The sequence below is a fragment of the Alsobacter sp. genome, from assembly GCF_059501845.1.
The window spans coordinates 57,157-168,444 of the sequence record NZ_JCACDK010000011.1 but is presented as its reverse complement, the minus strand read 5'-3'; the positions used below and the strand labels follow the sequence as shown (position 1 = coordinate 168,444).

The following is a 111,288-nucleotide window of genomic DNA, read 5'->3' as shown; positions in this document are numbered from 1 at the left end:
GCGCCCAGCACCGCCGCGCGCAGGCGAAGACGGCGCGGCCGCCCGTCCGCATGGCGGCGTTCTACCAGCTTGAGCGCGACTATACGCCGCAGCCCTTGCCGCCGGTCTATGGCGGGGCCTGGGAGGAGCCGGCCTATGGCGACGACTTCACGCCGCTGCCGCCGGAGCCCCGGCCGCGCCGCTGGCGCGAGGAGAATGCGGGTGCGATGAGCGAGTTCGGCTTCCCGCCGCGGCGCGGGCCGACGCGCTCCTTCTAGGCTTCGCCCGTGTCCTGCTAGGCTTGGCCCGTCTCCTGCTCCGCCCGGCGGCGGCGCAGGGCGCCCATCCTGTCGAGGAAGCCCTGCAGGATGTAGGCGGCGGCCAGCTTGTCGACGAGTTCGCCGCGCCGGGCGCGGGAGGCGTCGGCGTCGATCAGCGTGCGGGTGACGGCTGCCGTGGACAGCCGCTCGTCCCAGTAGGCCAACGGCCGTGCGTCCAGCCCCGCGAGGTTGCGGACGAAGGCGCGTACGCTCTGCACGCGCGGGCCCTCGCTGCCGTCCATGTTGAGCGGCAGGCCCATCACCCAGGCGACGACGCCGTGCTTCTCGGCGAGCTTCAGCATGGCGGCGGCATCCGCCCTGAACTTGGTGCGGCGGATCGTTTCCAGCGGCGTGGCGATGCGCTGCTCCACGTCCGACAGGGCGAGGCCGATGGTTTTGGTGCCGAGGTCGATGCCGATCAGCCGCGCCCCGCGGGGCAGGGCGACATAGGGCGCGAAATCATCGTCGGAGAGCATCATGGGAGGGCTCTAGCACGGATGCCGGCACTCTTCCCACCGGCGCGCGCCGCCCTATGATCGGCTGCGCAACCGTGGGAGGAACGCATGCAGATCACCTGGTTCGGCCACTCCGCCTTCCGGCTCGACTTCGGCCCCCACCACGTCCTCATCGATCCCTTCTTCACCGGCAACCCCGCCTTCGACAGCGAGCACCGCGCGGCGGCGGAGGGGGTGACGCACATCCTCCTCACCCACGGCCATGGCGACCATGTCGGCGACACGCTGGCCATCGCCAGGGACACCGGCGCCAAGGTGGTCAGCAACTACGACCTGCTGATGTGGCTGGCCAAGCAGGGCCTGCAGAACTTCGAGCCCATGAATACCGGCGGCACGGTGGATGCCGGCGGCTTCCGCGTCAGCATGGTACGGGCCGACCATTCGGCCGGCATGGTGGAGGCCGATGTCGGCTTCCCGCTCGGCAGCGCCAACGGCCTCATCGTCAAGGCCGCGGGCGAGCCCGTCGTCTACCACATGGGCGACACCGACATCTTCGGCGACATGGCACTGATCGACGAGATCCACCAGCCCAAGGTCGGCCTCGTCCCCATCGGCGACCGCTTCACCATGGGCGCCGAAGTCGCCGCGCTCGCCTGCCGGCGCTTCTTCCACTTCGACACCGTCATCCCCTGCCACTACGCCACCTTCCCCCTGATCGCCTCGAACGCCGACGCGTTCGTGGAAGCGATGAAGGGCAGCCCGACGAAGGTGGTGGTGGCGAAGAAGGGGGAGCGGGTGGCGGTGTGAGGGCGAAGCACACAAGCACCTTCGCTTCAACTACCTTCTGCAGCGTGAAACCCACGGCGCTATCGGGTGGGGCCCGTAGGGAGCGCTGTATTTTTAGTATAATGCATTGTTGTTCAACGATTCGCAGGCAGTCTGGTGGCTCGTATGTTTGCTATCTCAGTCTTCAATAATAAGGGCGGCGTTGGCAAGACTACGCTGAGTTTTCATCTAGCCCACGCGCTTGCCGAATTGGGAAAGAAGGTTTTGGTGGTCGACCTTGACCCTCAGTGTAATCTCACAATTCTTGCGATAAATGATAGTAAACTATTTCGGGTCTGGGATGCCGAAGAATCGTTTATGGATGACTTCGGAGTGTTCGAGTCGCGCGATTTGGCTGAGCGTACGAGAATGCTTGGGCAGACACGGTCTATCCATTTCATGTTGAAGTCCGCGGAGGATGGACAAACTGACTTTGAGGAAACACCGCCTCCGGTACAAATTGGGACTAACATATGGATACTTCCAGGTAGATTGACGCTTCACTCCTATGAAGACAAAGTAGGTGAACGATGGGCGAATAGCTATAAAGGTGACCCTCTCGCCGTCCGAACTATTACTCAAGTACGTACTGTTGCAAGGCGTTATGCCGAAGAATTTGGCTACGATTTCATCATTTACGATACATCTCCGAGCTTAGGCATGTTGAACAGAGTGATTCTGTCTATGGCAGATGGGTTCATAATTCCGTGTTTACCAGACAAATTCTCTCTTTACGGCATAAAGAACATTGGTAATGCGCTTCGCAGATGGAAAACTGAGTTTGATACAATCACGAGCCTTCAATCGGCCTCACGTCGCCAACTTTTCCCAGAACGCTTCGTCCAATTTTTGGGCTATACAATTTATAACGCTCGCCCTTATCGGCAAGTCCCTCCCCTAAATCGATGGGACCTTGCGGGCGGACACTATATTTTTGCAAAGGAAATTCCGGCAACGATCAAGCAGTCTATCCCTGAGCAGATTCGACTTGAGCTCACCAGTGAGGAGTTGGACGAACCGATTGGTGGAACTGCGGTGATGCACTCCCACAATACATTGCCAAACGTTTCGCAGAAATACCATGCGCCGATCTGGAAGTTACCTGATCATCCAGATTTAGATCAGCAGGACCGAAATACAATGCGCGTCAATCGTGCTGCCTATGAGGGCACTCGCGAAAGCTACGTGCGATTTGCGGAAGATGTTCTTCGGCGGGTGAGCAAATATGACTGACGAAGAGATTGAATCGCTCCTTCAGTGTTATAGAAAAGCACGGAAGGGGTACTCAGGCTTTATGAACAATGTTATCGATTTCTTCAAAGCCGATAACGAAAGACTTTTTGATGAACGAAGGCGCTTTACAGTTCACTCTGTAAAATTCAGAGAGAAGGACTCTGAACATCTTCGCAGCAAAATCAGACGGAAGAGCGCTCCTGACAATCCAATTACGGCAGAGAATCTCTTTCTCCGCATCACGGACTTTTGCGGTGTCCGTGTGCTGCATTTGAAGCTGTCGGATTCCCGCGTTCTTCATAGAGCCATTATGGGCCATGTGGAAAATAATTATTGGGCACTCGCCGAAGCGCCAAAAGCATATACATGGGACCCAGAGTACAAAGCTTATTTTGAGGAAATGGGACTTCAGACAAATATCAAGGAAAGCTTTTATACGAGCTTACATTACCTGGTAAAGCCGAACTCCGATACTTCGGTGACTTGTGAGATACAGATAAGAAGTCTTTTTGAGGAGATTTGGGGAGAAGTGGATCACGACTTAAATTACCCGATCGCCACCGAAAGTGTTCCCTGTCGTGAGCAGCTAAAAGTTCTGGCGAAACTAGTTGGCGCAGGGACAAAGTTGGTCGAATCCATTTACGGTAGTTTGCCTGCGCAGGTAGAGAGTTAGACGGTTGGGGCCGACTACTACTTCTAGGTGAAGCCAGAGCCGCCGGAGCTTGCGATAGATTGAGCGTGAGTTCCTGCGTCCTAAGCTTTTGCAATCAGTCCTCAGTCGGTGCCATTGTCTCTTCCCTCCGCCCCACCATTGCCCCGCCATTCACCCCGGTGCTATAGCGCCGCGGCCGGTCGCGCTTGGGGCCGGCGCCATCCTTCCGCGAGGTCCGCATGTCCGTCGACCAGGCGACCGTCCGCCGTATCGCCCGTCTCGCCCGCATCGCGGTGACGGAGGACGAGGTGCCGCATCTGCAGAACGAGCTGAACGCCATCCTCGCCTTCGTCGAGCAGCTGAACGAGGTGGACGTGGAGGGCGTGGAGCCGATGACCTCGGTCACCCCCATGGCCATGAAGAAGCGCGTGGACGAGGTGACGGACGGCGGCTACCCCGACGTGATCACGGGCAACGCGCCCGCCACCGAGGACCATTTCTTCCTCGTTCCCAAGGTCGTCGAATGACCGGTCTCACCGATCTCACCCTCGCCGAGGCGCGCGATGCGCTGGCCCGCAAGGACGCCTCCTCGGCCGAGCTGACGCGCGCCTTCCTCGACGCGATCGAGGCGGCGCGCAGCCTCAACGCCTATGTGCTGGAGACGCCCGAGCAGGCGCTGGCCATGGCGAAGGCTTCCGACGAGCGGCGCGCCCGCGGCGAGGCCGGCCCGCTGGAGGGCCTCGCGCTCGGCATCAAGGACCTCTACGCCACCAAGGGCGTGCGCACGACCGCGGGCTCCAAGATCCTCGAGAGCTTCGTGCCGCAATACGAGTCGACCGTCACGTCGCAGCTGTGGCGCGACGGGGCGGTGATGCTGGGCAAGCTCAACAATGACGAGTTCGCCATGGGCTCGTCCAACGAGACGTCGGCCTTCGGGCCGGTCACCTCGCCCTGGCGGCGGGAGGGCTCCAACACGCCGCTGGTGCCGGGCGGCTCCTCCGGCGGGTCGGCCGCCGCCGTGGCGGCGCGGCTGTGCCTGGGCGCGACGGCGACCGACACGGGCGGCTCCATCCGCCAGCCCGCGGCCTTCACCGGCACGGTGGGGATCAAGCCGACCTATGGCCGCTGCTCGCGCTGGGGCATCGTCGCCTTCGCGTCCTCGCTCGACCAGGCGGGCCCCATCGCCCGCACGGTGCGCGACAACGCCATCCTGCTGCGCTCCATGGCGGGGCACGACCCCAAGGACACCACCTCCGCCGACCTGCCGGTGCCGGACTACGAGGCCGCTGTCGGCCGCTCCGTGAAGGGCATGAAGATCGGCATCCCGAAGGAATACCGGCTCGCCGGCATGCCCGCCGAGATCGAGGCGCTGTGGGAGAAGGGCGCCGCCTGGCTGCGCGCGGCCGGCGCCGAGATCGTCGAGGTGTCGCTGCCGCACACCAAGTACGCGCTGCCGGCCTACTACATCGTCGCTCCGGCGGAAGCCTCGTCGAACCTCGCCCGCTACGACGGCGTGCGCTACGGCCTGCGCGTGCCGGGCAAGGACATCGTCGAGATGTACGAGAAGACGCGCGCCGCCGGCTTCGGCGCCGAGGTGCGCAGGCGCGTCATGATCGGCACCTACGTGCTCTCGGCGGGCTACTACGACGCCTATTATGTTCGCGCGCAGAAGATCCGCACGCTGATCAAGCGCGACTTCGAGGAGGTCTACGCCTCCGGCGTCAGCGCCATCCTCACCCCCGCCACGCCCTCCGCCGCCTTCGGCGTGGGCGAGAAGGGCGGCGCGGACCCGGTAGAGATGTACCTCAACGACGTCTTCACCGTGACGGTGAACATGGCGGGCCTTCCCGGCATCGCCGTGCCCGCCGGCTCGTCCTCGGAAGGCCTGCCCATGGGCCTGCAGCTCATCGGTCGCGCCTTCGACGAGGAGACGCTGTTCTCGCTGGGCGAGGTCATCGAGCAGGCGGCCGGCCGAGTGGAGCTTCCCAAAGCCTGGTGGTGAGGCCCGGACCGCGCGTCTTCAGACGCGCCTTTGGCTAAAGACAAGCGGGTCTGAAGACCCGCGCTCCGGCCTTACTGGCCTCTCCTGGAGGCGCTGGCGAAGCGCACCGCTTCCTCGGCCGCGCGGAACAGGGCCTTGGCCTTGTTCACGCACTCCTGCTGCTCGCTGGCCGGGTTGGAATCGTAGACGATCCCGGCGCCTGCCTGCACGTACATGCGGCCGTCCTTGACCACCGCGGTGCGCAGGACGATGCAGGTGTCCATCTCGCCATTGGCGCCGAAATAGCCGATGCAGCCGGCATAGAGGCCGCGCTTTTCCTTTTCCAACTCGTCGATGATCTCCATCGCCCGCACCTTCGGGGCACCGGAGACGGTGCCGGCGGGAAACCCGGCGACCAGCGCGTCGAGCGCGTCGTGGGCGGGGTCGAGGTCGCCCTCCACGTTCGAGACGATGTGCATCACCTGGCTGTAGCGCTCGACGAAGAAGCTGTCGGTCACCGTCACCGTGCCGGTGCGCGCGACGCGGCCGACATCGTTGCGGCCGAGGTCGAGCAGCATGAGGTGCTCGGCGCGCTCCTTCTCGTCGGCCAGCAGCTCGTCGGCCATCGCCGCGTCACGCTGCGCCGTGTCGCCGCGCGGCCGCGTGCCCGCGATCGGGCGGATGGTGACCTTGCCGCTGCGCACCCGCACCAGGATCTCGGGGGAGGAGCAGACGACCTGGAAGCCGCCGAAGTCGAGATAGCAGAGGAAGGGCGCCGGGTTGACGCGCCGCAGCGCCCGGTAGAGCGCGAAGGCGGGCAGGTCGAATTCCGCCTCGAAGCGCTGCGACAGCACCGCCTGGAAAATGTCCCCGGCGACGATGTACTCCTTCGCCCGCGCCACCATCGCCTCGAACTCGGCGGGAGTGGTGTTGGAGACGCTGGGCCCGGTCAGCGCTTCGGTCGCCGGGGGAGGGGCCTTGGGCAGCGGGTCCTCCAGCCGCAGGACTGCGGCCTCGATCCGCTCCCACGCGGCCTCCCAGGCGGCCTTCGCCGGGATGGTCTCCCGCGGCCTCACCGGTGTGACGACGGTGATCTCGTCCTTCACCGCGTCGAAGACGACCATCAGCGTCGGGCGCACGAGCACCGCGTCCGGCAGCCCCAGCGCGTCCGGGTTCGGCTCGGGCAGCCGCTCCATGTGGCGGACCATGTCGTAGCCGAGATAGCCGAACACGCCGGCCGCCATGGGCGGGAAGTCGTCGGCGAAGTCGATCGCGCTCTCCTCGAGCAGGCTGCGCAGCGCGTCGAGCGGATCCTCGGTGCACAGCTCGAAGGCGTCGGGCTCGACGAGGGCGACCCGGTTGATCTCCGACACATGCCCGCGGCAGCGCCAGACGAGGTCGGGCGCCAGGCCGATCATCGAGTAGCGCCCGCGCACCGCGCCGCCCTCGACGGATTCCAGCAGGAAGGCCGGCCCGCTTTCGCCAGCCGACAGCTTCATGAAGGCGGAAACGGGGGTCTCGAGATCGCCGACGAGGGCCGTGCGCAGGAGGAAGGGGCGGCCCCGCGCATAGTCGGCCTCGAAGGCGGCGAAGTCTGCCGTGGCGGTCATCGCGGTCCTTTCCGGCGGGGGCTCAGGCCCCGCCGCCGACGGCCTGTCTCAGCGCCGCCTCGTTGATGCTGACGCCGAGCTCATTCTGCACCTTGGCCACGTAGGCGCTGAGCACGTCGTCGCCCAGCGCAACGCGGATCTGGTCGTCGAGCTGCGTGGCCTCCTGCGTCGAGGAGACGAGCGCCGGCACCTCGGCCGAGGTCACGCGCAGCAGGATGCGCTCCTGCGGGGTCGCGCCGATGGCCGAGGCGAAGCCGCCGACCGGCGTGCCGAACACCTGCGACACGGCCGTCGCCGGCAGGCCCGCGTCGGCGCCCTGCCTGCGCACCCCCTGCGCCTTCTTCACCTCGACGCTCAGCTCCTGCGCCACGGCCTCCAGCGTCTTGCCGCCCTGCATGTCCTTGATCAGCTGGGCCGCCTTGTCGGCGACCTTGCCGGCGATGGCGTCCTCCTTCCACTGCCGCAGGACGTCGCCGCGCACCTCGGCCAGCGTGCGTTCGCGCGGCGGCTCGATGCCGGTGACGTCGAACCACACCCAGCCGCCGTCCTTCAGGGCCACCGCCTCGTTGTCGACACCCATGTCGGACCCGAGGATCGCCTTCAGCACCGCCTCGCGGTCGGGGATGTCGACGGGCTTGCCGGACTTGTCGAGGCCGGCGCGGTCCACCGAGTCGATGGTCACCAGCGGCAGGTTGCGCTCCTTGGCGATCTCGGCGAGCGGCTTGGCCGACGCGCGCTGGTCCTCGATGGCGTCGTGAATGTCCTGCACCGCGTCCTTGGCCTTGCGCGTCGCGATCTCTGCGCGGATGGCGTCCTGCACCTCGGCGAAGGTCTTCACGTGCTCCGGCTCGATCCGGTCGACGCGAACCAGAACGGTGCCGAAGCGGCCTTCCACGGGGTCGCTCACGCCGGGCTGCGCCATGGCGAAGGCGGTTTCGGCGACTTTGGGATCGATGATCCCGTCCTTCGTGACGACACCGAGATCGAAGTCCTTCGCCTCCAGCTTGCGCTCCTGCGCGATCGCGTCGAAGCCCGTGCCGCTCTTGATCCTGTCGGAGGCAGCCTGCGCCTCTTCCTTGGTTGGAAACACGATCTGCTGGACGGAGCGCCGCTCGGGCTGGCCGAAGCGCTGCTTGTTGGCGTCGTAGAAGGCCTGGGCTTCCGCCTCCGGCACGTCGCCCGGTTTGGCGGCATCGGCAGGGGACAGGCGCAGGAGCACCGCCTTGCGGTATTCCGGCGCCCGGAACTCGGCCTTCCGATCGTCGAAGAACTTCTGCAGCGTCGCCTCGTCGGGATCCGCGATCTCGCCCGCCGCCGCCGCGCCCAGGACGATGTAGTCTGCGTTGCGCACCTCGCTGCGGAACCGCCAGGCGGCATCGCGGAGCACGGCGGGGGAGGGCATGATGCCGCCGACGGTCTCGGCGAGCTGCTGGCGCAGGTACACATTGTGCTGCGTCTTCAGGAAGCCCTGCTCGGTAAAGCCGTTGTTGCGCAGCGTCTCGTTGAAGAGGTTGCGGTCGAACTGGCCGGCCGCGTTCTTGAAGGCGGGATCGCTGAAGATGGCCTGGGCCAGAGACTTCTCCGAGATGTCGAGCCCGAGCGAGGCGGCGCGCTGGTCGAGCGCCAGCTCGGAGATCATGCGGTTCAGCACCTGCCTGTCGAGGCCGGCGGCACGCGCCTCGTCGGTGGTGATGTTGCGGCGGATCCGGCGCGACAGGGTCTGCAGCTCGGCCTGGTAGGCGTCCCGGTAAGCCTGCACCGTGATGTCCCTGGAGCCGACCTTGGCGACGTTCACATGGCCGGCGTTCCGCAGCATGTCGCCGATGCCCCAGATCGCGAAGCTGAGGATCAGGAACCCGAAGAGAATGGCAACGACGATACGGCCGAGCCAACTCTGCCCCGCCTTGCGGATACCGTTCATCATGGGACGCGTTCCGATCCTGTCTCGTTCAAGCGCGGCTGCGGGCAGAAAGGGGCCCGGCCGAAAAGCGGCGCATCCTATCGATGCGTTCCCGCCCCGGCAACGCGCGCTCGCAGCTTTTCGCGGCCCTTTCGGGGCGGAAGCGCTTCTGCTATGCGGCGACGATAAAGTCTGGGGAGTGAGATGACATCCAACGCGCGCCCGCGGCCCCTGGTGGCCGGCAACTGGAAGATGAACGGAACCCGCGCGGCGCTGTCCGAGCTTTCCGCCATGGCGGCGGGCTACAAGCCGGCCCTCGGCCGGAAGGTGGAACTGGTTGTCTGCCCGCCCGCGACGCTCCTCGGCGAGGTCGCGCGGGCTGCAGTCGGCACGCGGATCGGCGTCGGCGGTCAGGACTGCCACGCCAAGGCAAGCGGTGCCCACACGGGTGACGTCGCCGCCGAGATGCTGGCCGACGCAGGAGCGGCCTATGTCATCGTCGGCCACTCCGAGCGCCGCACGGACCACAAGGAGACCGACGCCGTCGTCAAGGCGAAGGCGGAGGCCGCCCTGCGGGCGGGGCTGGGCGCCATCGTGTGCGTGGGCGAGACACAGGCGGAGCGCGAGGCGGGGAAGACGCTGTCCGTCGTCCGCCGCCAGCTGCGCGGCTCGCTGCCCGACGGCGCCGACGGCGCGACAGTTGTGGTCGCCTACGAGCCCGTTTGGGCCATCGGCACCGGCCTGACTCCCACGCCGGCCGACGTGGCCGAGGTGCACAAGGCCATCCGCGCCGAACTGCGCAAGCTGGTCGGCCGGGACGCGGCACCCGGGGTCCGCATCCTCTATGGCGGCTCGGTGAAGCCCTCCAACGCGAAGGAGCTGATGGCCGTCGAGGACGTCGACGGAGCCCTCGTCGGCGGCGCCAGCCTCAAGGCGGCCGACTTTCTGGGGATCGCCGCGGCCTACGCTTAGGCCAATGGAGCGCGCGTCTTCTGACGCGCATTCAGGACAGCGGGTCTGAAGAACCGCGTTCCGCCGCCTTGCCCCATCCGCGCCGATCCCCATCTTCCCATGCGGGTGGCGAAGTGCTAAACGCCGCCGCAGACATTCGGCCGGGGCGGCCGGCTCCCGACGGGAGCGATCCGCGCCCGGCTTTTTCGCTTGGACACGGACGGGCATGCAACAGGTCATCATCGTCGTCCACCTGCTCATCGTGATCGCGCTGGTGGGCGTCATCCTCCTGCAGCGGTCAGAGGGCGGCGCACTCAGCGGCCTTTCGGGCGGCGGCGGCGTGTCGGGCTTCCTGACCGGGCGTGGCCAGGCCAATGCCCTGACCCGGGCGACGGCGATCCTGGCCGCGGCGTTCTTCGCCACCAGCCTCGTCCTTGCCATTCTGGCGGGGCACCGCGGCGCACCGCGCTCCATCCTGGACCAGAACGCACCGGCGGCCGGGGCTCCCGCGCCGGCCCAGGCGCCTGCCGGGTCGGGCGGCGTGCTCGACCAGTTGCGCCAGCTGGAAAACCAGGGCCAGCCGGCTCCATCCACTTCGGCGCCCGCGGCTCCCGCACCTGACGTTCCGGCCTCTGCCGCTCCGGCACCTGCCGCACCCGCCGAGCCGGCACCTGCGGCTCCGGCCGCTCCGGCAACGCAGCAATGACGACCAGAGGGCCGGGCGACCGGCCCTCTCTCTTTATGCCGCAGGGAGGGGAGCCGGCGGCTGTGGAAATCGGGGCATGCCGGCACCCCGGACTCACCGAATCGAAACGCAGGGCTTAGACGAGACTCCCCATGGCACGGTACGTCTTCATCACCGGCGGCGTGGTCTCTTCGCTTGGCAAGGGACTCGCCTCCGCCGCCCTCGGCGCGCTCCTGCAGGCCAGGGGCTATTCGGTCCGGCTGCGGAAGCTCGATCCCTATCTCAACGTCGACCCGGGCACGATGAGCCCGTACCAGCACGGCGAGGTGTTCGTCACCGACGACGGGGCAGAGACCGACCTCGACCTCGGGCATTACGAGCGCTTCACCGGCCGACCTGCCTCGAAGGCCGACAACATCACGACCGGCCGCATCTACCAGGACATCATCGCCAAGGAGCGCCGGGGCGACTATCTCGGCGGCACCGTGCAGGTGATCCCGCACGTCACGAATGCCATCAAGGAATTTGTGCTGACGGGGAATGACGACGTCGATTTCGTGCTGGTCGAGATCGGCGGCACGGTCGGCGATATCGAGGGCCTGCCGTTCTTCGAAGCCATCCGCCAGCTCGGCAACGACCTGCCCCGCGGCCACGCCGTCTACGTCCACCTCACCCTGCTGCCCTACATTCCCTCGGCCGGCGAGCTGAAGACCAAGCCGACGCAGCACTCGGTGAAGGAGCTTCGCTCCATCGGCATTCAGCCCGACATCCTGCTCTGCCGCACCGACCGGGAGATCCCGCGCGACGAACGGCGCAAGATGGCGCTGTTCTGCAACGTTCGCGAGAGCGCCGTCATCGAGGCCCGCGACGTCTCCTCGATCTATGCCGTTCCCGCCGCCTACCACGAGGCGGGCCTCGACCGCGAGGTGCTTGCGGCCTTCGGGATCGAGCCGGCGCCCAAGCCGAACCTGGCGCGCTGGGAAGGCGTGACCGAGCGCATCGCCAACCCCGAGGGCGAGGTCACCATCGCGGTAGTCGGCAAGTACACCGGGATGAAGGACGCCTACAAGTCGCTGATCGAGGCGCTGGCGCATGGCGGCATCGCCAACCGGGTGAAGGTGAACCTGGACTGGATCGAGTCCGAAGTCTTCGAGAGCGAGGACCCGGCGCCCTTCCTGGAGCACGTCAACGGCATCCTCGTGCCCGGCGGCTTCGGCCATCGCGGGGCGGAAGGCAAGATCCAGGCAGCACGCTTCGCGCGCGAGCGCCGGGTGCCCTATCTCGGCATCTGCTTCGGCATGCAGATGGCCGTCATCGAGGCGGCGCGCTCGCTTGCCGGCATCGCGGCGGCCAACTCCACGGAGTTCGGTCCCTGCACCGAGCCCGTCGTCGGCCTGATGACGGAGTGGATGCGCGGCAATGAGCTGGAGCAGCGCCATGCCGAGGGCGACCTCGGCGGAACGATGCGGCTCGGCGCGTACAAGGCCCAGCTGGCCGAGGGCAGTCGCATCGCGCAGATCTACGGCGACACCCAAATCAGCGAACGCCACCGCCACCGGTACGAAGTCAACATGGGTTACCGCGAGGCGCTGGAGGCGAGGGGCATGCGCTTCGCCGGCGTGTCGCCGGACGGGCTGCTGCCCGAGACCGTCGAGTTCCCCGACCATCCGTGGTTCATCGGCGTGCAGTACCACCCCGAGCTGAAGTCGCGCCCCTTCGAGCCGCACCCGCTCTTCTCGAGCTTCATCAGCGCGGCTGTCGTGCAGAGCCGGCTGGTCTAGCCGGTCCGCTTTCAGCGCCTTGTCGTCCCCGGCGGCCCGAAGGGCCGGGAAGGGGACTCGGCGCCTGGACCCTCACGGTTTCGCGTCCGCTCGGCGGCCTTCAGGGCGGGCGACGGCCGCTCTGCGCGGCGCACGCACCATGGCGTCCGGCATCGTCGCGTCCCGGGCATCGTCGTCGGCTTCCCTGAACCCGAAGCGCGAATAGAAGCGCTCCAGGCGCTCGCGGGAGGTGGTGCCGTAGGCGCCGCCGGACTCGGCGGGCGACAGGACGACCCGGCGGCCCCAGGAATCGGCGAGATCGCAGAGGTCGCCCAGCGCAGCCGACCCGATCCCGGCGCAACGCGCCTGCTCGGGAACGACGATCAAGGCGAGGCGCAGATCGTCTGTCGGGGTCAGGAAGACCCTGAACTCCTGCAGCCCGTGGTGCCGGGCGACCTCGCCGGACCAGTCCTGGACCATCTCCTGCGTGAGCCGGAAGGCCTGTCTGAATGCGTGCTGTCCCATGGGTCAGCAACGTCGCGCGAAGCAGCGATGTTCCCGGGATGGCGAAGCGGGATCGTTCCCGAACGTTACTCCGCTGCCTGCGTCCTCGCCTTCAGCGGCCGCCTGGCGAGAACCTCCTTCAGGAACCGGCCCGTATGGCTCGCCGGAGCCTTCACGATGTCCTCCGGCGTGCCGGACGCGACGATGGTGCCGCCGCCGTCGCCGCCCTCGGGGCCGAGGTCGAGAACCCAGTCGGCCGTTTTCACGACCTCGAGGTTGTGCTCGATCACGACCACGGTATTGCCCTGCTCGACCAACTCGTGCAGCACCTCGAGCAGCTTGGCGACGTCGTGGAAGTGCAGGCCGGTCGTCGGCTCGTCGAGGATGTACAGCGTTCGCCCGGTCGAGCGGCGCGACAGCTCCTTGGAGAGCTTCACGCGCTGGGCCTCGCCGCCCGACAGCGTCGTCGCCTGCTGTCCCACCTTGATGTAGTCGAGCCCCACCCGGGCCAGCGTCTCCATCTTCTCGCGGATCGACGGCACCGCCTTGAAGAGCTCGCCGGCCTCCTCGACCGTCATGTCGAGAACGTCGGCGATGGACCTCTCCTTGTACTTCACCTCCAGCGTCTCGCGGTCGTAACGCTTGCCCTTGCAGACGTCGCAGGTGACGTAGACGTCGGGCAGGAAGTGCATCTCGATCTTGATGACGCCGTCGCCCTGGCAGGCCTCGCAGCGTCCGCCCTTGACGTTGAACGAGAACCGACCCGGCATGTAGCCGCGGGCCTTCGCCTCCGGCAGGGCGGCAAACCACTCCCGGATGGGCGTGAAGGCGCCCGTATAGGTGGCGGGATTGGACCGCGGCGTGCGGCCGATCGGCGACTGGTCGATGTCGATGACCTTGTCGAGGTGCTCCAGCCCCTCGATCGTGTCGAACGGGGCAGGGTGCTCCAGCGCGCCGTTCAGGCGCCGCGCGACGGCCTTGTAGAGCGTGTCGATGACGAGGGTCGATTTGCCGCCGCCTGACACGCCGGTCACGCAGGTAAAGGTCCCCAGCGGGATCTCGGCCTTGACGTTCTTGAGGTTGTTGCCGCGCGCGCCGCCGATGCGCAGCACCCGGCCCTTCTGCGGCCGCCTGCGCTTGGGCGGGACGGGCACGGTCAGCTCGCCTTTCAGGTAGCGGCCGGTGAGCGAGGCCTTGTCGGCCAGGATCTGCTCGGGTGTGCCCTGCGACACGATCTCGCCGCCATGGATGCCCGCGCCGGGTCCGACGTCGACGACGTGGTCGGCCTGGAGGATGGCGTCCTCGTCGTGCTCGACCACGATGACGCTGTTGCCGATGTCGCGCAGCCGCTTCAGCGTGCCCAGCAGCCGCTCATTGTCGCGCTGGTGCAGGCCGATGGAGGGCTCGTCGAGAACGTACAGCACGCCGGTGAGGCCGGAGCCGATCTGCGAGGCGAGCCGGATGCGCTGGCTTTCGCCGCCGGAGAGCGAGCCGGAGTTGCGGGCCAGCGTCAGGTAATCGAGGCCGACGTCGAGCAGGAAGGAGAGCCGCTCACGGATCTCCTTGAGGATGCGCCCCGCGATCTCGTTCTGCTTGGCGTTCAGCCGCTCGTGCAGGCTCCCGAACCAGGAATGGGCGTCGCGGACGGAGAACTTCGACACCTGAGCGATGTGATGAGCGTCGATCTTCACCGCCAGCGCCTCGGGCTTCAGGCGGAAGCCGTTGCACTCGCCACAGGGCGTCTCGCCCATGAACCGGCCGATCTCCTCGCGGGCCCAGTCGCTCTCGGTTTCCTTCCAGCGCCGTTCGAGATTGCGGACCACGCCCTCGAAGGGCTTGTTGACCTCATAGGCGCGCAGGCCGTCGTCATAGGAGAAGCGCACCTTCTCCTCGCCAGTCCCGTACAGGATCACGTCCTTCGCCTTCGCCGGAAGCTCCTTCCATTTCTGCGTCAGCTTGAAGCCGAAATGGGCGCCCAGCGCCGCGAGCGTCTGGCCGTAATAGGGCGAGGTCGAGCGTGCCCAGGGTGCGATGGCTCCGCCACGCAAGGTGAGGTTCTCGTCCGGCACGACCAGCATGGGGTCGATCGCCATCTCGTGGCCGAGCCCGTCGCATTTGGGGCAGGCGCCGAAAGGGTTGTTGAAGGAGAAGAGCCTCGGCTCCACCTCGGGAATGGTGAAGCCGGAGACGGGACACGCGAACTTCTGCGAGAAGACGATGCGGCGGGGCTCGCCGGCCTCGTCCTTCTCGTCCGCGAACTCCATCACGGCGATGCCGTCGGCAAGCTCCAGCGCCGTCTCGAAGCTCTCGGCGAGGCGCGAGCCGATGTCCGCACGCACGACCAGCCGATCCACCACGACGTCGATGTCGTGCTTGAGCTTCTTGTCGAGCGCCGGGGCCTCGGCGATCTCGTAGAACGCGCCGTCCACCTTGACGCGCTGGAAGCCGCGCTTCTGGAAGTCCGCGAGCTCCTTGCGGTACTCTCCCTTGCGCCCGCGCACCACCGGGGCGAGCAGGAACAGGCGCGTCTTCTCCGGCAAGGCCAGCACCCGGTCGACCATCTGCGAGACGGTCTGACTCTCGATCGGCAGTCCGGTGGCGGGCGAGTATGGGATGCCGACGCGGGCCCAGAGCAGGCGCATGTAGTCGTAGATCTCGGTGACGGTACCCACCGTCGACCGGGGATTCTTCGACGTCGTCTTCTGCTCGATCGAGATGGCGGGCGACAGGCCGTCGATCTGGTCGACGTCCGGCTTCTGCATCATCTCGAGGAACTGCCGCGCATAGGCCGAGAGGCTCTCGACATAGCGGCGCTGGCCCTCGGCATAGATCGTGTCGAAGGCGAGCGAGGACTTGCCGGAACCGGACAGTCCGGTGAAAACCACAAGCTTGTCGCGCGGGATCACGAGGTCGACGTTCTTCAGGTTGTGCTCGCGCGCGCCGCGGATCGAGATCGTCCGCTGGTCGGGCGCGAAGGCTCCCGCGCCACGCGCGCGGTCGAAGAGGTCGTCGATATCGGCCATGGTTTCGCTCTCGCCCCGGAAAACAAGCGACCCGTCGGGACCGTCAAGGCCCCGCTGACTTCGAGCGGATCGGGTTTCAGCAGCAAAATAGTGCGCTGGCCGGGTAAGCGACAGGGGTCAGCGCCGCTTGCAGGCATAGACTGCTGCTGATAAGAACACAACAGGAACATATGCCGCTGCTTGTCCTCTGGCCGGGGCTGGGCATGTGGATAACCGGCATGGGGTGGCCGGTGTGGGCGCCTTCGGCGACGTCAGGCGTTAAGGTCGGGTGAGACAGATCCAGGAGTGCTCCGCCATGTCGGGCAGCGTGAACAAGGTCATCCTCGTCGGCAATCTCGGGCGCGATCCCGAGGTGCGCCGCCTCGGCAGCGGCGAGCCGGTCGTTAATCTCCGCCTCGCCACGACGGAGACCTGGCGCGACAAGGCCAGCGGGGAGCGCAAGGAGCGCACCGAGTGGCACACCGTCGTCATCTTCAACGAGAACCTTGCCCGCGTGGCCGAGCAGTACCTCAAGAAGGGCTCGAAGGTTTACATCGAGGGCCAGTTGCAGACGCGCAAATGGCAGGACCAGAGCGGCCAGGAGCGCTACTCGACCGAAGTGGTGCTGCAGCGCTTCCGGGGTGAGATGACGCTGCTGGACTCGCGCGGGCAGGGCGGCAGCGCTCCCGCCATGGAAGACGACTATGGTGGCGGGGCGTCGCGCGGCGGCGATTTCGGCCGCTCCTCGCCCATGGAGCGCCGCCCGGCTCCCGCGGGCGGCGGCGGTGGCCGCGGTGGCGCGGCCGACCTGGACGACGACATCCCGTTCTGATCGGGGAACGTGCCCGTCGCACAGCGGCGGGCGCCTTCCAGAGCCTTCGTCATGCTCGAGCGGAGAGTGGCACGAAGAGCGTAGGGGGCGGACGCCGCTGAGAGAGCGTGCAGGACGTGGCGCCTGGCCGCGCCGCAGTCATGCTTCGGCGCGCACCCATGATTCAGCTGCGCGCGAGACGCGGCGCATGCGTCTTGTGTCGGTCGTTTTTCTCTCCGCAATTGGCCAACCTGCCCGTTGGCCCGGCTTCCCGGGCGGCTCCGCCGCCGTGTTTTCGACACACGTTCGGTCAGCGACTGGCAACATTCTGATTTCACTTGTGAATTCACTGCCCTGAACAGCCCGATTCCGTTGGCTTCACTCACCGGAATCGACTAGAAGTTCGGCAGCGCATTTTACCAGCCAGGCAAAGATATTGGCAGACGACGACAAGCAGAACCCTGCCGGAGGTCCCGGCGGCGAGGGCCAGGACATTCGTCCGGTCTCGATCACCGACGAGATGAAGCGCAGCTATCTCGATTACGCGATGAGCGTCATCGTGAGCCGCGCGCTTCCGGACGCGCGAGACGGGCTCAAGCCCGTCCACCGGCGCATCCTCTACTCGATGAACGAGAACGGGTACTTTCCCGACAGGCCGTATCGCAAGTCGGCCCGCGTCGTCGGCGACGTCATCGGTAAGTACCATCCGCACGGCGACCAGTCGATCTACGACGCCCTCGTGCGCATGGCGCAGAACTTTTCGATGCGCCTGCCGCTGGCCGACGGCCAGGGTAACTTCGGCTCGGTAGACGGCGATCCCGCGGCGGCGATGCGCTACACCGAGGTGCGCCTGGCGCGCCCGGCCATGTCGCTGCTGGAGGATCTCGACAAGGATACGGTCGACTTCCAGCCCAACTACGACGGCTCGGAGCAGGAGCCGACGGTCCTGCCGGCGCGCTTTCCCAACCTGCTGGTGAACGGCGCAGGCGGCATTGCCGTGGGCATGGCGACCAACGTTCCGCCGCACAATCTCGGCGAGGTCATCGACGGCTGCCTCGCCTACATCGCGGATCCCGACATTTCGATCGAGGGGCTCACGGAGTACATTCCCGGTCCCGATTTCCCGACCGGCGGCATCATCCTCGGGCGGGCCGGTATCCGGCAGGCCTACGCGACCGGGCGCGGCTCCATCATCGTCCGGGCGAAGACCGCGATCGAGCCGATCCGCAAGGATCGCGAGGCGATCATCGTCACCGAGATCCCGTTCCAGGTGAACAAGGCCACGCTCGTCGAGAAGATCGCCGAGCTGGTTCGCGAGAAGCGTGTCGAGGGTATTTCCGACCTGCGCGACGAGTCCGACCGCGACGGCATGCGCATCGTCATCGAGATCAAGCGCGATGCGGTCCCCGACGTCGTCCTGAACCAGCTCTGGCGCTTCACGGCGCTGCAGTCGAGCTTCGGCGCCAACATCGTCGCGCTCAACGGCGGCAAGCCGGAGACGATGAACCTGAAGGACCTGATCTCGGCCTTCATCGACTTCCGCGAGGTCGTCGTCAGCCGGCGCACGCGGTTCCTGCTGTCGAAGGCGCGCGAGCGTGCACACGTCCTCGTCGGCCTTGCCATCGCCGTCGCCAACATCGACGAGGTCATCCACCTCATCCGCACCTCGCCGGACCCGAATACGGCCCGCGAGGCCTTGATGGCGCGCGACTGGCCGGCCGCGGACGTCGCACCGCTGATCGTCCTCATCGACGATCCGAGGCACCGTGTGTCGGAGGCGATGACCTACCGGCTCTCGGAGGCCCAGGCCCGCGCCATCCTCGATCTCCGCCTGCAGCGCCTTACCGCGCTCGGCCGGGAGGAAATTGCCGAGGAACTCGAGAAGATCGCGGCGGAGATCGCCGACTACCTCGACATCCTGCGCTCGCGCGAGCGCATCATGGCCATCATCCGCGACGAACTCGCCGCGGTGAAGGCCTCCTTCGCCACGCCGCGCCGCTCGGAGATCACCGAGTCCGACGCCGACCTCGAGGATGAGGATCTCATCCAGCGCGAGGACATGGTCGTGACGGTCTCGCACGCCGGCTACATCAAGCGCGTGCCGCTTTCGACCTACCGGGCCCAAAAGCGCGGCGGCAAGGGCCGTTCGGGCATGCAGACGCGCGACGAGGATTTCGTCGCGAGGCTGTTTGTCGCGAACACGCACACCCCCGTGCTGTTCTTCTCCTCACGCGGACAGGTCTACAAGGAAAAGGTGTGGCGGCTGCCGCTGGCGGCGCCGCAGGCGCGCGGCAAGGCGCTCGTCAACATGCTCCCCCTACAGGAGGGCGAGCGCATCACCACCATCATGCCGCTGCCCGAGAACGAGGAGGACTGGGATACGCTGGACGTGATGTTCGCCACCGCCTCCGGCGGCGTCAGGCGCAACAAGCTGTCCGACTTCGTGCAGGTGAACCGCAACGGCAAGATCGCCATGAAGCTCGACGAGGGCGACGCCATTGTCGACGTGGCCATCTGCACCGAGAACGACGACGTCCTGCTGACCACGGCCCAGGGCCAGTGCATCCGCTTCTGCATCACCGACGTGCGGGTCTTCAAGGGCCGCGATTCGACGGGCGTTCGCGGCATCACGCTGGCCGGGGGCGACACGATCATCTCGCTCGCCATCCTGCGGCATGTCGAGGCGAGCGCCGACGAGCGCGCCGCCTATCTCAAGATGCGCCGGGCCGTGACCGGCGAGGCGACTGGCGGCGACGACAGCGTCACCGACGCCGAGGAGACGACGGCCACCGAGTCGGTACTCAGCCAGGAGCGCTATGTCGAGCTCTCCTCGAAGGAGCAGGTCGTCCTCACGCTGTCGCGCAACGGCTACGGCAAGCGGACCTCCGCCTACGAGATCCGCGTCACCGGCCGCGGCGGCAAGGGCATCGTCGCCATGGTGGTCAACGACCGCAACGGGCCGCTCGTCGCCTCCTTCCCGGTCGAGGACACGGACCAGATCATGCTGGTCACCAATGGCGGCCAGCTCATCCGCTGCCCGGTCCGCGGCATCCGCGTAGCCGGTCGCGGCACGCAGGGCGTCATCGTCTTTAACACGTCCGACGACGAGGAAGTCGTCTCCGTCGAGCACATCCCCGACGAGGGCGAGGAGAATGGCGAAATCGAGGGTGAGGCCGGCGAGGACGAGGCTCCCGCGCCTGAGGCGTAGGAGCCGGGACCGGTGCCGGCCCGTGCCCGCCAGGGGGTGCGGGTCCGGCGGCTACTTCGCTGGCTTCTCGACGTGCCCGCCAAAGCCTTTTCGCATCGCGGACAGCATCTTCTCGGCAAAGCTTTCCGTTTCGCGCGAACGGAAGCGCGTGTAGAGCGCCGCCGTCAGCACATGGGCGGGTACCGCCTCGGCGACGGCAGCCTGGATGGTCCACCGTCCCTCGCCGGAATCCTCGACATGTCCTGAAAACCCTTCGAGCGCCGGGTCGGTCGCCAGCGCCGCGGCGGTGAGGTCGAGCAGCCAGGACGAGACGACGCTGCCGCGCCGCCATACCTCGGCGATGTCGGGGAGGTCGAGGTCGAGCCGCTCGTCCTCCGGCAGAACCTCGGAGTTGGCGTGCCGCATGATGTCGAAACCCTCGGCGAAGGCCTGCATCATCCCGTACTCGATGCCGTTGTGGACCATCTTGACGAAATGCCCGGCGCCGACCCGGCCGGCATGGATGTAGCCGAACTCGGCGCGGTGGTCGTGGCCGTCGCGCCCTGCCGTCTCCGGGATCGTGCCGCGGCCCGGCGCCAGCGCCTTCCAGACGGGATCCAGGCGCTGCACGATTTCGGTTTCGCCGCCGATCATCAGGCAATAGCCGCGTTCGAGTCCCCAGACGCCCCCACTCGTGCCGACATCGACGTAGTGAAGGTCTTTCGCCTTCAGCTCGCGAGCGCGGCGAATGTCGTCCTTCCAGAACGTGTTGCCGCCATCGATGATCGTATCGCCGGGCGAGAGCAGCGTGGCCAGTTCCGTGACGGTGGCCTCCGTGATGGCCCCGGCCGGCAACATCACCCACAGCGTGCGGGGTGCGTCGAGCGAGGCGACCAGGGCGCGAAGGTCCCCGGCCGGCACGGCTCCGTCCTTCGCCAGATCCTGGCCCGGCGCGGGGTCGCGGTCGTAGACGGCGCAGCCTATGCCGGCGCGCATGAGCCTTCGCACGATGTTGCCGCCCATGCGGCCCAGCCCGATCATCCCGATGCGCATCGTCGACCTCGTCAGTCTGCTTGTCCGGGCGGCATGGGGAAGCAGAACAGGCCTCTTGCGCAAGTGAAATCAAGGTGACGCGGCGCCGTGCTGTTGAAGGAAGCGTCAGCGACTTTGAAACTCCCGGCAACCGTCCCCATATCCCGGACGTTCGGGGCTCGACCCCGGAGAAGGACGAGAGATGAGTATTCGCACCCTGGCTTCCCGACCGGCACGCATCGCGCTCGCGGCATTCGCCGCGATGGCCCTGACGATCGCCGCAGCCGATGCGCGGCCCGGTCGCGCCGGTGGCTTCGGTGGTTTTGGCAGCCGCGGCGGCAAGACGTTCAGCGCGCCGCCTTCGACCTATACCGCCCCGCGCCCGGCCTCGCCGATCGAGCGATCCTATACGCAGCCCGGCTCGCCCGGCATCGACGCGCCGCGTACCGCACCGTCTCCCGGCATCGGTGCTCCCGGCGGCTTCCGCCCCGGCTTCGGCACGGGCTTCGTCGGCGGCCTGCTCGGCGCCGGCCTGCTCGGCATGCTGTTCGGCCACGGCCTGTTCGGCGGCATTGGCGGGCTCGGCTCGCTGTTCGGGTTGCTGCTGCAGTTCGGCCTGATCGCCATGCTGGTCATGTTCGCCATGCGCTTCCTGCGCGGACGGCAGCCCGCTCTCGCGGGAGCCGGTGCGCCGATGAGCCGCAGCGGTCTCGGGAATGGCGGCAGCGGCCTGGGAAGCGGCATCGACGTGCGTCCCGCCCAGGCGAGGTCATCGGGCGCTGGTGCCGTTCCTCCGCGCCAGGCCGCGGCGCCGCAGCGCAGCGACTCCGTCGGCATCGGCGACGCCGACTATGCCGCGTTCGAGGATACGCTGAAGCAGGTCCACGACGCCTGGGACCGGGAAGACCTCGCTGCGCTCCGTGGCATCGCCACGCCGGAAATCGCGGGCTACTTCGCCGAGGAACTTGCGAAGAATGCCGGACGCGGCCTGCATGACCGCGTGTCCGACGTGAAGCTCGTCAGCGGCGACCTCGCCGAGGCGTGGCGCGAGGGGCGGACCGACTACGCCACGGTCGCCCTGCGCTTCTCGCTGGTCAACGCCATGGTGGAGCGCGCCACCGGCCGCACGGTCGAGGGTGACCCTGACCGGGCGGAAGAAGTGACGGAGATCTGGACGTTCCGCCGCGAGCCCGGTGGCCGCTGGATGCTGTCGGCGATCCAGCAGGCGTAGGGACTAACGGGCAGGGTGCCCGCGTAACGACACACCACCTAGCGGGGCCGGGCGAAGGGGATCACCTTCCCGGCCCCGTTTGTTTGGGCGGGGATCTCCTCGGGATCGATCTGGTCGATGAGGGCGCTGCGCGTCTCCTCCGCCTTGCGGATCTGGTTCTTCGTCTCCTCCAGTGAACTCCCGCTGGATCCCGAGAACACGATGCCGCCGATGAGCGCCGCCGACGAGAACACGATCGCCGTGGCGTCCAGCGGCAGGATGCTCAGCACTCCCGCGACCAGCCAGCCAGCACCCAGCGCCATTGCGCCACGTGACAGGATGATGATCCGGCGCGAGCGCTCGGCGGCCTCGTTGAGTGTCTCGATCTCCTGCTCGAGCAGGGCGATCCGGTCTGCGGCGAAGGACGGGTCCATGTCCTCAGGGTGGAATTGGCCGTTCAGCTTGGCAAGGGCGCAGCTGCGTCCGGCCCGTGCGGCGCGCGTTCGTCAGGCATGCCGCCGCCGGGTGGCGTGCCTACGGGTTGGGCGTTATGCAACGCGGGGGAGCAGGACAACAAGGAGACAGAGCATGCGCATCCTCCAGATGCTGCCCGCTGCCGTGGTGGGCCTCGCCCTCGCGACCAGCGGCGCCCGGGCTGCCGAGGACATCACCATCGCCGTCGTCGGGCCCATGACCGGTCCCGTTGCCAGTATCGGCGAGCAGCAGAAGCGCGGTGGCGAGGCCGCTGCGGCGCTGATCAACGAGGCCGGCGGCATCAATGGCCGCAAGGTCAAGATCGTGATCGAGGACGACGTGTGCGACCCCAAGCAGGCCGTCGCTGTGGCGAACAGGCTGCTCGGCCAGGGCGTGAAATTCGTCGCCGGCCACGCCTGCTCCGGCGCGTCAATTCCGGCCGCCGACGTCTATGCCGAGAACGGCATCCTGATGATGAGCCCGGCCTCGTCCAACCCCGTCCTCACCGACAAGGGCAACCCGACCATCATGCGCCTCTACGGCCGCGACGACGCGCAGGGCGCTTTCGTCGGGCCGTGGATCGCGAAGAACTACGCGGGCAAGAAGATCGCGATCCTGCACGACAAGTCGGCCTACGGGAAAGGGCTTGCTACGGTCGTGAAGCAGACCGCCAACGCCGCCGGCCTGCAGGAGGTGCTGTTCGAGGGCATCAATGCCGGCGAGAAGGACTATGGTGCGGTCGTCAGCAAGCTCAAGGCTGCTGGCGCCGAGTTCGTCTATTTCGGCGGCTACCACACCGAGGCCGGCCTGATGCTTCGCCAGGCCCGCGACCAGGGCTACCAGTTCACGCTAATGACCGGCGACAGCATCGCGACGTCCGAGTTCTGGGCCGTGTCGGGCCCGGCGGGCGAAGGCACGATGTTCACCTTCCCGACCGATCCCCGCCGCTCTCCCACCGCGGCAAAGGCGCTCGAGCAGTTCAAGGCACAGAACTACGAGCCGGAAGGCTTCACGCTGTTCAGCTATGCGGTCGTCCAGGCCATCGCCGAGGGCGTGAAGCGGGCCGGGACCGACGACCCGATGAAGGTCGCGGCGGCACTCAAGTCCGGCGAGCCCGTCCAGACGGTTCTCGGACCGGTGCAGTTCGACGCGAAGGGCGACATCAAGGATCCGCGCTACGACATCAACCTGTGGAAGGACGGCAAGTACGCACCCGTTTCCCAGTAAGGTTTCGCGTTTTGCGCACATGCGCCCGGGACGAAATCCGTCCCGGGCGCTTTTTTTCTGACGTCAAAGCTCCACGAAGGGCGCGAACCCGCCGAAGATCATGCGCTTCCCGTCGAAAGGCATGTTCTGCATGTCGGCTTTGAGGCGCTCGTCCGCCATGACCTTGGCCATCACCTCGTCGCGGCTGGCGCGCGAGCTATAGACGATCCACGAGAAGGCGACCGTCTCGTCCTCCTTCACCTGCACGGCGCGCGGGAAGGACGTCATTTCTCCGTAGGGCACGTCGTCTGCGAGGCATTCGACGTAGGCCAGCGCCCCGTGCTCTTTCCAGATATCCCCCGCCTTGGCGGCGAGCGCCTTGTAGGCGTCCACCTTGTCCTTCGGCACGGGCACGATGAAACCGTCGACATAGCTCATGGGTGTCCTCCTGGGGTTCAGGTCCCGAGGACGGCCGGGGAGGTCCGGTGCCGACACCGGCGCTGCTGATTTCCGTCGCCGAGAATCGGGTAGGAGGGACCGGGGCGCCGGACGGGATGGAATGGAGACGCAACTCTACGCGCCGGTGAAGGCCTTCCTCGAAGGGCTCGGGGCCACCGTGAAGGGGGAGGTCGGCGGCTGCGACCTCGTCGCTCTCAAGGATGGAGAGCCACCGTTCGTCGTCGTGTGCGAGCTCAAGCAAAGCTTCAACCTCGAACTCGTGCTGCAGGCCGTCGACCGCGCGGCAGCCTGCGACGAGGTGTGGCTGGCCGCCCGCCTTTCAAAGTGGGGCAAGGGCCGGGAAGGCGATGCGCGCTTCCGCAATCTCTGCCGCCGGCTCGGATTCGGCATGCTGGGCGTGACGGCCTCCGGGGAGGTGGAAATCCTTGTCACGCCGGCTGCGCCGCCGCCCCGGCGCGATCCGAGGCGCCGGTCGCTTCTCGTCGAGGAGCATCGCCGGCGCCGTGGCGATCCCGCTGTCGGAGGCGGCAGCAAGAAGCCCGTGATGACCGCCTATCGCCAGAGGGCGTTGCTGTGCGGCGCGCGGCTCGCGTCGGGTCCCTTGCGCCCGCGAGACCTGCGCGAGACGGCACCGGACGCCTACGGTATCCTCCGCCGCAACGTCTATGGATGGTTCGAGCGGATCGGACCCGGGCTCTATGCATTGACGGAAGCGGGGCGCGACGCCCTCGCGCGTTGGCCGCAGGAAAGTCATTAGACAGCCTGGGGTGGGCTGTCTTTCAGGGCCTCCGGGCCACTATCATGGGGCAATCCCGCCCCGACACCACCAATCAGGGATGTCGTCCGACACGACGGCCCGTTTCACCCCGATCTTCGGACGGAGCCGCTTTGCCTCACAATGTTTCATTGATCTCGACCATCGTCGCCGGTCTCGGCCTCGCCTTCATCTTCGGCATCATCGCCCACCGGCTCAGATTGTCCCCGCTCGTCGGCTATCTCTTGGCCGGCATTCTCATCGGTCCGTTCACGCCGGGCTATGTCGCCGACCAGGCGCTGGCGCCGCAACTGGCGGAGATCGGGGTCATTCTCCTGATGTTCGGGGTCGGGCTGCATTTCTCGCTGGCCGACCTCATGAAGGTGAAGGCAATCGCGATCCCCGGCGCTGTCGGGCAGATCGCCGGCGCCACCCTGATGGGCATGGCGCTCGCCTGGGCACTGGGATGGTCGATGGGAGCCGGGCTCGTTTTCGGCCTGGCTCTTTCGGTGGCGAGCACCGTCGTACTTCTCAGGGCGCTGCAGGAACGCCGGCTCGTCGAAACCGACAAGGGGCGGATCGCGGTCGGCTGGCTGATCGTCGAGGACCTCGCCATGGTTCTTGCGCTCGTCCTCCTGCCCGCTGTCTCCGGCCTGCTGGGCGGCAAGCAGGGTGAGTCGGCCGGCGCCGGCTCGGGCCTGGTCGCCTTCCTCGATCCTGGGAGCGTCTGGGCCGCCATCGGCCTCACGGTCCTGAAGGTCGGGGCTTTCGTCGCCCTGATGCTCGTCGTCGGGCGACGGGTCATCCCCTGGCTCCTGAACTATGTCGCCCATACCGGTTCGCGCGAGCTCTTCCGCCTTGCCGTCCTCGCGGTCGCACTGGGAGTGGCCTTCGGCTCGGCGGAACTGTTCGGCGTGTCCTTTGCCCTCGGTGCCTTCTTCGCAGGCATGATCCTCGCGGAATCGCCCCTCAGCCATCAGGCCGCGAACGAGACACTTCCGCTGCGCGATGCGTTCGCGGTTCTGTTCTTCGTCTCGGTGGGCATGCTCTTCGATCCCACCATCCTGCTGCGCGAGCCCCTCGCGGTCCTCGCCACCGTGCTCATCATCGTGGTCGGCAAGTCGCTGGCAGCCTTCGGCATTGTGAAGGCTTTCCGCCGGCCAACCTCGACGGCGCTGACCATCTCCGCGAGCCTCGCCCAGATCGGCGAGTTCTCGTTCATCCTCGCCGGCCTCGGCGTCAGCCTCGCACTGCTGCCCGAGGAGGGACGCGACCTGATCCTGGCGGGATCGATCATCTCCATCCTCCTCAACCCGCTCGCCTTTGCCGCGCTCGACCACTACGGAAAGCGGCGCCCGGCCGCGGCCGAGAGCGAGGTCAAGCCCGCGGATGCTCCCGTCAAGACCATGCTGACCGACCACACGGTCCTGGTCGGCTACGGGCGTGTGGGAAGCCTCGTCGGCGCTGACCTCAAGGAAACGGGAACTCCCTTCATCGTCGTCGAGGAGAACCAGAAGCTCGTCACGCAGGCCAAGGCGGATGGGGCGGAGGCCATCCTCGGCAACATCAACCAGCGCGGTCTCGTAGAGGCCGCCAACCTCGCGGGCGCGCGCTGGCTCGTGTCCGCCATCCCGAATCCGTTCGAAGCGGTCAGCCTGTTCGATGCCGCCCGCGAGGCCAATCCGGAGCTTCGCATCGTGGCCCGGGCCCACACCGATGCAGAGGAAGCCTACCTCCGGAAGTTCGGTGCCGAGTTCATCGTCGTCGGCGAGCGGGAGATCGCCCGCGAGATCGTCGGCTTCCTGCGCAACGTGTCGGATGATTCGTTCGACGACGCCCGCGACCTCGCGCGCAGGGACGGCGACGGCAAGAAGGAGCCGGCCACCACGGAGGACGCTCCATGATCATCCGGAAAGCGGGACGCGACGACATTGACGCCCTGGTCAGGCTCGTGAACGCCGCCTACCGGGGGGACAAGGCCCGGAAAGGATGGACGCATGAGGCCGATCTGCTGGACGGGCAGCGGATCGATGCTGCGATGCTGGACGAGATGCTCGCCGACGACACGCAGCACCTGCTGGTGGCGGAGGAGGGCGGCACGCTCGCCGGGTGCGCGGCCGTCACAGACAAGGGCACCTACGCCTATCTCGGCATGCTCACGGTCGATCCGGACCGGCAGGGGAGCGGCCTGGGACGCCGTCTGTCCGAAGCCGGGGAAGCGCTCGCACGGGATCTCGGTCGCGTGCGTGTGCGCATGACCGTCATCTCAGTGCGCGAGGAACTGATCGCCTGGTATCGCCGCCTCGGCTACCGTGAGACAGGCGAGCGGCAGCCGTTCCCTGCCGGCGATCCCCGCTTTGGAATGCCGCGCCAGGACCTCACCTTCGTCGTGCTTGAAAAAGAGATCGGCTGAGACAGCCCTGCTGCCTCGACGTCGCCAGAGCCTGTCGGCGAACGACAGGCCCAATCGTCCTTGAGACAGTGCAATGGAGGACACCATGGCGAGCGACACATTCCCGTCGAGCCGCGAACTCGTTCTGACCCGCGTCCTGAAGGCGCCGCGCAGCGCAGTGTGGCGCTGCTGGACCGACCCGTCGCTCGTCGTGAAGTGGTTCACTCCTCCGCCGTGGCAGACCGTGCATGCCGAGATGGACCTGCGTGCCGGAGGTGCAAGCCTGATCGTGATGCGCGGTCCGGACGGCACCGAGATGCCCAACAGGGGTGTCTACCTCGAGGTCGTGCCCGAGCGCAGGCTCGTCTTCACCGATGCCTTCGTGCGGGCCTGGGAGCCTTCCGAGAAGCCCTTCATGACGGGGATCCTGACCTTCGACGACGCGGAGGGCGGCACGCTCTACACCGCAGTGGTCCGGCACTGGACCGAGGCCGATCGCGAGGCACACGAAAAGATGGGCTTTCACGAGGGATGGGGGATCGCGACATCCCAGCTCGAGGCTCTGGCGGCCACTCTGTAGGTTCGGGATGCACGGCGGTCTCGCCTGCCTCAAGCCGACAAGCTGAAGGTTGTTGCATTCCAAGGTTGAGCGGTGCCACGCTCGCCCTGTCTCGGGCGAGAGGATCATCGATGCTGGGCGCGCTCATTTCGTGGATTGTCGTCGGCGCCGTCGCCGGCTGGATCGCCGGCCTCGTCGTCAAGGGCGGCGGCTTCGGCTTCGTCGGCAACCTGGTCATCGGTGTGCTGGGAGCCGTTGCGGCGGGCTACATCCTGCCGGCCGTCGGCTTCCAACTCGGCGGCGGGCTGATCGCCTCGATCATCCACGCCGCCATCGGGGCCATCATCGTGCTTGTCGTAATATCCGTGCTGAAGCGGGCCGCCTGATCGATCAGGCGCCGGTCTCGTCAGGCACTCGTCTTGCGGGCACCACGCTTCGGCTCCGGAGCGGGGGCATTAGCCTCCTGAGCCAGGCGGAGGGCGCGAAGGCGGGCCGTCTTTTCGGCCTTGGCACGCTCCTCCAGTTCGATCTGGCGGAATGCCTCCTCGGTCGTCCGCGCGGCGGCTAGCGCGCGACGCTCGATCGTCGTCATGCCCGTCTTCTTCTCCGACATCGATCCTCCTTACGGCTGCGCCGTTGATCAATGCGCGAGACGCTCCGAAGTTGCGGGCGGTGTCAGGTCGCCGGCTGCATTCCTTCCGTCGGCGACACTTTTCTCCGCCGGAGGAACAGCCACAGCACCACGGCCAGGTTGACGGCGTTCCATGCCACCCCGTTCAGGAAGGCGACGCGGTAGGATCCCGTGTAGTCGAAGATCAGGCCGGAGACGTACCCGCCGGCAGCCATGCCGAGAATGGTCGCGGCCATGACGAGCCCGATCTTCCCGCCAGCTTCGCGGGGCGGGAGGAACTCTCGGATGATGACCGCGTACATCGGCACGATGCCGCCCTGGAACAGGCCGAAGATGCCTGACACCACGAAGAGGGACGTGAGCCCGTCCACGAAGGAGTAGAGCATCAGCGCAATGCCCTGCATGGCGGAGCCGATCAGGAGCGTCGCGGTGGGGCCGATCCGGTCGGAGACGAAACCCGATCCGATGCGCGAGACGATTCCGAGCGCCAGCATCAGCGACAGCATCTCGGCGCCGCGGGCGACGCCGTAGCCGAGGTCGCCGCAATAGGCGACGATGTGGACCTGCGGCATCGACATTGCCATGCAGCATGCGAAGCCGGCCATCACGAGCATGATAACGATGAGGCGCGAGGACATGCCGACGTCGGCGCGCGCACGCTGCGTCGCGGCTTCGGCCGCAGCGAGCATCCGGACGGAAGGGCGACGCCGCACCAGCAGCGCCAGCGGAACAACCGTCACGGCGATGAAGACGCCCATCCCGATATAGGTGCCGCGCCAGCCGACATGCGGGATGGTCCAGTTCATCACCAGCGGCCAGATGGTCCCGGCGAGATAGTTGCCGGACGCAACGATGACGACCGCGAGCCCACGCCTTTTCACGAACCAGTGCGAGATATCGGCCATCATCGGTCCGAAGCCGGCCCCCGCGAAGACGCCGATGAGCACGCCGTGCACGATGGCGAATGCCAGCAGGCTCTGCACGAGGCCGGCGATCACGAACCCGGCCCCCAGGCTCACCGCCGCGAGCGCGAGGATGACGGCAATGCCTGCCCGGTCCATCACGCGGCCGAGCGTGATCGTGCCGAAGGCGAGACCGATCATCATCAGCGTGTAGGGCAGGGAAGCCGAGGCGCGATCGACGCCGTACTCCGCCTGCACGCGCGGCAGCACCACGATCACAGCCCACATGCCCGCGCCGAGGATGGTGGCGATGAGCAGCGATATGCAGAGCCTGAGCCAGGCGTAGGCGCTGTCGGGCACGTAGCGGTCGGCGTGTCCCGGTCCGGTGTCGGATTGTGCGATCATGCGCCTTGCTTTCCGGGCCGCCGGCCCGTGCCGGCGGCGGGGGCAGCCGGTCTACTGACCACAGAGCATTCCGGGACCCGGGGTTCAAGCGGCCACTTGGAAGTCCGCCATGGGCCAGGCGCAGAACTCGCCGGATCGCGGGGGCACCGGAATATCTGTTCTTTCCGGCCGTTTCCGGGTTCCCCCAGGCCCACCGGTGCGACAGATCTGGCTGGAAGGGTGGCCCACTTGATCCGGAACGGTTCTCCATGACGAGCTTCGATCCGACGGCGGAGTATGCGGCGATCCGGGAGGGCGTGGCGCAGGTGTGCGAGCGCTTTCCCGGCGAGTACTGGCGCGCCCTGGATGCGCGGCGCGAGTATCCCGAGGAGTTCGTCCGCGCGTTGATGGAGGCGGGATGGCTCGCGGCCATGATCCCGGAGGAGTACGGCGGATCGGGCCTGAACCTGACGGCCGCCGCCGTGATCCTTGAGGAGATCCACAGGAACGGCTGCAACGCTGCGGCCTGCCATGCGCAGATGTACACGATGGGCACGGTGCTCCGGCACGGCAGCCAGGAGCAGAAGCGCGCCTACCTGCCCGGGATCGCCGACGGATCGCTGCGCCTGCAGGCCTTCGGCGTGACCGAACCGACGAGCGGAACCGACACGCTGGCGCTCAAGACGACGGCGCGGCGTGACGGCGACCACTACGTCGTCAGCGGGCAGAAGATCTGGACGTCGCGCGCGGCCCAGTCCGACCTGATGATCCTGCTCGCCCGCACGACGCCACGCGACCAGGTGGAGAAGCGCACGGACGGGTTGTCGGTGTTCCTCATCGACCTGCGTGAGCATGTCGGCAAGGGCATCACGATCAAGCCCATCCGGGCGATGATCAACCACAACACGACCGAGGTGTTCTTCGACGAGGTGCGCATCCCCGCCTCGTCCCTGATCGGGGAGGAAGGAAAGGGCTTCCGCTACATCCTGTCCGGCATGAACGCGGAGCGCATCCTGATCGCGGCCGAATGCATCGGCGACGCCAAGTGGTTTCTCGCCAAGGCCTCGTCCTATGCCAAGGAGCGCGTCGTCTTCGGCGCGCCGATCGGGAAGAACCAAGGCATCCAGTTTCCGCTTGCAAAGGCGTGGGCGCACATGCTGGCGGCGGAGGCGATCGTGTACCGCGCGGCGGCGATGTATGATGCGGGCACCGATCCGGGCGTGGAGGCCAACACGGCCAAGATGCTGGCAGCGGACGCGAGCTGGGAAGCGGCCGAAGCCTGCCTGCAGACGCATGGTGGCTTCGGCTTCGCCGAGGAGTACGACGTGGAGCGCAAGTTCCGTGAGACCCGGCTCTACCAGGTGGCGCCGATCTCGACGAACCTGATCCTCTGCTTCATCGCCGAACGCGTGCTCGGGCTTCCGAAATCGTACGGCGGGTCATAGGGGAGGGTGCCATGGCGGGTGGAAGGACGCTGGAGGGGTTGGTCGCGCTGGCCCTGATGCCGGCGTCGGCGATACCGGAGAGCGCCCGCGCCATGGCGCGTTTTTCCCTGTTCGACTGGCTCACGGTTGCCCGGGCGGGATCGGGCGAGCCAGTCGCCCGCATCGTGCGGGAGTTAGTGGAGGACGAGGGAGGCAGGCCGGTCGCTGCAGTCGCCGGCTCTGGGACTCGCGTTCCGCCGCGCGCGGCCGCCCTCGCCAACGGCACGATCTCGCACGCCCTCGACTATGACGACACGCACTTCGCCCATGTCGGGCACCTTTCCGTCGGTGTTTATCCTGCGGCGCTGGCTATCGGCGAGCAGCGGGATGCCTTTGCCGACGCTGTCGTCGATGCCTTCCTCGTCGGAGCCGAGGCTGCGGTGCGGCTCGGCGTCTCGCTCGGCCGCGGGCATTACGAGCGTGGCTTTCACCAGACTGCGACGGCTGGCGCCTTCGGCGCGACTGTCGCGGCCGGCCGCTTGCTCGGTCTGTCGCCGGACCAGCTGCGGAACGCGCTGAGCCTCGTGGCCACGCGCTCCTCCGGCCTAAAGTCGCAGTTCGGGACGATGGGAAAGCCGTTCAACGCTGGGATCGCGGCCTCCAACGGGGTTGAGGCGGCCTCGCTCGCCGCGCTCGGCTTCGTGTCGTGCGATGACGGCATTGGCGGCGCACAGGGCTTTGCCGACACCCACTCCGATGCGACGAACGAGGAGCTGGCCTGGGCCGACCCACCGCCGGGGCGCTTCCAGTTCGAGGACATCAAGTACAAGCTGCACGCCTGCTGCCACGGCACTCACGCGATGCTGGAGGCGATCAGGACCGTGAAGGCGGCTGACCCGTCACTGCCGGGCGACGTCGAACGGCTCGTGCTGCGCACCAATCCGCGCTGGCTGCGGGTGTGCGACGTCAGGGAGCCTCGCACGGGGCTCGAGGCGAAGTTCAGCTACCGCCTGCTCGCCGCCATGGCACTGGCGGGCGTCGATACGGCCGCTGACAGCACCTTCACGGACGCGTTGTGCGCCGATCCGGCCCTCGTATCGGTCGCGCGGCGGGTCGAGGTGGTCGGTGACGCCGACCTCGGCGACATGCAGGCAGATCTCCTGATCGAGCGAAGAGGCGGCGCTGCGACGAGGGCTACGCACGACATCTCGGTTCCGCTGTCCCATGAGGCGCTGGAGCGCGGCCTGCGGACCAAGGCCGAGGGACTTTTGGGGGCCGAGGCCGCGACGCGGCTCTGGCAGGCCGCGATGGAGACGGGCAGTCTGCGCGCCCGCGACCTCGGGCGCCTGCTGGGAGAGCCGGGGTGAGCGACACGCGCAGCGCAGCCGTTTCGCCGGACCGCGCCGACTTCTCGGACTGGATCGGTCGTACGCTGGAGCGGACGGACACGATCACGCCGCGCATGGTTCGCGAGTACCGGGCCACGTTCGATCCCCACCTCGCTGCGTTCGACGGCGCACCGGCCGGGATCCAGTGGTGCCTGAGCCCCGACGCGCTGGACGCCAGCCGGCTCGGCCGCGACGGACATCCGCGCACGGGCCTCGTGCTTCCCGCTCTGCCCTATCCGCGCCGAATGTGGGCGGGCGGAGAGCTCGTCTTCCACGGCGGCCTCGCCGAAGGCGATACCGTGACGCGCACCAGCACCATCGAGTCGATCACCTTCAAGGAGGGCGGCAGCGGGCGGCTGGGCTTCGTCGCCGTCCGCCACCGCTACAGCGTCGCGGGAGTTCTGCTGATCGACGAGCGGCAGGACATCGTCTACCGCGAGGATCCCAAGACTGAAGGGGTCGACGGCCCCACCAAGGCTCCCGCCAAGCCCGCACCGGCTGTTCCGGACACGCGCGACGTCGCCCTGGGATGGAACGTCGTGTCCGATCCCGTGCTGCTGTTCCGCTACTCGGCGCTCACCTTCAACGGCCATCGGATCCACTACGACCACCCTTATGCGACGCAGGTGGAGGGGTATGCCGGCCTCGTGGTGCACGGCCCCATGCAGGCGGCCTTGATGCTGAACGTCGTGTCGGCCGTTCTCGGCCGCCTGCCGGTCCGCTTTTCCTATCGCGGGCTGGCCCCGCTCATCTGCGGCATCCCCTTCCGCGTCGAGGCTCTCCGCGCTCCGGACAGCGCACTCTCGGCCCGGGTCACGGCCGGTGGCGTCACGACGATGTCTGCAACCATCGACCCCTGAAGACTGTCGCGACCGGAGCAACTCCGCGCTCGGTACGGTTCCGGACGTGGTAGTCGCGCGCGCTACCTCCACCTCCCCCGTCGCACGTCTCGTCTGGCGCTCACACGTGAAGTGAAAGACCCGCCGAGCGCTTGCATCTTGGCTCAGGCGTGACGCTTTGCAGGATTGTCTCTCGCAAACTATTCTTCGAAGCAACTTTCGATTGCGCTGAATTCCTCGCGTGTGCAACGAATTCCAGGTCGCCCGTCGAGAGAAAGGTCTGCTGGATCCGCCCATGCGACAGGACGCCCAGGCCAAGGGATACGTGGCGGCGGCAGACCCGTTGGCCTTCCTCGCAGGCGGCGGCGAGATGGGCGAGCGCATGCGCGCGCTCGACTGGTCCAGGACGCCCCTCGGGCCGCCCGAGAACTGGCCGCAGAGCCTGCGGACGGTGGTGCGCATCCTGCTCACATCGCGCTTCGCCATGTGGATGGCGTGGGGCCCGGAACTGACGTTCCTGTGCAACGATGCCTATCTTCCCACGGTCGGCATCAAGCGTGACTGGGTGCTCGGTGCACGGTCTGACGAGGTCTGGTCCGAGATCTGGCCCGACATCGGCCCCCGCATCCAGCAGGTTCTGGAGACCGGCGAGGCGACGTGGGACGAGGCTCTGCTGCTCTATCTCGGGCGTAGCGGCTTTACCGAAGAGACCTACCACACCTTCTCCTATTCGCCGCTGAGCGACGACGCCTCGCGCGTCGTCGGCATGCTGTGCGTCGTGACGGAGGTGACGGAGCGCGTCATCGGCGAGCGGCAACTAGGCATGATGCGCGATCTCGGCGCCCGCCTCTCCGCCGCCGCCACGCGCGACGACGTCATGTCCGCGCTGGAGGCCTGCCTCGCGGGCGAACCGCGAGACCTTCCCTTCGCCATGGCCTACCTGAGCAGCGAGGACAGGACGATCGCCCAAAGGGCGGCCCTGCATGGGCTGTGCGATCGCGCGCCGGCTGCGCCCGAAACGATCCGCCTGGGCGGCGATGAAACCGGCCCGTGGCCGCTCGCGTCCGTTCTGGCCTCGGGACAGCCGGCCCTGGTCGACCTGCAGAGCGAGATTTCCGAAGGCCTGGAGCTCAGATACTGGCAGAGCCCGCCCCGCCAGGCGATGATCTTGCCCGTGGCCGACGTGGAAGGCGGCGAGCCGCTCGGTTTCCTCGTGGCCGGCCTTAATCCGCACCGCGCAGTCGATGCGAGCTATATGGGGTTCGTGGCCCTCGTCACGGGGCAGGTTGCGGCGGCCATCGCCCGCGCAGACGCGTATGACCGGGAGCGCGCGCGAGCCGAGGCGCTGGCTGCGCTCGACCGGGCCAAGACCACGTTCTTCTCCAACATCAGCCATGAGTTCCGGACGCCGCTGACGCTGATGCTCGGGCCACTCGAGGAGATCCTGGAGCGCCAGGCGGCTTCGACCGGCGACCGTGCCCTTGTCGACGTTGCCCATCGCAATGGGCTCCGGCTCCTGCGCCTCGTCAACGCCCTGCTGGATTTCTCGCGTATCGAGTCCGGCCGGGTGCAGGCGAGCTTCGTGGGCACCGACCTCTCCGGCTTCACCCGGGATCTCGCCTCCACCTTTCGTTCCGTCTGCGAGCGCGCGGGCCTGTCGCTCAGCCTCGAGTGCCCGCCGTTGTCACGCCCGGTCTACATCGACCGCGAGATGTGGGAGCGCATCGTCCTCAACCTCGTGTCCAATGCCTTCAAGTTCACGCTGGAGGGAGGGATCGAGATCTCGGTGACCGAGACCGCCAATGCCGCGCGCCTGACCATCAGAGACACGGGTGTCGGCATTCCCGATCACGAGCTTCCCCGGCTGTTCGAGCGGTTCCACCGCGTCGAGGGAACGCGCGGCCGTTCCTTCGAGGGTTCGGGGATAGGCCTCGCCCTGGTCTATGATCTCGTCCGCCTGCACGGCGGCAGCATCGCTGCACGCAGCGCCGAGGGAAGGGGAACGACGTTCACGGTCGAGGTTCCCTTCGGCACCGAGCATCTGCCACAGGACAGGGTCAGCGCCGCGCCCGGGGAGACGGGCGCCGCCTCGCGTGCTGATGCTTTTACGGCGGAGGCGAGCCGATGGCTCTCCAGCGGCGACGTGATCGCCTCAGAGGAGATCATCCACGACGCAGGGGACGATCTCGGGGCCGGGGCCGAAACCCATGCGGGGCGTGTCGTTCTGGCCGACGACAATGCCGACCTGCGCGACTATGTCGGTCGCCTGCTGAAGGCGAAGGGATATGAAGTGGAGGTGGTCGCCGACGGATATGCGGCGCTCGATCTCGTCCGGGAGCGCCGGCCGGACCTCGTCCTCACCGATATCATGATGCCTCGCCTCGACGGTTTCGGCCTCCTCGCCGCGATCCGGTCGGACCAGGAGCTGGCAGACATTCCGGTCATCATGCTCTCCGCTCGCGCGGGCGAGGAAGCACAGGTCGAGGGCCTCGACGCCGGGGCCGACGACTATCTCGCCAAGCCGTTCTCCGCCCGCGAGCTGCTCGCCCGCGTATCCGCCAATCTCGAGCTCGCGCGCGTGCGCCGCGACGCGGCGGAGGCGGTCCGCGTCAGCGCGGCGGAGCTGCGCCGCATCAGCGATGCCGTGCCGGCCTTCGTGTACCGCGCCGACGCCAAAGGACGCATCCTCTCTGTCAGCGGGAGGTGGACCGAATACACGGGCCAGCCGGTCGAGGAGGCGTTGAACGGGGGATGGGCTGCTGCCGTGCACCCGGACGACCAGCAGCGCCTCGCCGATGGGTTCCTGGCAGCCCAGCGGGACAGGACGACCTACTCGGCCGAGTTTCGCTGCCGCCGCAAGGACGGTGAGTATCGCTGGTTCTACACGGTGTCCGAGCCGGAGCTGGACGCGAACGGCGATCTGCTCGGCTGGTTCGGGACGTCGACGGACGTTCACGACCGTCACCTCGCTGGGGTCGAGAAGAGCCGCCGGGAGCGGCGGGACAGCTTCCTGCTACGGCTGGAGGATCGCCTCAGGCCGCTTTCCGACGCAGACCAGATCAAGGCCGCTGCGGCCGAGTCGCTCGGCGTGGAACTCGCGGCCAGCCGCGTCTGCTACGTCGACGTCGACGAGGAGGCTGGCACGGCCTCCGTGGTGTTGAGCTATACGTCGCCGGGGATTCCCGACGCCGTCGGCGAGTACAGGCTCGACCGCCTGGCCGGCTCGATTGACATCATGAGGTCCGGGCGCCCGCTGGTCGTCAACGACCTCGCAGCCGATCCGCGGACGGCATCCTTGGCTGCTCTCCCGGAGATCAGCAGCGCCCGCGTGGTGGCAGTGCTCGACGTGCCGCTGATTAAGAACGGCGTGCTCGTCGGCACGCTCTCCGTAAATCATCACGAACCCCGCGACTGGACGGCCGACGAAGTCGACCTAACTCTTGCCGTTGCCGAGCGAACCTGGGCGGCCGTCGAGCGGGCGAGGGCCGAGAGACAGCTCCAGAAACTCAATGCCGAGCTGGCTGTTCGGATCGAAGGTGCCCTCCGCGAGCGCGAGGCGGCGCTGGCCCAGCTGCACGAGGCGCAGAAGCTGGAAACCCTCGGCCAGCTGACGGGCGGTGTCGCCCACGACTTCAACAATCTGCTCACACCGATCGTGGGAGCGCTCGACCTGCTGCGCCGCCGCTACGCGCTCGACGCGCGGGCTACGCGGATGCTCGACGGTGCCCAGCAGTCGGCCGAGCGCGCACGCGTGCTGGTCAACCGCCTGCTGACCTTCGCCCGGCGCCAGCACCTGGATCCCCAGCCAACAAACCTCTCGGACCTCGTCCTCGGGCTCATCGACCTCGTTGAGCAATCGGTCGGATCGCAGGTGGTGGTCCGGGTCGATGCGCCGGAGGTGGGCAACGTGCTGGCGGACGCCAACCAGCTCGAGCTCGCCATCCTCAACCTGTGCGTCAATGCCCGGGACGCCATGCCGGGCGGGGGCGAGGTGACGTTGTCGACCGGGGAAGTCGAGATCGCCGGCCACCACGTCCTGCCGCCCGGGCGCTATGTGCGCCTCAGCGTCGGCGATACCGGCGTCGGCATGGACGCGGCTACGCTCCGGCGCGCCGTGGAGCCCTTCTACACCACAAAGGGCGTTGGAAAGGGCACGGGCCTCGGCCTTTCCATGGTGCACGGCCTTGCCGCCCAGTCCGGCGGGACGCTGACGCTGGAGAGCGCGCCGGGCGGCGGTACGACGGCCTCGATCGTCCTGCCCATGGTCGGGCCGCGCCCGGGAAAGCGCCCCGGCGGAATATCGCGCCAGCCCGTCGTTGCCGGCGAGAGCCGCCGCATCCTTCTGGTCGACGACGAGGAACTGGTGCGCACGAGCACCGCCGACATGCTGGGAGCCCTGGGTCACGAGGTGGAAGAAGCGTCGTCGGGCCATGCCGCGCTCGCCGTGCTGCGGCGTAACGGCGAATTCGACCTGATTGTCACGGATCAGATGATGCCGGGAATGACCGGGCTGGACCTCATCGCCGAAGCCCGCAAGCTGCGCCCGGGCATCGCGGTTCTCGTGATCACCGGGTACGCCTCCTTCGACAACGACGAGGGAGACGCGTATGCGCGCCTCGGCAAGCCCTTCGGCGTTGCCGAGCTTGCCGCCGCGGTGGCTTCGGCAGGGCAGGGCGCCTGCTGAACGTCAGGCGCCGACGCGGTGAACCCAGCCATGCGGGTCTGTGGCGTCCCCGCGCTGGATGCCGACCAGCAGGCTTTTCAGCCGGCCGGTGATCTCGCCACCCTCGCCATTCCCGATGACGAAGTCGCCGTCGCGGCTCTTGATCGTGCCAATCGGTGACACCACCGCCGCTGTCCCGCAGGCGAAGACCTCGCGCAGCCGCCCGCTGGCTGCGTCGGCGCGCCACTTTTCGATTGAGTAGCGATCCTCTCGGACCTTCAGCCCTTCGTTGCGGGCGAGCGTCATGATTGAGTCGCGCGTGATCCCGGGAAGGATCGTCCCGCCCAGCGGCGGCGTGAGCAGCGAGCCGTCGTCGAAGACGAAGAACACGTTCATGCCGCCGAGTTCCTCGACCCAGCGGTGCTCCGCGGCGTCGAGGAACACCACCTGGTCGCAGCCATGCTCCGAGGCCTGCGCCTGGGCCACCAGGCTGGCGGCGTAGTTGCCGCCGCACTTGGCCGCACCGGTGCCGCCGGGGGCGGCGCGGGTGTAGTCGTCCGAGAGCCACACCGTCACGGCCGCCTTCCCGCCCTTGAAATAGGCGCCGACAGGGCAGGCGATGACGGCAAAAAGGTACTCCGCGGAGGGCCGCACTCCGAGGAAGGCCTCGGTCGCGATCATGAAGGGACGCAAATAGAGGCTGCCCTCGCCGCCGGGGATCCAGTCGCAGTCGATGGCGACGAGCTCCTCGATGGCGCCGATGAAGAGTTCCTCCGGCAGCACCGGCATCGCCATGCGCCGGGCCGATTCCTGGAAGCGGCGCGCGTTACGCTCGGGCCGGAACAGCGCGACGCCACCGTCGCTGGTGCGATACGCCTTGAGTCCCTCGAAAATCTCCTGCGCGTAGTGCAGCACCGCGCTGGCGGGGTCGAGCACGATCGGCTCGCGGGCGGCGACACGGCCCTCGCACCAGCCCTCGTCCGAAGTCCAGCGCAGCGTGACCATGTGGTCGGTGAAGACCCGCCCGAAACCGGGACTCTCGAGAAACGACGCACGCGTGTCCGCGGGGGTCGGAGAGGGGTGGAGGTGGCGGGCGAACATGGTGTCGCGATGAGAAGCCATCCGCGATCATCCTCTGAAAGGGAACCAGGCGGGCCGGGTATAGCATGCCGTTCAGGAAATGCATGCGGGTCCTGAGCGGCTTGGCAGCCCGGTCGCAAGGTCCGCTGTCAAGTGTGTTAAGGCACAGCCTGAGGTTGCAGGGTCTGCGAAACTTTGTTTGTCGGCGGGGGCTGGCTCAGCCACCGCCCCCCGCCTGGCTCCGACCAACCGGAGTGCCCCCGATGCCGCTCGATCCCATTTCGGCCGGCCTCGCCGGAGCCTTGGCCTACGGCGGCGCGGACTTTGCGGGCGGGCAGGCCTCGCGCGTGCTGACCCCGCTGCGCAGCGCAGCCCTCGCCCAGGTGCTTGCTCTCTTCGTGACGCTCGCGATGGTGCTGCCGGGCATCGGCGTTTTCCCATCGGTTCCCGTGGCCCTTTCGGCGGTGCTGGCGGGCGGCTTCTATTCGGTCGGGCTGGTCGCCCTCTACAAGGGATTTGCCGAAGGGAGCGTCGGGCTCGTCGCGCCCGCCGCCGGCCTCGTCGGTGTTCTGATCCCGGTTGCCGCGGGCGTCGCCATCACCGAAGCGCCATCCGCCGGCTGCGCTGCCGGGCTCGGGCTGGCTATCGTCTCGGTGGTCCTCCTCGGCTATTCCGCCGGGCGCGACAAGGGAACGCTGAGATCGCTGCAACTGGGCGTACTCAGCGGCGTGGGCTACGGCGTTTCCGACCTGCTGCTCGGCCTCGTGCCCGCGGCGGAAATGCAGGGGGCGCTCTGCCTGCTTCGGGTCGTCGCGACCGCCAGCATCGCTCTCGTCGTCATCGGTGAGTTCCGCCGACGTGCAGGCCGGGTGAGCATTTCCGCAGCCGAAGCGCGGCCCGCGTTCTGGAGGCCCGTGCTGGCTTTGGCAGTGTTCATGGCGCTCGTGGCCGGCATGCTCGACGCGCTCGGACACCAGGGCTTCGCGCACTCCGCTGCCGCCGGTCCCTTGTCCGTCGCCGCCGCGCTGGTCGCGCTGCACCCGCTGGTGTCGCTCGTGCTGGCCGCTGTCGTCCTGCGGGAAAGCCTGCATCCTCTCCAAATGGTCGGATCCTTCACGAGCGTCAGCAGCATGGCCTTCCTGGCGACCAGTTGAACACGCGTTGCCGGCCGACCCAGGAGAAACCCTTCGCACCGATCGCGACGGTTCAGTTGGACTGTGGCGGCGCGAAAAAGCAGCGGATGGGGGAGCGCCGGTTTTCCCAGTGCACGTCCCATCGGCAGACCCAGAACTGCCCGTCCTCGCTGGACAGGACCCGCCGGTAGGGGATCACTTCGCCGGATGCGAGATGGTAGCCGTCGGGCGCTGCCCGCACCTGTTCCTCGGGGACGGGCTGGCAGTCGCGCTCGTCGCAGCACTGTTCGCCGAACAGCGGATCCCGATAGTCGCCGCGGCTCATCCAGTGGTCATGGGCGGCCACGGCCCCCGTCGTGGCCAGCACGGCCAGCACCGTTGCCGGGCAGGCGAAACGGCCTTCTCTCGTCCAGAAGCCCCGCACGGCTTCCTCCCTGTGCCCTCTCTCCGGGGCATTGCACTTATAGCACGACGCAGCCAGGGCGGGCTGAGCGGCAGCGTGGAACCGTAGCGGGGGCGGGGTCACGAGCCCGGCAGCGCAGCTAGTCCGCGATGTCGATACTGACCGGGACGTGGTCCGAGGGCTTCTCCCAGGTGCGTACGTTCTTGTCGATCACGCAGCAGCGCAGCCGGTCGGCGGCCTGGGGGGAGAGCAGCAGGTGATCGATCCTGATGCCGTTGTTCTTCTGCCAAGCGCCGGCCTGGTAGTCCCAGAACGTGTACTGGTTCGGCCGGTCGTCGCAGGCGCGGAAGGCGTCGGTGAGCCCGAGGGCGGTCAGCTCGCGGAACTTTGCCCGCGTCTGCGGCAGGAAGAGCGCATCGCCCGCCCACAGGGCGGGGTCGTGCACGTCGCGTTCGGTGGGGATCACATTGTAGTCGCCTGCCAGAACCAGCCTCTCCTCGAGGGCGAGCAGCGAGCGGGTGCGCGCGATCAGCCGGTCCATCCAGCCGAGCTTGTAGGGGTACTTCTCGGTGGCAGGCGGATTGCCATTGGGCAGGTAGATCGAGGCGACACGGACCACCGAGTCGCCGTTCGGTATGACGGCCTCGATGTAGCGGGCCTGCGGGTCGGTATCGTCTCCCGGCAGGCCCCGTGTCACATCGTCGAAGGGGCGCCGCGACAGAATGGCGACGCCATTGAACGTCTTCTGCCCATGCACGGCGACGTTGTAGCCCATCGCCTCGATCTCGGCCGCCGGGAACGCCTCGTCGACGCACTTGATCTCCTGCAGGCAGACGACGTCCGGCGACGCCTCCTTCAGCCAGGTCTCGAGGTGCCCGATCCTCTGCTTGACGGAGTTGACGTTCCAGGTGGCGATGCGCATCGCGTCAGATCGGCCGCTTCAGCTTGCAGGCGTCGATGTTCGACAGCGCCTTCTCGCGGGTCGTGTCGTCGAAATAGCTCTTCTCGCGGAAGTTTTGGAACTCCGCCTTGGTCATGCCGTCGACCGTACGGGACGAGTAGCAGCTGCAGGCTGAACGGACCTCCTCGCGGGTCTTCCCCTGCAGGCGCGCCTGCGACAGCAGGCACCGGTCGAGCACCCAGCGTTTCGCCTCGGAGCGCGACATGCTCTGGGTCGCGGGGTCCGGCGGGGGATTGCTGAAGTTCTGCGAGGATGCACCCGCGAAGGCGCTTCCTACGCCGGCCAGCAAAGCGAGCGTGACGATCCGAATCCGCATCTGCATTCCTGTCCTGTCCAAGGGGTGGCGCGATGTTGACCACCGCCGCGCCCGCGTCAAGCGGGCCCGTTCCACCGGGAGAGGGCGACACGGTTGTCGTGGAACGCGGCGCCACCGAAGGGCGGCGGCGAGTCCGCGCCGGTCAGGTGGTTGATGCCCTTCCCGTCGGGATAATGCCGGTCCGGCCAGATGGATTCTGCGATCAGAACGCCGCGCACCAGGCCGTCGAACAGCCTCGCCCGGAGGTGGACCTCGCCGCGCTCGTTGCGCAGTGTCACCCAGTCCCCGTCGACGATCCCCTGGGCCGCCGCATCCTCCGGATGGACCATCACAGTCGGGCCGCGCTCCCTGGCCACCGAGGTCGGCGTCTCCGTGAAGGACGTGTTCAGGAAGTTGCGCGCCGGACTGGTCGCCAGCCGGAAGGGGAAGTCGGGCGTGGCGTTCTCGATGACGTCCCAATGGTCGGGAAGGGTGGGCATCTCGGCAACCCGGTCTGACACGCGGCCGGAGAAGGGCACCTTCGCCCAGTCGGGCCGGAAGCGGAAGCGGCCGTCCTTCCAGGCGAAGCCCTTCAGGTAGTGGGCCTCCTCGAAGGAGGGCTGAACGTCCAGCCATTCCTTTTCGCGCAAATTCTCCAGCGTGCCCCAGCCCGACGCCTTCAGCGTCCAGTCGATGATCTCGTCGGGCGTCATCTCGAAACCGCGATGCGTGGCGCCGACGCGCTTTGCGATGCCGCAGATCACGTCGTGGTTGCTGCGGGTTTCGCCCGGCGGTTCGATCAGCTTGGGCCCCAGCATGATGTGGGAGTGGCCGCCCCCCTGGTAGAGGTCGTCATGCTCCATGAACATCGTCGCGGGCAGGACGATGTCGGCCTGCCGTGCCGTCTCCGTCATGAACTGCTCGTGCACGGCGACGAAGAGGTCGTCTCGCGCGAAGCCTTGCTTCACCAGCCCCTGCTCGGGAGCGACCTCAGCCGGGTTGGTGCTCTGGATCAGCAGGGCCGTCACCGGCGGGCCGCCGCGCAGTGCCTCCGCGTCGCCGGTCAGGATGCGGCCGATCTGCGACTGGTCGAGCTGGCGCACGCGGGGGTCGAGGACGTCCAGCCCCTCGATCAGCGTCTTGCGCCAGTGGAAGATCGCGCCATTGCTGTGGAAGGCGCCGCCGCCCTCGTGCAGCCACGCACCCGTGACGGCGGGGATACAGCTCGCGGCGTGCATGCTGGCGGCGCCGTTGCGCTGTCGCGAGAAGCCGTAGCCGAGCCGGAAGAAGCTCCGCTTGTTTCGCCCCACCAGCCGGGCGAATTCCTCGATCTGCGCGACCGGGAGCCCTGTGATGGCCGACGCCCACTCCGGCGTCCGCGTGGCGAGATGGGCCTCGAGATCCGCGGGGCAGTCGGTGTAGCGCTCCAGATAGTCCCGGTCCGCCAGGCCTTCGCGGAAGAGGACGTGCATGACGGCGCAGGCCAGGGCGCCGTCCGTGCCGGGCTTGAGGCAGAGCGCCAGGTCCGCCTGCTCCATGGTGGGCGAGCGGTAGACGTCGATCACGACGATCTTAGCGCCGCGCTCCTTTCGCGCCCGCGTCGCGTGGGTCATCACGTTCACCTGCGTCGACACGGCGTTCGTGCCCCAGATGACGACGCAGTCCGACTTCGCCATTTCCCGCGGATCGGGCCCGGCGAGCTTGCCGGTGCCTGCGAGGTAGCCGGGCCAGGCGAGGTTGATGCAGATGCTCTGCTGGAAGCCGGAGTACTTCTTGACGTGTGTGAGGCGCTTGATGCCGTCTCGCATCACCAGCCCCATGGTCCCGGCATAATGGTAGGGCCAGACAGCCTCCGCGCCGTGCGCCACCTCGGCCTTCAGGAACGCTTCGCCGATCCGGTCGAGCGCCTCGTCCCAGCCGATGCGGGTGAACTGTCCGGAGCCCTTCGGTCCCGTCCGCATCAAAGGATGCATGAGGCGGTCGGGGTGATGGATGCGCTCGGCGTAGCGCGCGACCTTCGCGCAGATGACACCGGCCGTGTAGGTCTGACCTTCCGCTCCTCGCACCCGGCCGATGCGCGAGCCGCCGATGACCTCGACGTCGAGAGAGCACGTCGACGGGCAGTCATGCGGGCAGGCCGAGGTGCGGCGGATGACGGGGGAGGGAGCGTTCATCGCGAAACCTTTCCGCACGGCATGGTGGGGCAGCGCGCCGGGCCTGTCGAGCCCGCAAAGCAAGACGGCGGCCAGTGGCCGCCGTCAAAATACTACGTCGTTCAGTCAGGTCAGCCGACGATTTCGTTGCCCGAGAAGAACTGGGCGATTTCCATGGCCGCAGTCTCCGGCGCATCCGAACCGTGCACCGTGTTCTCGCCGACCGACAGCGCGAACTGCTTGCGGATGGTCCCCTCGGCGGCATTGGCGGGGTTCGTCGCGCCCATCACCTCGCGATACTTCGCGATCGCGCCTTCGCCTTCGAGAACCTGCACCACAACCGGCGCGGACGTCATGAAGGAGACGAGCTCGCCGAAGAAGGGGCGCTCCTTGTGCACCGAGTAGAACTGCTCGGCTTGGGCCTGGGTCATGTGGATGCGCTTCTGGGCGATGATGCGCAAGCCGGCCTTCTCGATGACCGCGTTCACCGCGCCGGTGAGGTTGCGGGCTGTCGCGTCCGGCTTGATGATGGAAAAAGTACGCTCCAGCGCCATCGTCGGGTCCTTCCAAATGTCCAGGTTGGCGCGGCTTATAGCCGGACCATGGCCTTGCGACAAGGACCGGCACCCGGCGGGAGCGGCCAGGCGGAAACGGGAGGCGCAGGATGAGCGCACAACGATACGCGACACTCGCCGGGTATAATCGCTGGGCCAACGCAAGGCTCTATGCGGCTGCGGCTGAACTCACCTACGAACAGTATCGTGCCGACCGGGGTGCCTTTTTCCGCTCCGTCCACGGCACGCTGAACCATGTGCTGGTGGCGGACGGTCTCGGGATGAACCGCTTTCTCGGGCTGCCGAACCCGCCGACGCGGCTCGACCAAATCCTGCACGACGACCTTCCGGCACTCCGGGCAGCCAGGGTGGCGGTAGACGACCGGATCGTGTCCTTTGCCCAGTCCCTCACGGACGAAGACGTCGAGCGCCCCATCCGCTTCCGGACGGTGACGGACAACGCCCGCTACGAGCAGGTGCTATCGGGGGCCATGGACCACTTTTTCAACCACCAGACCCATCATCGCGGCCAGGTGCACGCCCTGCTGACCGGGTTGACCGGCAAGGCACCCGAGCTGGACCTGATCTTTTTCCAGCGTGAGAGCGGAACGGGCGCCACGCGCCTGAGCGACTGACCTAGAGGCTGTCGCCAGGCAGGCGAAGGCTGGTGACGGCGGCGGGGAGGTGCAGTTCCGGCTCGAAGCGGATCGCAACTCCATCGATGCCGGCAACGCCCTTCACGGTCAGCACGAGTCCCGCCAGCGAAGCGACGAGAACGAGGACGAGGGCTCCGATCGACAACCGATTGCAATCCATGGCGTTCTTCCTGCGTGCAGCCCGAGGCTGTGCGGTGTGAGACGAGGAACGCCGCCCGAATTGGGCGTGATCGTGACGGAAAACGTTCGGAAACCTGCCGTTACCTGAGTTGCTTTCGTTGCGCCAAGTAGAGCGCCTTTCGAAAAGGCACCGGTCCAAGCCACGAAGTGGTCTGTAACTCCTTTAAATTGTTATTTATTCAAGCTAGCGGCGAACCACGCGATCTGCCGCACTCCGGTCGATACATGTTGCCACAATTTGCGAAAATGAGGTTTAGCGGAAAGTGTCTGCAGCAGGCGAAATCGCCCCCGTGCGGCATTCCAGGCGATTCCCAACGGGCTGCCCGTACGCTGATTCGCCGGGCAGCCTTCCCGGCCTGCGATCATCAGGCCGCTTTTCTTGCCGGCCTAAGTCTTCGCGACTGATCAGCCTTGCGCGGCTGCGGGTGACATCAGCCGGCCCGTCGCAGCCGGCGCGTCGACGATGCAGCGGCCGCCCTCCAGGCGGGCATGGCCCGTGGCGACGAGGCGCAGGGCGAGTGGATAGGCGTCATGCTCGGCGTCGAGCACGCGTGCGCCCAAAGTGTCGGGCGTGTCGTCCGGCAGAACCGGGACGGCAGCCTGCACGATGATCGGGCCGGCATCGAGCTCCGGGACCACGAAGTGGACGGAGCAGCCGTGCAGCCGCACGCCTTCCGCCAGAGCCCGCTCGTGCGTGTGCAGGCCGCGGAAGGAGGGCAGGAGGGACGGGTGGATGTTGATCATCCGGCCCTGCCATTTTTCGACGAAGCCCGCCGTCAGCACGCGCATGAAGCCCGCAAGGCAGACCATCTCAATGGCGTGAGCCTTGAGGGTGGCGTCGAGTGCTTCCTCGAAGGCCTCGCGTCCGGGGTGAGCCTTGTGGTCGAGGCAGGTTGCTGCGATGCCGGCTTCCCGTGCGCGGTCGAGTGCCGGCGCTTCCGGGCGGTTGGAGAGGACGAGGACGATCTCGGCGGGGAAGTCCGGGTCCGCAGCCGCCCGGAGAAGGGCGGCCATGTTCGATCCGCGCCCGGAGACGAGGATCGCCGTGCGGACGCGCCTGGTCACAGCGCCAGTGCGCCGGTGGTGCGAACCGCCGGGCCGTCACCGCGCGCGACAACCATGCCGAGCCGCACCGGCGCTTCTCCGCCGTCGGTCAGCGCGGACGTGACCGCGTCGAGCCGGTCTGCGGCGACGACGATCACCATGCCGATCCCGCAGTTGAACGTGCGCAGCATCTCTGCCTCGGCGATGCCGCCGGTGCGGGCCAGCCAGCCGAAGACGGGGGGCACGGCGATGGCGCCGAGATCGAGTTGCACACCCAGTCCCTCCGGCAGGACGCGTGGAATGTTGTCGGGAAACCCGCCGCCGGTGATGTGAGCCAAGGCCTTGATCCCTGGCGTGCCGCGTACCACGCCGAGCAGCGGCTTGACGTAGAGCCGCGTCGGCTCCAGCAGCGCTTCCCCGAGGCTCGCATCGGGCTGGAAGGGCGCCGGGCGAGACCAGGAAAGGCCACTTTCCTCCACCACCCGCCGCACCAGCGAGAAGCCGTTGGAGTGGACGCCCGAGGACACGAGCCCCAGCACCACGTCGCCTTCCGCCACGTCCGGACGGGGCAGGAGGGTGCCGCGCTCGGCGGCGCCCACGGCGAAGCCGGCGAGGTCGTAGTCGCCTGCGGCGTAGAGCCCGGGCATCTCGGCCGTCTCGCCGCCGATCAGTGCACAGCCGGCCTCCTTGCAGCCGGCCGCGATGCCCTTCACGACCTCGGCGCCGACATGCGGCTCCAGCCGTCCCGTCGCGAAATAGTCGAGGAAGAAGAGCGGCTCGGCGCCCTGCACGATCAGGTCATTGACGCTCATGGCGACGAGGTCGATGCCGATCGTCTCGTGCAGCCCCGTCTCGATGGCGATCTTGACCTTGGTGCCGACGCCGTCATTCGCCGCGACGAGGATGGGATCCACGTATCCCGCCGCTTTCAGGTCGAAGAGCCCGCCGAATCCGCCGATCTCGGCGTCGGCACCGGGGCGGCGCGTGGCCCGCACGAGAGGCCTGATCGCGTCCACAAGGGCGTTCCCGGCATCGATGTCGACGCCAGCCTGCGCGTAGGTCAGCCCGTTCCTTGTCTCGTCGGCCATGCCAGCCCTCTCGAGGTCACGATGAGCCGAGTAAGCCGCTCTGCCACGGGACGCAAGACCGGCCCGCCTCGCGAAGCCGTGCGCGCACGCCTATATTGCAGGCAGGGAGGCGGGACGTGACGCATATCCCGAATGTCATCACGCTCGGGCGGCTTTTCCTCGTGCCGTTCGTGATCATCATGATCCTGCGACAGGAGTGGGACTACGCCTTCGCAGGCTTTCTCGTCGCCGGCGTCTCGGACGCGGTGGACGGCGCGCTGGCGCGTCGTTTCAACGTCCGCTCCGAGCTGGGCGCCTATCTCGATCCGCTGGCCGACAAGGCGCTGCTGGTCTCCATCTACGTCACGCTCGCCATCGTCGGCGTGCTGCCGGACTGGATCGCCATCCTCGTCGTGTCGCGGGACGTGATGCTGGTCGGCGGCGTCGTCCTGTCGTGGCTGTTGTCCAAGCCGATTGCCATCGATCCGTCGATGATCTCCAAGGTCAACACGGCCGCCCAGATCACGCTGGCGGCCGTGGCCCTGGGCGCGCACGCCTTCGGCGTCGAGGATCGCGTGTTCCTGCCCCAGCTCATGCTCGTCGTCGCAGCCTTGACGATTGCCTCTGCCGCCGCCTATCTCGCGCGATGGCTGCGCCACATGACGAAATGACGCTGAGGGTCAGAACCGTCCCGGAACCGGTTCCCGGCCCTGCGAGCGGCGGTCTCCTCCAGCGCGAGGTGGCGATCTGGATGGCGGCCTTCGCCGTCCTCGTCCTCTTCGTGTGGCTGTTCTCGTCGATCCTGCTGCCCTTCGTGGCCGGTCTGGTGCTCGCCTATTTCCTCGATCCAGTGGCCGACCGCCTGGAAAAGATGGGCATGAGCCGTCTTTGGGCGACCCTGGTGATCCTTGCCGTCTTCATCCTGCTCTTCGTCGTGGCGTTGCTCATCGTCGTGCCGCTGCTGGCCGGCAACCTCACCGAGTTCCTCGACAAGGCGCCAGACTATGCCCGCAAGCTGCAGCAGCTGATCATCGACAAGGGCGGCCCGGTTCTGAAAAGCCTCGGTCCGCGCTTCTCGGTGCCCGACCTGCAGGGGCAGGTCGGCGGCATCATCGCCAAGGGCGCCACCTGGCTGGGCGACCTGCTGGCCTCCATCTGGTCGGGCGGGCAGGCGCTCGTCGGCATCCTCTCGCTGATCGTCGTGACGCCCGTCGTCGCCTTCTACCTGCTGGTCGACTGGGACCGCATGCTCGCCAAGATGGACGCGTGGACGCCCCCGCGCCATCGCGCCACTGTGCGCCAACTCGCAACCGAGGTGAACGGCGCGATCGGCGGCTTCATCCGCGGCCAGGCCCTGGTCTGCCTGCTGCTGGGCACGTGGTACGCCGTCGGCCTCACGCTGGCCGGACTGAACTTCGGCTTCCTCATCGGCATGATCGCCGGGTTCCTGACGTTCATCCCGTATGTCGGCTCGCTCACCGGGCTCGTGCTGGCGGCGGGCGTGGCGGTGGTGCAGTTCTGGCCCGACTGGCTGTGGATCGGCCTCGTGCTGGCGGTCTTCTTCAGCGGGCAGTTCCTCGAAGGAAACATTCTCTCACCCAAGCTCGTCGGAGAGGCCGTGGGGTTGCATCCGGTGTGGCTGATGTTCGCGCTCTTCGCCTTCGGCTCGCTGTTCGGTTTCGTCGGCCTGCTGATCGCCGTGCCGGTCGCCGCCACCATCGGCGTGCTGGCGCGCTTCGCACTGCGAAGGTATCTCGCCAGCCCGCTCTACCGCGGCGAGGCTCCGCAATTGGAGCCGTGACCCTGTCCGGCGAGCAGCCACGCCAGCTCGCGCTCGACCTGCCGCTGGAGCCGCAGCTCGAGGCGGAGGATTTCCTGGTCAGCAACTCGAACGAGGCCGCCTACGCGGTGCTCGAGCGCTGGCCGGAGTGGCGGGATCCGATCCTGCTTCTGGTCGGCCCTCCCGGATCGGGGAAGAGCCATTGCGCCGCGGTGTGGGCCAAGCGCTCCCATGCCTGGCGCCTGACCCGCGCGTCCCTGCGCGATGCCGACGTGCCGCACCTCGTCTCGGCCGGCGCCCTCGTCATCGAGGACTGCGACCGTGCCGAGGGAAACGAGGAAGCGTTGTTCCACCTTCTCAACGCCGCCCGGGAACGCCGCACCTTCGTGCTGCTGACCGCCCGCACCAATCCGGGCGACTGGGGCGTGGCGACACCGGACCTGCTGTCCAGGCTGCGCCTTGCACCGATCGCCGAGCTCGGCGCGCCCGATGAGCCGTTGCTGCGCGCGATCCTCGTCAAGCTCTTCGTCGAGCGGCAGATCGTGATCGACACCACCGTGGTCGAGTTTCTCGTCGCGCGCATCGAGCGCTCGGTGGATGCCGCGCGCCGGATCGTCGGACTCCTGGACCGCGAGGCGCTGGAACGGGGGCGGCGCATTACGAGACCATTAGCTGCGGATGTTCTAAGGAGGCTGGAGGAGAACGGCGCCGGGGCTTGACCCCATCCTGTCGTTGAAATGTCGTACAGTGCTGGGAGAAGCGCGTGGAAAAGGCGACCGGGAGGCAACGCGTGGCGATCAGGAATCCAGAACCGGCTGCGAGGAGCCGGGCCAAGGCGCCGCCGAAAGCCGAGCCTGTCGTCGACATCGCGACGGAACCCGTGGCCGTGCCGGTCCCGCCGCCCGTGGCGCCGCCGGTTCCAGCCTCCGCGCCCGGTGCGAGCCTTGCCCAGCTGCCGCCCGACCGCTTCATCAACCGGGAGCTCTCCTGGCTGCAGTTCAACCGCCGGGTGCTGGAGGAGGCGAGCAATGCGAGCCACCCCCTGCTGGAGCAGCTGCGCTTCCTGTCGATCTCCGCCAACAACCTCGACGAGTTCTTCATGGTCCGCGTCGCCGGCCTGCGCGGCCAGGTCCGGTCGGGCCTGACCGAGAAATCGGATGACGGGCTGACGCCGGCCGAGCAACTCGTCCGGATCGGCGAGGCGGTATCGGTGCTGGCCTCCGACCAGCAGCGGCGCTGGCGCGAGCTGAAGGACCTGCTGCTCGAGACCGGCATTGTCCTCGTCGATGGCCCGGACGTGACACGGTCGGAGCAGGCGTGGCTGGAGGACTACTTCCTGCAGTACGTCTTCCCCGTGCTGACGCCGCTCGCGGTCGATCCTGCGCATCCCTTCCCGTTCATCCCGAACCTCGGCTTTTCGCTGGCGCTCGAGCTGTTCCGCCCGGCCGACGGGCGCACTTTGACCGCGCTGATCCGCGTGCCCAACAAGGTCGAGCGCTTCATCCGGTTCCCCGACTTCGCCGAGACGGGTGCGGCCCGCTTCATCCTGCTGGAGCAGGCCATCGCGATGTTCACGGGGCGGCTGTTCCCCGGCTACCAGGTGCGTGGTCTCGGTGGATTCCGTGTCATCCGCGACAGCGACATCGAGGTCGAGGAAGAGGCCGAGGATCTCGTGCGCCTGTTCGAGACGGCCCTGAAGCAGCGCCGCCGCGGGTCGGTGATCCGCCTCGAGGTCGAGGCCACGATGCCGGAATCACTGCGGCTGTTCGTGGCGGAGGAGTTCGACGGCACGCCGGACGAGCTCTTCAATGTCGAGGGCATGCTGGCGCTGAACGACCTGTCGCAGCTCGTCGCGCTCGACCGGCCCGACCTGAAGTTCCAGCCCTACAATCCGCGCTTCCCCGAGCGCATCCGCGATCACGCGGGCGACTGCTTCGCCGCCATCCGGCAGAAGGATCTCGTCGTCCACCACCCCTACGAGTCGTTCGACGTCGTCGTCCAGTTCCTCAACCAGGCCGCGCGCGACCCCAACGTCGTCGCAATCAAGCAGACGCTCTACCGCACCTCGTCTGACAGTCCGATCGTCAAGGCGCTGGCCGAGGCGGCGGAGGCCGGCAAGTCGGTCACGGCGCTGGTCGAGCTGAAGGCGCGTTTCGACGAGGAGGCCAATATCCGCTGGGCGCGCGACCTCGAGCGTGCCGGCGTGCAGGTCGTCTTCGGTTTTATCGAGTTGAAGACACACGCCAAGCTGTCGATGGTGGTGCGCCGCGAACTCGGGCAGCTGGTCTCCTACTGCCATGTCGGGACGGGCAACTACCACCCGATCACCGCCCGCATCTACACCGACCTCAGCTTCTTCACGGCCGACCCGGTGATCGCGCGCGACGTCTCGCGCGTCTTCAACTTCATCACGGGCTATGCGGAGCCGCAGGGGCTGGAGCGGATGGCGGTGTCTCCGCTGACCCTGAAGTCGCGCCTCCTGCAGCACATCGCCGAGGAGATCGAGCACGCGAAAGCAGGGCGTCCGGCGGCGATCTGGGCCAAGTGCAACGCACTCGTCGACGCCAAGATCATCGACGCGCTCTACGAGGCGAGCGCGGCGGGAGTGCAGGTCGAGCTGATCGTGCGCGGCATCTGCTGCCTGCGGCCGGGCGTTCCCGGCCTGTCCGAGAACATCCGGGTCAAGTCGATCGTCGGCCGCTTCCTCGAGCACTCGCGCATCTACTGCTTCGGCAACGGATACGGGTTGCCGCACCCGAAAGCGCACGTCTACATCTCGTCGGCAGACCTGATGCAGCGCAATCTCGACCGGCGTGTCGAGGCCATGATGCCGATCCTGAACCCGACGGTGCACCAGCAGGTGCTCGATCAGATCATGATCGCCAACCTGCTCGACAACGAGCAGAGCTGGGAAGTCCTGCCGGACGGGAGCAGCCGCCGGATCCATCCGGCGGAGGGCGAGACGCCCTTCAACGCGCACAAGTATTTCATGACCAACCCGAGCCTTTCCGGGCGTGGAAAATCCCTGAAAAGCTCGAGCCCGAAGAGTCTCGCAGCCCAGAAGAGCCGCTTCGAGGCCGTCATGGCGCAGAAATCCGGCATCGACATGCCGTTGGCGGCCGCGCCGGCGTGAGACCTTCGGCTCGCCAGCCGGACTGTCGCCGTGTATCGGTGCTCGGAAGAGCGCGCCCCTGTGTAGGGGGGCCGCGAGGGGACAAGCAGAGGCTGCATGCCGCAAGAGGCACAGGGACGGCTGCGGGTCGGTGACCCGATCGCCATCATCGACATCGGGTCCAATTCCGTCCGCTTGGTGGCCTATGAGGGCCTCACGCGGTCACCCACGCCGATCTTCAACGAGAAGGTGCTCTGCGGCCTCGGCCGCAACGTGCTGACCACCAAGCGCCTCCCGGCCGAGGCGATGGATAAGGCGCTCGCCGCGCTCGCGCGGTTCCGCGTGCTCTGCGAGACGATGGGCATCAGCGAAGTCAGGGTTCTCGCGACGGCCGCCGCGCGCGATGCGGAGAACGGCGCGGAGTTCCTGGCACGCTGCGAGAAGGTGACCGGCCAGCCGGTCGAGCTGATCTCGGGGAAGCGCGAGGCACGGCTTTCGGCGCTGGGCATTATCTCCGGCATCTGGAAGCCCGACGGGGTCGTCGGCGACCTTGGCGGCGGCTCGCTGGAGCTGATCGACATCAGGGGCCACAAGCTGGGGCAGGGGGTCTCGGTCCAGCTGGGAGGCCTCGCGCTGCAGGACCGCTCAGGCGGCAACATCAAGAAGGCGACGAAGATCGTCCGCGATACGCTGGACGACCTGCCGCAGATCGCGGCGCTGAAGGGCCGGACCTTCTACGCGGTCGGCGGAACGTGGCGCTCGCTGGCGCGGCTGCACATGTCCCAGCGCGGCTATCCGCTGCACGTCATGCACAACTACGTCATCCCATCCCGAGACGCCGCAGACTTCGCGGCGCTCGTCGAGCGGGTTGAGGCGGAGACCCTCGCAGCCATCGAGAGTGTTTCTGCCGCGCGCAGGCCGCTGCTCTCCTACGGCGCGCTGGTGCTGGAGCACATCATCAAGACCGGCAAGCCGTCCGAGGTCGTGATCTCGGCACTCGGCGTGCGCGAGGGCATGCTCTACGAGCTTCTCGACGACGCCCAGCGTGCGCAGGATCCGCTGCTCGTCACGGCGCGCGACCTGAACGTGCTGCGTTCGCGGGCTCCCCGGCATGGCGAGGAACTGTGCGGCTGGACCGACCGCTTCATGTCGTCCAGCGGCCTCGACGAAAGCGGTGAGGAGCGGCGACTGCGCCATGCAGCCTGCCTGCTCGCCGACATCGGCTGGCGGGCGCATCCCGACTATCGCGGCGAGCAGTCGCTGAACATCATCGCCCACGCCGGCTTCATCGGCATCGACCATCCCGGCCGCGCCTTCCTGGCCCTGGCCGTCGCATACAGGCACATGGGCCTGAACGACGACGAGGTCAGTCCCCGCCTGCGCGAGCTGGCGTCGACGCGCATGCTCGACCGCGCGCGCGTCCTCGGTGCGGCCATGCGGGTGGCCTACCTGCTCAGCGCGGCGATGCCCGGCGTCCTGCCCCGAGTGCCCCTGCACTGCTCGCACGGGACGCTTCGGCTCGACCTGCCGCCCGAGCTTTCGGCGCTGGCCAGCGATCGGCTGATGAACCGGTTGAAGCAGCTGGCCCGCCTGATCGGACGCACGCCGGCCATCGAGACGGTGCAATCCCCATCGCCTCGGTGAGGCGGGTGGACACGGAATGGGGCGCTGGAGCGGGCGGCCCAACCGGTCTGGCTGGTCGCGGATCCGCTAGCCAGATCGGTCCGGCGCTTCGCTGCTGGCGGTGATGCGGCTCGCTGCGCCTCAGCGCTCGACGCCGATCACCCTGCCGTTCTCGACCGCCAGAGCGAGCCGTCCGTGCTTGAGCTTGAGCGCGGGCTCGCCGAAGAGGTCCCGGCGCCACCCCTTGAGGGCGGGCACGTCGGCCTCGTCATCGGCCGCGATGGCTTCGAGGTCGTCGACCGTGCCGATGATCTTGGCGGCGACCTGCTGCTCCTCGCTCACCATCTTGAGCAGCACCTTGAGGAGGTCGACCGTGGCCTGGTTGAAGGGACGCCGGTTGTGGCGCTCCAGGGCGGGCAGGGACTTCGGGTCCTTCTCGAGCCCGCGTTCGACCGCGGCGACGATCTCGGCGCCGGCACGGGACCTCTCGAAGCCCGAGGGCACGGACCGCAGATGCCCCAGCGCCTCGACGGTGCGCGGTGCGGCAGAGACGATGTCCATCACAGCATCGTCCTTCAGCACGCGGCTGCGCGGTACGTCCCGCGACTGGGCTTCCCGCTCGCGCCAGGCGGCGAGTTCCATGAGCACGCCGAGTTCTCGCGGCTTGCGCACGCGACCCTTGAGGCGCTGCCAGGCATCCTCGGGGTGGGCGCGGTAGGTCTCGGGCGAGGTGAGGATCTGCATCTCGTTCTCGAGCCAGGGCGTGCGGCCAGTCTCCTCCAGCTTCTTCGCCAGCACCTGGTAGACGAGCCGCAGATGCGTCACGTCCGATTTGGCGTAGGAGAGCTGGGCATCGCTCAGGGGCCGCTTCGACCAGTCGGTGAAGCGCGAGGACTTGTCGATGCGCGCCTTGGCGAGGTCGTGGGCCAACTGCTCGTAGGACACACTGTCGCCGTAGCCGCAGACCATCGCGGCAACCTGCGTGTCGAAGAGAGGCACCGGAATGCAGTGGTCGAGATGCCAGAGGATCTCGACGTCCTGACGGCCGGAGTGCACCACCTTCATCACGGCCGGGTCGCGCATCAGCTCCAGGAACGGCGCGAGGTCGATGCCCGGGGCGAGCGGGTCGACGAGAACCACGTCCTCCTCGGTCGCCAGCTGCACGAGGCAGAGCTTGGGATAGTAGGTGGTCTCCCGCATGAACTCCGTGTCGAAGGTCACGAAGGCTTGCGAGGCGAGGCGCTTGCACGCGGCGCTCAGGGACGCGGTATCTGAAATCAGCGGCATTCTGCTCTGATAACGGGATTTCCGGCTGCTGTCGCCGTCGTTGCTTGCCGACGCCGCCGACGGGTGGCCATGCCGCCGGTCAAGACATGTGGAAAGGCTGCCGCGACGCTCAGTTGAGGTTCGAACTGCGGGTCCGGTATGTGCCGTCCTCGCCGACGACGAAGGCTTCGGCGACCTGGGGATGCCGAATCGGCTCGCCCGACGTGTCCGGCAGCAGGTTCTGCTCGGAGACGTAGGCGACGTACTCCGTATCGGCGTTCTCTGCGAAGAGGTGGTAGAAGGGCTGGTCCTTGGCGGGCCGAACCTCTTCCGGGATCGCGTTGTACCACTCTTCGGTGTTCGAGAAGGTCGGGTCGACGTCGAAAATGACGCCCCGGAAGGGGTAGACCCGGTGCCTGACGACTTGACCGAGCGCGTATTTTGCCTGTCGATCCTTCATTGCGGCTGTTCCGATACGCCTGCCCGAGCCGGCCTGTCAACGCGCCGGCCCCGTCAGGTTGACGCAGGCGCCTTCACAAACCGTAAGCGGACGCCTTGTCCGGATCCTTCGCGGCTACGCTCCGCGCCAGGTCGAGAATGACCCTGGCCTGCTTCCATGTCGCGTCGTCCTGCATCTTTCCGTCGATCATCACCGCGCCGCTGCCGTCCGGCATGGCCTCGACGATGCGGCGGGCGAACGCCACCTCCGCCGGATCAGGGCTGAACACGGCCTTGGCGATGGCGATCTGGGAGGGATGCAGGGTCCAGGCTCCGGCGCAGCCGAGGAGGAACGCATTGCGGAACTGCGCCTCGCATGCGGCGGCGTCACCGAAGTCGCCAAACGGGCCGTAGAACGCCTTGATGCCGGCCGCCGCGCAGGCGTCCACCATCCGGGCGGTCGTGTAGTGCCAGAGGTCCTGCTGCGCGACAGTGCGCGTCCCGTCGGCGGCGGGATCGCCGAGCACCGTGTAGAGCGGGTGGCCGCCGCCAACGCGTGTCGTCTTCATCCCGCGCGAGGCCGCAAGGTCGGCCGGACCGAGGCTGATGCCGTGCATGCGCGGCGAGGACGCCGCTATCGTGTCGACATTCGCCACGCCCTCCGCCGTCTCCAGGATGGCGTGGATCATGATCGGCTTGCGCAGGGCGTGGCGGGCCTCGAGCTGCGCGAGCAGCTGGTCGAGGTAGTGGATGTCCCATGGTCCCTCGACCTTCGGCAGCATGACGACGTCTAGCCTGTCGCCGACCTCGGCCACGATGCGGGTGACGTCGTCGAGCATCCACGGGCTGTTCAGGGCGTTGATCCGCGTCCAGAGCCCGGTTCTGCTCCAGTCCCCGGCCCGGGCCAGCGCGATGAAGCCGTCCCGCGCCGCCACCTTGGCATCGGCCGGGATCGCGTCCTCCAGGTTGCCCAGGACGATGTCGACCTGCCCGGCCAATTCGGGGACCTTGGCGCGAACCTTCTCGATGTGCGGCGGCACGAAGTGGATCATCCGCTCCAGCCGCACCGGCGGCTCGCGAAAGGGCTGCGGCGCACCGATGGCGAGGGGGCGGTAGAAGTTGCGCGCGAGCTTCATCGGTCGGTCTCCGGCCATGCTGCGGCGCAGTAAGGCGCGGAGCCCGCTCTGGCGCAATCGGCCATGCGGCTGAGACACGCGTTCAGCGCGCCCACCGCCGGTGCGCCCACATCCACTGCTCGGGATGTTCGCGGATCCACGTCTCGAACTGCGCCTGAAGGGCCGCTGTGCCGGCCAGCACGTCGGCGTCCTTGTCCGAGGTGCGCGGGACGGGAACGATGACCGTGCGCAACGTGAAGTGCGCCCCCTCCAGCCGGATCACCTGCGCGGCGACCAGCGGGATGTTGAGCGTCCGCGCCATCAGGGCAGGGAAGGGGGTGGACGGCGCCATCCGGCCGAAGAAGGGCACCTCGATGCCCTTGTGCTCGCGCAGATCGCCCAGGACGCCGATGCCGCCGCCTGATTTCAGCACCCGCATCAGCTTCAGCACGGCCTCGTGGCCCTTGCTGTACAGGCCGGCGGGGTAATAGGGGGCGCGCATCCGGGTGATGTAGCGGTCCACCAGGGGATTCTTCAGCCGCTGGTAGACGCCGGCGACATTCAGGCCTTCGCGCAGGCCCACCATGCTGGCGATTTCCCAGTTGCCCTGGTGCAGGCCGACGACCACCACGCCGCCCGCGCGGACCGCGGCCAGCGCCTCCGGCTGGTGGTGGATGGCGAAGCGACCGGTGTCCTGCCAGATCCGGTCCATGTGGAACGCCTCGCCGAACGTGCGGCCGAGGTTTTCCCACATGTCCAGGAGCATCTCCTCGCGCCGCGCCTCCGGGATCTCGGGCAGGGAGGCGGCGAGGTTCGCCCGTGCCCGCGCATGTCGTCGCAGGCGCGGAGCCAGCAGCCGCCAGATCTTGCCGGACACGGCGGAGGTGGTGTCGAGCGGAAGGGCACGCGCAATCCCGGCGACCAGAAGGAAGCCCCAGTATTCAAGGCGCATGAGAAACCCGGCGTCGGGGGGCGGCGTATCCGCCGGCTCCCGCGCCGGGCGGGTCTTGCTGAGCTCGTTCAATCCGGCCGATCCAATGCGTGCTCGCCCCCCTAGCATGACGGTTCTGCCGCAGGAAGTCCGCAGACCTGCCATCTCTGTGCCATGCAGCCTCGCACCGGCGTCCATTTCCCTTGCGCGCGGGATGCGCTATGCGCGTGGCGTTTCCCCTCATCGATGAGGTTTCGGTGAACGTCGCGACGCTGGCGCTCCCCTTCTTCGGCCTGATCGCGCTCGGCTTTGCCTGCGGCAAGCTCGTCCGCTATCCCGAGGCCGGGCTGCAGTGGATGAACTTCTTCATCGTCTACCTCGCTCTGCCCGCGCTGTTCTTCAAGCTGATCTCGGCCGCCTCCTTCGAGCAGCTCGCCAACGGGTGGTTCATCCTCGGGACGACCTTGTCGACGGCTCTCATCTTTTCTCTGTCGCTCGGAATCAGCCTGCTCGCGACACGGGGAGACGTGCGGCGCGGCGCCATCGACGCCGTGATCGGGGCCTACGCCAATATCGGCTATATGGGCCCCGGGCTCACCATCGCGGCGCTGGGCCAGGCGGCGATCGTGCCGGCGGCGCTGATCTTCGTTTTCGACAACATGATCCATTTCACCGCCGTGCCCTTCCTGATGGCGCTCGGCAACCGGGCGGGCATGCATCTCGGCCAGACCGCATGGTACGTGGTGAAGCGGGTCGTCACCCACCCTTTCAACATCGCCACCGCCGTCGCCGTGCTCGCGGCCTATTTCCGCTGGACGCCGCCCGAGCCCGTCGACGTGATGCTCACCTTCCTGAAAAACGCCGCGGCCCCCTGCGCGCTCTTCACCATGGGTGTCACGGTGGCGCTGCGCCCCGTGAAGGGCGTCGATGCGACGCTGCCGGTGCTGCTCTTCATCAAGCTCGTGGTACACCCGCTGCTGGTCTGGATCGTCCTGTCCGAGCTGGGCGACTTCGGCCGGGAATGGACGTTCACGGCCGTCCTCATGGCGGGATTGCCGCCGGCGCTGAACATCTTCGTGCTCGCCAACCAGTACCGGGTGAGCGTGGAGCGTGCCTCGTCGGCCATCCTCCTGGGAACGCTCGGATCCATCGTGACGGTCACGGCGCTGCTGGCCATGATCGCTGGGCACCTCGTGCCCTACGACATTTTCCGCTGAGGGGTCAGGCCGCGGGGCCGAGCCCCTGCCGCATCACCATGCGGCGCAAGGGCGGAATGGCCGCGATGGCCATCAGCCCCATGCTGCGGGCCGCATCGACCGGAGCAAGGCCGGCCAGCAGCGAGCGGTTGACGGTGTCGACGACCAGCGTCCGCGTCCGCACGTCGGCGCCTCGTGCCGTCTCGTAGCGGTGGAGCCTGTCTGCGGCTCCGGCATCACCCTTCGCCGGACCGAGAGCCTTCACCAGGGCGGCGACATCCCTCAGCCCGAGGTTCAGACCCTGTGCGCCGATGGGCGGGAACACATGCGCGGCCTCACCCACGAGTGCCACGCGCTCCGAGGTGAACCGGTCGACTGACAGGCCGGCCATCGGCACGCAGCCCCGGGGGCCGTCGAGGCGCATGGCACCGAGCATGGATCGGGCCTGCTTTTCCGCCGCCAGAGCGAAATCCGCGTCGGGCAGCTTCATCAGGCGATCGGCGTGCTGCGGCTTCGTCAGCCAGACCAGGCTGGAGCGCCGGCCTGGCAGCGGCACGAGGGTGAAGGGCCCGAACCGCGTGTGGAACTCGGTCGATGTCTCGCGGTGTGGCCGGTCGTGGGCGAAGATGGCGGTGATTGCCGACTGCGGATAGCTCCAGCCGCGGGAGCGGATCCCCGCCTGTTCGCGCACCTTGCTGTCGCGTCCGTCAGCGCCGACGAGGAGGTCGACGGTCAGGGTCTCGCCTCCTGCCAGGGTCATCGTTGCGCCGTCGGCATCGGCCGTGGTGGCGGAGACCAGTTCCTGCACCAGCGTCAGCCCGGGTGTTGCCGCCGCGGCCTCGGCGATCATGCCGACCAGGGCCGCGTTCTCGATGTTGCGGCCGAAGGCGTCGAGGTCGAGTTCGCGGGCGTGGAAGGAGACCGGCGGCGCGCGCAGGATGGCGCCGGTGTCGTCGACGATCGTCATCGTCTCCAGCGGCGACGATTCGGCTTCGAGGCGCTCGCGCAGGCCGAGCGAGGCGAGGAACTTCAGCGACCCGTCCATCACCGCGATGGTGCGCCCATCGCTGCGCGCCCGGCCCGGCCCGGCGAGCACCACGGACCAGCCCGCCCGGGCGAGCGCGATGCCGGCCGCGAGGCCGACCGCGCCGCCGCCTGCGATGCCGATGTCGAAGCGCCTGCGCTCCATGGCCAATGCCTCCGGGCTCTCAACAGGCTCTTCCCTGCCATAGCCCGCGCGACAGCACCATGGGGCCGGGGCGCGCACCTTGATCAGCGTCATCGACGAGCCGGCCGCAGTCTGCTTGGGTGAGGGCATGTCGCAGGCGAACTGGACAGGGGCCGGGAAGGCCACTCTCCCGCGCGGCGCCCTGGCGGGCGCTGCTTCCGTGGCCGTGCTCACCATCGCCGCCTGGGGTGCGCTCGTCACCCAGGCGCTGCAGCGCGGCGGCGACGCGGCTGCCTTCCTCGACACGCTCTGCAGCCCGGCCGGCTTCTCCGGAACAGCCGGCTTTGCTGCAGCCCTGCCGGCCAGCATGGCGCTGTGGGCTGCCATGGCCGTCGGCATGATGCTGCCGACCGCGGTTCCCATGCTGCTCGCCGCTTCTGATCGGCTGGAGGAGGCGCCGGGCCGCGCTGGTCCGGTTCCCGTGCTGGCCATCCTGGGCGGGTACCTCGGCGTCTGGCTGGCTGCCGCAGCGGTGCTCGCCTTGGTTCAGGCGCTAGGGAGCGCCCTGCTGATCTCACTCAGTTTGCCCGCCAACCTGACTGTCCCGGCAGCGGGCGTGGTCGTGGGAGCGGCTGGCCTGTGGCAGTTCTCTGCCTGGAAGCAGGCCGGGCTCGGCTTCTGCCGGCATCCGCTGCGAAGGCTGGAGGATGGCGCTGCCGTCACGACAGGGCGCGCGCTGCGGGAAGGCCTCGACCAGGGCCTGGCCTGCCTCGTCTGCTGCGCGCCGATGATGGCCGCGATGTCTGCCGCAGGCCTGATGAACGTGTTCTGGATGGCGGGGATGGCCCTCGTGATGACGGCCGAGAAGTTGATCGCCGCGCCGTGGTTCACCCGTGCCATCGGGATCGGCCTGATTGCAGGGGGGCTCGTCCTCTCGCTTTCGCAGGTGGGCCTCGGCACGGTCCTGCGCTACCTCAGCTCCTGATCGGCCGGGATCCGAGCAACACTCCACGCAAATCCGCATGGCCACGGCGAAGGCCGCTGGCGCTGCGACCCCGGCTGATGTTTTATCCGCACCGGCGCGGCTTCGCGCCATCTCCCGACGCGGGGGCGGCCGGCGCCCCTGTCCATCCTCGACCGGTGCGGCGCGTGACAGAATCCTCCGAAGACGAGCGACCTCCGCTCAAGAGCTTCGCCGAGCGCCTGCCGGCCTATCTCGTCCACTTCTTCACCGCTTCGGGCGGCGCGCTCGCCTTCTTCGCGATGTTCGAGGCGTTCTCGGGAGATTTCGCGCGCGCCTTCGCCTGGCTCGGCGTAGCGTTGATCGTCGACGGCGTCGACGGCACGCTGGCCCGTGCGCTGCATGTGCGCGAGCGTGTCCCCAACATCTCCGGCGATGTGCTGGACCTCGTCATCGACTTCACGACATACGTGTTCGTGCCCGCAGCCATTCTCGTGCTGGCCAACATCTGGTCGCGAGAATTCGCACTGGCCCTCGGCTTCGTCATCATCGTCTCGGCCGCGCTCTACTTCGCCGATCTGCGCATGAAGACGCCGGACAACTGGTTCGCGGGTTTTCCGGCGGTTTGGAACGTCGTGGTCTTCTACCTCGTCGTGTTCGCTCCCCCGGCATGGGTGGCGACGCTGATCGTGGCGGCCTGTGCGATCGGTCAGGCGACGCCGCTGGTCTTCGTGCACCCCTTTCGTGTGCAGCAGTTCAAGCCGGTCACGCTCGTCATGTGCGCCGTCTGGACGATCGCGGCCTTTGCGTGCGTGGCCGAGAACCTCAAGCCCGACTTCGTGACCACGGCGGTGCTGATCGTCTGCGCTATTTATTTCGCCGGGCTCGGGCTCCTGCGCAGGCTGCCGGCCACGCTGGAGAAGAGCCACTAGGTTTCTGCGTCCTTCCGTTTTCCGGAAGGGCAGACATTCTGAATTCGTTGGGGGAGGCCGATATTGCCGGCCGATATTTCATCCGACCCGGGTCACGGTCACGCCGTCCTACATCTTCCTGCCATCCACACCCTCTGGGTCGGTCCGGCCCTCGGACCCCTCGAGTGGCTGTGCCTGACCTCCTGGGTGAGGCAGGGCCACGAGGTCGTCCTGCACGCATACGAGCCAATGGAGGCTCCGCCCGGCGTGTCCGTGGTCGATGCCGGCCGCCTCTGTCCGAAGGAGCGGATCTTCCGGCACCGAAGGTCGGGGAGCCTCGCCGTGTTCGCAGACCTTTACCGGTGCATGATCCTCGCGCGCTTCGATGCCGCGTGGCTCGACGCGGACATCGTCCTCGTCAGACCTCTGCCAGACGCACCTGCTCTGCTTGCCGCCGAGAGGTCGCCGACGGCCCGGCAGGTCAACAATGCCCTCATGAGGCTGCCGCCGGAACATCCACTCCTGAAGTCCCTGCTGTCGCTCAGCCGGCGCCCGTTTGCGGCGCTGCCGTGGACGCGCCCGGCCAAGCTCGCTGGAATTCTCCGCGACAGTCTGAGGTGGCGGACGTTGGGCCCGGCCGTGATGCCCTGGGGCACTTTCGGCTATGTCGCCATCCAGAACCACATTGCCGCGCACGGCTTCGACGGCGTGATCCTCGGTCCCGAGACCTGCCTGACGCCGGACAGGGCTGACCTGTTCACGCCGGTGCAGGACGTCGACGCACTCCTCGCGTCCCCCGTCATCTACATCCACCTCTACCGCTCGCAGCAGACCGCGGATCTCGCGCGGCCCTTGCCCGGCAGCGTCTACGCGAGGCTGTGGGAGCTGGCCGGCCTGTCTCCCGGCGGGCGGTGACGGTCCGTCACTAGGCCGCTTCCCGCATCACCTGCGCCTGCGCTTCAGCCTCGTCGATGGTGCGAGCATAGGTGACGACCGGCTGCGTGAGCCCATGGGCGACGAGTTCGCGCTCGACGGCATCCGGTGCCCCCGCGAGGATCACGGACGTCCCTGCCTTGGCCGCCTTGCGAACGAAGCCGGAGAGGGACTGGGCCGCCGTGGAATCGACGAAAGGCACCCGGCTGAGGTCGAGCACGAAGACGCGCGGCGTCTGGCCGATGCGCCCGAGAACGGCGCTCACCTCCGCCGCGGCGCCGAAGAAGAACGGGCCGTTGATGCGGTAGACCATCACGTCGCTTTGTCCCTGTGGCCCGGTGTAGGGCGGGGTGTCGTCGGGGGTCTCGGCCTCGTCGGTCTCGATCAGGCGGGTGTTCGTCTCGACCTCGACCAGTTCCGCCATGCGGTGCATGAAGATGACGGCCCCCAGCACGACGCCCACCCCGATCCCTTCCGTGAGGTCACGGAAGACGGTGAGCAGGAAGGTGGAGAGCAAGACGAGGCTGTCGGCACGCGAGCGGCGAAGGATGGCGACGAATTCCGCCCTCTCCGCCATGTTCCAGGACACGACGGCGAGCACCGACGCCAGGGCCGCGAGCGGGATGTAGGCCGCCAGCGGGGCAGCCACGAGCATCAGCAGCAGCAGCACGATCGAGTGGGTCATGCCCGAGACCGGGCTGCGGGCACCGGCGCGCACATTCGTCGCGGTGCGTGCGATCGTTCCGGTCGCGCAGATGCCGCCGAACAGGGCGCTGGCGATGTTGGCGACGCCCTGCGCGACGAGCTCGCAGTTGGAGAGGTGCCGTCGACCGGTCATTCCGTCGGCGACGACGGCCGAGAGAAGCGACTCGATGCCACCCAGAATGGCAATGGCGACCGCGTCTGGCAGCACCGCGGCTGCCTTCTCCAGCGACATGGCGGGCAAAACGGGAGCAGGGAGGGTGGACGGAATGCCGCCGAACTTGCTGCCGATCGTCGCGACCGGGAAGCCGAACCTGGCCAGCAGAAGGGATAGCAACGACGCGGTCGCGATCGCGATCAGGAGACCCGGCCAGTGCGGCCGGACTTTTCGCAGCGTCAGGATGATGGCGAGCGAGATGGCGGTTACGACGAGCGCCGCGGGAGTCACGGTTCCCACCGAAGCCCACAGCGCTTCGAGCTTGGGCAGGAATGCCGCGGGTTCCCGGCCCGGGAGCGTCAGTCCCAGCAGATCCGAAATCTGGCTGGAGAAGATGATCACCGCGATCCCGGAGGTGAAGCCTACGGTCACCGGATGCGGAATGTACTTGATGTAGGTGCCCAGCCTCAGGAACCCGATGGCGAGCAGGATGACGCCCGCCATGATCGTCGCCAGCAGGAAGCCGTCGAAGCCATGGCGCTCGATCGTCGAAGCGACCAGGACGATGAAGGCCCCGGCGGGCCCGCCGATCTGGAACCGGCTGCCACCCAGCAGCGAAATGAGGAAGCCGCCGACGATGGCTGTGAACAGTCCGCGCTCGGGCGAGGCGCCGCTCGCCTTGGCGATGGCCATCGAGAGCGGAAGGGCCACCATCGCGACCGTGATGCCGGCGATCACGTCGGCTCGCAGTGCTCCGGCCGAATAGCCTTCACGCCAGACCGTGACGATCTTGGGCGTGAAGAGCTCGGAAAAGGTTGGCTGGTGGCGGCGGGGGGCGGGAGCGTGCAAGGTCGAGGATCCGGTCAACAGGTCTGAAATTTAACGTCGGCAGTATGTATAATTTGGAGCATGCCACACCACGCGCCTGTTGTGGAGTGCGTATGTCTCCTTAAGATGCGCCCTCTTTCCGGAGGCAGTATCCCATGGTGAAGGCCATCATCGTCCGCGAACCCGGCGGTCCCGAAGTCCTCGAATACGGTGACATCGAGCTGCCGCCGCCCGGCCCCGGCGAGTTGCGGGTCCGCCATCATGCGGCCGGTCTCAACTTCATCGACGTCTACCACCGGACCGGGCTGTACCCGCCGCCGGTCAAGCCCTTCATCCCCGGCAGCGAGGCCGCCGGCGACGTGATCGGGATCGGCGAAGGCGTGACGGGCTTCTCGGTGGGCGACCGGGTCGCCTATGTGGTGGGCTACGGCAACTACGCGGCCGAGCGCAACGTGCCGGCGAAGTCGGCGGTGAAGCTGCCGGACGGCATTTCCTACGAGACGGCAGCCGCCTGCATGCTGAAGGGCATGACGGCGCAGTACTTGCTGCGCCGGACCTACCGGGTCGAAAAGGGAGACACCATCCTCGTCCATGCGGCAGCGGGGGGCGTGGGTCTGATCCTGTGCCAGTGGGCGAAGCACCTCGGCGCCACCGTCATCGGAACCGTCGGCTCGCCCGAGAAGGCGGAACTCGCCAGGGCCAATGGCGCGCACCACACGATCGACTACCGCAAGGAGGACTTCGTCGCCCGCGTCGGCGAGATCACGGGCGGCGAGAAGTGCGCCGTGGTCTATGACGGGATCGGCAAGGCGACCTTCCCGGCCTCACTCGACTGCTTGCGGCCGCTCGGGATGTTCGCCAGCTTCGGCTCGGCCTCCGGCCCGATCGAGGCGTTCAACATCGGCCTCCTCGCGCAGAAAGGATCCCTCTTTGCGACCCGGCCGACGCTGTTCACCTACGTCGCGCGGCGCGAGGATCTGGAAGCGACGGCAAAGGACCTGTTCGACGTCATTCTCAGCGGAGCGGTGACGATTCCGATCCACCAGCGGGTTCCGCTCGCGCAGGCCGCCGACGCGCACCGTGCGCTCGAGGGTCGCGAGACAACGGGTTCGACCGTCCTGATTCCGTAGAGGACAATTCTGACGACCGCTCGCGAATCGCGAGCGGTTCGCGCTCAACTCTGCGCTTCGGAGAGCGCTCCAGGCGGGGCAAGATCAAAGCGGGGACTGCGGCGGACGATCAGGCTCGAACAGGCCGGCGGACGCAGGCAGCGGAGGGTGAGGGGCGATGAGCGGCGCCGATGGGACTGCGCGCGGCGGCAGCGCCACGTTGCCCGGCAGCGGCGACGTGCCGCTCGTCGCGTTGCGGGGCATCGTCAAGCGGTTCGGCACGCTAACCGCCAACGACCACATCGACCTCGACATTCGCGAAGGCGAGATTCACGCCCTGCTCGGTGAGAACGGTGCGGGCAAGTCCACCCTCGTCAAGATCCTCGACGGTCTGCTGCAGCCCAACGAGGGCGAGATCCTGTGGCAGGGCAGGGCGGTGACGCTGTCCTCGCCCTCCGAGGCAGCGGCGCTGGGCATCGGCATGGTGTTCCAGCATTTTTCCCTGTTCGACAACCTCACGGTGGCCGAGAACATCGCGGTGACACTGCCGGCCGGAATCGGCCGCGGCGAGCTGGCGGAGCGCATCGCCGCGGTGGGCAGCCGCTACGGCCTGGCGCTCGAGCCGGGGCGGCCGGTGTGGACGCTCTCGGCCGGCGAGCGCCAGCGAATCGAGATCGTGCGGGCGCTGCTGCGGGAGCCGAGGCTCCTGATCCTCGACGAGCCGACATCCGTGCTCACGCCCCAGGAGGCCGACACGCTCTTCGGCACGCTGGAGCGGCTGGCCGCCGGAGGGTGCGCGCTTCTCTACATCACGCACCGGCTGGAGGAGGTGAAGCGCCTGTGCCAGCGCGCCACTGTGCTGCGCAGCGGCAAGGTCGTCGCGGCCTGCGATCCCCGCCAGGAGAGTGTGGCGCGCCTGGCGGCGCTGATGGTCGGCAGCGAGGTGACGCAGGTTCGCCCGGCCGCCGAACATGCGCTGGGCGCGGTGCGCTTCGCCCTGTCCGGGCTGGATCTCGAGCCCGACGATCTCCATGGCATTGCGCTTCGCGGCGTGTCGCTGGCCGTACAGGGCGGCGAGATCGTCGGCATTGCCGGCGTGGCCGGCAACGGGCAGGCGGAGCTCTTCGCCGCCATGTCGGGCGAGACGCTTGCGAACGCCGCGTCAGCCGTGGCGATCGATGGTGTCCCGGTGGGCAGGGACGGGATCGACGCGAGGCGCCGTCGCAATGCGGCTTTCGTCCCCGAGGAGCGCAACGGGCACGCGGCCGCGCCGCGCTTCACCCTGTCGGAGAACATCGTCCTCTCCCGCCATGCGACGGGAGGCGTCGTGCGCGGCGGCTTCGTGGATTCGCGGGCTGCCAGGGCCGTTGCGGCGTCCGTCATCAAGGCCTTCGACGTGCGCAAGGGCCGCGAGGATCCGCAGGCGGGCACGCTCTCCGGCGGCAATCTCCAGAAGTTCGTCGTCGGGCGGGAGATCCTGCGCGAGCCCGGTGTCCTCGTCGTCAACCAGCCGACCTGGGGCGTCGACGCCGGCGCGGCCGCCACGATCCGGCAGGCGCTGATCGATCTCGCCGGGCGCGGTGCGGCGGTGGTCGTCATCAGCCAGGACCTCGACGAGATCTTCGCCATCGCCGACCGGATTGCGGTCATCCACGATGGCCAGCTGTCCGCGCCGGCTCCCGCCCGCGAGATCAGCCGCGAGGCGATCGGGCTGCTTATGGCCGGCAGCGGGGAGCGCCACCATGCGGCTTGAGCTCGTCCCGCGGGCCGACGTTCCCGGCTACGCCCGGGTGCTCGCTCCCGTGGCGGCCGTCATCGTCGCCATCCTGATCGGGGGCGTCATTGTCGCGCTCATGGGCCGCTCCCCGGCGCAGGCGCTCGACGTCTATTTCATCCAGCCACTGACGGAGGGGTGGTCGCAGGAGGCCATCGCGGTCAAGGCCACGCCGCTGCTCATCATCGCGGTCGGCCTGTCCTTTTGTTTCCGGGCGGGCCTGTGGAACATCGGCGCGGAGGGCCAGTTCATCATCGGAGCGCTGGTGGGCAGCATGGTGCCGCTCGCCACGCACGGCTCGGAAGCCGGCCCGTGGGTGCTTCCCGTAGCCCTGCTGATGGGAGCGCTCGGCGGCCTTCTCTACGCCCTCATCCCGGCGCTGCTGCGGGTGGCCTTCGGCGTCAGCGAGATTCTGACCAGCCTCATGCTGGTCTATGTCGCCGACCTCACGCTCGACTACCTCGTGCGCGGGCCCTGGCGGGACCCGCAGGGGTTCAATTTCCCCCAAACCGTGATGTTCGACCCCGGCGCGGTGCTTCCGGTGCTGACCGAGGGATCGCTGCACGCCGGAGTGCTGATCGCGCCGGTCCTGGCGCTGGTCGTGTGGATCGTCATGAGCCGGACGCTGTTCGGCTTCGGCGTTCGTGTGGCGGGTGAGGCGCCCAAGGCGGCGCGCTTCGCAGGCTTCAATGCCAACCGGCTCGTCGTCTCCGCCTTCTGCATCTCCGGTGCACTGGCGGGGCTGGCCGGCATCATCGAGATCGCCGGGCCGATCGGCCAGCTGAAGCCCGGCATCTCGGTAGGCTACGGATTCACGGCCATCACGGTGGCCTTCCTCGGGCGGCTGCACCCGCTCGGCATGATCTTCGGCGCGCTCGTCGTTGCACTGACGGTCATCGGCGGCGAGAACGCGCAGATTGCAATGAAGCTGCCGCTCGACCTCACGCGCGCCTTCCAGGGCGTGCTGCTGATGTGCGTGCTGGCTGCCGACGCTCTGGTCTCCTACCGCCTGCGCATCGTCACGACGGGGAGGGCCTGAGCATGCCGGTCTGGGAAGCCGTGCTGATGACGGTGGTGACGGCGGCGACCCCGCTGCTCATCGCCGCGCTGGGCGAACTCGTCGTCGAGAAGTCCGGCGTCCTCAACCTCGGCATCGAGGGCATGATGGCGGTCGGCGCTGCCTGTGGCTTCGCGGCCGCCATTCTCACGGGTTCGTCGCTCATCGGCATCCTCGCGGCCATTGCCGCAGGCATGGTCCTGTCCAGCATCTTCGCCTTTCTCGTTCTGGGGCTCGCGACCAACCAGGTCGCGTCCGGGCTCGCGCTCACCATCCTGGGCCTGGGCCTTTCCGGCCTCATCGGGGCGGGCTTCGTCGGCACGCAGCGCGAGGCGATACCGGCCATCTACGTTCCGGGACTGACGGACCTGCCGGCCGGTCACCTGCTGTTCGGCGAGAACCCGTTCGTCTACGTCTCGCTGGCGCTCGCCTTCGGCATCCTGTGGTTCCTCGGCCGGAGCCGGGCGGGGCTGACGTTGCGCTCGATCGGCGAAAACCACGTTTCGGCGCACGGGCTGGGGCTGCCGGTCGTGAAGGTGCGGCTCCTCGCCATCCTGTTCGGCGGCGCCTGCGCCGGGCTCGCCGGGGCCTATCTCTCGCTGGTCTACACGCCATTCTGGTCGCCCGGCATGACAGCAGGACGCGGGTGGATCGCGCTGGCTCTCGTGGTCTTCGCCTCGTGGAGACCGCTGCGTGTGCTGTTCGGGGCCTACCTGTTCGGCGGGGCGACGGTGCTCCAGCTGCATGCCCAGGCCGCCTCGCTGGGCCTGCCGTCCCAGGCGCTCAGCGCGCTGCCCTACGTCGCCACCATTTTGGCCCTCGTCGTCATGTCGCTGGGACGGCGGGGGGCCGTTTCAGCGCCCGGATCCCTCGGGGCCCCTTTCGTGCCGGACCGGTGAGGCCTAGGGTCTGGCATTAATCTTGCGGCGCCGCGCCGGTCGGGAACGGCACGGATGCCTTTGGAACATCCCGGTTTCGAGTGGAGAGATTGATGCGCAGGTTGATGACGGCAGTGGGCGCCCTGGCGCTCGCGGCGGCCCTCGCAGGGACCGCGGCCGCGGCCGAGAAGCTCAAGGTGGGCTTCGTCTATGTCGGGCCGATCGGCGACTTCGGCTACAGCTACCAGCACAACCAGGGCCGCCTTGCGGTCGACAAGGCGCTCGGCGACAAGGTCGAGACGACCTATCTCGAGAACGTGCCGGAAGCCGATAGCGAGCGCGCCATCGAGCAGCTCGCGCGCTCCGGGCACAAGCTCATCTTCACCACCTCGTTCGGCTTCATGGAGCCGACCGTCAAGGTGGCTAAGAAGTACCCGAAGGTCTTCTTCGAGCATGCCACGGGCTACAAGCGCGACAAGAACCTGGCCACCTACTCCGCCAAGTTCCACGAGGGCCGCTACGTCCAGGGCGTGATCGCCGGCAAGATGACGAAGTCGAACGTCATCGGCTACGTCGCGTCCTTCCCGATCCCGGAGGTCGTGTCGGGCATCAACGCCTTCATGCTGGGGGCCCAGTCGGTCAACCCCGACATCAAGGTCAAGATCGTCTGGGCCAACACCTGGTTCGATCCGGGCAAGGAGGCGGACGCCGCAAAGGCGCTGCTCGACCAGGGCGCCGACATCATCACGCAGCACACCGACAGCCCGGCCCCGCTGCAGCAGGCCGAGGCCCGCGGCAAGCTCGCCTTCGGGCAGGCTTCCGACATGATCCGCTTCGCGCCCAAGTCGACGCTGACGTCGATCGTCGACCACTGGGATGACTACTACATCGCCCGCGTGAAGGCGGTCCTCGACGGCACCTGGAAGTCCGAGGACACGTGGGGCGGCTTCGCGGCCAATATGGTCAACATGGCGCCGTTCACCAACATGCCGGACGACGTGAAGAAGGCTGCCGAGGACACCGAGGCCGCCATCAAGGCCGGCACTCTCAATCCCTTCAAGTGCCCGGTCATCGACCAGGACGGCAAGGAAGTGGAGTGCAAGGGCAAGGGCGCCCTCTCCGACGAGCAGGTTCTCGGCATGAACTTCTACGTGAAGGGCATCGACGACAAGCTGCCGAAGTAAGGCGGGCGGCTCGGTCCCCATCTCGATGCGGTGCAGCACCCGGGACCGCCGCGCGGCGGCGCGTCCCGGGTTGCTTCGTCGCTTCGCTCCTCGCAAGGACGCGAACACCGTACCCGTCCTTGCGAGCGAAGCGAAGCAATCCAGCCTGAGCCGAGTTGAAGGCCATGCGAATTATCAAGGGCGATATCCGGATCCTTGTCTCGTTCGAGGATGAAGTGCTGCTGGTGCTCGTGCTGCGCGTGGCCCATCGGCGGGAGATTTACGACTGATGCCGGGAGCCGGAACCGACCGCACGCGGCCTGCGCTGGAAGGCGGCCCGGCCGTGATCCTCGTCGAGCCCCAGCTCGGGGAGAATATCGGCATGGCAGCGCGCGCCATGGCGAATTTCGGCCTCTCGGATCTGCGGCTCGTGCGGCCCCGCGAGCGCTGGCTGCATGCCAAGACACGCGCCGCCGCAGCGGGGGCGGAGTTCCTCCTCGACCACGCCCGCATCTTCCGGGACGTGACGTCGGCGGTGGCCGATTGCGCCTTCGTCTACGCGACGACCGCGCGCGAACGTGGGCAGGGCAAGATCGTCGTCGGCCCGGCCGAGGCGGGGCCGGCGATGGTGGCGCGGCGCGATGCCGGCGAGACGATCGGCGTCCTCTTTGGCCGCGAGCGCACCGGGCTCGAGAACGACGATATTGCCTTGGCCGACCAGATCCTCACCTACCCCGTCAACCCGGCCTACGCGTCGCTCAACCTCGCCCAGGCGGTGCTGATCCTGGGCTACGCGTTTCGCAATGCCGCGCAGACGCCGCTTCCGTTCTCCTATACGCCGCGCTGGCCGCCGGCCTCGCGGGAAATGGTCCATTCCTTCTTCGGGTATCTGGAACAGGCGCTGGAGGACCGCGGTTTCTTTCGGCCGCCGCACAAGCGCCCGGTGATGAGCCGCAACCTCCGCAATATGTTCCACCGCATGGAAATGACCGAGCAGGACGTGCGCACCTGGCGCGGCATGATCGTTCGCCTCGTCGAAGGGCCGCGCGAGCCGCAGACGCGCAAGCGCAAGGGTCCCAAGCAGACGCCGAAGGGCACCCGCCCGGCGCCGCCGCAAGGCAGTGACGAATGATGGACGCGGACGTCGTCGTCGTCGGGGCCGGAGCGGCGGGGATCGGAGCCGCGCGGGTACTGGTCGAGGCCGGGCGGACCGTTGTCGTTCTCGAGGGACGGGAGCGCGTCGGTGGGCGGGCCTTCACGGACACGCTCCACGGCATGCCGTTCGACGCCGGCGCGGCCTATGTCCACTTTGCCGACCGGAATCCGTGGGTCGCCGTCGCCCGGAACCTCGGCGCCGCTCTGGAACCGCACGAGGGCTGGGACCGCGGCAGCGCCTGGCGGAATGGCCAGGAGATTCCGCCTGCCGAGCGCGCAGCCTATGCGCAGGGTTTCGACCGGTTCCTCGATCGCGTCCATGCCGTCACGCCGGACGCCGACAGGTCACTCGCGGCGCTGGCTAGTCCCGAGGACAGCGCAGCCGCGGATGCGGCACGCCGCTACGGGCGGCAGGCCATCGGCGAGGATCCCGAGCGCATCTCGGCCGCTGACATCGCCGCGTCATGGGAGGGGCCGGACCTCGTGGTGCCCGGCGGCTATGGGCGCCTCGTATCCGCCTATGCGGACGGGCTGCCGGTCAAGCTCGGGGATCCCGTGATCGCGATCCGGTGGGACGGTCGGGGCGTGGCGGTGGAGACGGCGTCGGGCGTGACAGTCCGTGCCGGCCACGCCGTCGTCACGGTGCCCACCGGCGTCCTCGCGGCCGGCCGCATCCTCTTCACGCCCGCCTTGCCGGACCCGACACTCGCAGCGATCCGCGACCTTCCCATGGGAGCGCTCACCAAGGTCGCCCTCGCGTTCGACGGGGAGCGGTTCGGCATTCCGCCCTGGCGCTACCTGCGTGACCTCGATTTCGGCTTCGCCTTCGGCGCCTGGCATTTCGGCCGCAATCTCGTCATCGCCACCATCGGCGGCGACGCCGCCCGCGAACTCGTGCGCGCCGGCGAGGAGGCCGCCGTGGACGCGGCGCTCCAGGTCTTCTGCGGCATCGTGGGCGAGGGTGCCCGGCTCCATGTCACGGGCGGGGAGCTGTCGGCGTGGTGGGCAGACCCGTTCAGCGAGGGCTCCTACGCGGTTGTGCCGCCGGGCAGGCTCGCCGCACGCGCGGCACTGGCCCAGCCGGTCGGCGGCAGGATCTACTTCGCCGGCGAGGCAACGGCCGGGCCGGCCTGCATGACCGTGGGAGGTGCGCTGCTGGAGGGCCGCCGCGCTGCTGCCTGCATCCTGTCCGGTCTCCAGGATTGATCAGGGGCGTGCGGAAAGTTACGCCGCCTTAACCACGCCACGGCTCTGATGCATGACGCCTGCCAGCAGGGTGCCAACGTCATGGGTGTCGATCTTTTCGCGGGGGCATCGTATGAGGGCGTGACCGTCCTTCCCATGCGCGCTCCCACGATCCTCGTCTTCGATTCAGGGCTCGGCGGCCTCACCGTCTTCCGGGAGGTGGTGCGGGCACGTCCTGATGCGCGGTTCGTCTACGCCGCCGACGATGCCGCATTCCCTTATGGGCGTCTCGGCGAGGCCGAACTGGTATCCCGCGTCGTCGCGGTGATGGACAGGCTCATCGGTCGTTTCAATCCCGGGATCGTTGTCATCGCCTGCAACACCGCATCGACCTTGGTGTTGCCGGCGCTGCGGGCGAAGTTCCCCGGTCTTCCTTTCGTCGGCACGGTTCCTGCCATCAAGCCGGCCGCGGAAGGCTCGCGAACGCGGCACATCGCGGTGCTGGCCACGCCCGGCACTGTGAAGCGTGACTACACTCAGGAATTGATCCGCAACTTTGCCGGAGGCTGCAAGGTCACCCTCGTCGGCTCGACCGTCCTGGCCGGGCTCGCGGAAGCGTATCTTCGCGGCGACGAGATTTCCGACGAGGCCATTGCGGCCGAAATCGCTCCCTGCTTCGCCGTGGGCCCGAGGGTTGACACGGTCGTTCTGGGCTGCACGCATTACCCGCTTCTGCTGGATCGCCTCAGGGCCCTCGCGCCCTGGCCGGTCACCTGGATCGATCCGGCTCCCGCCATCGCACGGCGCGTCGTGCAACTGATCGGCCCGGCACCGGACGCCTTCGCACCGCCCGACGCGGCAATGGCCGTCCTCACCTCCGGAGCGGAAGTGTCACCCGCGCTGCCGCGGGTGCTTGCAGCGCAAGGCCTCAACCAGCTGCAAATAGTAGAAGTCGAGTAGACTCGCTTACGTTGAAATTTGATCCTCTTGGTTGACTCTATGAATTCGAGCCTCATAAGGTTCGGGTATTGGATGTCCACCGCCTCAAGTTCAGTTTGTCTCTTCGGTTATGCCAAAAGCGAGCAGTCCGTCGGGTCTATGATGGACGCTTCGGAGCTTTAGAATCTTTTGCTCTGAACGAAGTTCAAGCATTCCAGCGCTATGGCACGCTGATCGTGCTTTCTTTTCTGTTCAATCTTTTTAACGCGAGGATTTCCCATGGGCGCGACCCAGACAATCGAACAGAAACAGCAGGAAGACGCGAAATTTCGCGCGTTCATGGACGATGTGAGAAAAGCATCCGACGTCGAGCTGGACCGGCTTCGCTCGGAAATGATCAAGCAGGCGAAAAGCCATTACGAGGAGAATGGCTGGGATCATGCAAGGCTCTGCGGCGACGCCAAAAGCGATTACCAGAACTACGACGACTGGGGCCTCGAGCGGATCAACAAGATCATCACTGCGATCGGAAGCGCCCTGTCAAAGGGTGACTACCCCTCGAACAAGGTTCCGGGTTCCAACCACGCCGAGAAGTCGACCATCGACAAGGCGAAGGAATTCGCCGGGGTCTTCGCTGGGGACTACACGCTGATCGTCGCGCGGGTCCAGGCGATCGTGTCGACCTTCATCAGCCAGTTCGCCACGGTCTCCGAAGCCAAGCAGGACTCGTCGATGTCCGACATGCCGCTTGCCGGGGGGCTGCACCTCTTCACGGCGACGAGCGGCCGGACCTATCGGCGGGAGGAGTTCTTTTCGCGACAGTTCATCGGTTCGTTCCAGATCGTTTTCTCCGCCTACATGAGCGTCGACGAGGCGCGGGCGATTGGCCTGACGCAGATCCTGCGCACGACGGAACTGGAACTGAACTTCATCAACGGAGAAATTCTGGCCATCCGAGAGGCCCAGGCCAAGAGCCTCGCCGAGATCAGGAAGAGCGATATCAAGGACTACATATCGACCAAGGCCACCTACAGCGAAATCGTCGACAGCCTGAAAGCCGACCGCGAAAAGCTGATGCTCGAATTCGAGAAGTACAAGGGTGTCGAGCGAACGCTGGACCACTTCATCGCCAGGGACATGCTGTCACCCACCCCGGGCGGCCTCAACAGCTTCAGGCTGGAGGATCTTTTCCCCTCGACCTGGGAAGCAGACGTAGCCCGCCGGCTCCTTGCCTCCCGATAGCGCAGGCTGGCCCGCGAAGACCCCGAGCGGCCTGGCCAGGCGGGTGGAGAACACCGATGCAACCCTACGACATCGCGAATTTGCCGAGAGACACGGCAAGCTGGCTCAAGGTTCGTTTCCTCGCGCCCATCCTGAATGTGGAAGGCGGGTGGGAATACTGGATCCAGATCGATTTTCCGTGCTGGCTGGACACTCGGGGTGCCGACCCGTTCGACTTCCGGCGGGAGTACACTCTCGACCACGTGAGACTGGACTGGATCATCAACGCCACGTTCGGGGCGAACATGGTGGCCGTCAACATCAAGGCACAGTCGCACAAGTACCAGACCGATCGTCTGTTGAAGGACGTGACAGCCGACGTTGCCAAATTGAAGAGTATCCGGGACAAGAACATCGCGCGGAAGATGATCGTTGCCGTCGTGGACAGGGCCGCCGAGAAAGCTCTCTCCGAAGACGGGTTCAAAACGATCTACGATGCGCCGGACCACAGCTTTGCCATCATGTCCCGAGACGTGAAGCCCTGAGCGTCAGGTCGAGGGTCTCCCGGTTGACAATGCCCTGTGTGTCCACTAGGCAAGCCGCGACGCGGGCCCTTGGGCCCGCGCTTCGTTTGACGCACCCGCGGTTCCGCGCGAACGCTCGCAAGGGACCTGTCGGCCGGGAAACCGGCAGAGGAGGGCGCGTTCCTCGTACTCGTGTCCGAGAGGAACCGCGATGACAAAGCGCGCAGAAGCCAAGTACAAGATCGACCGCCGCCTCGGCCAGAACATCTGGGGCCGCCCGAAGAGCCCTGTCAACCGTCGCGAATACGGCCCCGGCCAGCACGGACAGCGCCGCAAGGGCAAGATGTCCGACTTCGGCACGCAGCTGCGTGCCAAGCAGAAGCTGAAGGGCTACTACGGCAACATTTCCGAGAAGCAGTTCCGCAAGTACTACGCTGAGGCGATCCGCCTGAAGGGCGACAGCGGCGAGAACCTGATCGGCCTGCTGGAGCGCCGCCTGGACGCGGTCGTGTACCGCGCGAAGTTCGTGGCCACTCCGTTCGCTGCCCGCCAGTTCGTCAACCACGGCCACATCCGGGTGAACGGCAAGCGCGTCAACATCGCCAGCTACCTCGTGAAGCCGGGCGACGTGGTCGAGGTGAAGGAAGCCTCCAAGCAGCTCGCCATCGTGCTCGAGGCCGCCCAGCTCCCCGAGCGTGACGTGCCCGACTATCTCGAGGTCGATCACTCCAAGATGGCTGCCCGCTACGTGCGCGTCCCGACCCTGTCGGAAGTGCCTTATGCGGTGCAGATGGAGCCGAACCTCGTCGTCGAATTCTACTCGCGCTGAACGGTCCAGTTCACGCTGTTGACTGCGAAAAGCCGCCTGAGAGGGCGGCTTTTCTGCATTTTGTCCGGCGCCGTACCGCACAGGCCGGTGTTTCGCAGACCACTTTCAACATCATTTAATCGGTGTCACGTAAACATCCGCACGGATTCTTCCTGGGATGACACGTGATGCGCGGTTTCTTTGTCGCCGGCCTGATCTGTGCTGTATCCGCCACCTACGGCCATGCTCAAGACGCATGCTCGACCGCGCGGGCCGAGATGACGAGGGCCAGCAAACACTATGGCGGCATGGTCGACCAGCTGCTGGTCGCGAGGCGAGGTCTTGGCAGGTTCGGCACCATGGGTGACGAGGACAAGCTGCGAGCGGTGCGCCAGTTTGGCCTTCTCCAGCGCGACACCGACGCCCAGCGCAGCCGCGTCCTTGTCGTCTACGAGGCGCTGATCGCTGGGTCCTGCGAACCATTCGACAGAACCGGGTACGACAAGACCGTCGAAACATTCCGCCGGGCTTCAGGGGAGGAGCGCGAGGCTCTGGCCCAAGCCAAGCGCGACGCCGCGCTGAAGGTGCTGGGCGCCAACTGAGCGCTCAGAACTGCCTGAGGTCGAACGGCGTGCCGTCGGCGCGGAAATCCAGCCTGTAGCTGCGGCCATCGTCGCCGATCGCCTCGCACAGCAACGCCGCCGGGCTCGTTCCCTTGGCGCTGTAGGTGCAGGTTCCGGTCACGGGGACAGGATCGGTGTTGGGGTCGTCGCCAGCGCGCACGCGGGTCAGCCGCAGCACTGCGCCGTCCATGGGTACCTTGCGGTTGCTTTCCCCGATGAAGGCGAGGGCAGACCGTCCGTCGGCGAGACCGACCATCCAGATGGTGCGCTTGTTGCGCAGGTGCATGTAGACCACGCCGCCGTCGCCGGCGCAGTTCGCCGGCTGTCCTGCCACCACGATGGACGTGCACTGGCCCTTGAAACCGCCGAGACGATCAATGGCGAGCCCATCCGCGGCCACGGCGGAGGCGGGACCTGCGAGGGCCGGGACGAAAGCCGAGCCGAGGACGAGAACAGCGAGCTTCGGCATCATTCTGGCTTTCCCCGGCACGGAGCCCGCGCCGGTCACGACGCTGCACTGCAGCGACAATGGGGCTCAACGCATGAGGCGGGCAAGAGTGCCCGCCCCGTTGTCCGCGATGAAGTCACGAGGCGTTGCACGAACGCCCTTCGCCGTCAGCCGGGATGAGGCACTTTCACGTTGATCTCATCGTCCGCCTTGGGCCTGTCTATGGCCAGGCTCTCGCCCGTGACGAGGTAGTACACCGTCTCGGCCACGTTGGTCGCGTGGTCGCCGATGCGCTCGATGTTCTTCGCGCTGAACAGGAGGTGCGTGCAGAAGCCGATATTGCGCGGATCTTCCATCATGTACGTCAGCAGTTCGCGGAACAGCGAGTTGTAGAGCTGGTCGATCTCGCCGTCGCGCTGCCATACGGAAAGGGCCGCCTGGGCGTCGCGGGTCGTGTAGGCGTCCAGCACATGCTTGAACTGGTTCAGGGCCAACAGGCTCATATTGTTGAAGCCGGCCATGAGCTTCTGGGGCGGGAACTGGCCCTCCATCGCGAGCACGCGCTTGGCGACGTTCTTGACGAGATCGCCGACCCGCTCGAGGTCGTTCGCGATGCGGATCGTGGCGATGATGTCCCGCAAGTCGACGGCCATGGGCTGGCGCCGCGCGATCATCATGATCGCCTTCTCTTCCACTTCCCGCTGAAGCTGGTCGAGGCGCGGGTCGGCGGCGATGATCTTCTGCGCGATGCGTACGTCCTGCCGGGACAGCGCGTCGATGGCGTCGGCCTGCATCGTCTCCGCGATTCCGCCCATCTCGGCGATGATTCGCTTGAGATCGCGCAACTCGGTGTCGAAGGAGGAAACGGTATGATCTGTCATTATGGCCTCGCATTCGGTCGCAGGCACTGGCGGCACCTGTCGGGTGGTGTCAGCCGAAGCGGCCGGTGATGTAGTCCTGGGTCGCCTTCTCGGAGGGCGAAGTGAACAGCTTCGAGGTTTCGCCGAATTCGACGAGCTCGCCGAGGTACATGAAGGCCGTGTAGTCGGACACGCGTGCGGCCTGCTGCATGTTGTGGGTCACAATGGCGATCGTGTAGGTCTGCTTGAGCTCGTCAATCAGTTCCTCGACCTTCGCGGTCGAGATGGGGTCGAGAGCCGAGCAGGGTTCGTCGAACAGAATGACGTCGGGCTTCACCGCCACCGAGCGGGCGATGCACAGGCGCTGCTGCTGTCCGCCGGAGAGGCTGAGGCCGGAGGCGTCGAGCTTGGTCTTCACCTCGTCCCAAAGGGCCGCGCCGCGCAGCGCCGTCTCGACGCGGTCGTCCATCTCGCTCTTCGGCAGGCTTTCGTAGAGCCGGATGCCGAAGGCGATGTTGTCGTAGATCGACATCGGGAAGGGCGTCGGCTTCTGGAACACCATGCCGATGCGGGAGCGCAGCAGGTTCAGGTCCTGCTTGGGGTCCAGGATGTTGTCGCCATCGAGCAGCACCTCGCCCTCGGCCCGCTGGCGCGGGTAGAGGTCGTACATGCGGTTGAGGACGCGCAGCAGCGTGGACTTTCCGCAGCCTGACGGTCCGATGAAGGCGGTGACCTTCCTGTCGTAGAGCGGCAGGTTGATCGTCTTCAGGGCAAGGTTCTCGCCGTAGAAGAACTTCAGGTTCCTGACGGTGACTTTTTCCGGGAGATTGACGTGCGCGGTCATGTCACTTCCTCGTCCCGGACAGAGAGCGCGCGGTCACGCTGAGGATCAGCACCGTCATCGTGATGATGATGGCACCGGCCCAGGCGAGGCTCTGCGACTCCTTGTAGGGGCTGCTGGCGAACTGGAAGATCACGTAGGGCAGGTTGGCGATGGGCCGGCTCATGTCCCACGAGAAGAACTGGTTGTTGAGCGCGGTGAACAGCAGCGGCGCTGTCTCCCCGCTGATGCGTGCGACGGCGAGGAGAACGCCGGTCACGAGGCCCGCACGGGCGGATGAGTAGACCACCTGCCGGATGACGAGCGAGCGGGGCATGCCGAGGGCGGCCGCTGCTTCACGCAGCTGCGTGGGCACGAGGACGAGCATGTCCTCCGTCGTGCGCAGCACGACCGGGATCACGATGACCGCGAGGGCCAGTCCGCCGGCGAAGCCGGAGAAGCGGCCGACCGGCGCCACGGCGACGTTGTAAATGAACAGGCCGATGACGATGGAGGGTGCGCTCAGCAGGATGTCGTTGACGAAGCGCACCAGCATCGCGAAGCGCGAGCTCTTGCCGTACTCGGCGAGATATGTGCCGGCGAGCATGCCGAGAGGCGCGCCGATGATGACGCCCAGCACGGTCATCAGCAGCGAGCCGACGATGGCGTTGAGCAGTCCGCCGGCGCTGCCGGGCGGGGGCGTGTTCTCGAGGAAGACGGCGGGCGAGAGGCTTCCGATGCCCCGCCAGATCAATCCGCCGAGGATGAGGACGAGCATGCCGAGTCCGACGACGGTGGCCGCGGTCGACAGCACCATCCATACGTTGCTGCGCGTGGCGCGGCTCCTGTAGCGGTTCAGGTCGCGCATCAGCGGCCTCCCTTGCGCTCGAGCTGCATGAGCATGAGCCGCGCCGCCGCAAGCACCACGAAGGTGACGATGAAGAGCAACAGTCCGAGTGTCATGAGCGAGGATGTGTAGAGACCCGGTTCGGCTTCCGCGAACTGGTTGGCGATGGTCGCCGAGATGGTCGTGCCGGGATCCAGCAGCGAGGGCGAGATGCGGTTGGCGTTGCCGACCACGAAGGTCACCGCCATGGTCTCGCCGAGCGCCCGGCCGAGGGCCAGCATGACGCCGCCGATGACACCGACCCGCGTGAACGGGATGACGACGTTCTTCACGACCTCCCACCGGGTGCAGCCAAGGCCGTAGGCTGATTCCTTCAGCATCGGCGGCACCGTCTCGAAGACATCGCGCGAGATGGACGTGATGAAGGGCAGCACCATGATGGCCAGCACGAGGCCGGCCGTGAACAGGCTCAACCCGGTGCCCAGCACGGTCTGCAGGAAGGGGTTCAGGACGAAGAAGCCCCACATCCCGTAGATGATCGAGGGGATGCCGGCGAGCAGTTCCACCGCGATGCCGATCGGCCGGCGCAACGACAGCGGGCAGAGCTCGGTCAGGAAGATGGCGATGCCGATGCCGATCGGCACGGCGATCACCATGGCGATCGCCGACGTGACCAGCGTGCCGTAGATCGACGGGGCGGCACCGAACTTGTCGAGCGGCGGATTCCAGGACGACGAGGTCAGGAAGCTCAGGCCGAGCTGGCTGAACGTCGGGATCGAGCTGACGATCAGCGACCCGATGATGCCGCCCATGATCACCAGCACGGCGACCGCACTACCCCAGGTCAGCCAGGCGAAAGTGCTATCCGACAGCTTGAAGCGGGCCAAAGCCTGGGCGCGGTCGAGGATGGGCCGCGCTTTCCGCGCCCCCTCTTGCAGGGCCATGTCGACCATCGAGGACTCCTGGTGAAACCTGTGCCCGGCGCCATCGCGCCCGCCGGGTGAGAAGAGCGGGGCGGTGCGCGCCTCGGCGCACCGCCCCGGTTTGGCTTGATCAGCTGGCGGGGGTGAAGACGGGCTTGCCGTCGGCGCCCTTCACTTCGCTCCAGGTCTTCTCGATCAGCGAGATAAGCGACTTCGGCAGCGGGATGTAGTCCAGCTCCTCGGCCATCTTGCCGCCGTTGCGGTAGGCCCAGTCGAAGAACTTCAGGGCGTCGGCCGCGGCCGCGGCGTCCTGGGGCTGCTTCGGCACGAGGATGAAGGTGGCTGCCGTCATCGGCCAGCTCTTGTCGCCCTTCTGGTTCGACAGGATCACGCCGTAGCCGGGCGTTCCCTTCCAGTCGGCGCCTTCGGCCGCGGCCGAGAAGGACGCGAGCTCGGGGCCAACGACCTTGCCGGCCGCATTGACCATCTTCGTGTGCGAAAGCTTGTTCTGCTTGGCGTAGGCGTACTCGACGTAGCCGATAGCGCCCTTCGTCTGCATGACGTTGTTGGCGACACCGTCATTGCCCTTGGCGCCGACGCCGACCGGCCACTCGACGGCCGTCGCGGACCCGACGCTGCCCTTCCAGTCCGGGCTCACCTTCGACAGGTAGTCGGTGAAGTTGAACGTGGTGCCCGAGCCGTCGGCGCGGCGCACGACCGTGATCTTCTGGTCGGGCAGCTTGATGCCGGAATTCAGCTTGGCGATCGCCGGATCGTTCCAGGTCGCGACCTTGCCGAGATAGATCTGGGCCAGGGTGGGGCCGTCGAGCGTCAGTTCGCCCGGGCCCACTCCATCGACGTTGATGACGGGGACGATGCCGCCCATGACGGCCGGGAACTGGATGAGGGCGTTCTTCTCGAGGTCCTCGGCCTTCATCGGGGCGTCGGTGGCGCCGAAGGTCACGGTGCGCGCGACGATCTGCTTGATGCCGCCGCCCGATCCGATGGCCTGGTAGTTCAGGCCGACATTGGTGTCCTTCTTGTAGGCATCAGCCCACTTCGCATAGATCGGGTAGGGGAATGTGGCGCCAGCGCCGGTGATATCGGCCGCCAGGGCCGGGGCAGCCGACAGCCCCGCTACGAGGCTCGCAGCCGCAAGAATTGCTTTCATGTTCACGGAACGTCTCCCTTTGACGTTGCGGTGCCGCGTTTGCGCGGCATTCGCCGGGACAGCTCCCGCAGGATGGCCGTCCGTCGTCCTCTCGTTATGACGCTCGCATGACAACTGCATGACATCGGCCGAAACGCGGCTTGGAGCAGTCCGCGCCGTCAGTTGGGCGCGAGAGGCGCGCGCGTGAGCCGGCCGGACGAGGCGGATCAGGGGATTCGCGCGTGAGCCGGCTCAGCTGTCTCCGAACACCCGCCGGAAGATCGTGTCGGCGTGCTTCGTGTGGTAGCCGAGGTCGAATTTCTCCTCGAGCTCGGCGTCGCTCAGCACCCGGGAGACGTCGGGATCGGCCTTCAACAGCGTGAGGAAGTCGCCCTCGCCGCGCCAGACGGGCATCGCGTTGCGCTGGACGAGGCGATATGCATCCTCCCGGGAGACACCCTTCTGCGTCAGCGCCAGCAGCACGCGCTGCGAATGCACGAGACCGCCGAGCCGGTCCAGATTCCTGCGCATGTTTTCAGGGTAGATCAGCAGCCTGTCGACCACGCCGGTCAGCCGAGCCAGGGCGAAATCGAGCGTCACGGTCGCATCCGGGCCGATCATGCGCTCCACGGAGGAGTGGGAGATGTCGCGCTCGTGCCAGAGCGCCACGTTCTCCATGGCCGGCAATGCGTAGGCGCGCACCATGCGGGCGAGGCCCGTGAGGTTCTCGGTGAGCACGGGATTGCGCTTGTGCGGCATGGCCGAGGAGCCCTTCTGGCCCTCGGAGAAGTACTCCTCAGCCTCGAGCACCTCGGTGCGCTGCAGGTGCCGGATCTCTGTCGCAAGACGCTCGATGGAGGAGGCGACCACGCCCAGCGTCGCAAAGTACATGGCGTGCCGGTCGCGCGGGATCACCTGCGTGGATACCGGTTCGGGGGTCAGGCCCATGGCTTTTGCCACATGCTCCTCGACCCGCGGGTCGATGTTGGCGAAGGAGCCGACGGCGCCGGAGATGGCGCAGGTTGCCACCTCCGCTCGCGCTGCCACGAGGCGCGCCCGCGCCCTGTCGAACTCGGCATAGGCCTGCGCCAGCTTCACGCCGAAAGTGGTGGGCTCGGCATGGATGCCATGCGAGCGGCCGATGGTGGGCGTGTGCTTATGCTCGAGCGCCCGGCGCTTCAGCGCTGCGAGCAATGCGTCCGTGTCGGCGATGAGCAGGTCGGTGGCGCGGGCCAGCTGAACCGCGAGGCATGTGTCCAGAACGTCGGAAGACGTCATGCCCTGGTGAATGAAGCGCGCGTCGGGACCCACGAACTCGGCGAGGTGCGTCAGGAAGGCGATGACGTCGTGCTTCACCTCCCGCTCGATCGCATCGATGCGCTCGACGTCGAAGGTGGCGGCGCCGCCCTTTTCCCAGATCGTCCGCGCCGCTTCCTTCGGGATCACGCCCAGTTCGGCCAGCGCGTCGCAAGCATGCGCCTCGATCTCGAACCAGATGCGAAAGCGGGTTTCCGGCGACCAGATGGCCACCATTTCCGGCCGGCTGTAGCGCGGGATCATGCTCGTCCTTTCGAGGTCAGCGTTGCGCCGCCTCGGCGGCGCTGCGGATGGCGGTGATCGCTTCCGCATAGGTGCCCGGGCCGCCCTTGAAGACGGCAGACCCGGCCACGAGCACATTGGCACCCGCCTCGACGACGAGAGGCGCGGTCTGCGGCGTGATGCCCCCGTCGATCTCGATGTCGATCGAACGCTCGCCGACCATGTCCGCGACGCGGCGCACCTTGCCGACCACCTCCGGGATGAAGGCCTGGCCGCCGAAGCCGGGATTCACGGTCATCAGCAGGATGAGATCGACGCTATCGAGGACGTAGCCCAGCACGTCCTCGGGTGTTGCCGGGTTGATGACGACGCCCGCCTTCTTTCCAAGTGCGCGGATGGCCTGGAGCGACCTGTGCAGGTGCGGTCCGGCCTCGGCATGGACGGTGATGATATCGCACCCGGACTTCGCGAAGGCGTCGAGGAACGGGTCTGCCGGCGCGATCATCAGGTGCGCGTCGAAGGTCTTGGTGGACCACGGGCGCAGGGCCCTGACGACGTCCGGACCGAAGGTGATGTTGGGCACGAAGTGCCCGTCCATCACGTCGAGGTGGATCCAATCCGCTCCGGCGGCGTCCACCGCCTTCACCTCCTCGCCGAGGCGGGCGAAATCGGCAGCCAGGATGGAGGGTGCGATGATGATCGGGCGGGCCATTCCCCGCGCGTACCACCCGGGCGGGCGCTGCGCAATGGCGCGGGCGTGTGGGCCGGGGACGGCCCGCCCACCCGACCCGCGTGGACACGTGCCTTGCGTCTGCCGCCGTGGTACGGGACCGGTGCGGAGCTTATGGTCTGCTTCAATAAAACAACGGGTTCAGGGACAGTCGTTCGATGCGGCGTGACGTGGTTGTGCTGGGGGCAGGCATTGTCGGATTGGCGACGGCGCTGAAGCTTCAGGAGAAAGGGCGGTCGGTCGCCATCGTCGACCGGCAGGGCGCGGGGGAGGGGACCAGCTTCGGCAATGCCGGGCTGATCGAGCGCGCCTCCATCTATCCCTACGCCTTCCCCAGGCGACTGGGCGATCTCGTCAAATACGGCCTGAACAACACGCCGGAGGCGCACTACCACGCCAGCTACCTGCCCCGCATCGCGCCCTGGCTCGCGCGCTACTGGTGGAACGCGGCGCCGCAGCGGCACGAGGAGGCGATGCGGGCGCTGCTGCCGATGATCGAGCATTCCGTCTCCGAGCACGAACCGCTGATCGAGGCCGCCGGGGCGACGCCGCTGGTCCGCCGCACCGGATGGCTGAAGCTGTTCCGGTCCAGGTCCAAGCTCGACGCTGCGGTGCGCGATGCATACGCCCTGCGCAATTTCGGGGTGAAGTTCGAGGTGCTCGAAGGCGATGCGCTGCGCCAGCGCGAACCCAACCTCGCCGACGGCATCGCGGGCGGCATCCACTACCTCGACCCCGTCTGCATCAACGATCCCGCCGCCCTTTCGCGCGCCTATCTCCACCTCTTCGAACAGCGCGGCGGCGGCCTCTTCGCCGGCGATGCGCGAAGCCTTGCCCAGTCCGGCGACGGCTGGAGCGTCACGACCGAGGCAGGCCCGATCGGCGCCGGGCAGGTCGTTCTCGCGATGGGGCCGTGGTCGGACAGCGTCTTCCGGCCGCTCGGCTACGACATCCCGCTCGCGGTCAAGCGCGGCTACCACATGCACTACCGCCCCAAGGGCAATGCAGTCCTTCACCACACCCTGCTCGACGCGGAAAACGGCTATGTCCTGGCCCCGATGTCGCGCGGCATACGCCTGACCACGGGCGCCGAGTTCGCCGACCGGGACGCGCCGCCCACGCCCGTGCAGCTCGAGCGGACCGAGCCCACGGCGCGCAAGCTGTTTCCGCTCGACGAGCGCGTCGACGAGAAGCCCTGGATGGGAGCCAGGCCCTGCCTTCCCGACATGCGGCCTGTCATCGGCGAGGCTCCCCGGCACAAGGGGCTCTGGTTCGCCTTCGGCCACGCCCATCACGGGCTGACGCTGGCGGCCTCCACCGGGCGGCTGCTTTCGGAGCTGATGACGGGGGAGACCCCCTTCGCCAATCCCGCGCCCTTCTCCGCGGCGCGGTTCCAGTAGGCGCTCAGGGCGAGACCATGATCCGGCCGTAGCGCTCGCTCCAGGCCGGCAGGGCTCCCGGATAGGGCAGTGCGCGCGCCTCGAACACACCGCGGGCCACGGCGCGCGCCAGGCAGTCCGCTGCCGCGACGGCGATCTCCACCACGCCCAGGATGGGATCGTGCAGCGGAATCCTGCCTGTCGCCGCGGAGAACACCGAGTCCCCGTCGAGCGGCGTGTGGGCCGGCCGGAGCGCCCGGGCGAGGCCGTTATGGGCACCCAGCGCGACGCGTTTGCACTGCGTCTTGGTGAGCTGCGCGTCGGTGGCGACGACTGCGATGGTGGTGTTCTCGATCGGGCCGCCCTTCAGCCGCGGCACGAGGTCTTCCGGCGTGAAGCGCTGGGGCCAGCCGAGGCCGCCGAATTCCCCGGCCCGCTCGTAGGGCGCGGACCAGAAATGCGGTCCGTCGCCTATCACGGCCGATCCCACGGCGTTCACCGCCACGATGGCACCCACGGTGTAGCCCGACGGAGTCCGTGTGCTGGCCGAGCCGAGGCCGCCCTTGAGCCCCGCGGTTGTCGCCCCGTAGCCGGCGCCGACCGTGCCGAGGCCGAAGCCGGACATGGCTTCCTCGCAGGCCTCGATGCCGAGCTCGCGATAGGGGGGAGTGCGGCCCCAGTCCTTGTCTCCGCCATTGGCGAGGTCGAAGAGGATGGCCTGAGGCACGATGGGAATGGTGTGGACGCCGACGCGGAAGCCCCGGCTGCGCTCCGCCAGGACGGCCTGCACGCCGCCCGCGGCGTCCAGCCCGAAGGCCGAGCCACCGGAGAGAACGATGGCGTCGACCGCCTCGACGGTCATCTCGGGATCGAGCAGGTCGGTGTCGCGCGTGCCCGGTGCGCCGCCGAGCACGGCGAGAGACGCCGATGCGGGCTCGTCGAACAGGACCACGGTCACGCCCGTGGCGTGGCGTGGCGAGGCGGCGTTGCCGACCTTCAGTCCAGCTACATCTGTGAGGAGGTTCTGCACGGCGGCCGATACTCCTCGACCGCCGCTCCCGCCGCAAGGGCTCCGGCAGGGTCATCCTGCAGCGTGCCCTTGCGCGCCCAGATGAACACCCGCCCGCGGCCTGCGCGTCCCAGCCGGTGGTCGGCCGTGCCCGCAAAGACCGCGGTGGCAGCGACCGCGATGAAGAGCACGGCGTCCAGCGCGACGGCGGGCAGGTGCCCGGTGATGCTGTCGGCCGCCGTTCCGATGCCCAGCACGATCATCGCCCAGGCGCAGGCGCCCAGTGCGCGGTCGGCCGGCGGTGCGGGCCCGCGCGGGATGAGGACGTTCACGAAGGCCGCTGCCACTCCGATCTGCGCGAGGCCGAACAGGCGATCCACCAGTTCCGGCACCTGGAAGACCTGCCCCGGGTCGGCACCCGCCATGCCCGCGATCGAGGATGGCCAACCGACCCCCATGCCTGCCAGCCTGAGGAGACCGAGGCAGGCCCACAGGCACGCCCAGCCGGTCACCACGCCGTAAAGGGCGGCTCGCTCCTGCAAAATGAAACTCCGTGCTGAAAACGAACCGCTGAAAAAGACGCCTGAAACGACCGCCACCTGCAAAACGAAGGCAGCCCACTGTACTCCGTCGGGACACGGCGCCTACGTGGTTCCGGTTGCAGGACACGCGAAACCCGCGCATTTGCGTGAAGCCAGGACGCGGGAATACACAAGCTGATGGGCTTGTGATGCAGGCGTGTTCGCCCCGCCTTCCCCAAGGGCCGGCAAGCCGCTACAAGGCGCCGGCATGTCCGACGTTTCCATCCCAGCAGCCCTTTTCGCCGGTGTTCTCAGCTTCCTGAGCCCCTGCGTGCTGCCTCTCGTGCCGCCGTACCTCTGCTATGTCGCGGGAACCTCGATCGAGGAGTTCGCTGAAGGCGGAGAGCGGCGTGCGCGGCGCGACATCCTGATTGCGGCGGCGTTGTTCGTCCTGGGGTTTTCCACCGTTTTCGTGCTGCTCGGCGCGACCGCGTCGCTGCTCGGGCAGGTCGTTCGCCAGTACCTGGACATTCTTTCGCTGCTGGCGGGCGGCGCCATCATCGTGATGGGCCTGCATTTCCTCGGCGTGTTCCGGATCGCCATGCTCTACCGCGAGGCGCGGGTCAGCGTCGAGAAGCCGGTCGGGCTGTGGGGCGCCTATGTCATGGGGCTGGCGTTCGCGTTCGGGTGGACGCCGTGCATCGGGCCGATCCTCGCAACGATCCTCGCCGTGGCGGGATCGGAGGACACGGTCATGCGGGGAGCCGTCATGCTGGCCGTCTACTCGGCCGGCCTCGGCATCCCGTTCCTTCTCGCGGCGGTCGCGCTGGAGCCGTTCACGGCAATGATGAAGCGGTTCCGCAGCCGGATGCACATCGTCGAGAAAACGATGGGAGCATTGCTCGTCGTCACCGGCGTGGCGTTCCTCACCGGCTCGTTCACGCAGATGTCGTTCTGGCTGCTCGAGACCTTCCCGGCCCTCGGCCGGCTCGGCTGAACCGGCTCAGGCCTCCCGGGCGCGGCGGCCCGAGCGGCTGCGGCCTTCGGAGCTCTTGGGCCGCGTTATCGCGCCCAGGCTCGCCTCGACCGCCTCGATGGTCGGCCGCTGGCGCGGCGCATTCTCGTCCAGCACCTTGCGCATGGCCATGAGGTGGCTGGTGGAGGTGCCGCAGCACCCGCCGATAATGCGCGCGCCGGACGCCAGCGCCAGGCGGGCATAGTCGGCCATCATCTCCGGCGTGCCGCCGTAGTGCACCTTGCCGCCGACGAGCGTGGGGATGCCGCAATTGCCTTTGGCCACGAACACGTGGTCGTGCCGGCCGGCAGCCGCTTCGGCATCGCTCATCGACAGGATGGAAGCGACGAGATCTCCCGGGCCGATGCCGCAATTGGCGCCGATCGCGATGGGCTTCTCGGGCAGTGCATCGGCAAGCGCCGTGAGCGCCTGCGGCGTCAGCCCCATCATGGTCCGCCCGGCCGTGTCGAAGCTCGCGGTAAACACGAAGGGCAGGCCGGCCTGGATTGCACCGCGCGCTGCGGCCTCGATCTCCTCGGGCGCCGACATGGTCTCAATCCAGGCCACGTCCGCGCCGCCCTCCTTCAGGCCGCGCGCCTGCTCGGCGAAGGCGGCCACGGCGGCCTCGGGCGTCAGCGCGCCCAGCGGCTCGAAGAGCTCACCCGTGGGGCCCATCGAGCCGGCGACGACGACGTCCCGGCCGGAGGCGTCGGCGACTTCGCGCGCCAGCCTCGCCGCGACGAGGTTCAGCTCGGCGGCGCGCTCCTCGAGACCATGCAGCTTCAGGCGAAAGCGATTGGCGCCGAAGGTGTTGGTCAGGACGACGTCGGACCCCGCGGCAATGAAGCGGGCGTGCAGATCCTTGACCTTCTCCGGCGCTTCGAGAAGCCACGCCTCGGGGGCCTCGCCGGGTGCAAGGCCCATCTCGAAGTAGTTCGTGCCTGTCGCGCCATCGGCGAGGAGGGCAGGGCGCTCGGCGAGAAGCCTGGTCAGTCGGTCGGTCACGCGACACCTCGGAGAGATTCTACGGTTGTCACTAAGCAAGCAGCTTGCGTTTGTCAAAACGGACGGCGCGTACGGAAAGGCGGATGGCTGCCCCTTCCCGAAGCCGGAGGGAGACGCTGGCGCGCGTGCGCCTGAAGGGGTGGAGTCCTGGAACTCATGAAGTGGGGCTCGCCTCTTCCTCAAAGAATGGCGACGAGACCGTGATGCGCTGCGCAACAATAGAAAAGGGCGCCCCGAGGCGCCCTTTCCGATCACGTGCCAGGCAGATTACTGCTGGACGTAGGTGATCTTGCCCTTGTCGTCCTTCTTCCAGACGTACATCACGTAGTCGAGCGACGTACGGTCGCCCTTCTTGTCGAAGGAGATGTCGCCCAGCGCGGTCTTGAACGGCTTGCCGGAGTTCATCACCTCGGCGATCTTCTTGGTGTCCATGGCCTTGGCCTGCTCGGCAGCCTGGGCGAGGATCTGCACTGCGGCGTAGCTGTAGAGCGTATACGCCTCGGGCTCGAACTTCTTGGCGCGGAACTCGTCAACCACGGCCTTCGCGGCCGGATTGTTGCGCGGGTCCGGACCGAAGGACATCAGCGTGCCGATGACGCCGTCGCCGCCGATGGTGGCGAACTCGTCGGAGGTGATGCCGTCGCCGGACATCATGACCGTCTTCAGACCCTGGTCGCGCATCTGGCGCACGATCAGGCCGCCTTCGGTGTGCAGGCCGCCCCACATGACGACGTCGGCGCCGGAAGCCTTGATCTTGGAGACGAGCGCCGAGAAGTCCTTCTCGCCCGTGTTCACGCCTTCATAGAGCACTTCCTTGATGCCGTCGGCATTCATGAAGCCCTTGGCGGCGTCGGCAAGACCCTGGCCGTAGGTCGTCTTGTCATGGACGACGGCGATCTTCTTGCCTGCCAGGTTCTTCTTGGCGTACTCCGCCCACAGCTTGCCCTGCTGGTCGTCACGGCCGCAGGTGCGGAACACGTTCCACATTCCACGCTCGGTCAGCTTCGGGTTGGTGGCCGAAGGCGAGATCACGATGGCGCCGTTCTCCTGATAGACCTCGGAGGCCGGGATCGTCACGCCGGAGTTGAAGTGACCGACCACGAGCTGCACGCCGTCGCCGATGAACTTGTTGGCGACGGAGACGCCCTGCTTGGGATCGGAAACGTCGTCGCCGGTTACCACGACCACCTTCTGGCCGAGAATTCCGCCCTTTGCATTGATGTCTTCGACCGCCTGCTGCACGCCGTTGACGAGCTGCGCGCCGAAGGCTGCGTTCGGGCCGGTGATCGGGCCGGCCACGCCGAGCTTGATTTCGGCATGAGCGATCGCCGACGCCATCATGACGGCGCCGAACGCGATACCGGTCATCAGAACTTTCTTCATAGACACTTCCCCTCTGGTGGTTCGAACCCTTGTTCCGGGTTCGTCTTCTCCGAAAGTCTCCCACCGCATTCGTCGACTCTTGCCGCGAAATCAGCCGGGAGTCACTCGAAAACCTTCGTGATGGTCACCCCGCCTCGCTGGCACGCTCGCGCCAGCTGAAGGGGCCGTTGCGCTCGTAGATCCAGCGGTACTGCGTCGTCATCTGGTTCGTCCGCTTGTAGCGGAAGCCCAGGCTGCCGAAGACGATCAGGATCGCGACGTCGACGAGGTAGTAGTGGAGGGACAGGAAGTGTCCCTCGAACAGTGCGAAATGGATGAAGCGCACGCCGACCCCCAGCACGAACATGTAGGGAATCACCGTCCAGTACGGCCGCCAAGTCTGCGCGATGGAGCGGCCCGACTGCCATGCTGCCAGCCCGCCCATGATGATGGAAACGAGGAGAAACAGTCCAAACGAGCTCTCTTCGTAGAGGACGCCCTGCATGATCGCGCCTTCCGGATTCAGTGGTGGCCACCCTCGAGGTACGCGGCGCGCACCTGGGGGTTGGCGAGGAGTTCCTTGCCCGTCCCGGAGAGCGTGACGAGGCCATTGACCATGACGTAGCCGCGGTGCGCGAGCTTCAGTGCATGGTAGGCGTTCTGCTCCACCAGGAAGACGGTAAGCCCCTCCGTTCGGTTGAGGTCGCGGATGGCGTCGAAGATCTGCTTGACGATCAGGGGCGCCAGTCCGAGCGAGGGTTCGTCGAGCAGCAGCAGGCGGGGGCGCGCCATCAGCGCGCGTCCGATGGCCAGCATCTGCTGCTCGCCGCCCGACAGCGTGCCGCCCCGCTGCGTCAGGCGTTCCCGCAAGCGGGGAAAGAGCGTGCAGACGCGCTCGAGATCCTGGTCGAAGTGCGCAAAGCCGTCGAGCGAGGCCCCCATCTGGAGGTTCTCGTAGACGGTCATCCGCGGGAAGACGCGCCGCCCCTCGGGTGACTGCGAGATGCGCAGTCGCGCAATCTCGTGCGTCGGCATCTGCGTGATGTCGCGGCCGTCATAGATGATGCGGCCCTCGCGGGCTCGCGGCGATCCGAAGATCGTCATCATCAGCGTCGACTTGCCGGCGCCGTTGGCGCCGATCAGCGTCACGATCTCGCCGGAGTCGACGTCGATGTCGACGCCCTTCAGCGCGATGATGTTGCCGTAGTAGGTCTTGACGCCACGGACCGCGAGAAGCGGCTCCTTGGCCCGTTGTGTGGGCGCAGGCGAGGCGCTCATCTGGCGGCTCCCGTTCCGACTTCCTCGGCGACCTTCTCCACCTCGGCCTCGACCTCCTCGACCTCCTCGTCGTCCACGCCGAGATAGGCGGCGATGACCTTGGGATCGTTCTGCACCTCGGAGGGCGTGCCGTCGGCGATCTTGGTGCCGTAGTCGAGCACGACGACGTGGTCGGAGATCTGCATGACCACGGACATGTCGTGCTCGATCAGCAGGATCGAGGTCTCGTGGTCATTGCGGATCGAGCGCAGGAGCGTGTTTAGCTCGAGGCTTTCCTTGGGGTTCAGGCCCGCCGCCGGCTCGTCGAGGCAGAGCAGGACGGGATTGGTGCACATGGCGCGTGCGATCTCGAGCCGGCGCTGTGCGCCGTAGGGGAGTTCGCCCGCGGCATCGTCCGCGCGGTCGGTGAGCGAGGTCTTTTCGAGCCAGTACTTGGCGAGCTCGACCGCCTCGCGCTCCCGCGCCTTGTAGCCGCCGATGCCGAGCACGCCGAGGACGGTCATTCCGGAGGCGACCATCAGCGGATTGTGCTGCGCGATGAGCAGGTTTTCCAGGACGGTCATGCCCTGGAAAAGGCGGATGTTCTGGAAGGTGCGCGCGACGCGCGCCTTGGCGTTGATCTTGAAGTCCGGCAGGCGCTCCAGCAGCCAGGACGAGCCATTGGGGTGCCGCAGCGTGATGCGCCCCTCGGTCGGCTTGTAGAACCCGGTGATGCAGTTGAAGACCGTGGTCTTGCCGGCACCGTTGGGGCCGATGAGCGCCGTGATGTCGCCCTTGTGCACCTCGAAGGAGAGGTCGTTGACGGCGACGAGGCCGCCGAACCGCATGGTGACGTGCTCGACATGGAGCAGCGCGGAGGAGGTCGAGGCAGCCATCAGCCGTGGCCCTCCTTCATCATCGAGCTCGAGACGGCGCGACGCTCCTTGAGAAAGGCCGTGGGCTCGCGCTGCGAGATGAGGCCGCGCGGCTTCCACAGCATGATGAGGACCATGGCGAGGCCAAACAGCAGCGTGCGGTACTGCGTGGGGTCGAAGCTTTCACCGAAGACCTGCTTCAGCACGTCGAGTTCGCGCAGGATCTCGAACCCGCCCACCAGCAGCACCGAAGAGATCACCACGCCGATAATGCTGCCTGCGCCGCCGAGCACGACGATCGCCAGCACCTGGGCGGATTCGATGAAGGTGAAGCTCTCGGGCGAGATGAAGCCCTGGCGCGCGGCGAAGAAGCAGCCCGCGAAGCCGCCGAACATGGCGCCCAGCGAGAAGGCGGTGAGCTTGGTGTTGGTGGTGTTGATGCCCAGCGACCGGCAGGCGATCTCGTCCTCGCGCAACGCCTCCCAGGCCCGGCCGATCGGCAGGCGGCGCAGGCGCACGGTGACGTAGGCGGTCAGCAGCGCCAGCAGCAGGATGACGTAGTAGAGGAAGATGGTGCGGTAGATCGGGCTGAACGGCAGGCCGAAGACGGCCGCGAAGCCTTTGTCGGACGCGTTGAAGGGGATGCCGAAGAAGGACGGCCGCGGGATCGAGGAGATGCCGGCATAGCCGTTGGAGAAGGCGACCCAGTTGATCAGCACGAGGCGGATGATCTCGCCGAAGGCCAGCGTGACGATGGCGAGATAGTCGCCTCGCAGCCGGAGCACGGGAAAACCGAGCAGAATGCCCCAGAGAGCGGCCAGCAGCCCCGAGATGGGCAGGCAGATCCAGAACGCCCAGACACCGAGCTCGGGGAAGGTCGCGGGGATCACCTGCGTCGCGATGAGGGCGTAGGCGTAGGCGCCGACCGCATAGAACGCGACGTAGCCGAGGTCGAGAAGTCCGGCGAGGCCGACGACGATGTTCAGGCCCCAGCCCAGCATGATGTAGATGAGGATCTGGATGCCGAAATTGTCGATCCACTTGATCGCGCCGGCATTGCCCGTCAGCGCCAGCGCCACGGCGGGGTAGACGGCGATGAAGCCGATGAAGGCCGGGCCGAGCCACTTGCTGATGGTGGAGCCGCGCCCGGTATAGGACCCGGCCGCCTGCATGGAGCCGCCGGCGATACCCCTCTGCCAGAGAAGGCCGAGCGCCACGGAGGCGATGCCGGCCGCGGCAAGCGAGCCGCTCACGGCGGCGAAGCCGGAGCTGATCCCGACGACGATGGCGATGGTCGCGATGACGGTGCCCAGCACCACCATGATCTTCGCGACACCGTCGCTGATGGACCGGTGCAGGACGGCCAGTGCCAGGATGACGAGGCCGACGACGAGCAGGCCGATGGTGAAGGAGTCGACGCCGGCACTGGCCGCGCGCAGCAGGAGGCCGAGCAGCACATAGGCGCCGCTGACCAGCAGCAGGCGCGTCATGGTGTCGGCAAACATCGAGATGATGAAGCGGCCGATGAAGACGCCGAGGCAGGCGACCACGACGAGGCCCGGCCTCGGCGTCAGCACCAGCTGGTTCGACATGTTCTGGTCGGTGCGCAGCAGCAGGATCGGGAAGGCAAGGCCGAGCATGACGAGCGCGGCGAAGCCGGCGTCGCGCAGGGCCTTGCCGATCGAAACGTCGTTGCGCAGGACACTTGCCGCCGCGGGCGCGCGGACGGCGATGGGCTCGGAAGCTGGCGAGGTCATCGGGTCACACCTTCTCCACTTCCGGCCGGCCGAGAATGCCGGTTGGCAGGAAGATCAGCGTGATCGCGAGGATCGAGAAGGCTGCGACGTCCTTGTAGTCGATGGTGAAGCAGGCCGACCAGAAGGTCTCGATGAGGCCGATCAGCAGGCCGCCGAGCACGGCGCCGGGCAGCGAGCCGATGCCGCCCAGGACCGCCGCCGTGAAGGCCTTCACGCCCGGGTTGAAGCCGTCGGAGAAGCTCACGACGCCGTAGTACATGAGGTACATGACGCCTGCCACGGAGGCGAGCGCGGCGCCGATGACGAAGGTCAGCGAGATCGTCTTGTCGACGTCGATGCCGAGCAGTGCCGTCATCTTGCGGTCCTGCTCGCAGGCGCGCTGGGCACGGCCGAGCGGCGTCTTCTGCACCAGCCACCAGAACACCGCCAGCAGCACCACGGTGACGACCATGATGATGATCTGCTTGTAGGCGAGCACGACGGAGGTCGAGCCCTCGCCCATCAGCGTGATGGTGCCGGGAAGCATCGGGGGCAGGGGCTTGTTGCGCGGCCCCTGCACGACCTGGACGAGGTTGGCGAGGAAGATCGACATGCCGATGGCCGAGATCAGCGGCGCCAGCCGGAACGACCCTCGTAAGGGTCTGTAGGCTATTCGCTCGATGGTCCAGTTCCACAGCCCCGTCAGCGCCATGCCGAGCACGAGCACGATGATGAGGGCGGGAACGACGGCGAGCCCGATCCATGCGGTCGCGATCATGAACAGGATGAGCGCAATGAAGGCGCCCACCATGAAGACGTCGCCATGGGCGAAGTTCACCATGCCGATGATGCCGAAGACCATCGTATACCCGATGGCGATCAGACCATAAATGGACCCCAGCGTGAGCCCGTTGATGAGCTGCTGGGGCAACTGGTCGACGCTACAATACATGAGAGAAGCCACTCCCCTCCTGGCGCGGCCTGCGGACGGGAAGGCGATCTGGAGCCGCCATTGTCGCAAGCAAGCAGCGTGCCCGCAGGAGCCCGCGCCGGTTTACGGTCTCTTACCAAGTGCGCACTCCGCCCACAATGATGGGCCGTCATCTTTCCGACAAAAAGGGGAAATCGCGGGGAGACCCCCAGTCCGTGGTGGGAAACGCGGTTGAGGGCGATGTCGCCGCCGTTTTCCGCCCGGCGCATGTCACCCATGCGCCGCCGGGAGCGGGGCTCAGCCGCGATCCTTGACCTGGAAGCCATGGGCCAGGGGATCACGATCGTCGATGAAGATCGTGTTGTAGCCGGTCATGCGCGCCCAGCCTTCGATCGACGGGATGATCGCCTCGCGGTCGCCGAGCGCGGTCTTCTCCTCCACGCGCCCGCGGAACAGCGTTCCGATGATGGATTCGTGGACGAAGTCGTCACCCGGGCCGAGCCGGCCGCGGGCCGCCCATTGCGCCATGCGCGCCGAGGTGCCCGTGCCGCACGGCGAACGGTCGATCGCCTTGTCGCCGTAGAACACGGCATTGCGGGCATGCGCCTCGGGGTGCCGGGGCGTTCCTGTCCACATCACGTGGGACAGCCCGCGGATGGCCGGGTTCTCGGGGTGCACGAAGTCGAATGTCTCCCGGAAGGCCGCCCGAACCTTAGGGCTCCAGCGCAGGATGTCGGAGGGATCGACGTGCTCGAGCCCGGGGAAAGCCTTCTGCGGCTCGACGATGGCGTAGAAGTTTCCGCCATAGGCGACATCCACCGTGATTTCGCCCAGCCCCTCCACCTCCGCCGTCAGCCCGGCGGCATGCAGGTAGGAAGGCACGTTGGTGATGCGCACGCTCTCCACGAAGGGGCCGCTCTGGACGTAGCGGGCGACGACGAGCCCGGCCGGCGTGTCGATTCGCAGAACGCCAGGCTCCCGCGGCGTCACGAGGCCGCGCTCCAGCGCCATCGTGACCGTGCCGATCGTGCCGTGCCCGCACATGGGCAGGCATCCTGAGGTCTCGATGAAGAGGAAGGCGATGTCGCAATCCTCCCGGGTCGGCGGGTAAAGGATCGCCCCCGACATCATGTCGTGACCGCGCGGCTCGAACATCAGCCCGGTGCGGATCCAGTCATATTCGGCGAGGAAGTGGGCGCGGCGCTCCACCATGGTGCTGCCCTCGAGGCGGGGGCCGCCCCCCGCCACGAGGCGCACCGGGTTTCCGCAGGTGTGCCCGTCGACGCAGAAGAAGGTGTGTGTCGCCACCGCCGCTGTCCTACTCGGCCGCGAGGCGCGGGGTGAGGGCAGGGCGCGTCTCCAGCGCCCGACGGACGATCGCCTCGATGCGGGTGCGCTCGGCGCCTGCAAGCGCCTGGCGGGGCGCCCGGCAGCGATCGCTGCACCCCGTCACGACGGCTTCCACGAGCTTGATGTTCTGGACGAGCCGGGCGGAGACATCGAGGTCGAGAAGCGGCTGGAACCAGCGGTAGAGCACGATAGCCTCGGCCATCCGGCCCTGGCGGACGAGGTCGTAGATCGCCACCGTCTCGCGCGGGAAGGCGCAGACGAGGCCGGCGACCCAGCCCACCGCGCCCGCAGCGAGGCTTTCCAGCGCCAGGTTGTCGACGCCGGTGAACACCGCGAACCGGTCACCCTGGGCGTTGGCGATCCGCGTCACGCGGCGGACGTCGTCGGAGGATTCCTTGACCGCCACGAAGAGCGGGTCGGAGGCGAACTCGCCGAGCAATTCGGGTGTGATGTCTACGCCGTAGCTGACCGGGTTGTTGTAGATCATCACCGGCAGCCCGCCGGACTTCGCGACGGCCTTGTAGTGGGCCACGGTCTCGTGCGGCTCCGACTTGTAGGGCACGCCGGGCAGCACCATGAAGCCCGCGGCGCCGGCCTTGGCGCCGGCCTCAGCCAGCGCCTGGGCGCGGCGCGTGGAGCCGTCGACGACGGTCAGCAGCACCGGTATCTTTCCTGCGGCCACGCGGATCGCCGTCTTCAGGATCTCGATCTTCTCGTCGGGATCGAGCGTGGAGGCTTCGCCGAGCGAGCCGCAGACGATCAGCCCGTGAACACCGGCGTCGACCTGCAGAGCGAAGGAGCGCTCCATCTCGGCGACGTCCAGCCTGTCGTCGGCCGTGAACTTGGTGGTGACCGCCGGAAAAATGCCTGCCCAGCTCATCGCGCTCTCCTCGCCAAAGGGCCTCGACGGCCGCTCTCATATATCAGTAATATATCAGACCATCTTCGCCGCGCAACGCGCTCCGCCGGGTTCCTGTGCACGGCTGGACCTCGCGCGGCGCATGGGTATTGTCGACCTTCAGGGCGACCGGTTCAACAAGAGCATGGAGGAGGGAGCCGTGGCGGTGGGCGGCCAGACTCACAGCGGGGTTGCGGGCGAGGTCCCGTCGCGGCCAGGTGAGCCGGCGAGACAACGCGAGGAGACGCTTGCCGACAGGGCCTACCGCCTCATCGAGCACGACATCGTCCGGCTGGCACTGCCGCCGGGGTCGAGGATCACGGAGCAGGAACTCGTCGATCGGGTGGCGCTGGGCCGCACGCCGGTCCGCGAGGCGGTGCAGCGACTTGTGTCGGACGGGCTGCTGATCGTGTTTCCGCGCAAGGGCATGGCCGTGGCGGCTCTCGAACCGCTGCAGGTGTTGCTGGCGATGGAGGCCCGGCTTCCGCTCGAGCAGTTGGTGGCCGCCGCGGCCGCCAAACGCCGCAGCGACGTCGACCAGGAGGAGCTCGTCCTGATCGGGCGCAGCATGGCGGATGCGGCCGAGAAGGAGCGGCACGACCTCTACATGCAGTTTGACCGCGCGCTGGACGAGCAGCTCGGCCGCATGTCCGGCAACCCCTACGCCGCCCGGGCGCTGCATCCGCTCCAATCCATGGCGCGGAGGGCCTGGTTCGCCTACCGGCGCGAAATCGACATGGTGAAGGCCGCGGCCTGTCATGTCGACGTCGTCGAGGCCGTCGGCCGGCATGACCCCGATGCCGCGGCCGCGGCGGTCGGCGGCCTCGTCAGCCACGTGCGAAACGGCCTGCGGGAAGCGATCCTCGCCACCTGAGCTTCGCTGCCGATTGCCATGGGGCACCTGGAGCGCCATATCTGCGGCGTCCCAGGAGCGTCATTCCCCGATGAGCAGGATCACGCGGCCCGTTCCGCCCGAAGCACCAGCCGGCGGAGAGGCCGCGCACGGGGCGGTACCGCCGCCCAGCTTCCGCGAGGGAATGAGCAGGCTCGCCACCGCGGTCAGCATCGTGGCGACCGACGGTCCCGCAGGCAAGGCGGGCTTCACGGCAACCTCCGTCGCGTCGGTGTCCGATGATCCCCCGACGCTGCTCGTCTGCCTCCAGCGCATCGCGCAGTCCGCTCCGCGGCTCGTCGCCAATGGCGGCTTCAGCGTCAACACTCTCCTGGCGGAGCAACGCGAGCTCGCCGAGATCTTCGCCGGCCGGACGGGCCTGCACCTCGAGGAGCGGTTCGGCCACGGGATGTGGACGGCCGGGGAGGGCGGCGTGCCGGTCCTCGACGGGGCGGCTGCCGTGTTCGAGTGCCGTCTGGTCGAGGTCAGGGACATCGCGACTCACCACGTCGTGTTCGGCGAGGTCACGGCCGTGCGGCTGGGTCCGCACGGGCCGAAGCTGGTCTACGCAGAACGAGCCTTCCATGCTCTGTGAGGGGTGACCGCGAACCCATTCGCGCTGCGCTGCAGCATTAGAGTGCTGGAATCGGTGCAAAATGCCGCGATTCCGTACGGATTTTTTCGCGTGATCGACGCTTGACCCTGCTTTCGGGGCGTATCACACTCCAAAGCTGTACAGTTTCGACGGTGGGGACGGCCGGCGCACAGTGCAGCGCGCGTCTTCTCCCGGGACAGTTCAAGAGCCGCCCCCCGCGGCGACCAGAAAGCGGAACCCCGTCGGGCATCCGCGCCCCAGTGGAGGAATCAGGACAATGGCCACAGTGACGCTGACGGTGAACGGGAAGACCGTCTCTGGGAACGTGGAGCCGCGCACGCTTCTCGTGCAGTTCCTGCGCGAGAACCTGCGCCTGACAGGCACCCACGTCGGCTGCGACACGAGCCAGTGCGGGGCCTGCGTCGTCCTCGTGGACGGCCGCGCCATCAAGAGCTGCACCGCGCTGGCGGTGTCCGTCGACGGGTCGAGCGTCACGACGATCGAGGGTCTCGCCCAGGGTACGGAGCTGCATCCGATGCAGGCGGCCTTCCGCGAGCATCACGGCCTGCAGTGCGGCTTCTGCACCCCCGGCATGATCATGTCGGCGATCGACATCGTGAACCGCAAGGGTTCCAGCCTCGACGAGCACACCATCCGCGAGGAGCTCGAGGGCAACATCTGCCGCTGCACCGGGTACCACAACATCGTCAAGGCAGTCGAAGCCGGCGCGAAGGCGATGGGCTCGGCCGGACACAAGCTCGCCGCGGAGTGAGCCGACCGCGGGGCGGCGGAACGAGGCGCGTGGCCGGCAGGGACCGGCCCGCGCATGCAGGCGATCCAGCATCGGTCCGTGATCTCAGCGAGCGCCCCGCGACGCAGCCAGCCGCGGCAGAACTGACGACAGACAGAACGAACGGCCGCCTCGACGCGGCCACCAGGAGGGAACCATGACATCGACTGGTGTTGGCGCGCCCGTGCGCCGCAAGGAGGACTTCCGGTTCATCACCGGCAAGGGCCAGTACACGGACGACATCAACCGCGCCGGACAGGCCCACGCCTATTTCCTGCGCTCGCCGCATGCTCATGCGAACATCCGCAAGATCGACGCTTCGGCAGCCCTGGCGTCTCCGGGCGTGCTCGCCGTGCTGACCGGCGACGACCTCGCGGCCGACAAGATAGGCGGCCTGATCTGCGGCTGGATGATCCACTCCAAGGACGGCTCGCCGATGAAGGCCGGGCCGCATCCGGCGCTCGCGCAGGGCAAGGTTCGCTATGTCGGCGACCACGTCGCCGTCGTTATCGCCGAGAGCTATGCCCAGGCCCGCGACGCGGCCGAGGCGGTCGTCGTCGACTACGACGTGCTGCAGGCCGCCGCCGATCTCGCCACGGTCACCAACAAGGGCGCGCCGCAGATCCACGACGTGTCCTCCGACAACGTCGTCTATGACTGGCACCTCGGCGACAAGGCCGCCACCGAGGCGGCGTTCGCCAAGGCCGCCCATGTGACGAAGCTCGACCTCGTCAACAATCGCCTGATCCCCAACGCCATGGAGCCGCGCGCCGCGGTCGGCGAGTACGATTCGGGGCAGGACGCCTACACGCTCTACACGACCAGCCAGAACCCCCACGTGGCCCGCCTCGTGCTTTCGGCCTTCGTCGGCATCGCGCCGGAGAACAAGCTGCGCGTCATCGCTCCCGACGTGGGCGGCGGCTTCGGCTCGAAGATCTTCATCTATGCCGAGGAGACGGTCTGCGTCTGGGCGGCGAAGAAGGTCGGCCGTCCCGTCAAGTGGACCGCGGAGCGGACGGAAGCCTTCCTGTCCGACGCACATGGCCGCGACCACATCACCCATGCCGAGCTCGCCATGGATGAGCGTGGCCGCATGCTGGGCTTGCGGGTGAAGACCCGCGCCAATCTCGGCGCTTATCTCTCGACGTTCTCGAGCTGCGTGCCGACCTACCTCTACGCCCCGCTGCTGTCGGGCCAGTACGACATCCCCGCCATCTACTGCGAGGTCGAGGGCGTCTACACCAACACGGCGCCGGTCGATGCCTATCGCGGCGCCGGCCGTCCAGAGGCGACCTTCGTCGTCGAGCGCATCGTCGAGGTGGCGGCCCGTCAGGTCGGCCAGGATCCGGCGGCGTTCCGCAAGCGCAACTTCGTCAAGAAGTTCCCGCACCAGACGCCCGTGATCATGATGTACGACACGGGCGACTACAACGCGTCGCTCGAGAAGGCGCTCGAGATCGCCGACTACAAGAACCTCGGCAAGCGCAAGCGCGAGAGCGCCCGCAATGGCAAGCTGCGCGGCATCGGCTTCTCAGCCTACATCGAGGCCTGCGGCATCGCGCCGTCGGCGGCGGTGGGATCCCTCGGCGCCGGCGTCGGCCTGTGGGAATCGGCCGAGGTGCGCGTCAACCCGGTCGGCACCGTCGAGGTGCTCACCGGCTCGCATTCGCACGGCCAGGGCCACGAGACCACTTTCGCCCAGCTCGTGTCGGACCGCCTCGGCATTCCGATCGAGCAGGTCTCCGTCGTGCACGGCGACACCGACAAGGTGCAGTTCGGCATGGGCACCTACGGCTCGCGCTCCGGCGCGGTCGGAATGTCCGCCATCGTCAAGGCGCTCGACAAGGTCGTCGCCAAGGCCAAGAAGGTCGCCGCCTATGCGCTCGAGGCCTCGGAAGGGGACATCGAGTTCAAGGAGGGCCGCTTCTCGGTCGCCGGCACCGACAAGTCGCTGGCCTTCGGCGAGGTCGCCCTGCAGGCTTACATCGCCCACAAGTTCTCCGGCCAGGAGCTGGAGCCGGGGCTGAAGGAGGGCGCGTTCTACGACCCGACCAACTTCACCTTCCCCTCCGGCGTGCACATCTGCGAGGTCGAGGTGGATCCGGAGACGGGCGTCACGAAGATCGACCGGTGGACGGCGGTGGACGATTTCGGCCACGTCATCAATCCGATGATCGTCGAGGGCCAGGTCCATGGCGGCATCGCCCAGGGCGTCGGCCAGGCGCTGCTGGAAGGGGCCCGCTACGACGCGTCCGGCCAGCTGGTGACGGCGAGCTACATGGACTACACCATGCCGCGCGCCGATGACCTGCCGTCCTTCGCGGTGGGCACCACCGTGACGCCGTGCCCCTCCAACCCGCTGGGCATCAAGGGTTGCGGCGAGGCCGGCGCCATCGCCGCGCCGCCGGCCGTGATCAACGCCATCACCGACGCCCTCGGCCACGAGGACGTCCCCATGCCGGCCACGCCCCAGGTGGTGTGGAAGGCCGCGCAGAAGTCCATCCGCAAGCAGGCGGCAGAGTGAGGCTGAGGCGGTAGGGCGGAGACCGCAGAGGCGACACCGGCTCCGGACCATGTCCGGGCCGTGCTGCCACCCGATCTCCCCCTGCCGCCGACTGCCGAACTGCCCACTGCCCAATCGCATTCTCCATCGGAGACCCGACCATGTACTCCTTCTCCTACGTCTCCCCGAAGACCGTCCGGCAGGCGGCGTCCGCGCTGGCCAAGTCCGAGGACGCCAAGCTGCTCGCCGGTGGCCAGACGCTCCTGCCGACCCTCAAGCAGCGCCTCGCCCAGCCCTCCATCCTCGTCGACCTGACGAAGGTCGAAGGCCTGTCCGGCATCGAGCTGAAGGGCCGCACGCTGGTCATCGGCGCCGGTACCTGCCATGCCGACGTGGCTGCCTCCACCATCGTGCAGCAGGCCATCCCGGGCCTGGCGGCGCTGGCCGAAGGCATCGGCGACCCCGCCGTGCGCAACCGCGGCACGATGGGCGGCTCGATCGCCAACAACGATCCGGCTGCCGATTATCCGGCGGCGGCGCTGGCGCTCAACGCCACGATCGTCACCAACAAGCGCAAGATCCCGGCCGAGCAGTTCTTCACCGGCATGTTCGACACGGCGCTCGATGCCGGCGAGATCATCGTGAAGGTCTCCTTCCCGATCCCGTCCCGCGCGGCCTATGCCAAGTTCCCGAACCCGGCTTCGCGCTATGCCATGGTCGGCGTCTTCGTCGCCAAGCGCGGCTCCGATGTCCGCGTTGCCGTCACCGGCGCCGGCTCGGGCGGTGTCTTCCGCGCCACGGAACTGGAGGAGGCGCTGAAGAAGCGCTTCTCGCCGAAGTCGCTGGAGGGTGCGACGGTCTCCGCCGCCAACCTGAACAGCGACATCCATGCCTCGTCCGACTACCGCGCCCACCTCGTCGTCGTGATGGCGAAGCGCGCGGTTGCCGCCGCCATCGGCAAGTGATCGGGCGGGGGCGCGGCCCGCGAGGTCGCGCCCCCGTTCTTTTTGTCGTTCCCGGCGGCGCGGAGCGCCGGGAAGGAAAGCCAGGCTGACCCGCGTGTAGCCCCTCGATCCTCTTACCGCGGCCTCACCGCGGCGGGGATGACGCTTTCAAAGCGCCGCTTTACCTCCCCCCGCATGACAGGAGCCTCCGGCCGGGCTTGCCCCGGGCGCTTGGTTCTTTATGTGTGAGCGGCAGACCCCCGGGCCGGCTCAGGCATGGCCGGCATCGATCCCTTCTGGCGCGAGAGCACCTTCTTCATGGCCGCATCCCTTCCCGGCAGCATCGACGAGACCCTGAAGCTGCTGTCCTCCGGCAACTACGTCGCCGATCGGGCGCTGGCGACCGTCGTGTTCCTTGCGCTGCGCATGGGGCGGCCCATCCTGCTGGAGGGCGAGGCCGGCGTCGGCAAGACCGAGATTGCCAAGGTGCTGGCCCAGACGCTCGGCCGCCGGCTGATCCGGCTGCAGTGCTACGAGGGGCTGGACGTCGCCTCGGCCGTCTACGAGTGGAACTATGCCGGCCAGATGATGGCCATCCGCCTCGCCGAGGCCGAGGGTGCCGTCGACCGTGACCGGCTGGAACACGACATCTTCTCCGAGCGCTATCTCGTCAAGCGTCCGCTGCTGCAGGCGCTCGCGCCCGACCCGTCCGGCGCGCCCGTGCTGCTGATCGACGAGCTCGACCGCACCGACGAGGCCTTCGAGGCCTTCCTGCTCGAGGTGCTGAGCGACTTCCAGGTGACGATCCCCGAACTCGGGACCATGAAGGCCGACTACGCGCCGATCGTCATCGTTACCTCCAACCGCACGCGCGAGATCCACGACGCCCTGAAGCGCCGCTGCCTCTACCACTGGGTCGACTTCCCCTCCGCCGACCGCGAGCTTCAGATCCTGAAGTCGAAGGCGCCGGGCGCTCCCGCCCGCCTGTCGAAGGAGATCGTCGGCTTCGTCCAGGCCATTCGCGCCGAGGAGCTGTTCAAGGCGCCGGGCGTGGCCGAGACGCTGGACTGGGCCACCGCGCTGGTCGAGCTCGATGCAGTGGCGCTGGACCCGTCCGTGGTGGCCGACACGCTGGGCGTGCTCCTGAAGTACCAGGACGACATCCAGAAGATGCAGGGCTCGCGCGTGAAAAAGCTCCTCGACGAGCTGAAGGCCGAAACGACGAACACGAAGGCCAAGGCGATCTGATGCCTCTCTGTCTTTCCCGGCCGGAGCGCCGAAGGCGCGCAGGGGAGGGGAACCCACAGGCCAAAAGGCTCTGGACCAATGCTGGATCGCCGTCCCGCGGCTTTGCCGCGCCGCGGATGACTGCGGTGAGCGCCTGATGTCCGGTTCCGTATCCACTCTCCTCGGCCAGGAAGGCGAGCCCGGCAAGCTCGCCGAGAACATCGCCTATTTTGCCCGCGCGCTGCGCGAGGCGGGGCTGCCGGTCGGCCCGGGATCGGTGCTGGACGCCGTCGCGGCGGTCGAGACCGCCAGGGTCGGCACAAGAGCCGACTTCTACTGGACGCTGCACGCCGTGTTCGTGAAGAAGCACGAGCATTCCGACGTCTTCACCCAGGCCTTCCGGCTGTTCTGGCGCCGCAAGGGGTTGATCGAGAAGATCATGGCGACGATGTCGCCGACCTCGCCCAAGGCGAAGGACGAGCCCAGGAAGCCTGAGGCCGGTTCGCTGCGCGCTGCCCAGGCCTTGCTGAAGGACAGCCGCAAGGAAGAGGAACTCGAGGAGGAGCAGACCGAGCTGTCTGCCCGCCTCACCGTGTCCGAGCGCGAAATCCTGCAGACCAAGGATTTCGCGCAGATGTCGGCCGAGGAGATCGCCCGCGCCGCGCGCGCCATCGACCGGCTGCGCCTGCCCGACGACGAGGTGCTGACCCGCCGCATGGTGGCGGCCGCGCGCGCACCGCGGATCGACCCGCGCCGCTCCTTCCGCAACAGCCTGAAGGCCGGGGGAGCGGTGATCGAGCTGGCGCGCAGGGAGCCGGGCGTCCGGCACCCTCCCGTCGTGGCGCTGTGCGACATCTCGGGCTCGATGGCGGAGTACACCCGGCTCTTCCTGCACTTCCTGCACGCCCTGACCGACAAGCGGCGCAAGGTGCACACCTTCCTGTTCGGCACGCGGCTCACCAACGTGACCCGCTCGCTGAAGAGCCGCGACCCCGACGAGGCGCTGGCGCGCTGCTCCCATCAGGTGCAGGACTGGTCTGGCGGCACGCGCATCGCCACATGCATCCACGAGTTCAACCGGCTGTGGTCCCGCCGCGTGCTGGGGCAAGGCGCCGTGGTCCTGCTCTTCACCGACGGGCTGGAGCGTGACGGCAGCGGCGAGCTGCCGCAGGAGATGGATCGCCTGCATCGCTCCTGCCGGCGGCTTGTGTGGCTCAATCCGCTGCTGCGCTTCGACGGCTTCGAGGCGCGGGCGACCGGGATCCGCGCCATGCTGCCGCATGTCGACGAATTCCGGCCGATCCACAATCTCCAGTCCATGGAGACGCTGGTGCAGGCTCTGGGCAAGGACAGCGCGACCGAGGCCGATCCGCGCCGCTGGCTTCGCCGGGTGGCCTGAGCGGCCCGCGCCCGCGCGGCAGGCGGATGCCAGACCGGACGGCGCCGCAGGGGTCCTGCGTCCCGATCGGGACTATCATGACGGGAAAGGCACGACTATGAGCGCGAAGGAGAGCACGTCCATGCTTTCGACCGACGACGACATTCTGGCCAGCGCCGAGTCCTGGCGCCGCGAGGGCAAGGGCGTGGCCATCGCCACGGTCATCGAGACGTGGGGCTCGGCCCCGCGCCCGGTGGGCAGTCACCTCGTCATCGACGATGACGGCAATTTCCTCGGCTCCGTCTCGGGCGGCTGCGTCGAGGGCGCCGTCGTCACCGAGGCCATCGACGTGATCGACAGCGGCAAGCCGCGCGTGCTGGAGTTCGGCGTCGCCGACGAGACCGCCTGGAAGGTCGGCCTCTCCTGCGGGGGCCGCATTCGGGTCTACGTCGAAAAGGTGGGTTGATGGCGCACGCCGACGTCCTCCTCGCCTTCGCGCTGGCGACCGCGATCTTCGCCTATTTTCCCGGGCCGGCGCTCCTCTACACGGCGGCCCAGACGCTGGCGCGGGGACGGCGGGGCGGCTTCATGGCGGCGCTCGGCATTCACGTCGGCGGCTACGCCCATGTCGCCGCGGCCACGCTCGGCCTGTCCGCCATCTTCCGGCACGTGCCGGAACTGTTCCTGGCCGTGAAGATCGCCGGTGCGCTCTACTTGGTCTGGCTCGGGATCCAGATGGTCCGTTCGCGCGGGCTGGGCGAGATGCCCCATGTTGCCGACAAGACCGCAAAGCGGGCCTTCGTCGAGAGCATCGTCGTCGAGCTCCTGAACCCGAAGGTGGCGATCTTCTTCATCGCCTTCCTCCCCCAGTTCGTCGATCCCGCCGCGGCACTGCCCGTCTGGGCGCAGTTCCTGATCCTGGGCGTGATCGTCAACATTGCCTTCTCCTCGGCCGACGTGATCACCGTGTTCCTCGCTTCCGCTCTCAGCACGCGCCTGAAGCGGACCGAGGCAGCCCAGCGCATCGCAAAATGGGTGGGCGGCTCGCTGCTCGTCGGCCTCGGTGCACGCCTCGCCCTCGACCGTTCCTCCTGACCTGACGGAGACGCAGCCATGGATCTTGCCCTCCTCACCGCGATGAACGCCGAGCGGGCGGAACGCCGGGCGGCCATCCTCGTCACGATCACCGCCACCGGCGCGCAGCGCCTCGTGCGGGAGGCGGACATCGCGGCCGATCCGCTCGCCCCGCTGCTGGCCGAGCGGCTTCGCACGGGCAAGAGCGGCATCGCCGAGACGCCGGACGGAGAGGTGTTCCTGACGGTCCAGGTGCCGCCGATCCGCATCCTGGTCACGGGCGCGGTGCACATCAGCCAGGCGCTGGTGCCGATGGCGCAGGTGCTGGGCCACGACGTCATCATTGTCGACCCTCGGACGGCCTTTGCCACGCCGGAGCGCTTTCCGGACGTCGAGCTGCACGCCAAGTGGCCGGACGACATCCTCCCCGAGCTCGGCGTCGACCGCTACACGGCCTTCGTCGCGCTGACGCACGATCCCAAGATCGACGACCCCGCGCTGGATATCGCCCTCAGGTCGGGCTGCTTCTACATCGGTGCCCTCGGCTCGCGGAAGACGCACGCCAAGCGGGTGGAGCGGCTGAAGGAGCGGGGGTTCGACGAGGCCACCGTGGCACGAATCCGGGCCCCCATCGGTCTTCCCATCGGGGCGATCAGCCCGGCGGAGATCGCGCTGTCGGTGCTCGGCGAAATCACCGCGACGCTGCGGCTCGACCCCGCGGCGTCCGGCGGCGGCCACCGGCCCGCGCGCGACGCGGCCTGAGGCGCCCGGCATGCAGTTTGGCTCCGTTCCGCTCGACAAGGCCGAGGGCTCCGTCCTCGTGCACTCCGTGAGGCTGCTGGACGGTGCCGTCAAGAAGGGCACGCGCCTCGGTCCGCACGAGATCGCCCTGCTGCGCGCCGGAGCGGTAGAGCGTGTCGTCGTGGCCCGTCTCGATCCCGGCGATGTCGGCGAGGACGAGGCGGCGGGACGACTGGCTGCCGCGGTCGCCGGAGCGGCGGTCCGGGTGGAGAGGCCCTTCACCGGGCGCTCCAATCTCTATTCCGAGGCGGCCGGTGTCCTCGTCGTGGACGCGCGCGCCGTCGACGCGGTCAACACGATCGACGAGGCGATCACCGTCGCCACGCTGCCGGCCTGGAAGGCCGTGCAACCCGGCGAGATGATCGGCACCGTCAAGATCATTCCCTTCGCCGTCCCGGGAGACCTTTTGGAGCGCAGCCTGTCCGCGCTGGCAGCCCCCGCCATCCGCGTCGCGCCGTTCCGGCCTCTCAAGGTCGGCGTCGTCTCGACGCTGCTGCCGGGGCTGAAACCGTCCGTCGTGCGCAAGACCGTCAAGGCCCTTGCCGCGCGCCTCGCTCCGGCCGGGGCCACGATCGTCGCGGACCGGGAGACGGCACATGACGAGGTTCCGCTCGCCGACGCCGTCGCCACGATGGTGCGGGGCGATGCCGACCTCGTCGTCGTTTTCGGCGCGTCCGCCATCACCGACAGGCGCGACGTCATCCCCGCCGCCATCGAGAGGGCGGGCGGCCGCATCGAGCATTTCGGCATGCCGGTTGATCCCGGCAACCTGATGCTGGTCGGCGAGGTCGCGGGCAAGACCGTGCTCGGCGCGCCCGGCTGCGCCAGGAGCCCGCGCGAAAACGGCTTCGACTGGATCCTCCAGCGCCTGCTCGCCGGCATTCCCGTGCTGCGCGAGGACATCATGCGCATGGGTGTGGGCGGCCTGCTGATGGAAATCGTGCTGCGCGGCCAGTTGCGATCCGGCGAGGAGGGCGGAGGCCCCGAGGCGGAGGAAGGGGAGTAGATGGCGACGGACCTCTCGGGAATCGGCATCGTTGTCCTGGCCGCCGGGCGCTCGACCCGGATGGGTGCCAACAAGCTGCTGCAGGACCTCGACGGCTTTCCCCTCGTGCGGCATGCCGTGCAGTCGGCGGTCGCCTCGGGGCTCGAGCCGGTGGTCGTCGTCACCGGGCACGAGGAGGACGCCGTCAGGGCCGTGCTCGGCGGCCTCGATGTCACGTTCGTCTCCAACCCTTCCTTTGCCGACGGCCTCTCCACGTCGCTGCGCGCCGGCATTGCCGCCCTTCCGGAGACGGTTGACGCCGCGTTGGTGATGCTGGCCGACATGCCGCTGGTCGAGTCCGGCCTGCTGCGTCGCCTCGCAGCCGCGTTCCTCGCCGAGCCCGCCGGCCTTGCTGCCGTGCCGGTGCACGAGGGACGGTGGGGCAACCCCGTGATCGTCGCCCGCGCGCTTTTTCCGCGCATCGAGGCGCTCACCGGGGATGCCGGGGCGCGCAAGCTCCTGGAGGGCATGAAGGACGAGGTCATCGAGGTCGCAGTCAGCGAGGAGGCCGTGGAAGTCGACGTCGACACGCCGGAGGCGCTGGCGAGGCTGCGGGACCGGGAGTAGGGCTGGAGCGCGGGTCTTCAGACCCGCCTTGCACTCCCAGGCCTGCCTGATGCCCTGCACCGGTCGGAGCAGTACTTCACCTCGTCCCAGACCCGTTCCCACTTCTTGCGCCAGGCAAAAGGACGCCCGCAGGACTCGCACGTCTTCTGGGGCAGGTCCGACTTCTTGCGCATCTTCGCCATGCCAGCCTTACGCCTCACCGGGCCTGGCGGATGCGTCAGGCTGACACCTTGCCGCATCGCTGCCGCGCCTTAGTTCCGCGTCGTTCCGGTATGGAGCGGGCAGGGGACAGGCAACATGGCCGGCGCAATCATCGTCTTCGGGGCAACGGGCGGAATGGGTGCCGCCGTCACCCGTGCACTCGCCGCGAAAGGACACGCCTTGCATCTCGTGGCCCGGGACGAGGCGCGCCTCGCGGTGCTCGCGGGGGAGACGAAGTCACGCTTCAGCGTCGCCGACGTGGCCGACAGCGGGGCCCTGCGCCGGGCCGTCGAGGAGGCCGCCTCAGCGGCGGGCGGGGTCCTGAAGGGCCTGTGCTACGCCGTCGGCACGATCAACCTGAAGCCGCTCGGCCGGTTGACGGAAGAGGACTTCCTGCACGATTTCCGCGTCAACGCCGCGGCCCCCGCGCTGGCCGTGCAGGCGGCCCTGCCGGCGATGCGCAAGTCGGAGACCCCGGCATCGGTGCTGCTGTTTTCGACGGTAGCCGTCGCGCAGGGCTTCACGGCGCATGCGTCGATTGCCATGGCCAAGGGCGCGGTGGAGGGGCTCGTGCTGGCACTGGCGGCCGAGCTCGCGCCGAAGGTGCGCGTGAACGCCATCGCCCCGTCCCTTACCAGGACGCCGCTTGCCGCGCCGCTCACCGGCAACGAGCAGATGGCCTCCGCCATCGCGCAGCTGCACGCCCTCCCGAGGCTCGGAGAACCCGACGACATCGCCCCGCTCGCCGCACTCCTCCTGTCGGACGAGTCGTCCTGGATCACGGGCCAGGTGATCGGCGTCGACGGCGGCCGTTCGACGCTGCGCACCAAGGGTTGAGTGCGGCTCAGGCGGCGTCGGCGACGCCGATCTCCGCCTGCGTGCGGCCTTGTTCGACCTCCTCGACGAAGCGGGCGATGCGCTCCAGCGTGGGGCGGTCGCGCAGCAGGGGGGCGTGGCCCTGGCCGGGCACCGTCCAGCGGGCCAAGTTGCCGTGTCGCTTCGCCATTTCGGCGAAGGTCTCGGGGGCGAGGAGGTCCGAGTTCTCTCCGCGAATGGCGAGAACCGGCAGGTCCTTCAGCCCCTCGAAGAGCCCCCAGAGCTGCGGCAGCGGAGCCTCGAGGTCGAGGGCCGCGAGCCCCTTCATGAGCGCGGGATCGTAGCTCGACTGGAGCTTGCCGTTCTTCTCTTCCCAAGAGCCTGACGCCAGCGCCTTCCAGTCCGCGTCGGAGAGCGAGGAGAACTGCGCGTCGGAGATCTTTCGCAGGAGCCTGGCGGCCTCCTCCATCGTTCGCGGCGGAGGCAGCTTGCCGACGTAGGACCGGATCCGGATCAGCCCGCGGCCCTCGATGACCGGGCCGATG

The 111,288-nt window shown here is 67.6% G+C and carries 106 protein-coding genes and 1 pseudogene (2 of these 107 cut by a window edge); 60 read left to right on the top strand and 47 right to left on the bottom strand.

What is annotated here, in order from left to right; translation table 11 throughout:
• Positions 1-257, top strand: partial view of a hypothetical protein gene (locus tag AC5JCN_RS08220; RefSeq protein WP_495754550.1) — the 3' portion only. The gene continues 199 nt to the left of window position 1, outside the view; the window shows 257 of its 456 coding nt (coding positions 200-456); the start codon falls outside the window, past its left edge; it ends in the stop codon at positions 255-257.
• A 17-nt stretch (positions 258-274) separates the two neighbouring features.
• Here AC5JCN_RS08220 and ruvX read toward each other — a convergent pair whose 3' ends face one another.
• Positions 275-778 carry a Holliday junction resolvase RuvX gene (gene ruvX, locus AC5JCN_RS08215; protein ID WP_495754549.1) on the bottom strand — a complete coding sequence of 168 codons (504 nt, stop codon included), beginning with the start codon at positions 776-778 and terminating at the stop codon, positions 275-277.
• Positions 779-862: 84 nt separating this feature from the next.
• On the opposite strand from ruvX, the gene AC5JCN_RS08210 reads away from it, so the two are divergent.
• The 5 genes from AC5JCN_RS08210 to gatA all read left to right on the top strand — a co-directional run bounded on the left by AC5JCN_RS08210 (position 863) and on the right by gatA (position 5,466).
• Positions 863-1,561 carry a metal-dependent hydrolase gene (locus AC5JCN_RS08210; protein ID WP_495754548.1) on the top strand — a complete coding sequence of 233 codons (699 nt, stop codon included), beginning with the start codon at positions 863-865 and terminating at the stop codon, positions 1,559-1,561.
• A 144-nt stretch (positions 1,562-1,705) separates the two neighbouring features.
• Entirely contained in the window at positions 1,706-2,812 is a 1,107-nt protein-coding gene (locus AC5JCN_RS08205; RefSeq protein ID WP_495754947.1) for a ParA family protein, read from the top strand.
• Positions 2,805-3,485: a RelA/SpoT domain-containing protein gene (locus tag AC5JCN_RS08200; protein ID WP_495754547.1), complete on the top strand. Its 681-nt coding sequence runs from the start codon at positions 2,805-2,807 to the stop codon at positions 3,483-3,485. The genes AC5JCN_RS08205 and AC5JCN_RS08200 overlap by 8 nt, the downstream gene beginning before the upstream one ends.
• A gap of 218 nt (positions 3,486-3,703) precedes the next feature.
• Positions 3,704-3,991, top strand: a complete 288-nt coding sequence (gene gatC, locus AC5JCN_RS08195; protein WP_495754546.1) for an Asp-tRNA(Asn)/Glu-tRNA(Gln) amidotransferase subunit GatC — start codon at positions 3,704-3,706, stop codon at positions 3,989-3,991.
• A complete protein-coding gene (gene gatA, locus AC5JCN_RS08190; protein WP_495754545.1) occupies positions 3,988-5,466 on the top strand; it encodes an Asp-tRNA(Asn)/Glu-tRNA(Gln) amidotransferase subunit GatA in 1,479 nt (492 codons plus the stop codon). Before gatC ends, gatA begins: the two co-directional genes overlap by 4 nt.
• 71 nt (positions 5,467-5,537) lie before the next feature.
• On the opposite strand, the gene trpE is transcribed toward gatA, so the two are convergent.
• Together trpE and AC5JCN_RS08180 are read right to left on the bottom strand one after the other, a co-directional pair.
• Positions 5,538-7,055, bottom strand: coding sequence for an anthranilate synthase component I (trpE, locus tag AC5JCN_RS08185; protein ID WP_495754544.1), 1,518 nt, complete (start codon positions 7,053-7,055; stop codon positions 5,538-5,540).
• Positions 7,056-7,077: 22 nt separating this feature from the next.
• Positions 7,078-8,979, bottom strand: a complete 1,902-nt coding sequence (locus AC5JCN_RS08180) for a SurA N-terminal domain-containing protein (protein WP_495754543.1) — start codon at positions 8,977-8,979, stop codon at positions 7,078-7,080.
• A gap of 180 nt (positions 8,980-9,159) precedes the next feature.
• Between AC5JCN_RS08180 and tpiA the strand changes: the two genes are divergently transcribed.
• The 3 genes from tpiA to pyrG all read left to right on the top strand — a co-directional run bounded on the left by tpiA (position 9,160) and on the right by pyrG (position 12,372).
• Positions 9,160-9,927 (top strand): triose-phosphate isomerase, encoded by a 768-nt coding sequence (gene tpiA, locus AC5JCN_RS08175; protein WP_495754542.1) that lies wholly within the window; start codon positions 9,160-9,162, stop codon positions 9,925-9,927.
• Between the two features lie 205 nt (positions 9,928-10,132).
• A complete protein-coding gene (gene secG / locus AC5JCN_RS08170) occupies positions 10,133-10,612 on the top strand; it encodes a preprotein translocase subunit SecG (protein ID WP_495754541.1) in 480 nt (159 codons plus the stop codon).
• 131 nt (positions 10,613-10,743) lie between these two features.
• On the top strand, positions 10,744-12,372 hold the full coding sequence (gene pyrG, locus AC5JCN_RS08165) for a CTP synthase (RefSeq protein WP_495754540.1): 1,629 nt from the start codon (positions 10,744-10,746) through the stop codon (positions 12,370-12,372).
• 72 nt (positions 12,373-12,444) lie between these two features.
• Here the strand turns inward: pyrG and AC5JCN_RS08160 are convergent, their stop codons facing one another.
• Both AC5JCN_RS08160 and uvrA read right to left on the bottom strand, forming a co-directional pair.
• A complete protein-coding gene (locus tag AC5JCN_RS08160) occupies positions 12,445-12,876 on the bottom strand; it encodes a GNAT family N-acetyltransferase (RefSeq protein ID WP_495754539.1) in 432 nt (143 codons plus the stop codon).
• Positions 12,877-12,941: 65 nt separating this feature from the next.
• A complete protein-coding gene (gene uvrA, locus AC5JCN_RS08155; RefSeq protein WP_495754538.1) occupies positions 12,942-15,878 on the bottom strand; it encodes an excinuclease ABC subunit UvrA in 2,937 nt (978 codons plus the stop codon).
• A gap of 295 nt (positions 15,879-16,173) precedes the next feature.
• On the opposite strand from uvrA, the gene AC5JCN_RS08150 reads away from it, so the two are divergent.
• Positions 16,174-16,689 (top strand): single-stranded DNA-binding protein, encoded by a 516-nt coding sequence (locus AC5JCN_RS08150; RefSeq protein ID WP_495754537.1) that lies wholly within the window; start codon positions 16,174-16,176, stop codon positions 16,687-16,689.
• A 415-nt stretch (positions 16,690-17,104) separates the two neighbouring features.
• Entirely contained in the window at positions 17,105-19,876 is a 2,772-nt protein-coding gene (gyrA, locus tag AC5JCN_RS08145; protein ID WP_495754536.1) for a DNA gyrase subunit A, read from the top strand.
• Between the two features lie 51 nt (positions 19,877-19,927).
• Here gyrA and gnd read toward each other — a convergent pair whose 3' ends face one another.
• Positions 19,928-20,908 (bottom strand): phosphogluconate dehydrogenase (NAD(+)-dependent, decarboxylating), encoded by a 981-nt coding sequence (gene gnd / locus AC5JCN_RS08140; protein ID WP_495754535.1) that lies wholly within the window; start codon positions 20,906-20,908, stop codon positions 19,928-19,930.
• Positions 20,909-21,089: 181 nt separating this feature from the next.
• Between gnd and AC5JCN_RS08135 the strand changes: the two genes are divergently transcribed.
• On the top strand, positions 21,090-22,118 hold the full coding sequence (locus AC5JCN_RS08135; protein ID WP_495754534.1) for a Tim44 domain-containing protein: 1,029 nt from the start codon (positions 21,090-21,092) through the stop codon (positions 22,116-22,118).
• 38 nt (positions 22,119-22,156) lie between these two features.
• Here the strand turns inward: AC5JCN_RS08135 and AC5JCN_RS08130 are convergent, their stop codons facing one another.
• The gene (locus AC5JCN_RS08130; RefSeq protein WP_495754533.1) at positions 22,157-22,531 is read right to left on the bottom strand and encodes a hypothetical protein; all 375 of its coding nucleotides are present in this window, start codon (positions 22,529-22,531) and stop codon (positions 22,157-22,159) included.
• Positions 22,532-22,685: 154 nt separating this feature from the next.
• Between AC5JCN_RS08130 and AC5JCN_RS08125 the strand changes: the two genes are divergently transcribed.
• Positions 22,686-23,798, top strand: coding sequence for an ABC transporter substrate-binding protein (locus AC5JCN_RS08125; RefSeq protein WP_495754532.1), 1,113 nt, complete (start codon positions 22,686-22,688; stop codon positions 23,796-23,798).
• A gap of 63 nt (positions 23,799-23,861) precedes the next feature.
• On the opposite strand, the gene AC5JCN_RS08120 is transcribed toward AC5JCN_RS08125, so the two are convergent.
• Positions 23,862-24,215, bottom strand: coding sequence for a DUF1428 domain-containing protein (locus AC5JCN_RS08120; protein ID WP_495754531.1), 354 nt, complete (start codon positions 24,213-24,215; stop codon positions 23,862-23,864).
• Between the two features lie 121 nt (positions 24,216-24,336).
• On the opposite strand from AC5JCN_RS08120, the gene AC5JCN_RS08115 reads away from it, so the two are divergent.
• The 5 genes from AC5JCN_RS08115 to AC5JCN_RS08095 all read left to right on the top strand — a co-directional run bounded on the left by AC5JCN_RS08115 (position 24,337) and on the right by AC5JCN_RS08095 (position 28,327).
• Positions 24,337-24,993 carry a DUF2161 domain-containing phosphodiesterase gene (locus AC5JCN_RS08115; RefSeq protein ID WP_495754530.1) on the top strand — a complete coding sequence of 219 codons (657 nt, stop codon included), beginning with the start codon at positions 24,337-24,339 and terminating at the stop codon, positions 24,991-24,993.
• 131 nt (positions 24,994-25,124) lie between these two features.
• A complete protein-coding gene (ybaL, locus tag AC5JCN_RS08110) occupies positions 25,125-26,894 on the top strand; it encodes a YbaL family putative K(+) efflux transporter (RefSeq protein ID WP_495754529.1) in 1,770 nt (589 codons plus the stop codon).
• Positions 26,891-27,403, top strand: a complete 513-nt coding sequence (locus AC5JCN_RS08105) for a GNAT family N-acetyltransferase (protein ID WP_495754528.1) — start codon at positions 26,891-26,893, stop codon at positions 27,401-27,403. Before ybaL ends, AC5JCN_RS08105 begins: the two co-directional genes overlap by 4 nt.
• Positions 27,404-27,488: 85 nt before the next feature.
• The gene (locus AC5JCN_RS08100; protein WP_495754527.1) at positions 27,489-27,962 is read left to right on the top strand and encodes an SRPBCC family protein; all 474 of its coding nucleotides are present in this window, start codon (positions 27,489-27,491) and stop codon (positions 27,960-27,962) included.
• A 110-nt stretch (positions 27,963-28,072) separates the two neighbouring features.
• Positions 28,073-28,327, top strand: a complete 255-nt coding sequence (locus AC5JCN_RS08095) for a GlsB/YeaQ/YmgE family stress response membrane protein (RefSeq protein ID WP_495754526.1) — start codon at positions 28,073-28,075, stop codon at positions 28,325-28,327.
• 20 nt (positions 28,328-28,347) lie between these two features.
• On the opposite strand, the gene AC5JCN_RS08090 is transcribed toward AC5JCN_RS08095, so the two are convergent.
• Both AC5JCN_RS08090 and AC5JCN_RS08085 read right to left on the bottom strand, forming a co-directional pair.
• Complete coding sequence (locus AC5JCN_RS08090; protein WP_495754525.1) at positions 28,348-28,554, bottom strand: hypothetical protein; 207 nt, start codon at positions 28,552-28,554, stop codon at positions 28,348-28,350.
• Between the two features lie 62 nt (positions 28,555-28,616).
• Positions 28,617-29,879 (bottom strand): MFS transporter, encoded by a 1,263-nt coding sequence (locus tag AC5JCN_RS08085; protein ID WP_495754524.1) that lies wholly within the window; start codon positions 29,877-29,879, stop codon positions 28,617-28,619.
• 248 nt (positions 29,880-30,127) lie between these two features.
• On the opposite strand from AC5JCN_RS08085, the gene AC5JCN_RS08080 reads away from it, so the two are divergent.
• From AC5JCN_RS08080 to AC5JCN_RS08065, 4 genes are all read left to right on the top strand, one after another.
• Positions 30,128-31,303 carry an acyl-CoA dehydrogenase family protein gene (locus AC5JCN_RS08080; protein ID WP_495754523.1) on the top strand — a complete coding sequence of 392 codons (1,176 nt, stop codon included), beginning with the start codon at positions 30,128-30,130 and terminating at the stop codon, positions 31,301-31,303.
• Positions 31,304-31,314: 11 nt separating this feature from the next.
• Positions 31,315-32,649, top strand: a complete 1,335-nt coding sequence (locus tag AC5JCN_RS08075; protein ID WP_495754522.1) for an MmgE/PrpD family protein — start codon at positions 31,315-31,317, stop codon at positions 32,647-32,649.
• A complete protein-coding gene (locus tag AC5JCN_RS08070; protein ID WP_495754521.1) occupies positions 32,646-33,530 on the top strand; it encodes an HTD2 family dehydratase in 885 nt (294 codons plus the stop codon). The genes AC5JCN_RS08075 and AC5JCN_RS08070 overlap by 4 nt, the downstream gene beginning before the upstream one ends.
• A gap of 274 nt (positions 33,531-33,804) precedes the next feature.
• Positions 33,805-38,193 (top strand): ATP-binding protein, encoded by a 4,389-nt coding sequence (locus tag AC5JCN_RS08065; protein WP_495754520.1) that lies wholly within the window; start codon positions 33,805-33,807, stop codon positions 38,191-38,193.
• A gap of 3 nt (positions 38,194-38,196) precedes the next feature.
• Here AC5JCN_RS08065 and AC5JCN_RS08060 read toward each other — a convergent pair whose 3' ends face one another.
• A complete protein-coding gene (locus AC5JCN_RS08060; protein WP_495754519.1) occupies positions 38,197-39,294 on the bottom strand; it encodes a branched-chain amino acid aminotransferase in 1,098 nt (365 codons plus the stop codon).
• A 221-nt stretch (positions 39,295-39,515) separates the two neighbouring features.
• Here AC5JCN_RS08060 and AC5JCN_RS08055 point away from each other — a divergent pair, with 221 nt between their 5' ends.
• The gene (locus AC5JCN_RS08055) at positions 39,516-40,406 is read left to right on the top strand and encodes a DMT family transporter (protein ID WP_495754518.1); all 891 of its coding nucleotides are present in this window, start codon (positions 39,516-39,518) and stop codon (positions 40,404-40,406) included.
• A 52-nt stretch (positions 40,407-40,458) separates the two neighbouring features.
• Here AC5JCN_RS08055 and AC5JCN_RS08050 read toward each other — a convergent pair whose 3' ends face one another.
• The 5 genes from AC5JCN_RS08050 to ndk all read right to left on the bottom strand — a co-directional run bounded on the left by AC5JCN_RS08050 (position 40,459) and on the right by ndk (position 44,751).
• Positions 40,459-40,809, bottom strand: a complete 351-nt coding sequence (locus tag AC5JCN_RS08050) for a hypothetical protein (RefSeq protein ID WP_495754517.1) — start codon at positions 40,807-40,809, stop codon at positions 40,459-40,461.
• A 118-nt stretch (positions 40,810-40,927) separates the two neighbouring features.
• On the bottom strand, positions 40,928-41,710 hold the full coding sequence (gene xth, locus AC5JCN_RS08045; RefSeq protein ID WP_495754516.1) for an exodeoxyribonuclease III: 783 nt from the start codon (positions 41,708-41,710) through the stop codon (positions 40,928-40,930).
• Between the two features lie 4 nt (positions 41,711-41,714).
• Positions 41,715-42,071 (bottom strand): hypothetical protein, encoded by a 357-nt coding sequence (locus tag AC5JCN_RS08040; protein ID WP_495754515.1) that lies wholly within the window; start codon positions 42,069-42,071, stop codon positions 41,715-41,717.
• Between the two features lie 50 nt (positions 42,072-42,121).
• On the bottom strand, positions 42,122-44,218 hold the full coding sequence (locus AC5JCN_RS08035; protein WP_495754514.1) for a molybdopterin-containing oxidoreductase family protein: 2,097 nt from the start codon (positions 44,216-44,218) through the stop codon (positions 42,122-42,124).
• A gap of 110 nt (positions 44,219-44,328) precedes the next feature.
• Positions 44,329-44,751, bottom strand: coding sequence for a nucleoside-diphosphate kinase (ndk, locus tag AC5JCN_RS08030; RefSeq protein WP_495754513.1), 423 nt, complete (start codon positions 44,749-44,751; stop codon positions 44,329-44,331).
• A gap of 110 nt (positions 44,752-44,861) precedes the next feature.
• Between ndk and AC5JCN_RS08025 the strand changes: the two genes are divergently transcribed.
• Entirely contained in the window at positions 44,862-45,386 is a 525-nt protein-coding gene (locus AC5JCN_RS08025) for a DinB family protein (protein ID WP_495754512.1), read from the top strand.
• Position 45,387: 1 nt separating this feature from the next.
• Here the strand turns inward: AC5JCN_RS08025 and AC5JCN_RS08020 are convergent, their stop codons facing one another.
• The 3 genes from AC5JCN_RS08020 to purM all read right to left on the bottom strand — a co-directional run bounded on the left by AC5JCN_RS08020 (position 45,388) and on the right by purM (position 47,719).
• Positions 45,388-45,567 carry a hypothetical protein gene (locus AC5JCN_RS08020; RefSeq protein WP_495754511.1) on the bottom strand — a complete coding sequence of 60 codons (180 nt, stop codon included), beginning with the start codon at positions 45,565-45,567 and terminating at the stop codon, positions 45,388-45,390.
• 425 nt (positions 45,568-45,992) lie between these two features.
• Complete coding sequence (gene purN / locus AC5JCN_RS08015; RefSeq protein WP_495754510.1) at positions 45,993-46,652, bottom strand: phosphoribosylglycinamide formyltransferase; 660 nt, start codon at positions 46,650-46,652, stop codon at positions 45,993-45,995.
• Complete coding sequence (purM, locus tag AC5JCN_RS08010; protein WP_495754509.1) at positions 46,649-47,719, bottom strand: phosphoribosylformylglycinamidine cyclo-ligase; 1,071 nt, start codon at positions 47,717-47,719, stop codon at positions 46,649-46,651. Before purM ends, purN begins: the two co-directional genes overlap by 4 nt.
• 116 nt (positions 47,720-47,835) lie before the next feature.
• On the opposite strand from purM, the gene AC5JCN_RS08005 reads away from it, so the two are divergent.
• From AC5JCN_RS08005 to ppx, 5 genes are all read left to right on the top strand, one after another.
• On the top strand, positions 47,836-48,369 hold the full coding sequence (locus AC5JCN_RS08005; protein ID WP_495754508.1) for a CDP-alcohol phosphatidyltransferase family protein: 534 nt from the start codon (positions 47,836-47,838) through the stop codon (positions 48,367-48,369).
• 80 nt (positions 48,370-48,449) lie between these two features.
• Positions 48,450-49,499, top strand: a complete 1,050-nt coding sequence (locus AC5JCN_RS08000; RefSeq protein ID WP_495754507.1) for an AI-2E family transporter — start codon at positions 48,450-48,452, stop codon at positions 49,497-49,499.
• Positions 49,496-50,197 carry a P-loop NTPase family protein gene (locus AC5JCN_RS07995; protein WP_495754506.1) on the top strand — a complete coding sequence of 234 codons (702 nt, stop codon included), beginning with the start codon at positions 49,496-49,498 and terminating at the stop codon, positions 50,195-50,197. The genes AC5JCN_RS08000 and AC5JCN_RS07995 overlap by 4 nt, the downstream gene beginning before the upstream one ends.
• 185 nt (positions 50,198-50,382) lie before the next feature.
• Complete coding sequence (locus AC5JCN_RS07990; protein ID WP_495754946.1) at positions 50,383-52,611, top strand: RNA degradosome polyphosphate kinase; 2,229 nt, start codon at positions 50,383-50,385, stop codon at positions 52,609-52,611.
• A gap of 96 nt (positions 52,612-52,707) precedes the next feature.
• Positions 52,708-54,234, top strand: a complete 1,527-nt coding sequence (gene ppx, locus AC5JCN_RS07985; protein ID WP_495754505.1) for an exopolyphosphatase — start codon at positions 52,708-52,710, stop codon at positions 54,232-54,234.
• A gap of 120 nt (positions 54,235-54,354) precedes the next feature.
• Here the strand turns inward: ppx and rnd are convergent, their stop codons facing one another.
• The 4 genes from rnd to AC5JCN_RS07965 form a co-directional block, all read right to left on the bottom strand.
• Positions 54,355-55,500, bottom strand: a complete 1,146-nt coding sequence (rnd, locus tag AC5JCN_RS07980; protein ID WP_495754504.1) for a ribonuclease D — start codon at positions 55,498-55,500, stop codon at positions 54,355-54,357.
• A 109-nt stretch (positions 55,501-55,609) separates the two neighbouring features.
• Positions 55,610-55,939, bottom strand: coding sequence for a heat shock protein HspQ (hspQ, locus tag AC5JCN_RS07975; RefSeq protein ID WP_495754503.1), 330 nt, complete (start codon positions 55,937-55,939; stop codon positions 55,610-55,612).
• 73 nt (positions 55,940-56,012) lie between these two features.
• Complete coding sequence (locus tag AC5JCN_RS07970; protein WP_495754502.1) at positions 56,013-57,053, bottom strand: HpcH/HpaI aldolase/citrate lyase family protein; 1,041 nt, start codon at positions 57,051-57,053, stop codon at positions 56,013-56,015.
• An 82-nt stretch (positions 57,054-57,135) separates the two neighbouring features.
• The gene (locus AC5JCN_RS07965; RefSeq protein WP_495754501.1) at positions 57,136-58,056 is read right to left on the bottom strand and encodes a lysophospholipid acyltransferase family protein; all 921 of its coding nucleotides are present in this window, start codon (positions 58,054-58,056) and stop codon (positions 57,136-57,138) included.
• Between the two features lie 134 nt (positions 58,057-58,190).
• Here AC5JCN_RS07965 and AC5JCN_RS07960 point away from each other — a divergent pair, with 134 nt between their 5' ends.
• Positions 58,191-59,180 (top strand): AEC family transporter, encoded by a 990-nt coding sequence (locus tag AC5JCN_RS07960; RefSeq protein WP_495754500.1) that lies wholly within the window; start codon positions 58,191-58,193, stop codon positions 59,178-59,180.
• A 4-nt stretch (positions 59,181-59,184) separates the two neighbouring features.
• Here AC5JCN_RS07960 and AC5JCN_RS07955 read toward each other — a convergent pair whose 3' ends face one another.
• Positions 59,185-60,348 (bottom strand): UbiH/UbiF family hydroxylase, encoded by a 1,164-nt coding sequence (locus AC5JCN_RS07955; protein WP_495754499.1) that lies wholly within the window; start codon positions 60,346-60,348, stop codon positions 59,185-59,187.
• A gap of 79 nt (positions 60,349-60,427) precedes the next feature.
• Between AC5JCN_RS07955 and AC5JCN_RS07950 the strand changes: the two genes are divergently transcribed.
• The 3 genes from AC5JCN_RS07950 (at position 60,428) to AC5JCN_RS07940 (ending at position 63,114) form a co-directional block, all read left to right on the top strand.
• Complete coding sequence (locus AC5JCN_RS07950; protein WP_495754498.1) at positions 60,428-61,312, top strand: copper chaperone; 885 nt, start codon at positions 60,428-60,430, stop codon at positions 61,310-61,312.
• A 164-nt stretch (positions 61,313-61,476) separates the two neighbouring features.
• Positions 61,477-62,220: a CDP-alcohol phosphatidyltransferase family protein gene (locus tag AC5JCN_RS07945; protein ID WP_495754497.1), complete on the top strand. Its 744-nt coding sequence runs from the start codon at positions 61,477-61,479 to the stop codon at positions 62,218-62,220.
• A 321-nt stretch (positions 62,221-62,541) separates the two neighbouring features.
• Complete coding sequence (locus AC5JCN_RS07940) at positions 62,542-63,114, top strand: hypothetical protein (protein WP_495754496.1); 573 nt, start codon at positions 62,542-62,544, stop codon at positions 63,112-63,114.
• A gap of 10 nt (positions 63,115-63,124) precedes the next feature.
• Here AC5JCN_RS07940 and AC5JCN_RS07935 read toward each other — a convergent pair whose 3' ends face one another.
• Positions 63,125-64,840 carry a SulP family inorganic anion transporter gene (locus AC5JCN_RS07935; protein ID WP_495754495.1) on the bottom strand — a complete coding sequence of 572 codons (1,716 nt, stop codon included), beginning with the start codon at positions 64,838-64,840 and terminating at the stop codon, positions 63,125-63,127.
• A 134-nt stretch (positions 64,841-64,974) separates the two neighbouring features.
• Between AC5JCN_RS07935 and AC5JCN_RS07930 the strand changes: the two genes are divergently transcribed.
• The 12 genes from AC5JCN_RS07930 to AC5JCN_RS07875 all read left to right on the top strand — a co-directional run bounded on the left by AC5JCN_RS07930 (position 64,975) and on the right by AC5JCN_RS07875 (position 77,234).
• Positions 64,975-65,949: a quinone oxidoreductase family protein gene (locus tag AC5JCN_RS07930; RefSeq protein ID WP_495754494.1), complete on the top strand. Its 975-nt coding sequence runs from the start codon at positions 64,975-64,977 to the stop codon at positions 65,947-65,949.
• A 157-nt stretch (positions 65,950-66,106) separates the two neighbouring features.
• Positions 66,107-67,681 carry an ABC transporter ATP-binding protein gene (locus AC5JCN_RS07925; RefSeq protein ID WP_495754493.1) on the top strand — a complete coding sequence of 525 codons (1,575 nt, stop codon included), beginning with the start codon at positions 66,107-66,109 and terminating at the stop codon, positions 67,679-67,681.
• Positions 67,671-68,741 (top strand): ABC transporter permease, encoded by a 1,071-nt coding sequence (locus tag AC5JCN_RS07920; protein WP_495754492.1) that lies wholly within the window; start codon positions 67,671-67,673, stop codon positions 68,739-68,741. Before AC5JCN_RS07925 ends, AC5JCN_RS07920 begins: the two co-directional genes overlap by 11 nt.
• A 2-nt stretch (positions 68,742-68,743) precedes the next feature.
• Positions 68,744-69,658: an ABC transporter permease gene (locus AC5JCN_RS07915; RefSeq protein WP_495754491.1), complete on the top strand. Its 915-nt coding sequence runs from the start codon at positions 68,744-68,746 to the stop codon at positions 69,656-69,658.
• 92 nt (positions 69,659-69,750) lie between these two features.
• On the top strand, positions 69,751-70,821 hold the full coding sequence (locus tag AC5JCN_RS07910; RefSeq protein WP_495754490.1) for a BMP family ABC transporter substrate-binding protein: 1,071 nt from the start codon (positions 69,751-69,753) through the stop codon (positions 70,819-70,821).
• Positions 70,822-71,089: 268 nt separating this feature from the next.
• Positions 71,090-71,932 carry an RNA methyltransferase gene (locus AC5JCN_RS07905; protein WP_495754489.1) on the top strand — a complete coding sequence of 281 codons (843 nt, stop codon included), beginning with the start codon at positions 71,090-71,092 and terminating at the stop codon, positions 71,930-71,932.
• Positions 71,929-73,161 (top strand): flavin monoamine oxidase family protein, encoded by a 1,233-nt coding sequence (locus tag AC5JCN_RS07900; RefSeq protein WP_495754488.1) that lies wholly within the window; start codon positions 71,929-71,931, stop codon positions 73,159-73,161. Before AC5JCN_RS07905 ends, AC5JCN_RS07900 begins: the two co-directional genes overlap by 4 nt.
• Positions 73,162-73,242: 81 nt before the next feature.
• Positions 73,243-74,100 carry a glutamate racemase gene (murI, locus tag AC5JCN_RS07895; RefSeq protein WP_495754487.1) on the top strand — a complete coding sequence of 286 codons (858 nt, stop codon included), beginning with the start codon at positions 73,243-73,245 and terminating at the stop codon, positions 74,098-74,100.
• A 258-nt stretch (positions 74,101-74,358) separates the two neighbouring features.
• Positions 74,359-75,321, top strand: coding sequence for a hypothetical protein (locus AC5JCN_RS07890; protein WP_495754486.1), 963 nt, complete (start codon positions 74,359-74,361; stop codon positions 75,319-75,321).
• Between the two features lie 56 nt (positions 75,322-75,377).
• A complete protein-coding gene (locus tag AC5JCN_RS07885; RefSeq protein ID WP_495754485.1) occupies positions 75,378-75,845 on the top strand; it encodes a hypothetical protein in 468 nt (155 codons plus the stop codon).
• Positions 75,846-76,035: 190 nt separating this feature from the next.
• Entirely contained in the window at positions 76,036-76,653 is a 618-nt protein-coding gene (rpsD, locus tag AC5JCN_RS07880) for a 30S ribosomal protein S4 (protein ID WP_495754484.1), read from the top strand.
• 167 nt (positions 76,654-76,820) lie between these two features.
• On the top strand, positions 76,821-77,234 hold the full coding sequence (locus AC5JCN_RS07875) for a hypothetical protein (RefSeq protein ID WP_495754483.1): 414 nt from the start codon (positions 76,821-76,823) through the stop codon (positions 77,232-77,234).
• A gap of 4 nt (positions 77,235-77,238) precedes the next feature.
• Here AC5JCN_RS07875 and AC5JCN_RS07870 read toward each other — a convergent pair whose 3' ends face one another.
• The 8 genes from AC5JCN_RS07870 to rpe all read right to left on the bottom strand — a co-directional run bounded on the left by AC5JCN_RS07870 (position 77,239) and on the right by rpe (position 84,554).
• Entirely contained in the window at positions 77,239-77,727 is a 489-nt protein-coding gene (locus AC5JCN_RS07870; RefSeq protein WP_495754482.1) for a hypothetical protein, read from the bottom strand.
• A gap of 143 nt (positions 77,728-77,870) precedes the next feature.
• Positions 77,871-78,584 carry a phosphate signaling complex protein PhoU gene (gene phoU / locus AC5JCN_RS07865; protein ID WP_495754481.1) on the bottom strand — a complete coding sequence of 238 codons (714 nt, stop codon included), beginning with the start codon at positions 78,582-78,584 and terminating at the stop codon, positions 77,871-77,873.
• A 49-nt stretch (positions 78,585-78,633) separates the two neighbouring features.
• Positions 78,634-79,407, bottom strand: coding sequence for a phosphate ABC transporter ATP-binding protein PstB (gene pstB, locus AC5JCN_RS07860; protein WP_495754480.1), 774 nt, complete (start codon positions 79,405-79,407; stop codon positions 78,634-78,636).
• Position 79,408: 1 nt separating this feature from the next.
• Positions 79,409-80,251, bottom strand: coding sequence for a phosphate ABC transporter permease PstA (pstA, locus tag AC5JCN_RS07855; protein ID WP_495754479.1), 843 nt, complete (start codon positions 80,249-80,251; stop codon positions 79,409-79,411).
• Positions 80,251-81,183: a phosphate ABC transporter permease subunit PstC gene (gene pstC / locus AC5JCN_RS07850; RefSeq protein ID WP_495754478.1), complete on the bottom strand. Its 933-nt coding sequence runs from the start codon at positions 81,181-81,183 to the stop codon at positions 80,251-80,253. Before pstC ends, pstA begins: the two co-directional genes overlap by 1 nt.
• A 100-nt stretch (positions 81,184-81,283) precedes the next feature.
• Complete coding sequence (gene pstS, locus AC5JCN_RS07845) at positions 81,284-82,324, bottom strand: phosphate ABC transporter substrate-binding protein PstS (protein ID WP_495754945.1); 1,041 nt, start codon at positions 82,322-82,324, stop codon at positions 81,284-81,286.
• A 231-nt stretch (positions 82,325-82,555) separates the two neighbouring features.
• Complete coding sequence (gene purB, locus AC5JCN_RS07840) at positions 82,556-83,863, bottom strand: adenylosuccinate lyase (protein ID WP_495754477.1); 1,308 nt, start codon at positions 83,861-83,863, stop codon at positions 82,556-82,558.
• Between the two features lie 16 nt (positions 83,864-83,879).
• On the bottom strand, positions 83,880-84,554 hold the full coding sequence (gene rpe / locus AC5JCN_RS07835; RefSeq protein WP_495754476.1) for a ribulose-phosphate 3-epimerase: 675 nt from the start codon (positions 84,552-84,554) through the stop codon (positions 83,880-83,882).
• 176 nt (positions 84,555-84,730) lie between these two features.
• On the opposite strand from rpe, the gene AC5JCN_RS07830 reads away from it, so the two are divergent.
• A complete protein-coding gene (locus AC5JCN_RS07830) occupies positions 84,731-85,972 on the top strand; it encodes an NAD(P)/FAD-dependent oxidoreductase (RefSeq protein WP_495754475.1) in 1,242 nt (413 codons plus the stop codon).
• 4 nt (positions 85,973-85,976) lie between these two features.
• On the opposite strand, the gene AC5JCN_RS07825 is transcribed toward AC5JCN_RS07830, so the two are convergent.
• Positions 85,977-86,981, bottom strand: a complete 1,005-nt coding sequence (locus AC5JCN_RS07825; RefSeq protein WP_495754474.1) for a P1 family peptidase — start codon at positions 86,979-86,981, stop codon at positions 85,977-85,979.
• Positions 86,957-87,502: a hypothetical protein gene (locus AC5JCN_RS07820; RefSeq protein WP_495754473.1), complete on the bottom strand. Its 546-nt coding sequence runs from the start codon at positions 87,500-87,502 to the stop codon at positions 86,957-86,959. Before AC5JCN_RS07820 ends, AC5JCN_RS07825 begins: the two co-directional genes overlap by 25 nt.
• A gap of 247 nt (positions 87,503-87,749) precedes the next feature.
• Here AC5JCN_RS07820 and AC5JCN_RS07815 point away from each other — a divergent pair, with 247 nt between their 5' ends.
• Positions 87,750-88,478: a cytochrome c biogenesis CcdA family protein gene (locus AC5JCN_RS07815; protein WP_495754472.1), complete on the top strand. Its 729-nt coding sequence runs from the start codon at positions 87,750-87,752 to the stop codon at positions 88,476-88,478.
• Between the two features lie 6 nt (positions 88,479-88,484).
• Here AC5JCN_RS07815 and bmt read toward each other — a convergent pair whose 3' ends face one another.
• The 10 genes and pseudogenes from bmt to AC5JCN_RS07765 form a co-directional block, all read right to left on the bottom strand.
• Positions 88,485-89,501 (bottom strand): betaine--homocysteine S-methyltransferase, encoded by a 1,017-nt coding sequence (gene bmt / locus AC5JCN_RS07810; RefSeq protein WP_495754471.1) that lies wholly within the window; start codon positions 89,499-89,501, stop codon positions 88,485-88,487.
• 267 nt (positions 89,502-89,768) lie between these two features.
• Positions 89,769-90,884 carry a branched-chain amino acid ABC transporter substrate-binding protein gene (locus tag AC5JCN_RS07805; RefSeq protein WP_495754470.1) on the bottom strand — a complete coding sequence of 372 codons (1,116 nt, stop codon included), beginning with the start codon at positions 90,882-90,884 and terminating at the stop codon, positions 89,769-89,771.
• A 124-nt stretch (positions 90,885-91,008) separates the two neighbouring features.
• Positions 91,009-91,368, bottom strand: coding sequence for a DUF6867 family protein (locus AC5JCN_RS07800; protein ID WP_495754469.1), 360 nt, complete (start codon positions 91,366-91,368; stop codon positions 91,009-91,011).
• Between the two features lie 17 nt (positions 91,369-91,385).
• Entirely contained in the window at positions 91,386-92,141 is a 756-nt protein-coding gene (locus AC5JCN_RS07795; protein WP_495754468.1) for an ABC transporter ATP-binding protein, read from the bottom strand.
• Entirely contained in the window at positions 92,138-93,016 is an 879-nt protein-coding gene (locus tag AC5JCN_RS07790) for an ABC transporter ATP-binding protein (protein WP_495754467.1), read from the bottom strand. Before AC5JCN_RS07790 ends, AC5JCN_RS07795 begins: the two co-directional genes overlap by 4 nt.
• Entirely contained in the window at positions 93,016-94,317 is a 1,302-nt protein-coding gene (gene livM / locus AC5JCN_RS07785) for a high-affinity branched-chain amino acid ABC transporter permease LivM (RefSeq protein WP_495754944.1), read from the bottom strand. The genes AC5JCN_RS07790 and livM overlap by 1 nt, the downstream gene beginning before the upstream one ends.
• Before the next feature lie 171 nt (positions 94,318-94,488).
• Positions 94,489-94,752 (bottom strand): annotated as a pseudogene (locus AC5JCN_RS07780) (DUF3382 domain-containing protein); the annotation flags it as partial.
• Between the two features lie 4 nt (positions 94,753-94,756).
• Entirely contained in the window at positions 94,757-95,683 is a 927-nt protein-coding gene (locus AC5JCN_RS07775) for a branched-chain amino acid ABC transporter permease (RefSeq protein ID WP_495754943.1), read from the bottom strand.
• A 276-nt stretch (positions 95,684-95,959) separates the two neighbouring features.
• Positions 95,960-96,970 carry a 4-hydroxyproline epimerase gene (locus tag AC5JCN_RS07770; protein ID WP_495754466.1) on the bottom strand — a complete coding sequence of 337 codons (1,011 nt, stop codon included), beginning with the start codon at positions 96,968-96,970 and terminating at the stop codon, positions 95,960-95,962.
• Positions 96,971-96,980: 10 nt separating this feature from the next.
• Positions 96,981-97,892: a dihydrodipicolinate synthase family protein gene (locus tag AC5JCN_RS07765; protein ID WP_495754465.1), complete on the bottom strand. Its 912-nt coding sequence runs from the start codon at positions 97,890-97,892 to the stop codon at positions 96,981-96,983.
• 121 nt (positions 97,893-98,013) lie between these two features.
• Between AC5JCN_RS07765 and AC5JCN_RS07760 the strand changes: the two genes are divergently transcribed.
• The 12 genes from AC5JCN_RS07760 to AC5JCN_RS07705 all read left to right on the top strand — a co-directional run bounded on the left by AC5JCN_RS07760 (position 98,014) and on the right by AC5JCN_RS07705 (position 109,726).
• Positions 98,014-98,784, top strand: a complete 771-nt coding sequence (locus AC5JCN_RS07760) for a GntR family transcriptional regulator (protein ID WP_495754464.1) — start codon at positions 98,014-98,016, stop codon at positions 98,782-98,784.
• Positions 98,785-98,854: 70 nt separating this feature from the next.
• Positions 98,855-99,397, top strand: a complete 543-nt coding sequence (locus AC5JCN_RS07755; protein WP_495754463.1) for a flavin reductase family protein — start codon at positions 98,855-98,857, stop codon at positions 99,395-99,397.
• 277 nt (positions 99,398-99,674) lie between these two features.
• Positions 99,675-100,169 (top strand): (2Fe-2S)-binding protein, encoded by a 495-nt coding sequence (locus AC5JCN_RS07750; RefSeq protein ID WP_495754462.1) that lies wholly within the window; start codon positions 99,675-99,677, stop codon positions 100,167-100,169.
• 175 nt (positions 100,170-100,344) lie between these two features.
• The gene (locus AC5JCN_RS07745) at positions 100,345-102,711 is read left to right on the top strand and encodes a xanthine dehydrogenase family protein molybdopterin-binding subunit (RefSeq protein WP_495754461.1); all 2,367 of its coding nucleotides are present in this window, start codon (positions 100,345-100,347) and stop codon (positions 102,709-102,711) included.
• A 140-nt stretch (positions 102,712-102,851) separates the two neighbouring features.
• The gene (locus AC5JCN_RS07740) at positions 102,852-103,655 is read left to right on the top strand and encodes an FAD binding domain-containing protein (protein ID WP_495754460.1); all 804 of its coding nucleotides are present in this window, start codon (positions 102,852-102,854) and stop codon (positions 103,653-103,655) included.
• 255 nt (positions 103,656-103,910) lie between these two features.
• A complete protein-coding gene (locus AC5JCN_RS07735; protein WP_495754459.1) occupies positions 103,911-104,882 on the top strand; it encodes an AAA family ATPase in 972 nt (323 codons plus the stop codon).
• Positions 104,883-105,018: 136 nt separating this feature from the next.
• Complete coding sequence (locus AC5JCN_RS07730) at positions 105,019-106,260, top strand: vWA domain-containing protein (protein WP_495754458.1); 1,242 nt, start codon at positions 105,019-105,021, stop codon at positions 106,258-106,260.
• Between the two features lie 121 nt (positions 106,261-106,381).
• On the top strand, positions 106,382-106,705 hold the full coding sequence (locus tag AC5JCN_RS07725) for an XdhC family protein (protein WP_495754457.1): 324 nt from the start codon (positions 106,382-106,384) through the stop codon (positions 106,703-106,705).
• On the top strand, positions 106,705-107,334 hold the full coding sequence (locus tag AC5JCN_RS07720) for a LysE family translocator (protein ID WP_495754456.1): 630 nt from the start codon (positions 106,705-106,707) through the stop codon (positions 107,332-107,334). Before AC5JCN_RS07725 ends, AC5JCN_RS07720 begins: the two co-directional genes overlap by 1 nt.
• Positions 107,335-107,352: 18 nt before the next feature.
• The gene (locus AC5JCN_RS07715) at positions 107,353-108,075 is read left to right on the top strand and encodes an XdhC family protein (protein WP_495754455.1); all 723 of its coding nucleotides are present in this window, start codon (positions 107,353-107,355) and stop codon (positions 108,073-108,075) included.
• 10 nt (positions 108,076-108,085) lie between these two features.
• Positions 108,086-109,120: a molybdopterin-binding protein gene (locus AC5JCN_RS07710; RefSeq protein ID WP_495754454.1), complete on the top strand. Its 1,035-nt coding sequence runs from the start codon at positions 108,086-108,088 to the stop codon at positions 109,118-109,120.
• Positions 109,121-109,726 (top strand): nucleotidyltransferase family protein, encoded by a 606-nt coding sequence (locus AC5JCN_RS07705; protein WP_495754453.1) that lies wholly within the window; start codon positions 109,121-109,123, stop codon positions 109,724-109,726.
• A gap of 17 nt (positions 109,727-109,743) precedes the next feature.
• On the opposite strand, the gene AC5JCN_RS07700 is transcribed toward AC5JCN_RS07705, so the two are convergent.
• Complete coding sequence (locus AC5JCN_RS07700) at positions 109,744-109,908, bottom strand: DUF2256 domain-containing protein (protein ID WP_495754452.1); 165 nt, start codon at positions 109,906-109,908, stop codon at positions 109,744-109,746.
• A 115-nt stretch (positions 109,909-110,023) separates the two neighbouring features.
• Here AC5JCN_RS07700 and AC5JCN_RS07695 point away from each other — a divergent pair, with 115 nt between their 5' ends.
• On the top strand, positions 110,024-110,764 hold the full coding sequence (locus AC5JCN_RS07695; RefSeq protein ID WP_495754451.1) for an SDR family NAD(P)-dependent oxidoreductase: 741 nt from the start codon (positions 110,024-110,026) through the stop codon (positions 110,762-110,764).
• A gap of 7 nt (positions 110,765-110,771) precedes the next feature.
• On the opposite strand, the gene AC5JCN_RS07690 is transcribed toward AC5JCN_RS07695, so the two are convergent.
• A protein-coding gene (locus AC5JCN_RS07690; RefSeq protein WP_495754450.1) for an alpha/beta fold hydrolase crosses the window boundary here: on the bottom strand, positions 110,772-111,288 show its 3' portion. It continues 401 nt past the right edge of the window; 517 of the gene's 918 nt are visible here — the last part of the coding sequence; its start codon lies beyond the right edge, outside the window; the stop codon is at positions 110,772-110,774.

Bases quoted from the DNA above. Each gene is read 5' to 3' on its own strand.
- AC5JCN_RS08080 (WP_495754523.1), top strand. From the start codon at position 30,128: ATGACGAGCTTCGATCCGACGGCGGAGTATGCGGCGATCCGGGAGGGC.
- AC5JCN_RS07750 (WP_495754462.1), top strand. From the start codon at position 99,675: ATGGCCACAGTGACGCTGACGGTGAACGGGAAGACCGTCTCTGGGAAC.
- rpsD (WP_495754484.1), top strand. From the start codon at position 76,036: ATGACAAAGCGCGCAGAAGCCAAGTACAAGATCGACCGCCGCCTCGGC.
- AC5JCN_RS08120 (WP_495754531.1), bottom strand. From the start codon at position 24,215: ATGAGCTATGTCGACGGTTTCATCGTGCCCGTGCCGAAGGACAAGGTG.
- AC5JCN_RS08055 (WP_495754518.1), top strand. From the start codon at position 39,516: ATGCCGCTCGATCCCATTTCGGCCGGCCTCGCCGGAGCCTTGGCCTAC.
- AC5JCN_RS07740 (WP_495754460.1), top strand. From the start codon at position 102,852: ATGTACTCCTTCTCCTACGTCTCCCCGAAGACCGTCCGGCAGGCGGCG.
- AC5JCN_RS07800 (WP_495754469.1), bottom strand. From the start codon at position 91,368: ATGCAGGGCGTCCTCTACGAAGAGAGCTCGTTTGGACTGTTTCTCCTC.
- AC5JCN_RS08205 (WP_495754947.1), top strand. From the start codon at position 1,706: ATGTTTGCTATCTCAGTCTTCAATAATAAGGGCGGCGTTGGCAAGACT.
- AC5JCN_RS07695 (WP_495754451.1), top strand. From the start codon at position 110,024: ATGGCCGGCGCAATCATCGTCTTCGGGGCAACGGGCGGAATGGGTGCC.
- AC5JCN_RS07730 (WP_495754458.1), top strand. From the start codon at position 105,019: ATGTCCGGTTCCGTATCCACTCTCCTCGGCCAGGAAGGCGAGCCCGGC.
- AC5JCN_RS08000 (WP_495754507.1), top strand. From the start codon at position 48,450: ATGGCGGCCTTCGCCGTCCTCGTCCTCTTCGTGTGGCTGTTCTCGTCG.
- gnd (WP_495754535.1), bottom strand. From the start codon at position 20,908: ATGCGCATCGGGATGATCGGGCTGGGCCGCATGGGCGGCAACATCGTG.
- AC5JCN_RS07700 (WP_495754452.1), bottom strand. From the start codon at position 109,908: ATGGCGAAGATGCGCAAGAAGTCGGACCTGCCCCAGAAGACGTGCGAG.
- AC5JCN_RS07760 (WP_495754464.1), top strand. From the start codon at position 98,014: ATGGGTATTGTCGACCTTCAGGGCGACCGGTTCAACAAGAGCATGGAG.
- pstA (WP_495754479.1), bottom strand. From the start codon at position 80,251: ATGCGCGACCTGAACCGCTACAGGAGCCGCGCCACGCGCAGCAACGTA.
- AC5JCN_RS07930 (WP_495754494.1), top strand. From the start codon at position 64,975: ATGGTGAAGGCCATCATCGTCCGCGAACCCGGCGGTCCCGAAGTCCTC.
- AC5JCN_RS07885 (WP_495754485.1), top strand. From the start codon at position 75,378: ATGCAACCCTACGACATCGCGAATTTGCCGAGAGACACGGCAAGCTGG.
- AC5JCN_RS07775 (WP_495754943.1), bottom strand. From the start codon at position 95,683: ATGTATTGTAGCGTCGACCAGTTGCCCCAGCAGCTCATCAACGGGCTC.
- AC5JCN_RS07790 (WP_495754467.1), bottom strand. From the start codon at position 93,016: ATGGCTGCCTCGACCTCCTCCGCGCTGCTCCATGTCGAGCACGTCACC.
- AC5JCN_RS08025 (WP_495754512.1), top strand. From the start codon at position 44,862: ATGAGCGCACAACGATACGCGACACTCGCCGGGTATAATCGCTGGGCC.
- AC5JCN_RS07735 (WP_495754459.1), top strand. From the start codon at position 103,911: ATGGCCGGCATCGATCCCTTCTGGCGCGAGAGCACCTTCTTCATGGCC.
- AC5JCN_RS08090 (WP_495754525.1), bottom strand. From the start codon at position 28,554: ATGTCGGAGAAGAAGACGGGCATGACGACGATCGAGCGTCGCGCGCTA.
- AC5JCN_RS07955 (WP_495754499.1), bottom strand. From the start codon at position 60,348: ATGGAGCGCAGGCGCTTCGACATCGGCATCGCAGGCGGCGGCGCGGTC.
- xth (WP_495754516.1), bottom strand. From the start codon at position 41,710: ATGCGCATCGCCACCTGGAACGTCAACTCCGTCAAGCAGAGGATCGGG.
- AC5JCN_RS07920 (WP_495754492.1), top strand. From the start codon at position 67,671: ATGCGGCTTGAGCTCGTCCCGCGGGCCGACGTTCCCGGCTACGCCCGG.
- uvrA (WP_495754538.1), bottom strand. From the start codon at position 15,878: ATGGCCGATATCGACGACCTCTTCGACCGCGCGCGTGGCGCGGGAGCC.
- AC5JCN_RS07710 (WP_495754454.1), top strand. From the start codon at position 108,086: ATGCAGTTTGGCTCCGTTCCGCTCGACAAGGCCGAGGGCTCCGTCCTC.
- AC5JCN_RS08125 (WP_495754532.1), top strand. From the start codon at position 22,686: ATGCGCATCCTCCAGATGCTGCCCGCTGCCGTGGTGGGCCTCGCCCTC.
- AC5JCN_RS07900 (WP_495754488.1), top strand. From the start codon at position 71,929: ATGATGGACGCGGACGTCGTCGTCGTCGGGGCCGGAGCGGCGGGGATC.
- AC5JCN_RS07870 (WP_495754482.1), bottom strand. From the start codon at position 77,727: ATGATGCCGAAGCTCGCTGTTCTCGTCCTCGGCTCGGCTTTCGTCCCG.
- hspQ (WP_495754503.1), bottom strand. From the start codon at position 55,939: ATGAAGGATCGACAGGCAAAATACGCGCTCGGTCAAGTCGTCAGGCAC.
- secG (WP_495754541.1), top strand. From the start codon at position 10,133: ATGCAACAGGTCATCATCGTCGTCCACCTGCTCATCGTGATCGCGCTG.
- rnd (WP_495754504.1), bottom strand. From the start codon at position 55,500: ATGCCGCTGATTTCAGATACCGCGTCCCTGAGCGCCGCGTGCAAGCGC.
- AC5JCN_RS07890 (WP_495754486.1), top strand. From the start codon at position 74,359: ATGGGCGCGACCCAGACAATCGAACAGAAACAGCAGGAAGACGCGAAA.
- AC5JCN_RS08105 (WP_495754528.1), top strand. From the start codon at position 26,891: ATGATCATCCGGAAAGCGGGACGCGACGACATTGACGCCCTGGTCAGG.
- AC5JCN_RS08130 (WP_495754533.1), bottom strand. From the start codon at position 22,531: ATGGACCCGTCCTTCGCCGCAGACCGGATCGCCCTGCTCGAGCAGGAG.
- AC5JCN_RS07970 (WP_495754502.1), bottom strand. From the start codon at position 57,053: ATGAAGCTCGCGCGCAACTTCTACCGCCCCCTCGCCATCGGTGCGCCG.
- AC5JCN_RS08060 (WP_495754519.1), bottom strand. From the start codon at position 39,294: ATGGCTTCTCATCGCGACACCATGTTCGCCCGCCACCTCCACCCCTCT.
- AC5JCN_RS08085 (WP_495754524.1), bottom strand. From the start codon at position 29,879: ATGATCGCACAATCCGACACCGGACCGGGACACGCCGACCGCTACGTG.
- AC5JCN_RS08180 (WP_495754543.1), bottom strand. From the start codon at position 8,979: ATGATGAACGGTATCCGCAAGGCGGGGCAGAGTTGGCTCGGCCGTATC.
- pstS (WP_495754945.1), bottom strand. From the start codon at position 82,324: ATGAAAGCAATTCTTGCGGCTGCGAGCCTCGTAGCGGGGCTGTCGGCT.
- AC5JCN_RS07925 (WP_495754493.1), top strand. From the start codon at position 66,107: ATGAGCGGCGCCGATGGGACTGCGCGCGGCGGCAGCGCCACGTTGCCC.
- AC5JCN_RS07720 (WP_495754456.1), top strand. From the start codon at position 106,705: ATGGCGCACGCCGACGTCCTCCTCGCCTTCGCGCTGGCGACCGCGATC.
- AC5JCN_RS07910 (WP_495754490.1), top strand. From the start codon at position 69,751: ATGCGCAGGTTGATGACGGCAGTGGGCGCCCTGGCGCTCGCGGCGGCC.
- AC5JCN_RS08150 (WP_495754537.1), top strand. From the start codon at position 16,174: ATGTCGGGCAGCGTGAACAAGGTCATCCTCGTCGGCAATCTCGGGCGC.
- AC5JCN_RS08075 (WP_495754522.1), top strand. From the start codon at position 31,315: ATGGCGGGTGGAAGGACGCTGGAGGGGTTGGTCGCGCTGGCCCTGATG.
- AC5JCN_RS08115 (WP_495754530.1), top strand. From the start codon at position 24,337: ATGGAGACGCAACTCTACGCGCCGGTGAAGGCCTTCCTCGAAGGGCTC.
- AC5JCN_RS08160 (WP_495754539.1), bottom strand. From the start codon at position 12,876: ATGGGACAGCACGCATTCAGACAGGCCTTCCGGCTCACGCAGGAGATG.
- livM (WP_495754944.1), bottom strand. From the start codon at position 94,317: ATGGTGGTGCTGGGCACCGTCATCGCGACCATCGCCATCGTCGTCGGG.
- AC5JCN_RS07875 (WP_495754483.1), top strand. From the start codon at position 76,821: ATGCGCGGTTTCTTTGTCGCCGGCCTGATCTGTGCTGTATCCGCCACC.
- AC5JCN_RS07905 (WP_495754489.1), top strand. From the start codon at position 71,090: ATGCCGGGAGCCGGAACCGACCGCACGCGGCCTGCGCTGGAAGGCGGC.
- murI (WP_495754487.1), top strand. From the start codon at position 73,243: ATGGGTGTCGATCTTTTCGCGGGGGCATCGTATGAGGGCGTGACCGTC.
- gatC (WP_495754546.1), top strand. From the start codon at position 3,704: ATGTCCGTCGACCAGGCGACCGTCCGCCGTATCGCCCGTCTCGCCCGC.
- AC5JCN_RS08035 (WP_495754514.1), bottom strand. From the start codon at position 44,218: ATGAACGCTCCCTCCCCCGTCATCCGCCGCACCTCGGCCTGCCCGCAT.
- phoU (WP_495754481.1), bottom strand. From the start codon at position 78,584: ATGACAGATCATACCGTTTCCTCCTTCGACACCGAGTTGCGCGATCTC.
- AC5JCN_RS08020 (WP_495754511.1), bottom strand. From the start codon at position 45,567: ATGGATTGCAATCGGTTGTCGATCGGAGCCCTCGTCCTCGTTCTCGTC.
- purB (WP_495754477.1), bottom strand. From the start codon at position 83,863: ATGATCCCGCGCTACAGCCGGCCGGAAATGGTGGCCATCTGGTCGCCG.
- AC5JCN_RS07765 (WP_495754465.1), bottom strand. From the start codon at position 97,892: ATGAGCTGGGCAGGCATTTTTCCGGCGGTCACCACCAAGTTCACGGCC.
- AC5JCN_RS07915 (WP_495754491.1), top strand. From the start codon at position 68,744: ATGCCGGTCTGGGAAGCCGTGCTGATGACGGTGGTGACGGCGGCGACC.
- pstC (WP_495754478.1), bottom strand. From the start codon at position 81,183: ATGGTCGACATGGCCCTGCAAGAGGGGGCGCGGAAAGCGCGGCCCATC.
- AC5JCN_RS07755 (WP_495754463.1), top strand. From the start codon at position 98,855: ATGAGCAGGATCACGCGGCCCGTTCCGCCCGAAGCACCAGCCGGCGGA.
- AC5JCN_RS08040 (WP_495754515.1), bottom strand. From the start codon at position 42,071: ATGCAGATGCGGATTCGGATCGTCACGCTCGCTTTGCTGGCCGGCGTA.
- purM (WP_495754509.1), bottom strand. From the start codon at position 47,719: ATGGCCGACGAGACAAGGAACGGGCTGACCTACGCGCAGGCTGGCGTC.
- pyrG (WP_495754540.1), top strand. From the start codon at position 10,744: ATGGCACGGTACGTCTTCATCACCGGCGGCGTGGTCTCTTCGCTTGGC.
- AC5JCN_RS07745 (WP_495754461.1), top strand. From the start codon at position 100,345: ATGACATCGACTGGTGTTGGCGCGCCCGTGCGCCGCAAGGAGGACTTC.
- AC5JCN_RS07830 (WP_495754475.1), top strand. From the start codon at position 84,731: ATGCGGCGTGACGTGGTTGTGCTGGGGGCAGGCATTGTCGGATTGGCG.
- AC5JCN_RS08210 (WP_495754548.1), top strand. From the start codon at position 863: ATGCAGATCACCTGGTTCGGCCACTCCGCCTTCCGGCTCGACTTCGGC.
- AC5JCN_RS08200 (WP_495754547.1), top strand. From the start codon at position 2,805: ATGACTGACGAAGAGATTGAATCGCTCCTTCAGTGTTATAGAAAAGCA.
- gatA (WP_495754545.1), top strand. From the start codon at position 3,988: ATGACCGGTCTCACCGATCTCACCCTCGCCGAGGCGCGCGATGCGCTG.
- tpiA (WP_495754542.1), top strand. From the start codon at position 9,160: ATGACATCCAACGCGCGCCCGCGGCCCCTGGTGGCCGGCAACTGGAAG.
- AC5JCN_RS07795 (WP_495754468.1), bottom strand. From the start codon at position 92,141: ATGAGCGCCTCGCCTGCGCCCACACAACGGGCCAAGGAGCCGCTTCTC.
- rpe (WP_495754476.1), bottom strand. From the start codon at position 84,554: ATGGCCCGCCCGATCATCATCGCACCCTCCATCCTGGCTGCCGATTTC.
- ndk (WP_495754513.1), bottom strand. From the start codon at position 44,751: ATGGCGCTGGAGCGTACTTTTTCCATCATCAAGCCGGACGCGACAGCC.
- AC5JCN_RS08135 (WP_495754534.1), top strand. From the start codon at position 21,090: ATGAGTATTCGCACCCTGGCTTCCCGACCGGCACGCATCGCGCTCGCG.
- pstB (WP_495754480.1), bottom strand. From the start codon at position 79,407: ATGACCGCGCACGTCAATCTCCCGGAAAAAGTCACCGTCAGGAACCTG.
- AC5JCN_RS08100 (WP_495754527.1), top strand. From the start codon at position 27,489: ATGGCGAGCGACACATTCCCGTCGAGCCGCGAACTCGTTCTGACCCGC.
- ppx (WP_495754505.1), top strand. From the start codon at position 52,708: ATGCCGCAAGAGGCACAGGGACGGCTGCGGGTCGGTGACCCGATCGCC.
- AC5JCN_RS08065 (WP_495754520.1), top strand. From the start codon at position 33,805: ATGCGACAGGACGCCCAGGCCAAGGGATACGTGGCGGCGGCAGACCCG.
- trpE (WP_495754544.1), bottom strand. From the start codon at position 7,055: ATGACCGCCACGGCAGACTTCGCCGCCTTCGAGGCCGACTATGCGCGG.
- AC5JCN_RS08095 (WP_495754526.1), top strand. From the start codon at position 28,073: ATGCTGGGCGCGCTCATTTCGTGGATTGTCGTCGGCGCCGTCGCCGGC.
- AC5JCN_RS07715 (WP_495754455.1), top strand. From the start codon at position 107,353: ATGGATCTTGCCCTCCTCACCGCGATGAACGCCGAGCGGGCGGAACGC.
- AC5JCN_RS07815 (WP_495754472.1), top strand. From the start codon at position 87,750: ATGTCCGACGTTTCCATCCCAGCAGCCCTTTTCGCCGGTGTTCTCAGC.
- AC5JCN_RS07725 (WP_495754457.1), top strand. From the start codon at position 106,382: ATGCTTTCGACCGACGACGACATTCTGGCCAGCGCCGAGTCCTGGCGC.
- AC5JCN_RS07705 (WP_495754453.1), top strand. From the start codon at position 109,121: ATGGCGACGGACCTCTCGGGAATCGGCATCGTTGTCCTGGCCGCCGGG.
- AC5JCN_RS07805 (WP_495754470.1), bottom strand. From the start codon at position 90,884: ATGAAGAAAGTTCTGATGACCGGTATCGCGTTCGGCGCCGTCATGATG.
- ruvX (WP_495754549.1), bottom strand. From the start codon at position 778: ATGATGCTCTCCGACGATGATTTCGCGCCCTATGTCGCCCTGCCCCGC.